Source organism: Nostoc sp. DSM 114160 (assembly GCF_053470305.1).
The window spans coordinates 346,029-461,371 of record NZ_JBPFGO010000001.1 but is presented as its reverse complement, the minus strand read 5'-3'; the positions used below and the strand labels follow the sequence as shown (position 1 = coordinate 461,371).

Sequence of the window (115,343 nt, the reverse complement as noted above, 5' to 3'; positions counted from 1 at the left end):
AATGTATCAGTAAATACAAAATAATGTTTGTCATCCTGATAACAGGTAAATTATTTTATTTTCTGGGATTGGGGATTGGACATAAGAGGCAGAGGAGCAGAGATCCAAAGGGGAAAGACTTACTATTACTGCTCCCCTGCTCCCCTACCCCCTGCCTCTTAAGCAGTAGGTTTTGGCAATTTTGCGAAATTATCTGTGTAAATTTTGACTGTTACTGGGGAATTTTGATGAGATACGAGCGATCGCTTGACCTCACCCAAATAAATTGGGACAGAAATCCCTGTTTCCGGGTGGATAATAGTACGGGCGCGAACTGTCAAATTTCCGTCTTCTCGTGTACCTGAACGACCATAAGAAAAAAGATTGCTAGCTGCTTGACGTAAAGTTGCTTCTAATTGTGTGGGTGTAATTTGGGGTGATGTGGCAATCACCGCTTGTGTTGAGCCATTGTCATAAACTAGAGTGTACCGGGCTGCTCCAGGAATCACAGTCCGACTCAAGGGGACTATTGAGAGTCCAAATAAACCAGCAGTCACCACCAGCATAAAGCCAGTCGTACCCACCAACCGAAAGCGGATGCCCCATTTGAGAATAAAAGCCAAAAATGTCAAGGCAGCAAATACCAAGGTAGCTATACCTGACCATTGGGTGTACTGAAGAAAGTTAGCTGTTGTGAGCATAAGGTTGCTTATGGAGGCGTCTTTTTTTCGTTACCGACACACCCATTTTACCGAGAGCTTACACCATAAGAGTTATCGTAGTCTTTAATGCCAATCAGAATATTAGAGGATGTTTGAAAAGTCCTCTTCTTGGTAGCAAAACGTTCTAGATCCCCCTAAATCCCCCTTAAAAAGGGGGACTTTGAAAGGTTTTGCCCCCCTTAAAAAGGGGGGTTGGGGGGATCAATAAGTGCCTAAAATCACAGCCAACCACTTTTCAAACAACCTCTTAGACTTCTTGCAAAAGTCGGGGTAAAGGGTAAAGAAACTCAAGATCCTTTCCCTTTAACCTGAACACTATCAATAATTGCCGTTCAATCAGCATTTCTGTTTCATTCAGAGCCAATCCTAATTTTAGTCGCCGCGTCGTCAATTCGGCAAAAAACCACATTTTCTTTGGCAGCAATTGCAGCGAGAATCAGGGGATGGAAAAAGTCCTAAACTAGTAAATTAGCCAAAATAAAAGTTTTATCAAATTCTGTTATATTCCAGGTTTAATAATATAAAATCGTCTGCTTTAACAACAATATCTAATTTAATATTATTTTTTTATTTAAATTATTTTGCATTAAATTAAGTTCTGATATATAACCGATAAATCCTGTTTTTGAATCGTGTTTAACTGAATAAAAATAATACATATACAAAAGGGCATCTACAAGAGATGCCCGTCATGCAGGAAAACCCCAAAGGGATGTCCCTACACCTTCCCAACAATCAGCAACAGTGACTAATTAGGTATTAGTCACACTCACAGACGTGAATATAACAATCTTATTAACTTAAAACTCTTAAGTCCCCAGTGCATACACTGAAAAAACTAATACCTAATTTTGACGAGATGTAAGCCTGTCTTTTTCCTGATAACGATGTATTACTCCAGCAATAGCAGCCAAAATTAGCCATGAAAGCGCATTCAAACGAAAATCAAAGAGGGTTACATCTACTGTATTCAATAAAAGCCACCCAACAAAGGACAGAAGATAACTGAAAAATATCAATTTGTCTCCTGTATCTATATCTTTTGACTTTTGCAGTAATTGGACACTTATAATCAAAATCCAAGCTAGTAAGCCACAAAATAAACAAGTACTGGGAAAACCAGTTTCAGCAGATAACATCAAAAACAAGTTATGGGGATGACCCAAGGGAATCTGCATCTTTGCTTTGTAAAGTGTACTAAAACTGCGTAATCCCCAACCAGTCCAAGGATGTTGTTGAGCTAAAGACCAGGCAAACTCCCACTGAGTTTTTCGCATTAAAGCGACTGGTCTATCTGGATACATATCGTCATTTAACCTTGCCCAAAAGAAGGCAGGAACTACGAAGCGGAAAATGTGAGCGACTGATGAGGGAGCAAAAGCCGCCAAAAGAATACTAGAGACGATCGCAGCAACGCTACCTACAAGAATGCGCCAACCTTGGTAGAGTGCATAAGCTAAACAGGCAAAAATAGCGATCGCCCACCCATTACGTGAGTTGGTGAAAATTAAGGCAATGAAATTTGTAATTACCGCCACGGTTAGGAAGAGAAAGGGGACTGGAGACTGGGGCGCAGTCAGTTTTTCCCCCCTGCCCCTTTGCCCCCCCGTCACTGAGTGTAGCCGTTGGCGCAGCCTCTCCAAGAGTTGTGCTGCACCTCTGCCTCTTATGCCCAATCCCCAATACCTCATCCCTAATCGCCATTGTTCGATCCACAACCCTAGACTAAGGATGAAAACTATTACTAGATAAGCTGCGAAGGTGTTAGCGTGCAAGAAAAGTGAAGCGATACGACCTGGTGGGTTTCCGCCTGGTGTGATTGTCCAACTAAACACAACCCACACAAACTGGAACTTGAAACTCCAGCCTAAAAATAATTGTCCCAAGCCCATAATCGCTACTGGTATGGAACCGATCGCTAAAGCCCAAGCCATTTGCCGCAATTGGGCAAATGTTTGAATCAGAACGCTATGGGCAGCGAAAAGTAAAAAGAATGGTAATAAATTAAATAAGCCGAGGAAAGCTGCTGTTTTGTCTTGGGCAAACCCAGCACTGACGATCAGTAATACACTCAACAGGGCAAATCCCCAATTGAGGGGGCGGCGATTAATTTTGCGGGATTGTTTCAGCCAAGTTATTAATGAGACAAAACCTACAGTTACAGCCCCCACAAAAGGACTCAATGGGAAGATTAACAGTGCCCATAGAGAGTAGTTCCAAGAAGATTGCCAACGAGACTTGAAATATTCAAAAACCTTGTTCAAGCTGGCTCCCAACATTCCTCACGAGTGAGGCGAATTTGAGCTAAGGCGAAGATGGTGGGGATGATTCGACCATAGTTAGTAGCGATCGCTCTCCAGCCCAAATCTGCAATAAACCAAGTCCACATCACTGGCCCAATCACGGCAAACATCGTGCGGGCTGCCCCATAACGAGCTGCACTTACTGTCATACCCCGTTGCGCCATTTGCATTGCTACATAGCTTTGAAATTGGGTTGCAGCTGCTTCTGTGCCTGTAATCGCCGCTTGTTTGGCTACTTCATAAGTAGCAAAGTGGATAGCGAATTGACGGGCAATTTGCTTAAGTACAAGTGGCTGGAGAACAGAAGTAACCGCGATCGCACTACCGCCTTTGAAAAGCAACCCCAAGGGATCGGGCTGCAATAAAAGTGGTAGCGGTTCTTTTAGTTCTGATTTGATCAGGTGACGCTGCACTCGGAGAGTCAATTTTTGTTTTTCCTGTTCCGGCAATTTTTTCCACACCTGTCCTAATAGATGTAAAAATACTTCTGCTTCTAAATCAATGGTTGCCAGCTGATTAGAATAGGGAATTTTGAGGTACTTACATACTTGAACTAACGCTTGTCGGTAAGTTACCTGTCCTGTGCGTCCTCGTAATACTGTCATCCCATCTGCCGCCAAAAAACGAAAGCGGCCCTCTAGTGCATCTAACCAAGCTTTGCGGTCTTGGCTTTGCACTTCGATGGGTTCGGGTGTGTGTACATAGTCTAAGGGATTGAACTTACGACTAAATAGAATTGCCGTTAAGTCTTGCAATTCTTCTTCGGTCGCTAATTCTAGCGCCGCCCTCATTTCATCCAATTTCCCTTCCTCCCTTCCGTGCAGCTTTCTGTACCTTATTCTACTATTAGCTTTCAGCAGTCATTAGTAGTAATTTTGTCCTTTGATAATAACTAATGACCAATAACTAACTAAGGACTATTGACTCATGACTGATATTGCAGTGATTGGTGCCGGAATTGCCGGTTTAGTCTGTGCCCAGCAGTTAAGTCAAGCTGGATATTCTGTGGTAGTGGTGGAAAAGTCGCGTGGTTTGGGAGGAAGACTAGCTACACGCCGCCTGTATGGAACTTTGGCGGATCATGGGGCTTGTTACCTGAAACCAAAGGGTGAATTATTAGAACGTTTTGTAGAGATATTGCGCGATCGCCATATCCTCGAAGTTTGGACAGATGAGGTTTACGAACTTACAACAGGCGCTCCTTTATCTGAACCGAAAAACCGCAGCCCGCGTTATGTTGCGCCTGGGGGGATGAGTGCGATCGCTAAATCCCTCGCCCCAGGTTTAGAAATATTACTGAATCAGCGTGTCATAGCTATTACCCCAACTGCCGAAGATAGCTGGCGTTTGACTCTGGAATCTAGTAATGAAGAATTAACCGCAAAAGCTATAGTTGTCGCTATTCCTGCACCCCAAGCTGTGATGTTATTGGAATCTTTGGGTGAGAGTGTATTGGATGCAGCCTTTTTTGATAACTTGCGTTCTGTAGAATTTTATCCTTCAATTAGTGCGATCGCGGGATATCCTTCTACATCCCAACCCCTCCCTCAGTGGAAAGCTTTAACTTTTGTGGATAATGCTGATTTAGCATGGATTGGTTTGGATAGTAGCAAGCGTCCTAACCCTCAACAACCACATTTTGTGGTGCAAAGTAGCGCTGATTTTGCCCAACGTCATCTAGAATCACAGGATTTACTACCTGCGGGACAATATATGTTGCAACGAGCAGCTGAATCTCTGTCCCTTCCTTGGCTGAATACTCCCGAATGGATGCAAGTACATCGTTGGCGTTATGCCTTTCCTAGCCATCCTTGGCACGAAGCTTTTTTGTCTGCTGAAACTCCCTTACCTTTAGTTTGCTGTGGTGATTGGTGTGGCGGCAATCTTGTCGAAGGTGCGATGCTTTCTGGATTAGCTGCAGCTGATGAAATTAATCATCAGTTACGTCATCTATCTTTTGATAATGTGAATTTTTTAAACGTTTTTGCTCAATCATTTCATCTGTCGCTAGACTGATCCTGCACTATTGTGAGTCGCTATTTTTCTGACTGACTAAATCAAAGTGCAACAAATAAGTTTTTTAAATGAAATAGCAAATTTTGCTGCGAACCTAAAAAGTGATGCCAATTACCCAAAAAGCTTAACTTCAGAAAAAACTTGTTCCTAATTCAAGTGCTTTTGTTGCTGTTAATCTTGATCCCCTAGCTTTTGTGCTGCGTTTTATGTAGATTTCTGCCTTTTTGGCATAAATTTGAAATAATTAGGATTATAAATATAAAATGTCGGTAACTTACCAGCTTATTGGACGCTGTTTTAATAAGTCATGCTGTGAAACAGTATAAACTTTAACTAAAATAAGCAAAGCCAAATGTCTGAGATTGTACCAAGATAAAAGGCTAGTTTCGGGGTTGATTGCATCTGTAAGTTAAATTACTTTTAACTGATTGTCATCACGAAGTTGCCATCTAAAAAAGTTATTCTCTCCACCAAGCATTGACTTGATTAAAAAAGGAGTTTAAAAACCATGAAAACGGTAGTCAATTTAACACAACAATCAATAGTGAGAGAAATTGAAAGTATTTTGAATACATATCCATCCCATCCATATCAACAAGCCTTTGCGATTCCTGATTTACGCCAAGAGCTAATTACTTTCGTCCTCAACCGCATTCCCTCCTTTTACAGCGTCGTGTCTGATGAACAGATTCCAGCGGAGGCTGAACAAGGAAGCTTGGCTTATTACAAATTGCCTCGTAAACCCTTAGAGCAGCAACTACATTTACAGAATTTGATTCACCAAGGCATTTGTCTAATCGTTCAAGAAAAGTCAGATTGGATTAGCCATCGTGTTTGTGAAACAGTTCAACCAGCTTGTGAACCCTCTCACTGGTTTGGTTAATAGTTCTAACAAGATTTGGCTCGTTGCTGAGATATCATAACGTCCGTAGTGAATTTTGAATTTTTGAGCTAATCCCACGGCTAAAGTCTGTGGGATTAGCTCAAAATTTTTTTAAGTATATTCCTCTTGAGGTGTAAACTTTGACAATTACTAAGTTCAAAGGATATCCCAGGATATGAGAAAAATAACTGCTCTAATGCTAAGTATTTCCGTGAGTATCGGGATGGAAGCATTAACACCCAAAGTCACTAATGCCCAATTGTTTTATCCACCAGCAAGCGATCGCCATTCATTAATGGTAATTGGTCAAGGGGTAGTGAGAGTGCCAGCAGATACGGCGGATATTGAGTTGGTATTCAGTAGCGGAGATAGCAATGATGAGTTACAAACGCAACCATCATCTCTACCCGAAACCAGCCCCATATCCTCACAAATTCTACTTTTAAATTACAAAACAGCAGTAGAATCTTTACCAAGCAAAAAATCCCTAAATAAAGCAACTCTTCAGCCTGTAGTTAATAGCCTAGTTGCTAAAGGCATTAGTGTTGATAAAATTCAAGTGCAGATTAATCCTAATTCCAACGAAAATAACGCCAAGATATTGGTGAGACTAGAAAAACCAACGCGCGATCGCGTTCAGGAAATTGTGGCTACAGCGAACAAAACAACGAGTGAACTCGAAAACCTTTCTGTCAAGAGTGTGGGTGTTGAGTACGCGGTAAATGACTGTCAGGCTTTGCAAAGTTCAGTTTATCAATCAGCGATGAAAGATGCTCAAAGCCGCGCTCAGGCTTTAGCAACTGCAATGGAAGTTAAGCTTAGTACTCCTTCTGTCGCGGAGCCATTTTACACATTATTTTATCCCTCATGTAGTTCTAAAACTGGAGTTCCTTTGCCATCGTTTGCTAGTTTTTTATTATCACCAGCTTACGATCCAGAAGCACCGGCAGAAGTTGAAATGAAAAAGGATATTTTTGTAACATATACAACGAAATAAACATTTATATTTAGGGCGATCGCACTTTGATTTAGTCAAAATTGCAAGTGCGATCGCTTAACTTTTTTCTTCTGAGTCGAATCAAGAAGGATAGGTGCGATCGCGCTGATTGTTGACTTAATATTTATGACTAATTTATATTTATTTTACTGCACAGCTATAATATGCGTGTTCATAATCAAAATCAAATACTCACTTGAATCTAGATTAGATTGCTGATATCAAACTTCAACAGTGAAAAAACTCCAGAAATGTTTGTGACAAATCTGGAGCCAGGAAAGATACGCATTTACCTATACCAAATTTTCACCTTGAGAAAAACCTACGTCATCAGGGTATACACTCAAATGTAGATAAAAATATTTGAGGATTTTCGTTTATACTCCTTCTCTATTGGAAGTAACGCAAAACAGCCCCAGATAAACTGAGGCTGTTTTGCGAGAGTTGTTTGGTATCAGAGGTACATCAATAAGTGATGCCCATATTAAATATAGATAATTCAGTATGCATCCTTATTCAGCTATCTTTTGCCATATCAGGATAATTGCAAAAATTTTTATAGCTTTTTTCAAAAAAAAAACTCCAGATGCACTTAAGGCATTCTGGAGCAGTAACAGGTTTCTAACATCAATCAATTTTTACATCTGCGATCGCCCGATGTCGTTAGGGTATATACTCAAATGTGTTTTATGTCTACTCATCCGCAAATCGACCAACAAATTACCTTCTTTTCTACCCATAACCTCAATGTATCTACAGAATTCTACGAACAAAAGCTAGGTTTGGAGTTATGGCTTGACCAAGGAACCTGCCGAATTTATACTGTTAGTGGTTGTGGATACTTAGGATTGTGTCAAGCAAGCGAAACATTGGCTCCTGCAAGCGATAAGCAATCAAGTGTTATTTTTACCCTAGTAACACAGCAGGTAGATGAATGGTTTGAATATCTCAAAAAACGTGGCGTCGAATTTGAAAAGCCACCGACACTAAATGAAAAGTACAACATTTACCATTGTTTTTTCCGCGATCCTGATGGTTATTTGATTGAAATTCAACGTTTCGAGACTAACGACAACAAAAAAGACATAACCCAATAAGTTATGTCTAGATGTTTAATGTACAGGGCAGGATTTTTACAGGCTAGAACTTTTTGATTTACTAAGGTACATAATACCGACTAATGCTGTATAAACATCATCGATAGGAATATACCTTTTCTTTCATAGATTTATCGGAATAAAATGTGGAGCTTATGCAGCCACAGAAGAATTTTTACATTTGTTTACAATTGCTGCTTATGTATCGCTTTTGACTTTTATATAATGTCTATCTAATTGACCGACATTCCTTGATGGTACAAGCCCCTAGATTCATCTATGGAGTTAATCTAAAATCTAAAATCTAAAATTCCCAAGCCCCTAGATTTATCTATGGGGTCAATCCAAAATCCAAAACTTGTACTGAGCGAAGTCGAAGTATCTAAAATCCAAAATTGTTTGACGATCAAAAAACTCTCTGTGGAAATCCTGATTTAACCAGAGTTAATATTGTATCCCAAAAGCTAGAATACATTGTTGCCAGTCTATTATGTTCTTAGCAAAAATATATTTTTAAATATTTATTAATTATGTTAATTTGATAATCATTATTTTTAAGCTAATAAATATTGAGTGTATCGGGTCAATAAATATTTTATTAGGGTGACTACATGATAACCGGAAAAATCAAATGGTTACGCACAGCACTACAGCCTAAAGGTTCAGTGACGAAAGCAATTTTCAAACATATTTTATGGTGTGGAGCTTTCGGATTTTTAATTTCTTTGCTTCACCATTTTGACAAGCCTGTATCTCAACCTATTTTAGGAAGTGTTATTCCTAGTATTGTTTTAGGTTTGTTACTTGTCTTTCGGACAAATACTGCTTATGAGCGATTTTGGGAAGGGAGAAAATGCTGGGGTTCTATAGTAAATAATGTCCGAAATCTGGCGCGGCAAATTTGGGTATCAGTTGATGAAATTTCACCAGAAGATAAAGACAAGAAAATTACAGCATTAAACTTATTGGCGGCTTTTGCGGTAACAACTAAATTACATTTGCGAGGAGAAGCTGTTAATAGCGAGTTAGAAGATTTAATGCCATCGACTAAGTATAGAAAACTGAAGATTATGAATAATCCCCCTATAGAAGTTGCCTTTTGGATAGGAGATTATTTACAGGAACAGTATAATCGTAATTGCCTTAATAGCTACCAGCTAACATCTATGCAAGAGTTATTAAATAATCTTGTGGATAATTTAGGTGCTTGCGAACGTATTTTAAAAACGCCTATGCCGCTTGCTTATGCTATTCATTTGAAGCAATTGCTAATATTATATTGTTTTTTGCTACCATTTCAAATAGTAGAGAGTCTCGGTTGGTGGACAGGTTTAATTTCTGCTTTGGTTGGGTTCACTGTGTTTGGCATTGAAGCCATTGGCTTAGAGATAGAAAATCCCTTTGGTTATGACGCTAATGATTTACCATTAGATGCAATTTGCGAGACAATGAAGCGTAATATTGACGATTTAATTACTTTGACTCCTAATGCGCGATCGCATCAGCAAGATAGTATCAGCAATTGAAAAAAGCTGCATCAAAATAAATCCCAGTGGCGATTTACTCGGTTTGTGCATAATATATATTCCGCAAACATACTGTAGCTGTACCGAGAATTGCAGATAAATCACAACTAAAAAAGAGGTGCGATCGCTAAGTTTTGTTTGGCAAACTATGAACCTCTCCTAATATCTTTTCACAACCGCCGAATCGCCATTTCTAAACCTTCACATACACGAGTCAGAAAATCTAAATCCAAAGTAGCGATCGCATCACTAACTTTGTGATAATGTGGATTTCGCAAGAATGCCGTATCTGTCACCATCATTGCCGAATAACCCAAATCCCAAAATGGAGCATGATCGCTAAGTCTGGTTTGGGGAACTATTAAACCTCGATTTGGCACGGGTAGCCATTGACTAGATACGCCAGCTTTGCGAATATTACGGCTCATCCCAATTAAGTCAGGCAATGTCCGCAAGTTACCAATTAAAGCAATAAAATCACCCGTATCTGGGTAGAAGCGTTCCAGAGGAGGGGGATAACTTTGGGAACCAGGTGTAGAATCCTTATAGCCCAGCATTTCTAAGGAGATCATTAAGCGTAGCTGTTGTTTTTGTTGATGCAACAGAACTGCATAGTCAGCACTACCCAGTAAGCCGTATTCTTCCATATCGAAAGCAACCATTCTTAAGGGATATCTCGCAGGTTCGGCAGCGAATTTTCTCGCTAATTCCAGCAACACCGCTACACCTGTAGCATTATCATCAGCCGCAACTGTTCCCGGAACCCCATCATAATGAGCGCCAATTAAAATAGGTGGCAAATCCTTTTTTTGCCCTTTAGCTTGGGATGCTAAATTTAATATCAAGTTATTACAAGTTTTACCTCTGACTTCAAAGGTGTGGATTTCCACACTCCCCCATTGGGAAAATTGCTGGCGGATATATTCTTGGACAAAAAAATGCCCAGCCGTTGCCATGTAAGGATCGCGTTCTCGCGCGATCTCACTCAGGAAAGTCTGTAATCGCTCTGTTAAATTCAAATCTTTTAAGTAGTAGCAATAATATGAGAATTTTCAGGGACTCAAAAAAGCAGAGCAAGCGTTCTTAAGGTTAACTTACCAATTTGCAGATAACTTAAACAGAAATAGGCGGATATCAAGAATTGAGGCTGCTTGGGCACACCAACCGTCTCAATGCTATCCTAGTCTTGCAACTATCTCCTCTAGCTGCACTTCTTAGCTTACTGCCTTAATGATGAGTATTTGAGTATTATACATTGAGGTGTTTTTATCTTGTAGCACAAAGCTAGAGGTAGTTCCGCCCAATCATAATAAATATATAAGACACTTTAGGAGAAGAGTAACGCATGGGCAAGGTAGTCGGCATCGACTTGGGTACAACCAACTCAGTAGTCGCCGTTATGGAGGGTGGCAAGCCGGTGGTGATTGCCAATGCAGAAGGAATGCGAACAACCCCCTCCGTAGTTGGCTTCAGCAAAGAAGGTGAAAGGGTGGTTGGGCAAATGGCACGGCGACAAACCGTCCTCAATCCTCAAAATACCTTTTTTGCAGTTAAACGTTTCATTGGACGGAAGTATGGCGAACTGAATGCAGATTCCAAGCGTGTACCCTACACCATCCGCAAAGACGAAGTAGGTAATATTAAAATTGCCTGTCCTCGTCTGAATAAAGATTTTGCGCCAGAAGAAATTTCGGCAATGGTGCTGAAGAAATTGGCAGACGATGCTAGTCGCTATTTGGGTGAACCAGTCACAGGGGCAGTGATTACAGTACCCGCCTATTTTAACGATTCTCAGCGGCAGGCAACCCGCGATGCTGGCAGAATTGCCGGTTTAGAAGTACTGCGGATTCTCAATGAACCGACTGCGGCATCTTTGGCTTATGGATTGGATCGGGGTGACACGGAAACTATTTTAGTATTTGACTTGGGTGGTGGCACCTTTGACGTGTCGATATTAGAAGTAGGTGATGGGATCTTTGAAGTCAAAGCTACCAGTGGTGATACGCAACTTGGTGGGAATGACTTTGACAAAATAATCGTAGATTGGTTAGCAGAGCAATTTTTGGAAACAGAAGAGGTAGACTTAAGACGCGATCGCCAAGCTTTACAACGTCTGATGGAAGCGGCGGAAAAAGCCAAAATTGAGCTTTCTGCTGTCAGTGTAACCGAGATTAATTTACCCTTCATCACTGCCACGGCAGATGGCCCTAAACATCTCGAAACTCGTTTAACTCGTTCCCAGTTTGAAGGTTTGTGTGGTGATTTGGTGGGAAGATTGCGGACACCAGTAAAACGCGCCCTCAAAGATGCCGGACTTTCACCTAGAGATATTGAAGAAGTTGTGTTAGTTGGCGGTTCTACACGAATACCAATGGTGAAGCAGCTTGTACGCGACTTGATTGGCATAGAACCCAATGAAAACGTCAACCCTGATGAAGTCGTGGGAGTGGGTGCAGCAATTCAAGCAGGTATTCTTGCAGGCGAACTCAAAGATGTGCTGCTTTTGGATGTCACACCCCTCTCTTTGGGATTGGAAACCATCGGTGGCGTGATGAAAAAACTTATTCCCCGCAACACCACTATCCCAGTACGTCGTTCTGATATTTTTTCCACGTCTGAAAATAACCAAAATACTGTGGAAATTCACGTAGTCCAGGGCGAACGGGAAATGGCAGCAAGCAACAAGTCTTTAGGACGGTTCAAGCTTTACGGCATCCCACCTGCACCACGAGGAATTCCCCAAGTTCAGGTGTCATTTGATATTGATGCTAATGGTATTTTACAGGTAACAGCCCTAGATAGAACCACTGGACGAGAGCAGAGTATCACCATTCAAGGCGCTTCCACCTTGAACGAGTCGGAAGTGAATCGGATGATTCAAGACGCTCAAAAATACGCCGATGTCGATCGCGAACGTAAAGAAAGAATAGAAAAGCGGACTCGTTCTGAGGCGTTGATTTTCCAAGCAGAACGACAACTGAGGGAAGTTGCGCTGGAATTTGGTATGCAGTTTGCCCGCAGCCGCCGCCAGAGAATTGATAATATTTGCCGACAACTGAAGGAAAGTCTTCAAGAAAATAGCGATCGCGGTATCGATCAAGCCTACGCCGACTTACAAGATGCTCTCTACGAGCTAAATCGGGAAGTCCGCCAGACTTATGCTGAAGATGAAGACGATGACTTGTTTGGGACTATCCGTGATATCTTTACTGGCGGTGATAAGGAACGAGAACGCGAATTTCCCAGAGATACATATCGAGAACCCGACTCATACAGTAAAGATTATGGCAGAGACTATGGCAGAGATTATAACCGCGATAATCGTTCTTCCTCTTATGAAAGCCGTCCTCCACGCAAATCCCGCCCCAGCTACCAAGATAACTGGGATGATGAAGAAGACAATGATTGGTTATAAGAAAAGTTAGGAGTAGAGACGCGATTAATCGCGTCTGTACAGGAGTTAAAAATAAATCTTTCAACTCATAACTCCTAACTCATAACTCCTCACTTTTAATTCATCTAAAATCTAAAATTTAAATAATTGAACTATGCAAAATTTGCCGAACTTTCGCGATTACTATGAAATTTTAGGAGTATCTAAAGATGCCTCTGCTGAGGAAATTAAAAAGGTTTATCGGCGGTTAGCAAGGCAATATCACCCCGATCTGAATCCGGGTAACAAAGAATCTGAAGAAAAATTTAAGGATATCGGCGAGGCTTATGAAGTTCTTTCCGACCCAGCCAAGCGATCGCAGTACGATCAGTTTAGCCGCTACTGGAAGCAAAAAGGTTTTGCAGGCAACAAACAAACGCCAAAGGCTAAAACTTGGCAGAGTAGTGCTAGCGATCGCAACGGGAATCAAGATGTAGATCCTAGCCAATTCTCCGACTTTGAAAGCTTTATTAATCAAGTTATTGGTGTCAAAAATAAAAGTGCGGCAAATAACTCCAGTAATGGCAATAATAGCGATCCGTTCCGTTCTCCCAGAACGAAAGTTGCCTATACAGTTAATCCCCCGCCTCGCACCACCCGCCGAGATATAGAAGCCAGATTAACGCTTCCACTAGAAAAAGCTTATCAAGGCGGTAATGAACGCATTCGTTTGGAAGATGGGCGATCGCTAGAAGTTAATATGCCTCCAGGTATGGTAACAGGTCAAACCATCCGTTTGCGGAACCAAGGCGTTGGTGGTGGCGATCTATACTTAAAAATTACCGTTGAACCTCATCGATTATTTAAGCTAGAAGGTTTAAATATCGTCTGCCAAGTACCTGTTACTCCTAGCGAGGCAGTTTTAGGAGGACAGGTAGAAGCACCTACTCTTGATGGCCCTGTGAAAATGACCACTCCTCCTGGAGTTAGGGTCTGGTCAAAAATTTCGACTAGGCAATAAAGGTTATCCTAACGATGCCGGTAAACGTGGCGATCAACTAGTAGAAATTCAAATAGTTACACCGAAAAATATTAGTCAAGAAGAACGGGAACTTTACGAAAAGTTACGGCAAATTGAAACCTTTAAACCCCGTGCTGATTTAATACGTTAGTGACTCGTCGTTATATTCAGTATACTGTCCACTGTCGAATTGCTTAATACCAACGTCAATCTGACTGCGTAATGCTTCTAAATTGAGTTTTTGCAGTTCTTCTTCAAGGCGCTGGAGTTCATCTATCATCTGTTGAAACGCCTGCGCTTCATGCACTACAACCTCAGCTTTCCCATTCACCGTTAGTACAAGCGGAGACTTTGTTGCTTTTATCTTCTCTACGTAATCTTTGGCATTGCGCTTAAAATCGGTAAGAGTTTGAATATTTTCGAGATTAATTTTGATCTGCATCGCATCTAATTAAATGCTTTATAAAATATTTTATCAGATGCTAGACCTGCTGTGTCTTCTGAAATTCACAAAGGATTTAAAATATAAAAAATATCTTTGAGCAAAGTGACTCAAACAGATGTGAATCAAAACGGGGCAATGCCACAAAGCAGCGAACCAACTTATTACTCCCTGCTAGGACTGCATCCCTGGGCATCGGTAATTGACATTCGTCGCGCTTATCGGCAACTGAGCAAACGCTATCATCCTGATACTACAGACTTGCCGACTGCGATCGCCACTCCCAAATTTCAGCAAATCAACGAAGCTTACGCGACCCTTAGCCATCCAGAACGCCGATTAAGCTACGATTTGAAAATTGGCTATTCCCGCTTTGGAGTGATTCAACCACCCCCTGATTTGAATCATCCCGTCTCCCATTCTCATGACTGGTCAAAATCAGCTTACCTTGATGCGAGCGATCGCCCCTTATCATCTGGCGAAATATTTGCTTTATTTATGCTGGTGTTAACATTTGTAGGTTGTCTGTTATTAGCAGTTGCCATTGGCTTAACTCGTGGCGAGGCTGCTTTCCCAACCCATGAGCTGCAACCAAATACATCTGTACAACAGCAAATTAGCTATATATCGCAACTAATTGCTCATCCGATAATTAAAAATTAAACAATTCCCTAATCCAAAATCAAAAATTCCTATGGCTCTTCTTCCCTCTGATACTCCTTTATATAATCATCCCCTGCCACAAATTGAGCAGTGGCTAAAAGACCAAGGCTGTCAACAAGACGAAACACAAAGGCATTGCTGGCGTGTACAGCGACCCAATTGGCAAGCTGAATTATGGCTTGATGTTGAGCAAATCGTAGTGCGATATATCCAATCTGGGGAAAATGGACAAGATATCCAACGCTCATTCAAGTATTCTCTTAGTCGGAATGATGTAGAAGAAGCTGTGTTTTCTGGGCCATAAGGAAGTGCTTATGTATTATGGGATTTTAATTGTATCAAACCGCCCGATCTGTAATCTGCTTGCACCAACGCATAGCGTTTCGTAGAGAAGAATCGTAGAGTGTGCGTAAGTCCTATATTAACGTGAGTTCGACAAGACCTTTTTTGACCTCTCCCCCAACCCCTCTCCGACACGGAGAGGGGAGCCAAAACCGTAATTTTTCGTTGCTCCTCCCTTTCCGTTTCGGAGAGGGAGGCTGAGAGGGAGAGGTTCATCGAACTGACGCTATATTAGATTAAACCTAAAAGTAGGGATTCTAACTGGTAGAGCTTCTAATAACTCAGTTACAAGGTTGCTGCTCTATAACAAAAATTATGTATCAGCTTTTGTTACCAATGCTTTAGTAGTAAGTTGGCTACAAATTTCCAGTAATCTATTAACTGCACGCGCTGCTGAAAACTTTTCTGCAACGTATTGGCTGGACTGAAAACCCCGATTAATTGCTTCATCTGGATTATCTAGGCAATATCGCATACATTTGGCCAATTCTTCTGCATCTTCATTTTCAAAAAATAGGCTGTGCGGCCCTGCTACTTCTGACAATCCTCCCATTTTTGAGACAATCGAGCAGGTTTGAACGCTAGAAGCTTCTTGCACTACGTAAGGTGCTGGATCTTGCCAACGAGATGGAGCAATTAAAGCTAAAGCATCTTGAACTTTTAGAAGTACTTCTTTTTGAGGAACTTTACCTAAAAAATTAACTTTGTTGGCAATTCCTAAATCAGACGTTAGCTGTTTTAATTGCTGAGATTGTTCGCCATCGCCAATAATAGTAATTTTAAATTCTTGCTTTTCATCTTGTAAAATCCGCGCTGCTTTTAATAAAATATCTACACCTTTGTCTGTTGCTAATCTCCCGACAAAAATAAAATTATATGGTTGAGATAAATTTTCTAAAGTTTTAAGCTGGTTTTCCGACTTGATTTCAATCGGATTATATAACGTATCAACTGGCCAAGGAAAAGCAGAAGATTCTCCTAAAAAGTTACTACAAGCTGTATGATAATCGGCTAAGAAGGCAGTAGAAAGCCGGGTGGTTAGCCGTGCCCATTTGATCGAAGTGTGTAATTTCCACTTTAATGGATAATTAGCTTTTGGCAATGTGTGTTTCAATTCAGCTTTTAAACGTTGCGTCAAGTTCATCTGCTCATAACTAGTATGAGTAGATTGATAAAGAGAATAATGATATTTAATAATTATCTTTTTTTGCAAGAGTTTACATAACAAAGTAAACAATAAGTCATTAGAATTCATGTGTACTATATCTGCCCAAGCAATATAACTAAACCATTTTGCGATATTATCTTGTCTGGTCGAAATAGTTTTAACTTCAATTAATCTAGTTTCCAATTCAGGAATAATAGAATAAATATAAGTTAAAACTCCACTAATTTCATTATCATAATGACGGTGTTGAATTAATATTTTCATACATCAAGTATAGGTAATTTTGTATTTATGGGAATTGTGGTTGAGCATAACTATGAAACAAGTATTTCACTTTGCTCAGAATCAACTTGGTGTCTAAGTTAGGTAAGCACAAATAAATCTAACTATCCAACGAGATATAAAAAGCTTGAAACCCTTGCGATCGCTTCTCTACGAGACGCTACGCGAAAATTTCGCTCAGTCCCAACGAGACACGCTTTGCGATCGCAATCCTCACCCATCTATTTATATGCAGTTATATGCAGAAAGTTGGGAACAGGATTCCCGATAGTTATAGTTATATAATTCCCGCAGATGTTGCTAAAGTACCATTCTCTTCGCTACAGGCTAAAAGTTTAGTCTGACAGTAGTAGGGTAAAATTATCATCAATTTGAAATCTCTGCCGATCGACCTGAGATGTTACCCAAACAGGAACCAAAAGCCATCATTCCCAGTTTGACTTGGTAGCATCTACTTATGAGAGAGAAGTAACAAGCCGCACTATCGCTTCGACTATCCCAGCTTCTTAGAAAAACTTCTTTGGAGACACAAGTGCTGATATACGTCTTTACATATCCAATGACCAATGACAAATGACAAATGACCAATGACCAATGACAAATGACAAATGACCAATGACTAATAATTAATTTCTTTCCACCCATGCATGGATGCTACGCCTTTTGTAACCCATTCGATCGCAATTGGGGGAGCTTCTGATATCAAAATACTAGGATAAACTGCTGCACCCCAATCGGGATGAACTAACACACGGCATTGATTTTTAATTACCGGATAGTTTAGCAAAGCTTTGACAACTGCTGTGTCATCGTGAGGAATTGCTCCGGGATGGGAGAGTAAAGGATAGCCTGTGCGAGGGTCAATCAGATCGGTTAAATAGCCGCGATCGCGCAGATTAAATGCTAAATCACAGCCAAATCTCATAAACTTTTCTCGTAAGCGTTCTTTCTCTGACTCTACTTCTAGTGTCTTTTCGACTAATTGATAACGCGATTGTTGTAATACAATCACTACTCGTAAAAATGGCTGCCGTTTCCAATCTGGTAATATCCGTTCGCAGTTGGCACAGATATATTGACTGGGAGCATGAATTGAAATTTGAACCGCTTGTCCTGTTTCGCCAACTAAATTAATAGGACAGACTTGCTCCGAAGTGTAAACTTTGGGATAGTTCACTAAATTGATTCGGCTTATACAAATTTTTTAATTTAATCTCCGGTATAGATGATACCTCTTAAAAGTTAAGAAAAATCATCATTTTTCTATAATATGTTACTTTTTTGGGAAGCAGTTAATAATAATTTGAAAAATTTAATCCGAATTTTATCCTTTATTAACCTGTTCTCATAGAATTTGCTGCGATCGCTGTAGGTATTGGCAGAAATGCAGCGTGTGTTAGACAAGCGATGCCGATGGCGGGCTACGCCTACGTGGATGAAATATGTTAGATCGAAATCCCAAAAAAGCAAAGCAGGTTGAAGTAAGCAGAAAATAACAAAAGTAATTATGTCTGCCAGGAAATACTTCAGCTATGCAGCCTAATTTCTATAACACCCAATTAATTGAGTTTTAAAGAATTCACCGGCACTTCATCCCAAGAATCGACTGTCCGCAATCGTGCCACCCAACCTGCTGCTTTTTGCCTCTCAGTCAAATTATTCTGAAATGAATCATGGCAATCTTTGGCTTGAGATTCATTACGAGTGGCAATACAGGCATGAATCATCCCAGACGGATCGATTTGCTCATTTACCCAAATAGTCATGGAATATTTCCTCAATAACTGTAGCGAACAAAGCTATTCGTCATTTTAGAATACTATTAGAGTCAAAAGTTTTAGAGCAAAATTCAGTAACAAATAGTGAACTAATCCCAATTACTGATTGCTAATTTACAATTACCCAGTTTTGCTTCATTTATTTGGCGGATATGATTTATCTGCTCTTTCGTAGCGACGACGGTAGAGTAATTCTAACTGTCCGCCATATTCTTGAATCCAAGCAATCTGGCGCTGGTAGAGTCCGCGGAAGGTATTGGCAAATAATAGTGTAAAGATTGCCACTACCAACCCTGATGCTGTGGATACTAAAGCTTCACTAATTCCAGCTGTCACACCTGTTGTTTTACTACCTCCCACATCTCCGATATTCAGAGAAGCAAAAGAGTTAATTAATCCTAATACAGTGCCGAGAAGTCCTAACAAAGGCGCAAGACCAATAATTGTCTCAAAAATATTTTGCGAGCGCTTGAGTAAAGGGATTTCGGCTTGTGCTTCACTTTCTAATGCCAAACGAAATTCGTCTGGTGTCGCCTCTTGCAATTCTAAAGCTGCTAAAAAAATTCGAGCTAGGGGTAAATCAGCATTTTTGTGCAATTTATCTAAAGCACTAACTACATTATCAAGGCGATAAAGGTGTAGCACCTCTTGCACCACCTTGTTTTGCCGATTATTTATCTTTACCCAAAAGATGATCCGTTCGATAATCAGCGCCACTCCTAACAAAGAAAATGCCAGCAGAGGCCACATGACCACGCCACCTGCTGCAAACAGATTACTAATTTCCATTTATTATTTTTTAACTCTTCAACAACGCTAGATTAACAGATCGTTGTTTGAGCGAAGTTGATATCATTTCCCACAAGGAATTGCTCTGAAACTTTTAAAGCGTTAGCAGCAAGTATGGCTTGCCCAAGCTGCATAGATGTTTGAATACCCAGGTTGACGAGTTTCGACTTCGCTCAACTCTCGATCCCTTAGTTGGTTGAGCGAAGTCGAAACCAACGGCGGCGGTAGATTTATTAACGGAAATTGCCTTAAGGAGTTTAGATTATTCCTACACCAGAACAAAAAACACAGTGTTACATATTGTGCTGTTGGTTTACTAAGCTTTACTTGCCTATTTATATTGTTCGTATGGATGAACGGACAAAAAATCTATTTTTCTTGGCAGGTGAGGAAAATATTATAGAAATATACCCTAACGGTAAATCGAGATACATAGGATGAGCAAGCCTAATTTTCATACAATGAGCCAGAAAGAGTTACATGATTACGTTCTTGCTCATCGGGAAGATCGGGAAGCCTTCTATGCTTATGTGGATAAGCTGCATATCGAAGGTAATTGGATTGAAATGCCACCGTTAGAGTCAGAACAAGATTTAGAAAATTATCCTCAGTTCATAGAGCGTATTCGCAGCAGTTCTGAACCACGAGATGGAGCAGTTTAAGGCTTACAGCAGTTTTTCTGCTATCCTCAGTTTGGCCGATCGCGATCGCGGATTTTTCTCAATTTCCTCTTCTTGAGCAATAATTGGCTTTTTTGTCAAGACCTTTAATAAAGGTGAATTTCTTAAACCATGCTTCACCGGACGATCTTCCAAACTGTGGAAACTGATAATCGCAATTCTACCGCCAGGGACAAGGGCATTTGGTGCTTTATCCAAAAAGGTTTCTAGAGATTTTAACTCATCATTGACGACAATTCGCAGAGCTTGAAAAACACGGGTAGCGGGATGAATTCTCCCATAACGGTATTTTGGAGGAACTGAAGAAGCGATCGCCTCAGCCAATTCTGTAGTCGTGTGTAACGGTCGCCGTTCGACAATCCGTCTCGCAATGCGCCGCGATAATCTCTCCTCACCGTACTTAAAGAAAATATCAGCTAATTCCGCTTCATCCCAATTATTAATCACATCAGCAGCAGTTAGCGATCGCCCCCGATCCATTCGCATATCCAAATTTGCAGCTTGGCGAAAGCTAAAACCCCTTTCTGCTCGATCTAAATGGTAAGAACTTACCCCCAAATCGGCTAAAATACCATCGAAAGTGTTGGGGGGAAATTCGTAATTCGCAAAATTGCGATGAATAAATTGTACGCGATCGCCAAACTCAGCTAATTCTTTCCTCGCTGCTGCTAAAGCCTCCTCATCTTGGTCAATCGCCGTTACCCGCACATTTGGCGCAGCTGCTAAAATCAAACGGCTGTGACCCTCCACCGCCTACCGTTGCATCAAGATAATGACCTCCTGGAGATACCGCTAAACCTGCGATCGTTTCCTGCGGTAACACTGGTAGATGAGAAAATATCGGTTCTTCAATAGCTAGCTGAGGATTCATGAGACTTAGGGCAAAAAACCACAGATGAACTTTAATTATGTATTCTTTTGTTTGTGTGTTTGTGGTTTCTAGCTAAAAAATAGTTTTTAAACCACTAAGCCACAAAAGAAAATATCATAAACTCAACACTCAGCGTCAGCTTTGAATGTTGAGCTTTAAGCATCAGTAGTACTATTTTTTACCTTTTTTCTGGTAAATCATCGAATTTGGTATCCGTTTTAGTTTTTTCTCCATATTTAAATGTCTATTTAAAATAAAAATGAATACATTATCGGGCAATTCATTTTCCTTTAATAAGCCCTGAACAATTTTAGAGTTATCGTTTTCATAAATACGACTACCTTCCCAAAAACTAAATCCACGCTTAACAGCTATAACATAAAGTGGTTTTTCAGGAAAATATTGCAGATTCTTTTTAACTAAATAAGCAGTTATTATCTGCGGGTAATGAGATAACTGCTGACGAAGCTTATTTACCTCTATTTCAGAGATATCATGATAGTCAAATTTATCATTTATTTTCAAACTAGAGCGCTCTTTCTGTGCTTTTAAAATTAATTTATGATGATTTTCTGCACGTTCTTGATAAAACTTCGCCTCCTTGTTTTTACCTTGGTTTTTCAGAAAATCGCAAATTATCTGACAACCTACTATAACTATATTTGAGTCTTGCTCTATTGCCTTCTCAATGTATTGTATTCCAGTCGCATCTTGTTTTTTTAATAATATTTCACCTAGTAAATAATTAGCTGATGCATGATAAGCATCACGATGAAGAATTTCTTGTAATAGAGGTATAACAGCTTCTTCGCCCTCAATTTTCAATGTCAAAAATGCTTGCTGAATAGCTTCTTTTAAAGTTAGCTGTTGTTTTTGCGATTTGTAATTTAAATCTTTTAATGTAGCTATCAATTTTTGAAACTCAGCATATTTTTGTCGCCAAAGTGTTGCTATATTTTCTCGCCAATTTAGACTAAAATAATCAATAAAAATTTCTACTGTCTCGCCTAAAAATTCTTGGGCCGCACTAATTTCAATTGGTGCAAAGATAGCTAATTCCTGCTGAGTATCGGCGATATATCCCAAGGCTTTTAATCTATCTGTCAGGCAAGGGTGAGTATCAGCATTGTTGGTTTTTTCCGTTAAAGCTTCACTTAAATAAGCACTTGTAATTTCCTGATTAAGTCTCTGACTTAAAGCCTGCCTCATTTCCATATAAGTCATTATTGGTGGTTCAATCTCTGTTTGTGATTGTTTATAAATACTAGACCAAAAATATCTTTCTAGAAATCTAGCTTTGACCTCCACATTTATCAAAGCTTCAGCAGCATTTTGTTCCCCCGTTAGCTCAACAGCACATCTATCTGCCTCATATTCATTCATTCGTGCTAATACAAAAGAATAGGCATTAAAAAATGGAATGTACCATATCAAGAACAGTTGAAAAATTAACAATGATAGATCGTGTCCACTTTGTTGGAGTCCCTTAAGAATGCGATACCAAGTTTCGCGTTGGCGATAAATCCAACCTCTAAAGCGGCTGTGATTTCCTGATAAATGTCCTAGTTCATGGGCTAAAACGGCACGAAATTGTTCGGGTGGCAGTGCTAACATCAGTGGTAAACCGACAATTAAGTAATTTTGCTGCCATCCCAGCAAACCTAAGCGTGGTCTTTGGACAACTGCTGCATTAAAATCGTTGGTCAGCAGGATGTGGTGAAACCGTGGAGCTTTTAGCTTCGATGAGATTTCGTTAATTAAAGAATAGAGATTGGGTACATCTTTGGATTGTAATGGTAAACCTGTTGGTGGAGGGAAAGAAACCCAAAGCGATCGCACTAATACGAATGCTAACGTCAGGCAAAACAGAAGACCTGTCAAAGATAAGTTAGAAATTGACTGAGTATTAAGTATCCCAAAAATAATACCTACCAGCAGAGTTAATGTTACAGCTAGAACCAAAAATATATATGCGTATCCCAAAGTAGCCAAAAAAGCAACGTGCAATTTATAAAGACGTGGTTGTTTGTGAGCAAAAACTTCTAACTTTTGAATTAGCCGATCGAAACGCTCTTGATTGAAAGTCATAAATATGTATCAGCGTCATAAAACTGTAATATAGCTGACACAATATCTCTTTAGCTTACGTAGAAACTCAGAAGTCAATAGTTATCATTGAGAAAACGCATCTTCTTTCACCTCGTCCTCTCAGCACCATGAGATAAAAAAATTCGATGCCTTAATTAAGTGCATATCGAGCTTCCATATAATAGTTGAAGAAGTGCAACAAAATTAAACATCAAATCAAATCTCTCTTCCCACAACCCTTACTTTGGCTTGACAAACAAGATAAATTGGGTCTAGTTGGCATCTGCGCGGTTGAATTCAATATTTTCACGAACGGAGAACACGAAATCTATGACCAGACTAGAAACCCGCACTGAACCAATGGTGCTAAACATGGGGCCACACCACCCCTCAATGCACGGGGTTCTGCGGCTAATCATGACTCTGGATGGCGAGGATGTCGTTGACTGTGAACCAGTTATCGGCTATTTGCACCGAGGAATGGAAAAAATTGCTGAGAACCGCACTAATGTAATGTACGTTCCTTATGTTAGTCGCTGGGACTACGCGGCGGGAATGTTCAACGAAGCGGTTACTGTTAACGCCCCAGAAAAACTTGCAGGTGTCGCTGTTCCCAAACGTGCTAGCTACATCCGCGTCATCATGCTGGAGTTGAACCGCATTGCTAACCACTTGCTATGGTTTGGCCCCTTCCTAGCTGACGTAGGCGCACAAACTCCCTTTTTCTACCAGTTCCGGGAACGGGAGATGATTTATGATTTGTGGGAAGCAGCCACAGGTTATCGAATGGTAAATAACAACTACTTCCGCGTTGGTGGAGTAGCAGCTGATTTACCTTACGGTTGGGTAGATAAGTGTCTGGAATTTTGCGACTACTTTATACCCAAAGTTGATGAGTACGAACGTTTAGTAACTGATAACCCCATCTTCCGGCGGCGTATTGAGGGTATTGGTACTATCACGCGAGAAGAAGCAATTAACTGGGGACTTTCTGGCCCAATGTTACGCGCTTCTGGCGTGCAATGGGATTTGCGGAAAGTTGACCATTACGAATGTTACGACGATTTCGACTGGGATGTGCAATGGGAAACCGCCGGTGATTGCTTTGCCCGTTACGTAGTGCGGATGCGGGAAATGCGCGAATCTGTAAAAATTATTCGCCAAGCAATTAAAGGACTTCCTGGCGGCCCTTACGAAAATCTGGAAGCCAAGCGTTTAGCCGCAGGTAAAAAATCTGAGTGGGACGCATTTGATTACCAATTCATCGGCAAAAAAGTTTCCCCCACTTTCAAGATGCCCAAGGGTGAAATCTACGCCCGTGTAGAAAGTGGCAAAGGTGAATTGGGAATTTATTTGGTTGGCGATGATAACGTCTTCCCTGCACGTTGGAAGATTCGCGCCGCAGATTTCAACAATCTCCAAATTGTTCCACATTTACTGCGCGGGATGAAGGTTGCAGATATTGTGGTGATTCTCGGTAGTGTTGACGTAATTATGGGGTCTGTGGATAGGTAGAGTAAATATCTATCTCAGTAATTTTTAGAGCAGTTGTATTACAGTGCAACTGCTCTATTTTTTTGATTTTTTAGGATTTGACTATAGCAATTCCTAGTTACGTGAGGTACAGAAATAATGTTTTTAAACGCAGAGGAGCGCAGAGTCAAACGCAAAGGTACGCAGAGGTTTACCTAATTTTATTAGTGATTTACTCAGTACCTCAGCAGGCCGGGAAACGCTATATACCAAACTAATAAATAAAATACCAATTTCATCAGAGCATCTAACTCTAAAATTTTCAAAGCTTTTAAATCCATACTCAGAACGTTTAATCAGTTTAAGAATGAAATCATCAGTGTGCATTAAAGTAAAAAATATTGACCCTTTACTAACGACCTTTTTCTATGACACCTTCGACAAACCAGGTTTATCCCGTTATTTGGCACAACGACTCAGTGTCACTAATTGACCAAACTCGCTTACCCAACGAATATACATTTGTAGAAATTCACCGCAGTGAAGATATGGCGCGGGCGATTAAAACTATGATTGTGCGAGGTGCGCCTGCAATTGGTGTGGCTGCGGCTTATGGAATGTATCTTGGTGCAAGGGAAATTGAGACAAGCGATCGCACCGAATTTTTGCAACACTTAGATAAAGTAGCCCAGTTGTTGCGTTCTACTCGTCCGACGGCGGTAAATTTATTTTGGGCAATTAGCCGGATGCTGAAAGCTGCCTACGAAACGCTGGGAACAGTAGAAGACATCAAGCAAACCCTTTTCCAAACAGCCCAAGCAATCAACGTTGAAGATTTGCAAACCTGTCAAGCGATCGGCGACAATGGTTTGGCAGTCTTGCCCAATACTCCAGAAAAGCTCAGGTTACTTACTCACTGCAACGCTGGGGCATTAGCTACAGCCGGATATGGCACAGCCTTGGGTGTTGTGCGTTCTGCTTGGAGAGAAGGACGTTTAGAGCGTTTATTTGCCGACGAAACTCGTCCTCGTTTGCAAGGTGCAAAACTCACCACTTGGGAATGCGTGCAAGAAGGTATTCCAGTTACATTAATTACTGATAATATGGCAGCCCATTGCATGAAACAGGGTTTGATTCATGCCGTAGTTGTGGGTGCCGATCGCATTGCTGCTAATGGTGACACTGCCAATAAAATTGGTACATACAGTGTAGCGATCGCAGCTAAAGCACATAATATCCCCTTTTTTGTGGCTGCACCCCTTTCCACCGTTGATTTTGAATTAGCTGATGGCAGCCAAATTCCCATTGAAGAACGCGAACCAACAGAAATCTATCAAGTTGGCGATACCATTCTCACACCTGCGGGTGTAGATTTTTACAACCCAGCTTTTGATGTCACCCCGGCTGAGTTGATTACAGCCATCATTACAGAGAATGGAGCGATCGCACCTGATAAATTAGCAAAATCACAGGTAAAGCAAGTACCGATTGGGTTAAATCCGAATTAATGGAGAAACAGCTATTTTCAGGTAAATAGACCACGCGGTAGGGGCACAGCAATGCTCATTGGTGTAAACTTAACGCCAAACCCCTTGTCCGCCGGGAATTAAAATTCCCGTCTCATAGCTAATACCATTTTGGATTTTAGATTTTAGACTTCGGCTCCTTTCGACTTCGCGGTAGTTGAATCTCGACTTACTTCGACTACGCTCAGTACAAGTCGCTCGATTACCGCGCAGTCGAAACTCAAGGCAAGTCGCTCAGTCGAACGATTTTGGATTGTGAAACATCCATTGGATAAGTGTTTCAGTTTTCCATCTGTCGCAATCATTTTTCACGCTTGGTATAAAGTCATCTTTATATGACTAAATATCGCCAAAAATCTCCAGTCTACTTCAGTAGACTTAAGCTAAAAGCCGGAAAATTTATTTTCGGGCGGGGATGCCAGCCAACAGATAAACTATTTCCAGCTGAAGTTGACACCTATGAGCAATACTGTGTCCTTACAACAGGTGTGGTTCAAATACATGAAAACTACTTTCAAATCTAACGGCTCAAAATTTATCAGTAATTTTTTCAATAATTTTATCTAAATTTTATATTATGACTAAATTCAATAAGCAAAATCCGCAATTACTTTCTCAAAAGAAGCTTTGACTTTCTCAAACTCCGGTTTGCTTACTCATTTTGGTGTTTTCCGCAAGCAAAAGAAGCTTTGACTTACTCAAAAGAAGCTTTTGCTTACTCATTTTGGTGTTTTCCGCAAGCAAAAGAAGCTTTGACTTACTCATTTTGGTGTTTTCCGCAAGTAAAAGAAGCTTTGACTTACTCAGAAGAAGCTTTTGCTTACTCATTTTGGTGTTTTCCGCAAGTAAAAGAAGCTTTGACTTACTCAAACCCCAGTTTGCTTTTTGATTCTGGTATTTTACGCAAATCAAATGCCATTTTGCTTTTTGAAAATGGTTGATTTATCAGAGGATGTCTGAGGAGTATTAAATATTTGTTCATCCCCCCCTAACCCCCTTAAAAAGCGTGTATACACAAGTCAAATTACCCCCCTTAATCCCCCCTTGTAAAGGGGGGGAAATAAGAAATAAATCCAGTTCCCTCACGCCACACGCTTCAAGTCGGCGAAGCCGCCCAACGCAGTGGCTCCCCTTTATAAGGGCAGGGTTAGGGTGGGGTAATTTGACTTAACCCTAATAGAATTAACCAAAATGTTGAATAATTGCCTCGGCAAATTCGGAACATTTCAAGGGTTCAACTGGCGGTTCTAGCAACCGGGCTAAATCGTAGGTTACTTGACTACTGGCGATCGCATCGCTTAAACCTTTCTTAATTAGGTCTGCGGCTTCTTGCCAACCCAAAAATTCCAGCATCATCACACCAGATAAAATCACTGAACCAGGATTAATCCGATCTAAGCCGGCGTGTTTGGGTGCTGTACCGTGGGTAGCTTCAAATATGGCACTAGAATCGCCAATATTTGCCCCTGGCCCCATTCCCAAACCCCCAACAATAGCAGCAGCAGCATCAGACAAGTAATCGCCGTTTAAGTTCATTGTCGCCAAAATCGAATACTCATCCGGTCTGGTTTGGATTTGTTGGAAAATACTGTCAGCAATCCGGTCATTCACCAAAACTTTCTCTTTCCATTTGCCATCGCCGTGGGTTGACCAAATTGAGTTAAGAACAGTTTCAACTTCCTTGACAATTTGCGCTTTTTTCTCATCCGTGAGACTATCAAACCCAGGATCGATCTCGCGGGCGTTTTCTTCCAAGGAAATATTCGGATTTTTTTCCTTGTTACTCAAAATCCAAGATTCTCGTTCGGTGACAGTTTCTTGGCGAAATTCGCTGGTTGCTAGTTCATAACCCCAATCGCGGAAAGCGCCTTCGGTGTACTTCATGATGTTGCCTTTATGCACCAAAGTCACTTGTTGCTTGTGTTTGGGCAATAGCAAGGCGTGTTTGATGGCACGTCTGACTAGACGCTGGGAACCAGTTTTGCTGATGGGTTTGATGCCAATCCCAGAATCAAGAGGAATGCGTTTTTTTCCGTGTTCTGGGGTAGCGGGGATTAGTTCTTCATTGAGAATTTTAATTAAGCGATCGCCGATTTCGCTACCTTGTCGCCACTCAATGCCTAAATAGATATCTTCCGTATTCTCCCGATAAACAATTACATCCAGCTTTTCGGGGTTTTTGTGGGGAGAGGGCGTACCCGCATAGTAACGGCAAGGACGCACGCAGGCATACAAGTCAAAAATTTGCCGCAGCGCCACATTTAAAGAACGAATTCCCCCGCCAACAGGAGTAGTCAAAGGCCCTTTAATAGCTACACCATACTCTTCAATTGCCGTCAAAGTGTCTTGAGGTAAATACTGATAAGTTCCGTATAAATCGCAAGCTTCGTCTCCAGCGTAAACCTTGAACCAGCTAATTTGACGCTGACCCTTATATGCTTTGGCTACCGCCGCATCTAGCACCTTTTGGGTAGCAGGCCAGATGTCTATACCTGTACCATCGCCACGAATAAAGGGGATAATTGGATTGTCTGGTACGATTGGTTCACCATTTTTGAAGGTGATTTTTGCTCCGGTTGCGGGGGGGGTAATCTTTTCGTACATCGTTCACACACTCCTAATCGATACGCTGCTATTCAAAAAACCTTATGTGGCAGGCTTGTATATTTTGCTATGTCTTCTGTTCACCAAGCCATAAGGCAAAGATTTTCCCCCTATTCCCCTTGTACATTATTTGGGGATTAACTGTGGGATTCAGTGAAGCGATCGCAATTTTGTACGATCAAAAATAGTAAACTACTTTTCGCTATCAATGCTTCACTTTAGAGAATGCCCGATAGCTTACCGCTCTTTCACTGACCGTTAACACAAGAATGGCATGACAGACCCAATGATTTTATCAGGCCCTGCAAATGACATCGACTCCCTCCGACAACCGTTAATGGCTGGGTCTGAAAAAGTCCAACAGCAGATAATCCCACAGTTAGCCGAGTTAGGTAATGAGGGATTAGACGTGTTGATGGAATTTTTACTGAAACGACGTGAGAACCCAGCTACTTGGATTGATGGCAAAGCTTACCAAGTCCTTTACAGTTCTGATGCACCTCAAGCCCAAGAATTTTTGCGCTCCTGTTTTCCTGAAGGAATTGTACCTCTAAAATCAGAGTTGGGGATTAACTACAATTCTTTGCAACAGCTACTAGCTGTTCAAGACTTCCAAGCAGCCGATCGCCTCACCATCGAAAAAATGTGCGAACTGTCAGGGCCTACGGCTGTACAACGAAAATGGTTGTACTTTACTGAGGTAGAAAATATTTCGGCTGTTGACTTGCAAACCATTAACAACCTCTGGTTAGTCTACTCGGAAGGTAAATTTGGCTTTTCAGTGCAGCGAGAAATTTGGTTAAGTTTGGGTAAAAATTGGGAAAATTTCTGGCCGAAAATTGGCTGGAAAGCAGGTAATAACTGGACGCGATATCCTAACGGGTTTACCTGGGATTTGAGTGCGCCTAAAGGTCACTTACCCCTCTCTAATCAACTCCGGGGAGTACGAGTATTTGCTTCTTTACTTTCTCACCCAGCTTGGTTGAAGAATCCAGAAAAATGATTTTGAGCCTACGGACAAACAGATTATGATCGATCCCACCAACCGAGAATTCTACGTCATCATTGAACGAGATGAAGATGGTTACTATGTTGGAGAAGTTCCTCAGCTAAAAGCCTGTTACAGTCAGGGAGAAACAATTGATGAGTTGATGGCTAATATGAAAGAAGTAATTGAACTTTGCTTAGAAACAAAAAGTGATGAAGAAATACCAGAATTTATAGGTATTCAAAAGGTAGTAATTTAATGCCAAAATTACCAGTTTTAACAGGTAAAACAGTTATTAACGCCCTTGAAAAAATAGGTTTTCAGGCGGTACGTCAAAAAGTATCTCATGTAAAATGCAACATGAGGATGGGCGGTTAGTAACTATTCCTATTCATGCTGGTAAAACAATAGGTAAAGGATTACTACGCAAAATACTACGCGATATTGAACTTACAAGGGAAGAGTTTATAGGTTTGCTGGAATAATAGAGTTGGGAAGTTTTCCACTAATTCCAAATCCACAATCTTAAATTAGATAATGGCAAATGTTCGTCTAGAAGATATTAAACGTAGATTCAATAATGTCACTGCGATTGAGGACATTACTTTTGAAATTCCTGATGGCGAGTTTTGGGTTTTAGTTGGGCCATCTGGTTGTGGTAAGTCTACAATTTTGCGAACGATCGCAGGTTTAGAAACCGCTACATCTGGCAAACTCTACATTGGCGATCGCTTGGTAAATAATATTCCAGCCAGACAACGGGATGTGGCGATGGTGTTCCAAAACTACGCTCTCTATCCTCACATGAGTGTGGCCCAAAACATCGCTTTTGGCTTGCAAATGCGGAAAGTTGACCGAAAAATTATTCAAGAACGAGTGATGAATGTGGCGCGATCGCTTTCTCTGGATCATTTGCTGGATCGTAAGCCGAAACAACTTTCTGGGGGGCAGCAACAAAGGGTAGCATTAGGGAGAGCGATCGCTCGCGAACCCCAAGTCTTTTTACTTGATGAACCTTTATCTAATTTAGATGCCCAACTGCGCGATGATACCAGGGCAGAATTGAAACAGCTACATCAAGAGTTAGGCATTACAACAATTTACGTCACTCACGATCAAGTTGAAGCCATGACTTTGGCCGATCGAATTGTCGTGCTAAATCGCGGACGGATTCAACAAATTGGCGATCCTCAAACTATTTATGCAAATCCTGCTAATCAGATGGTGGCAAGTTTTTTGGGCAGTCCGCCAATGAATATTTTGCCTGCAATCTATGAAAATAACGGTTTTGATGTGAGCGGACAGTTATTAGCAATCTCAGAAGTTGTGAAAGGAAAATTACAGTTGCGTCAAGGACATAGTTATGATTTGGGGATTCGTCCAGAGCATATAAAAATAAACACTAATTCAGAACGGGCTGAACGCCCAGTTACCGCTAACAGTACTCAAAACTCAGGATTATTATCGGTTGAAGTTAAAGTTGTAGAACCTTTGGGAAGAGAAACTTTGATTCGTGCTGGTTTACCCGGTTCGGCGGTGATGCTGAATATTCAAGTAGGCTCTGATGTGCGTTTTCGTCGAAGCGATCGCCTTTCTCTACAGCTGGATTTAAATCAGTTATTTGTATTCGATCCCAAAACTGGGGACAGAATCTTATAAAGAGTTTCTTAAACTGCCAGAAATAATCGCTAAATTCTAATTTTTTGTAGCCAGAATCTAAGAAAATAAAAACTGCAATAGATACTTCATGGATTAGCTGCAAAAACTTATATGACTATTAATCGACGCCATTTCTTGTTTTTACTGACATCAGGTGCCGGTGTTTTTGCATTAGACGCTTGTGCATTGGCAGAGAAATCTCCTGATGGAAATACTGCAACACCAAATACAACCGCAAATACAACACCCAATATAACAGCAAATACAACAGGGGCTATCCAATTACCGCCTTTACCTTATGCCTACGAAGCACTGGAACCACACATCGATACCAAAACGATGCAATTTCACCACGATAAACATCACGCAACTTATGTGAAAAACCTGAATGCAGCCTTAGAAAAACATCCAGAACTCAAAGGTAAAACAGTTGAAGAACTGTTGCAAAAACTTGACAATGTACCACAAGATATTCGCAAAACAGTACGTAATAATGGCGGTGGTCATGTGAACCACTCAATGTTCTGGCAAATTATGAAGCCAAAAGGTGGGGGAGAACCAACAGGAAATATCGCCTCCGCAATTAATCAAAATTTTGGCTCTTTTGCAGCTTTCAAAAAACAGTTTAATGAAGCTGGCGCTGGTCGTTTTGGTAGTGGTTGGGTTTGGCTAGTACGTAACAAGGGTGGCAAGTTGGAAGTGACAACTACAGCTAACCAAGATACTCCCTTAAGTGCAGGTAAATATCCCATCCTGGGTAATGATGTATGGGAACATGCATATTATCTCAATTACCAGAATCGCCGCGCTGATTATTTAGATGCTTGGTGGAACGTGGTTAATTGGGATGAGATTAACAAGCGGTTTGCAGCAGCAAGTAAATTTGCCTGAAACCAGACAAAAATTTAGAGTTATAGGCGCTTAAAAATTGGCGACAGAAACAATATTCTGTTGCCAGTTTTCTGATGTAATAATCTAATTATTATTCATCTTTTGAAAATAATTTGCTTTAATAATTATTCTTCAATTATTGCAGGTATTTTTTTTCTTTTTTGAGATTTAATATAGCTTGATTTTCCGTTAAAAATAAGAATATATCTCAATAAATCTTGTAACTAATCTTACTTTTATAGTGCTAAACTACTGATGTTGACAAAATTTATATAAGATTGCAATTTCAAATTTCATCATCACAGTACATGAAATTTAGAACCTTTCTTTAAATGTCGAATTTGAATTTGAATTTGATTATAAGGAGGATGTTCTTATGAAGATTGGTTGCAAATTATTTACGGTTGCTTTAACTGTTCCATTACTTCTTGGAATTTTAAATTTTAAAGCACAAGCTGAAGTGACTAGACAATGGGGTGTAGGTGGCGATATTCCCGTTCCTGGCGATTATGATAATGATGGTAGAACTGATTATGCAGTCTGGCGACCGAGTAATGGCACTTGGTATGTGATTAACAGTTCAACAGGTGTAGCAGTTACTAGACAATGGGGCGTCGGTGGCGATATTCCTGTTCCCGGCGATTATGATAGCGATCGCAAAACTGATTATGCAGTCTGGCGACCAAGTGATGGAACTTGGTATGTGATTAACAGTTCAACAGGTGTAGCAGTTACTAGACAATGGGGCGTCGCTGGTGATGTTCCTGCACCTGGGAGATACGATAATGATGGTAAAACTGATTATGCAGTCTGGCGACCAAGTAATGGCACTTGGTATGTGATTAACAGTTCAACAGGTGTAGCAGTTACTAGACAATGGGGCGTCGGTGGCGATATTCCTGTTCCCGGCGATTATGATAATGATGGTAAAACTGATTATGCAGTCTGGCGACCGAGTAATGGCACTTGGTATGTGATTAACAGTTCAACAGGTGTAGCAGTTACTAGACAATGGGGCGTCGGTGGCGATGTTCCCGCCCCTGGCAAATACGATAATGATGGTAGAACTGATTTTGCAGTCTGGCGACCAAGTGATGGAACTTGGTATGTGATTAACAGTTCAACAGGTGTAGCAGTTACTAGACAATGGGGCGTCGGTGGTGATATTCCTACCCCTGGCAATTATGATTTCTCTATTAGGAATGACTTCGCAGTTTGGCGACCGAGTAATGGCACTTGGTATATTTTTGGGAATTAGGGCTAATACTTTGTCCTTTTTCCCACACTTACCCCTCAAAGAGGCTTTTGAGTCGGTACACCTACAGCACGAGGAAAATTAGCTGGAGTGGTAGCTACCTTACGCAAATACACACAGTGGCGGATGCTGTGACTCAGAGGTGTCGTAAATTGTTCGATTGATTCAATCACGCCACCCAACTGGTTCACAGCATTCTTTAAAGCAGCTGTTTCATCCTCAGTCCAATTACCGCGATAAATTATAGCTAAACCTCCCTGTTTGAGCAGTGGTAGGGTATATTCTGCACAGACAGACGCTGCCCCTACAGCACGGATCAATGCAATATCATAAGCTAGTCGATGCTGGCGGTGCTGACCGATTTCTTCAGCCCTACCAACAAGAGTTTTGGCATTGGTAAGGGCAAGTTCAGTTAATATATTGTCGAGAAAAGTAATTTTTTTCCGAGTGGAATCGAGAAGAGTAATTGTGCAATTAGGTACTGTAATTGTCACTGGAATACCTGGAAAACCTGCACCTGTACCAATATCGATGATAGTAGGGGAAGCAGGGGAGAAATTTGCTGATAACAGAGGTGCAATTCCTCGCAGAGAATCCCAGAGATGTTTTTCCCAAAACTCTTGAGGTTCAACGATCCGAGTTAAATTTTGTTGGCGATTACCTTCTAGGATTAACTCATAAAGCTTTTGAAATTGCGCTTGTTGTTGAAGAGTTGGTTGCCAATTGAGAGTTTTCTGCCAGATTTCTGCCATCTCAGGCAATAAGTTTGTCATTTGTCATTTGTCATTAGTTATTCTCCCCTGCCCCCCTGCTCCCTGCCCCCTGCCCCCTGCCCCTTGTCCCCCTGCTCTTTTCTCACACAGTTGGTAGAGGTTCTTTAACTTTGGATTCTAGTGACTTTGGATCTACTGATTCTAGTTCGCCGTGGTTGAGTGTCCAGCAACGGTCTGCGATCGCTAACAGATCCCCAGCATCGTGTGTCACAATTAACAATGTCCAATCTTGTTTGAGTTTTGCTAATAAATTTATCAATTGCCGACGCATTGACCAATCTAAACCAGCTGTTGGTTCATCCAATAACAGTAAATTTGGCTGGCGAATTAATTGGACTGCCAAAGCTAAACGTCGTTGCTGACCACCACTCAAAGCATAAGGGGCAGCAGAAAGCGATAAATGCTCTAATCCCACTTCACTTAGCGCCTGTCTGACTCTTTCTGACCCTAACTCAGGATGTCCTAAACGCAATTCTTCTAAAATCGAACCACCGCAAAAGTGCCGCTCTGGAAACTGAAATACTAACCCGGCTAATTGTTGTAGCTGTTCGGCTAGAAGTTCTTGTTCCCGCCAGAAGAGAGCGCCAGTAGTGGGTTCGGCTAGTCCCGACAAAATTTCTAGTAAGGTACTTTTACCGGAACCACTCGGGCCAATAATCAGACCCTAGCTGCTGGGGTGCTAATTCTAAATTGATCGATTTGAGAATCGCTGTTGGGCACGCTGTGGGATGATAATTTACATTTCGGAGATAAAGCATTTGTTAAGATTACCAAAAAGTCAGCAAATTACTGATTAGCTACACTGAGAGTGTCTGGAAAATTCTAGAAAAATTTACAGCGTATTACCTGAATTAACAGCTTAATTTAGCAGCAAGAATTATCCACTTTTTCTCCATTGTGGCAGACTAAGCCTGAAATAATGGCTAGAGCAAGCCTAGAAACATAGAAAGATAATATATAAGAAAATTTTGGTTGAAGCAAAGGCAAGTTGAAATTAACCATTTTTGCATTCTAAGTAACACATACAACTATTTCAACCGCAATTATTCTGAGGGTTACAATGACTAAAAGGTTTTCTTGGGCTGAATTAGTAGTGTCTGCTAAACTCACTACCTTTGCTCAGACTGCTTTTGCAGTTGCTTTCGCACTTAATGTCTGGGTAAATCCCTCGCTGGCTGGCGATCCATTTCGCGATCGCGAACCTCATCAAATTGGCGACCAAACAGAAGCAGCTTTTAAAGCAATTTTCCAACAGGGCAACTATCCAGCAGCACAGCGTTATCTGGAACAAGCACTATCCAAAGAGCCAAATGAACCTCTAGCTTATGCCATGAGCGCATCTTTAGCATACGGAAATAAGGATTGGGCTAAACTAGATACTTACAGCCAAAAAACTCTAGAAACTGGACAAAAACTGATTTCTAGCGATCCATTGCGTGGTAATTTATACACTGCTGTTGGTCATTTTTTAGAAGGTGCAACAATTATCACCCGTGAGGGTACAGTCAACGGTGTGCCGCAAGCCTTTAGTCGGTTGCGGCAAGTTTATGAATATTTAGACAAAGCCGAAGCAATTTCTGCCAACGATCCAGAACTGAATTTAATCAAGGGTTATATGGATTTATTGTTAGCAGTTAATTTGCCTTTTGCTAGCCCAGATCAGGCAATTGGACGCTTAGAACAAAATGCTGCTCCTCAATATCTAGTGGATCGGGGTATTGCTCTTGCTTACCGCGATTTAAAACGGTATCCACAGGCGCTAGAGTATGTCAACCGGGCGATTAAAACCACATTTGATAATCCAGAAATTTATTATCTTAAAGCCCAAATACTGAAGCGACTGGGGCAAAGAGAAAAAAGCCAGCAGATGATCCAGGAAGCGATCGCTAATTTTGACAAAGCATTGACTAAAAAATCCCAACTCCCAGGCGATTTAGTCAAACAAATTGAGCGCGAACGCAGAAGTGCTGTTAGCTTGAAGAATCCTTAACCCCCATTCTCTACTCCCGTTCGGCTACGCTCACGGCAAGCCCACTCCCTACTTTGATATGCTTATTCGCAGAAGAGTACTTGAGATATTAGACCAAAATGGAGATTCAGTTCCGCGAAATTAATCCTTTTGATATGTGGATTTGGCTGAAATTCAGCACAAATCCTTCTGCGCGTGAAAAGCAATATGTAGAAGAAGTCTTCAATTCCTGGTTTTATTTAGGTAAATTGGGTGCATTTAATGCAGAAAACCTCCAAGTGCAGGATACTGGACTCGATATCAGCTACATGAATTATGATGCACAAGGGTATGACAAAAGCTTGCTAGCACTGATGCACAACATGGGTGAGTTGGAATATGAGGGTCAGTGGGGGCGTTGTTGGTTTGACTTAGGAACCAGTGATGCGATCGCATTGGATATTTTAATCAACGCTCTCACCCAGCTAAGTCAGGAATATGTGACCATTGAAGAATTGTACATCGGTGGCGAAAATCCAGATTGGCCTATTGAGGATAGCGAAAGTCGTCCTCAGTCTATTTATGATAATTAGTTACCAAAATGAATAAAGCAGGTGAAATTCGGGTAATAGCCTTGGGGTTAATTCGGAATGGCGATCGCATATTTCTTTCTGAAGGCTACGACCCCGTAAAACAAGAAACATTTTATCGAGCTTTAGGCGGTGGTGTCGATTTTGGCGAAACCAGCCACGCCGCCTTAAAACGCGAATTTCAAGAGGAAATTCAGGCAGAATTAACCAATATTAAATATTTAGGTTGTATAGAGAACCTGTTTACATTTAATGGTAGGCAAGGCCATGAAATTATTCAGCTTTATCAATGTGACTTTGCTGATTCAAAATTTTATCAACTAGAAAGTTTAGTTTTTTCCGAATCACCACATCATAAACATAGAGCCTTATGGATAGATATCTCTCGCTTTAAATCTGGAGAATTAAGATTAGTACCTGAAGTATTTTTTGATTATTTATAAATAATATGGAACTTTACTAAGAGTGCTTTGCTGTTAATTATGTTACCGAACTCAGCAAAGACACAATATACTGGTTGAGACTAACGCCTTCCCGTTCAGAAGTCTCAGCTAAACGCCGATGTAAAGATTTCGGCATCCGTACTAGTAATTTACCGCTATAGCTATCGTTACTACTTGGTAAGGGAATATTATCATTGGCTTCATAAGCTGTCTCAATCCACAATTCCCGCGCCTCATTGAGATTTGCCATTGTTTCTTCAAGAGTTTCTCCTTGGGTAAAACATCCAGGTAAATCTTTAATTTGAGCTACATATCCATTCTCTGGGTCAGGGTAAAGTGTTACAGGGTACTGAAGATTTAAATAATATTCTAAGGATGGCTTCTCAATGTGCTGGTTCTTCTGGTTCAGTGTCTTCATCAATCCACTCTTCTAAATTTAATAGTTCAACTATTTGCTGTACACGATCGCACTGTGTCGCTACAACTGAGAAAGCAACTTGTTATACTCTGCGTGTGAACCAAGCCAAAACCAAATAACAGTATCTCCATCTAACTGGCCAACCGCTCGATAATTTTTGCTAATCCGTGCTGAATAAATTGGTAGTTCTGGATGTACTTTTTTGAAGCGCAAGCTGGGATGGCTCGGATCTTGTTTGAAGAGGCGGTATGCCTCACGCGTTTGCTCTTGAACTTGCTCAGGTAGATCGGCAAACCCTTGACGAAATTGAGCGGTTATACGTGACTTCACAATGTATCTGGATCTAACTCTTGAGTTTTTCCTGCACGGTATTCAGCCATTGCTTCGGTTGCAAGTTTGGCAAGCATATCTGGAGAACGAGCAAAAGCTTCATCCCAACAGCGTTCATCTTCTAGTTCTGCCAAAATTATCGCCGCGATCGCATCTTGTTCATTGGCAGGCAAGTTTTTTAGTTTAGCGATCGCTTGTTCAAGTAGCTCAGTCATAGCTGTTAATCATTACGAAAGTCATACTATAAATTACAGCACTTTCGAGGTAAATGAGGTACACATAATATTGGTGTATCAAGACTTAAAATGAAAGCATACTCAATCGATTTACGAGAAAAAATAGTAAATACTTACGAAAAGGGTGGTACTTCAATAAGAAAGGTTGCTGTGCAATTTGGTGTAGCAAAAAGCTATGTGCAAAAGCTAATCCAACTTCATAGAGTGCAAGGACATCTAGAACCTAAAAAGCAAGGTGGAGCCATGAAGGGTAGGTTAGATGATTTCGTGAGCGAATTAGCCGAAATGGTTCAAATTTACCCAGACGCAACTTTATTGGAATATTGCGAATATTTTGGAGAAAAATACAACGTTTGGGTGTGTGCAAGTGTGATGTGTTGTGCATTACAAAAACAAAAATTAACGCGAAAAAAAAGTGAAAGTGCAGCCAAGGAAAAACAGAAAGAGTCCAAAAACTGAGAATAGAGTATTGGGAGAAGGTAAAGCAAGTAGACCCAGAAGACCTTGTATTTATAGATGAAATGGGTGTTTTACTTGGCTTAACTAGAACTCATCAAAGAAGCGAGCGCGGTACTAGAACGTATAATTTTAAACCATATTACCGGGGAGCAAAAATAAGTGTAATCGGAGGAATTAGCTTAAAGAAGGTTTTAGCCGTGATGACTTTAAACGGCTCAATGGATGGAGATGCATATAAAGTTTTTGTAGAACATTTTTTACTTCCGCAATTATGGGTTGGTGCAGTCGTTGTAATGGATAATCTACCTGCTCATAAAGTCGAAGAGATTAAGCTTTTGATTGAAGGAGTGGGAGCAAGTGTTCTTTATCTATCTCCTTATTCTCCTGAATTCAATCCAATTGAACATTGGTGGTCACAATTAAAAGCTTTTCTGAAACAATTTTCTCCCAAGAGTGCATCTGTCGTTGATGGTTTAATTAAAATTGCGCTGAAACTAGTTGATCCAAAGCATCTAAAAAATTGGTTTACTAATTGCTGCTACTGTACCTCATGAACCTCAAATTTGCTGTAAATATAATGAGTGCCAGTAATTCTTTGCAAAACCCAACCTTTATGTTCCACAATCTTACAAAGTTGCTTGCCAGAAATCGATTTCATACAGCAATTTCGACAACTCGATCTGTTGACTCAATTGCATTACGACTGTTGGCAACTTCAAGCCAACCTTCAATAGCGTCCTTTAAATTAGCCATCACTTCTTCTATGGTGTCTCCTTCGGTAATACAACCGGGAAGCGCGGGAACTTCTGCCCAATAACCGCCTTCTTCTGCTGGATGAATGATTGCTCTAATTTTCATAAACTTATTGAGCTAGTTTGTGAGAATATGCTAACAACCATAACTGTTTGCTCTTAACTATGGCTACTCAAATTAATGTTGCTACGGTTCAAACAACAGGTGTTTCTGCGATCGCTCTTCATCGCAGAAATAGTTAGGTTTGAGTATAAGCAAATATTCAGCTTCGTGCTGTCAACCGAATCTAGGCAAAGGCGATCGCACTAATTGTTATAAAAGTTGAGGGTTGATTCCAAGATCGTCAGTAAATAAAGACAGTTGAACTCCTGCCTTAAGCCTTCTCTGCTTTCCTACATTTCTAAGTCGCTTATCTGCTCTGTACACATTCTCAATTATAGGTACTGATTGTGGTATGTGTTTAGGGAGTAAAAGCTCAAAAGCAATACGAACAGCTTCCACTGGATACTTCTCTTGATAACGAATCTGATTAGCTGTTAGTCGGCTGATGGCTGAGTAATCCATCAACGGACGAGTATCATAGTGGTCTCGAAGCGATACATTCTGAGATAATTTGTTTTGTTCTCGGATCTCTCTTGCCTTTAAACCTTGCAAAAGCTTGTTCATTGCATCATGAGTATCGGAAAAAAGCTTTGGACATAGACAATGATGCTTTTGACCGTATTCTGCAATTGCGGATTTTAGTTCAGGATATTCCTCAAGCCGTAGAATCTCTCTAACGCTTAGACGCACTCTATGCGCCTCAAATTCTAGCTCAAAGTTAGTTTCTACTGGGCATGAAGAGCAATCGCTAGATTTCCATCCAGTTTTTTTATGGATAAAAAGCCTCATCCCAAGATGTTTGATCAAATCCAATGTTTGTTGAGCTTTGACTTGGCTTTCTTTGTTTACTTGCTTTGAGTATGAGGCATAATACTCAATCATGGCTGCACAAAAACCATCTGTAAGAATGTTTCTCCCTTCGATATCAAAGTATCCTGTGAGAACAAGATCCCATTCAGCAAAGGGCTTCAAGCACTTTGGTAAAGAATTTTCGGCACGATTAGCTTCTCGGACTCTTTTCACCCATTTTGAGACTCTTTGGTGTGGCACTCCTAGAAATCTCGCTAATCCAGAGTGAGACATTCCAGATTGACCAGTGGCTTTGACTGTGAAGTACTCTGCACCATCAGGATCTACATGGCGCAGCAGGTCATCTGAGAGGCTATCTCTGCCACCAAGTTGTGCTGCAAGTTGACGCATGGGGATTCTCCTTGTATTTTATTAACTTTGATTTCTGACACGGGTAGCTAAACCTTAATTGTTTGTCCGGTTTCCATTAGTTGAAAAATGTGGACTAACTACATTTTTATCGCTCAAATATTCTGCTTGGGTTGAAGCGAAAGAACCACGTCCTATTTGTTGCCATCTGCCTTCTCTAGCCCCTCGACGCAATTCAGTAGATAAAGAATTTCTAGCACGCACATACTCATCATTATTCTCTGTAATAAATATCGCTTGTGCAATCTCATCAGCAGTCAAAGCCTCATTACGGCTACTCAAAACAATTTCAGCTACCTCTGCTAACGTTTTGTTTGCAAATTCAGTCCCTAGCATTTCTTTCGGAGAACGCTTGTTATCATCTCTAACCCCATATTTGGCATTGTTGGTAAATGTATTGTTGTTTGTTTGACTTTGGTTAGACTCTCCGTTATAACTTTCATCAGAGTTAAGCATTATAGAGGTATCTTGATTTAGGGCATCGGTATTAGCCTTCTCATGTATGTTTAACATCAACTTAAAATACTCAATGTCAGCTTGTAGCTGAGATACACGTACTTCAGTTTCAGTCAGGGCAGACATTTTCTCTTCTATTTGCTTGTTTAACCAACTAATGTGTTGTTGACGGGCAGTATCATAACTCATAAGCTTGCCCCTAAACAAATATACTGGTTTTCAAAACAAGCATAACAAATAAAAAACAAAATAGGTATATCAAAGTTTATTTAGTTAAACAAATTTGTTATTTAAGCAACTAATCAAACCACAGCTATACAACATAGACGTTGAGTAGCTTGCTGTTAGCATCACTTTCCTGAAAATTTACTCAAAATGTATCAGTGTTGGTTTACTGGTTAACGTGTGTAGGGCTGTGCCATGAGAAGACCGGGAACAACATGGTAATGAACATTGAATGTACAAAGTGTTGCACCTTGCCCAACAGCACAAGCAGCTATCAGCGCATCTAACAACCCTAAACTGTGAGATAAATGGTAGGTTGTAAAGTCAGACAAAGCGCGAGTCAAGTCAGCCTCAGTAGCCCAGACTATAGGTAGCGGCGCAACCAGTTTTAAAGCATTACTCAACTGCTGCTTGTTTTGAGAATCCTGAATCAGTTCCATGACTACAAAGCCGGGCACAGTGGGCAACTCTGATAGACTGGCAAACCAACTTATTGCAGGAGCATGACCTCGTTGGATATCAATTAAAACGTCGGTATCTAGCAAATACATCAACTTTACCTATTCTCGCTCACGGGTTTGGGCCTCATGGCGTAACTTGCGAGCGTATGCTTGACTATCTGTAATATCAGGTCGTGAGTTTATCACACCTTCGCTCTGCCAATAAGCAACGAGTTCGGCTCCTGTCTTGGGAGGATTTGCTAAAACCTGTCTTACAGAAAGAATCCGAAGAATGTATTCAGAAAGAGGAAGATTTAACCGAGAAGCTTCAGTAAAAAGCTCGTTTTCTAGCTCTGGTGGCAAATCAAGATTAATACTCACTCTGCTTATTCCCTGTAGGTTTGGTTCTTAATTGATAAAAACTTGAGCAAAACTTATCAAGCAATTGATGACTAATCTTTTTCTAGCATTTAAACAACAGCCGCCTCTGGAATCGCACCTTGCATTCTCCCGAAAGCATCAATTAGATTCTGCAATTGTTGATCTGCTTTAAAAACTCCTAATCCGCGTACCGTCACTTTCCCCGGAGAATACACAAACCGCGTCTTGAGATTGTCTGGTAAATTTGCCGCCAACAAGTTCCAAGCAGGTTCTTCCATTGGCGTTTCTAAAACGACGTGCTGCTTGTTTTCTGGTTTAATCCGGCTAAATCCGAGTTTTTTCGCTAGCTGTTTGAGTTCCATGACTCGCAAAAGTTGATTTGCTGAGACTGGTAAAGTACCATAGCGATCGCTCCACTCAGCTGCAATCTGTTTTAATTCTGATTTAGATTTAGCTGTCGCCACCGCTCGATAAGCACTCATCTTTTGATCCAAATCGGTGATATAATCCGCCGGAATAAACGCTGTCAGGTTGAGGTCAATCTGGGTATCCTCCACTTTCGGTATTTCTTGTCCTCGGATTTCCCGAATTGCTTCTTCAAGCATTTCCATGTATAAATCAAAACCGATGGCATCCATTTGACCGGATTGTTCTGCACCTAGCAAGTTACCCACGCCTCTGATTTCCATATCGCGCATCGCTAGCTGATATCCAGAACCTAACTGAGTAAATTCCTGAATCGCTCGTAATCGTTGCCGTGCTGCGTCAGATAATGCTCGTTGCTTCGGATAAAATAACCAAGCATGAGCTTGGATACCTGCACGTCCTACACGACCGCGTAATTGATACAACTGTGCTAATCCAAAGCGGTGAGCATCTTCAATCAAAATCGTGTTGACTCGCGGAATATCTAAGCCAGATTCAATAATTGTCGTACAAACGAGGATATCTGCATCGCCATTGCTGAAGGTGAGCATGGTTGATTCTAACTCGCTTTCATCCATTTGACCGTGAGCGATCGCAAACCTAGCTCCCGGTATTACTTCTCGTAAATTGGCTGTTGTCTCTTCAATTCCATCTACACGTGGAACTACATAAAATACCTGTCCACCTCTGTCTAATTCTTGACGAATTGCAGTGCGGATACTTTCAGAATTTATTGGTGATAGATGGGTTTTAATCGGCCGTCTGGTTGGGGGTGGTGTGGTAATCAAACTCATTTCCCGAATCCCCGACAAGGACATATACAAAGTACGAGGAATGGGAGTGGCGGAGAGGGTAAGCACGTCCACCTGAGTTTTCAAGCTTTTAATTTTCTCTTTCTGGTTTACCCCAAAGCGTTGTTCTTCATCCACTACCAACAATCCTAAATCCCGGAATGATACGCCTTTACCTAAAAGTTGATGTGTACCAACCACTACATCTAATTCACCCGTTGCCAATCGCTTTTGAATATCGCGGCGTTCTTCGGCGGAACGGAAACGGTTGAGCAAACCGACATTCACGGGATAGGGTGCAAAACGTTCTTTGAGTGTATGGTAATGCTGCTGTGTTAAAATAGTCGTTGGCGCAAGGAGTGCCACTTGTTTACCGGCGGTGACTGCTTTGAAAATAGCACGAATCGCCACTTCCGTCTTCCCAAAACCGACATCGCCACAAACTAAGCGATCCATTGGGCGATCGCTTTCCATGTCGCGTTTTACATCTTGTACAGCTTTAAGCTGATCTGTCGTCGGTTGGTAGGGGAAAGAATCTTCCAATTCCTCCTGCCAAGGCATATCACTTGGAAAGCTAAAACCTTGTTGTTGCGATCGCGCTGCATACAGTTTCAACAAGTCCACTGCCAATTTTTTAATCGCTTTGCGGACTTTGTTCTTGGTGTTTTCCCAAGCTTTACCGGTCATTCGGTTGAGTTCCGGTGCTTTATCACCTCCGGCGCGGAACCGGGATAAAGCACCTACTTGATCGGCTGCGACTCTGAGTAACCCATCAGCATACTGCACCACCAAATAATCACGGGTTTCGTTATTAATCGTCAAACTTTCCAGCTTGACAAATTTACCAACACCATGATTTCTGTGAACCACATAATCGCCTGGACGCAGCTTATTGGGATCGACTTGCTTAGAAGTAGCTTTGTGGCGCTTGCGGATATAGCCGGGAGTCGCCAAAGAATGCTGCCCAAAAAATTCCCGATCTGTGACGATTACGATTCGGTATGTAGGCAGGATAAAACCTTCTAATTCCGCCAAACCAGAATATTTTAAGGCTATAGGAGTATGGTTGATTTGCAGCTTATCTATTGCTTGGTAGTCGCGGGGATTGGGGATAAACTGAGCCGGACAATCATGTTCTTGTAACAGCGAGACAGAACGGGAAGGTTGAGCAGAAAGCAGCCAGATCGAGAAATTGCGATCGCGTTCTTGGCGGATGGTTTCAGCTAGTTTAGCAAACTGGTGTGGCGTGGCTGGAACAGGACGGCTGGCAAGATTGATCCCATCATTTTCCTCTGACAGTTCCGACAAATATAATGTCTTAAATCTGGCAACATCAGCCAAACACTCATCAAACGAACGGTGAATTTTCGGCAATGTTAGGGGAGTTGATTCTTCCCCATGCGGCATTCCCCATTGTTCCTGGGCATTTTCTACCCAGCGATCGCTATGAGCATGACACTGTTCTGGCTCATCAATGGCAATCAAGGTATTTTCTGCTAAGTAGTTTAGCAGAGATGCTGGTTGCTCGAATGCTAACCCCAAAAAACGACGGCTACCTTCAATCAGCGATGAGTGCTGAGTGCTGGGTGCTGAGTTAAATTCTGACTCAGCACTCAGCACTTGGAACTGGGCACTATTTTTCAGTGCAGCCATCACGATGGGAGTAAAGCTAGTGGGGGTAAGAATTAACTGCTCAACTTTGTCGAGGGCGGAACGTTGGGTTGCTGGGTCAAATTCCCGCATTTGCTCGATTTCATCACCAAACCATTCCAACCTGACTGGAAATTCTGAGGAAACCGGGAACACATCAACAATATCGCCCCGCCGACTCCATTGCCCTTCCATTTCCACCAAAGGAACTCTTTCATACCCCAAAATAGTTATTTTCTCACTGAAGCTATTCAGGTCTAATTCCATACCTTTTTTTAGGGTAAGACAGAATTGTCCAAAAGCTTCTGGCGGAGGTAAATGAGGTTGCAGCGCCCCTTGAGTAGCCACAATCGCTAAATTTGTTTTTTGTCCTACCCTGCGGGAAGCCGCTGGCGCGTCTATGTCCTTTGTCATTTGTTGTTGGTTTGTTTCTAATGACAACTGACTAATACTTCGACTACGCTCAGTACAAGTGACTAATGAGTCTTGATTTTTGAGTAAATCTGCCAATACCTGCATTTGCCCCCAACTCATTTCAGTTTCTGGGTCAAAAGGTTCGTAGGGAGAAGCCTCGGAGGTGGGGTAAAAATGTACTGTTTGCCATCCCATTGCTTCCAGTTGTGCGTAAACGCGTCCAGCTTCTTCTAGGGTGGCGCAAACCACAAACAAATCTTTACCCTGAGACTGCGCTAATGCCGAAGCCACTAGAGTCTTGGGCAGCCTGGGAATGCCATTTAACCGCAATTCTTGTTGTCGATTCAGCTTAGAAATAAATTCAGTGGTGAGCGGCGATCGGCCTAAGGCACGCACAATAGAAGAAAATGACATAAGTACTACTAGCGATGAGAGTCTTTGTGGATCAGCAAATCTTGAGGCAGTTTATGTCAACTATTTTAAAAGTGTTAACAGCTTTCTTATTCTTGCGGTAGAAGAATAATGCACAGTGACTAATAAACTTAAGAACTATAACTACTACTTTGTGTATAGTCAAAGTATTTATCGAAGCACCTTTAATACTAGATACTAGGTATTGAGCTACATTCGCTCTGATAAGCGGCAATTTTAAACATGTCCCCCATCACTTTTGAAATTTCAATCATTTTGGTGCTAATTATTGCCAACGGCGTGTTTTCTATGTCTGAGATGGCGATTGTCTCGGCACGGAAAGTAAGGTTACAACAGCTTGCCAATCAAGGAGATGCCAAGGCAATGGCAGCATTGAAATTAGCAGAGTCTCCCAATCATTTCCTGTCAACTGTTCAAGTGGGTATTTCCTTAATCGGTATCTTAACTGGTGCTTTTGGAGGAGCAACAATTGCCAACCGACTGGCAGTCTATGTGCGACTTGTACCTTTGTTAGCACCTTATAGCGAACCGATATCTTTTGGAATAGTGGTTTTGATCATTACCTATTTGTCACTCATTGTTGGCGAATTGGTACCAAAGCGTCTGGCATTAAATAATCCAGAAAGGATTGCCTCGATTGTAGCGATTCCGATGCAAGCCTTGGCTGCGATCGCTTCTCCAGTAGTCTTTCTTTTAAGTGCTTCTACAGATTTGATCTTGCGAGTGCTGGGAATTACAGCTTCTACTGAGCCGCAAGTCACCGAAGAAGAAATTAAAATCTTAATCGAGCAAGGCACTGAGGCGGGAACCTTTGAGGAAGCTGAACAGGATATGGTAGAGCGAGTCTTTCGTTTAGGCGATCGCCCTGTTAGTTACTTAATGACACCCCGTCCTGATATTGTTTGGCTAGACTTAGACGACTCTGCCGAAGAAAATCGCCTTAAAATGGTTGATAGTGCTTATTCTCGGTATCCAGTTTGTCAGGGGGGACTTGACAATGTGCTGGGTGTTATTCCTGTCACTGACTTATTAGCCAGGAGTTTCCGAGGGGAACCACTAGACTTGACCATCGGATTGCGACAGCCTGTATTTGTGCCAGAAAGCACCCGTGGCTTGAAAGTTTTGGAATTGTTCAAGCAAACTATCACTCACATGGCGCTGGTAGTGGATGAATACGGCGTAATTCAAGGATTAGTTACTCTCAACGACATCATGAGTGAAATCGTGGGTGATGTTCCTTCAACGGATGGACAAGATCAACCACAAGCTGTACAACGCGAAGATGGTTCCTGGCTTTTGGATGGGATGTTGCCTGTAGAGGAGTTTTTGGAACTTTTTGGTATGGAAGAATGGGAATCTGAAGAACGCGGCAGTTATCAAACATTAGGCGGTTTTGTGATTACCCATTTAGGTCGTATTCCTGCCGCAGCAGATCATTTTGAATGGCAAAGTATGCGAATTGAAGTGATGGATATGGATGGTAATCGCGTTGATAAGGTGCTAGTCGTACCGAAGGCAGTTAAATCAGCAGATACGAAAAAATCTGATTAGCATTGGGCATTGGGCATTGGGTATTGGGCATTGGGCATTGGGCATTGATAATTATTGTCTCCTATTTCTCATACGCCATAACCAATGCCCGATCTATGCATATCAAGTGCGAGATAGACGTTTGACAGCTTCACCCGCCAACAAATGATGAGCTTGTTCCAGAAGTTGGGGGATTTTTTCAGCGTAGGGATTATGGACGAGACATTGCCGCAAGTCTAATTCATCTAGCCGATCGGCTTTGTTGCCGGGGAACCAGTGGCCGCCATTACCAAGCAGATTGTAGCGCATTTTAGCGTAGTCTACTAAATCGTAGGCGATCGCTAAATTCCGCAGCCACAAAATCACCCGAATATTTACCTCACCAGGGGTTTCGTCAAAATTTGGTAGATTTGTTTCCCAAGATTTTACCCAATTTTCTCCCAAAGTAGCGATCGCTTCTTGTTCCAATCTTGATAAAATTGGCGGCAAAATTTCTGATGCTCGATCTAGTAATTCTAAAGTCTTCAGATGTTCATCAAAATCTTGTGGTTTTGCTGCTCCCAAACTTAGGGTATGTACCTCTTGATGACTCAAACAAAACAAATCATTAAACACCATTGGACTCAATGGAGCGCAAAGATTGACTAATTTTTTGGGAGGCTCATACAACAAACCTCCTTTATTAGAAGGGCTAATAATAAACACCCCCATATCGTGGCGTTTAGCTGCTTCGATTGCCGCCCAATTCCATTGATTAATGTAGTACCAGTGCAGGTTCACGTAATCAAATTGATTGGTATTAATTGTCTGCACAATTATATCTGTCGAGCCGTGTGTGGAAAAGCCGATAAATCTAACTTTTCCTTCTGCTCGCAACTGCTGCGCTACTTCCAAACAGCCGCCGGGACGGATGCTGTCCTCTAACGACTCAGGATGATTAATGCCGTGCAACCCTAAAAGGTCAACATAATCTAGTTGGAGATTTTTCAAAGATTGTTCGAACGTCTCTCGGAATTCTTTCGCATCTGCCTTTGGATTGATTTTCGTCTGAACAATCAACTTTTCGCGGGGAAATTTGGGTAATATTCTCCCCAATTGCATTTCAGAAGTGCCATAACCACGAGCAGTTTCAATATGATTAATTCCAACTTCGACTGCCCTTCTAATAGTCGTTTCCAAATTTGCCTGGTTATCAGCAGGAATTTCATGATTGGGAACATCTTCCCATTTGAACTGATATCTCATGCCACCGCAGGAAAACACTGGCATCTGTAATTCTGTGCGCCCAAATCTTCTATATAGCATCAGTGGATTGTGGATTGCTTACCAACTTAAAATCTAACAACGATAGTCATTTCAGCTTTTAGTGCCACAATCATTTCCTCTGTTCAATCTGTGACACTAGCAATATTCATCGCATTCTTAAATCGGTCAGGTCTTTTGGTTATTGGATTTTTACCTACCAATATTCTAGTTCCACAGAATAATTATCTCATACTGTTAGTCTGTCAGGGTTGAAACGAGGGACAGAGTTGTTTAAGCTTAATGCGTGCATCAATAGTTGTAAAACGCCAGTTTGCTAGAGCATTAGTTTCTCAAGAGTTGCTAAGTAAGCTTCAGGATTTCGACGGAATCGTAGTTGTTCAATTTATTGCCTAAACGTGTTTATCGAACCAATCCTAGAGTTATCAAAAAACCTGTATCAAAGTTCGCTCAAAAAAGCTTAAACACCGAAGTATTAGTACTAAAACGAATCCTCCTGTTTTCCTTGTTATTAGCACTGCGTAGTCCTAACTGAACCGTATTGGGCTATAGTTAGGCGATTTTTATGGGCTAGCACTTTTTCAACTTCTCCTGAAACCACTCAAATGATAAAAGTCCCTCGTCTTTTATTTGAGCGTTTAAGAGATATTGCTGTTTACTCTGCTTGATTGAATCAAAAATGGATAAATTCAAGCTTAGGCCGTTAGAGAGATAAAAATCGACAGCAAATCTATTACCAATAAATAAACAGTAGCAAAACTGGCATTTTACTATTTTGGTGGGTATGGATACAATAGTGGGACTGTGCAGCACGCAGGGTTGGACAGCACAGCTTGTCATCGCTCAAGAATTTACGGCTTCAGAAGATGCTGCGCTTTTCTTCTCAGGCACTCAAGGTTTTTTAGTCTTGATAGCTGGACTGTTGCTGGCCTTTGCCTTTCAGCTGCTGCTAGCTAACTTTTTCATTGCCTTGGGAATTTCATACTCCACTCCTGAGCATGAATCAGATACTAACAGCCAAGCATTGATGGACGATAAGATTAATCAAGTTGGGATAATAGTTGGGTTGCGAACCTTAGGAACTGTAAGCATTACATTATTTCTTGCTTGTTTTCTAGCGGTGAAACTTTGCCCATTACATGACCCGCTATTGGCAGCAATTATTGGTCTGCTCATTTGGGCAGCCTACTTCTTTTTACTGGTATGGGTCAGTGCTACTACGGTAGGCTCGGTACTCAGTTCTGTTTTAGATCGGGCAACTTCTGGCTTGCAAGGCATTATTGGTACAGCAACTATAGCCTTTGGTGCGAAGACGATCGGCGATCGCGTTGTTTCCACAGCAGATGCAGCGGCAACCGCAGTTCGTAACGAACTGGGTTCAGCGGTAGATCGAACCAGTATCCGCAAGGCAATAGACAATTATTTAAACCAGCTACAACTATCTCAGGAAGAGCGACTAGAAATTGAAGATGAGTTTGAAAAATTAGTCGCCCAACCAGAAATGCAATCTCTCAGTAAGGAGAATTACTTACGCAATATCGGTCGTAAAACCTTTGTGGATATAGTCGATAGTCGTACAGATTTGTCAAAACAAGACATTAATTGGTTTGTAGACTCTTTTGAAGGCTTTTGGCAGCAGATTTGGGGTCAGCAACCCCAAAAAGTGCAAACTAATGGATTGCCGATCGCTCTAAAGTCTGGCGAACCAGACGAGCTAAAGCCCGAGCGACTGAGTGCCAAGCTAGAGCAATTCATTAACCAAATTAGCCAGCAGCAAGCTAGACAGCAAGCGGAAGCTACCCAAAAGGTGGCAGAAACTGCTGCTTGGTGGCTGTTTAGCACGGCTTTTTTCTCTGCTGCTGCTGCTGCAAGTGCTGCTGCGATTAGTGTAGCTGTTTAATTTTCTCCAACCAAGCTAATTAAAACGTATACACCAGCCCAGAGCGCTTTTGCCATTCGTGGTAAACGGTTTCTAGTAGCACCACAGCAACAATAGAATCCGTTGCCATTTAAATTTTTGACTATTTTGCATTGTGGTTTTTCATTTTAATTCTTTGTAGACTGAGACTGCGCCTGAGTTAAGCAATTTCTCAATTTTTCAGCTAACACTTGTACATGAGGTTCTTTAAGTATGTCAAGGTGAGATCCGGGAATGTAATCGATATCTAATCCTCCAACTACTATGTCACGCCAGCCAAATTGAGGATCGTATTCTATGCCTATAGCTTCGTCCCGATTTTTATCCTCTGTCCGCAAAAGAATAGCTCGACCAAGATAAGGTGAAAAAATATAGTCACTAAGAGCTTGAGTGTTAGTATCTATAATCTTTAAATGCTTGTCAGTTTCAGGTACATGAAGTACGTCTTCCAAGTAACGGTTATATGTATTTTGCAGTTCTCGCTTACGCCAATAACTCCATCTCACAACTTTTTGCCAAAGGTAGTTAGGCCCTTGTTGAACAATATTATTTAAATGCAAAAACACTCGCTTGAATAATGATACCTGCCAGCTATAACCTATACGACAACTATCAAGTAGAACTAAAATGCCGACTTGTTCGCCTTGCTCATAGAGTTGCCGAGCCATCTCAAAGGCAACTGTACCCCCAAAGGAATAACCTCCGAGAAAATAAGGGCCATGAGGTTGAAGGGTTTGAATTTCTTGAATGTAGTGCGCTGCCATATCTTCAATACGGGTATGGAGAGGGTATTTTTCGTCTAGCCCTCGTGGTTGTAATCCGTAAAATGGTTGTTCTGTCCCCAAATGCAATGCTAATTCACGGAAACATAAGACTTCTCCACCCAGCCCGTGAATACAGAAGAAAGGTGGCTTAAAACCGTTGGGTTGAATTTCTACTAGGGATGACCAGCTAGATTTTGATTGGTCTAAGGTATTTACTAAAGCCGAGTTTCTTGTTAAATCTTCTTCTTGGCAGATTATTTTGGCTAGAGCCTCTATAGTACCTGACTGGAAAAGAATGGCAAGCGGCAGGTTTTTACTAAATGTCTTTTCAATTTGCCAAAACAGTTTTACTGCTAGGATAGAATGTCCTCCTAGCTCGAAGAAGTTATCCCTAACACCAATCGGTCGGACACCTAAAATTTGTTCCCAAATCTGTGTTAACTGGCGTTCCACTTCATTGCGGGGAGCAATAAAGGTGGCTTCTGGCTCTTGCCTCGATAAGTCTGGTGCTGGTAGGGCGCGGCGGTCTACCTTGCCGTTGGGGGTTAAGGGCATGGTGTCCAGCACGACAAAAGCTGAAGGTAGCATATACTGTGGCAATTTTGTCGAGAGGAAGCCCCGGATCTCAGCAATTGCAATTACTGAGTCTTGATTTGGTATAATATAAGCTACCAAACGGCGATCGCCAGCAACATCTTCACGGGCAATGACTACAGTCTGGAGTACATTTGGATGTTGGGCTAACACCGTTTCAATTTCCCCCGGTTCAATGCGTATTCCCCGGATCTTGACTTGATGATCTCGGCGACCGAGAATTTCTAGAGAGCCATCTGGACGATAGCATCCGCGATCGCCTGTATAATAAAGCCAATCCTGGCGATCGTTCCCAAAAGGGTTTTTGACAAACCGAGAATGGTTTTCTTGCTGGGCATTGATATAGCCCAAACTACGGAATGGAGTGCGGATTACAATTTCGCCTGGTTCGCCGATACCACACGGTTGTTGATTTGGTGTGAAAACCAGTGCTTGGGTTTGCGGCAGCGGTAATCCAACTGGCTGTACACCAGGGCTACAGTCAACAGGTACTCGGTAATAACATTTCGCCAAGGTTGTCTCTGTCGGGCCATAGAGATTAACAATTTCACCTGATTCAGGAAAAGCATCCCGCCAGCGAACTACAAGGGTTTCTTTCAAAGGTTCTCCAGCCAAGAATAACCAGCGTAAGTTACGTAAAGAAATTCCTGACGGCACATTCGCTAACCATAATTGCGCTAGCGAAGGAACTGTATGCAGTACAGAAATTTGCTCATTTTCCAAATAACGCAGAATTCTCGTCGGTTCTAGGTTATCCTCTTCTTCTGGCAAACATAGGGTTGCACCACTAGTTAAAGGTAAAAAGATATCTCTAAGAACGACATCAAAAGAAAGACCAGTTAATTGGGCAATGCGGTCTTGCTGATTAATTTCAAAAGTCTGTCGCTGCCAGTTCAGAAAATGCGCCAACCCTTTATGACACCCCAGCACACCTTTAGGTACACTAGTTGTGCCGGAAGTAAAGAAAATATAAGCTGCATCGTCGGCAGCGATTTCAGGTAGATTTACGGCTTCAATAATCGTCTTTTGGGAATTTATAGCTTCTCCTGTGTCTGGGTTAACACAGATGCTAGTTAAAGACTCCCATATCTTTTCGTCTTCTGAACGCTGACCATCAATATATAATATGTATTTAGCTTTAGCTTCCTGTAGCATCAAGCGCTGGCGATCGCTAGGAAGTTTTGGATCGAGGGTGAGTAGCACACCGCCACTCAAGAGTACGCCCAGCATACTGGCAATTAGCCCAAAGCTGCGTGTACCATATATGGCTACGACATCTCCCCGCTCTACTTTGTGAGATAACAAAACCTGTGCTAAAGTTTGAGCTATTTTGCCCAATTCCCCATAATTCCAAGTACGAAATCCTTGACGAAGTGATGAATGTTCTGGGGTACGATTTACCCAAGAGGTAAACATTGTAGTTGTCAATTCATACTGTGGTTCTGGCAAAACTGCCCTTGGCTTTGGCAGCAAAAGTTGTGCTTCTGGTGTCACCAGAGAATATAAACTAATCTGTCTCTCTGGAGCAGCAACAATTTGATTTAGCAAGTGATGGAATTGATGAAGCATTTCCATCATCCGTTCTGAAGTAAACAGATCGGTGTTGTAAACTAAATCAAGTTGGATTCCTTGATTTTGTTCTGTAACATAAAGGGTTAAGTCGAACTTGGAAGCTGTTTCTAGAATGGAGACTGGTTCGATAGCCACTCCAGGTAGTTCCAGGTGGATATCCCTTAAGTTGAGCATATTAAACCACACTTGAAACAGTGGGTTGCGACTGGTATCTCGCTCTGGTTGCAGTTCTTCTACCAGTTTCTCAAAGGGCATATCTTGATGGGCATAAGCAGCTAATGCCATCTGGCGAACTCGATTTAGCACTGAACGAAAACTGGGGTTTTCGGCAAAATCAGTCCGTAAAACAACGGTGTTAATAAAAAATCCAATTAACTCTTCAATCTCAGAACGGTTACGTCCGGCAATGGGAGAACCAATAAGAATGTCTTCTTGCCCTGTGTAGCGGTGCAGTATTGTCCCAAAAGCTGCCAGCAATGTCATGAATAGAGTGACACCCTCTTGATGCGAGAGTTCTGTGAGTGATGCACTCAAAGTCTGCGGTAGCATCAGAGATTGAGCTGCTCCTTGGTAAGTTTGCACTGGCGGCCGTGGTCGGTCGGTAGGCAATTCCAGTACAGTATTAGCACCTGCTAATTGGGTTTTCCAATAGTCAATTTGCTTGGAAAGTACCTCACCTGATAGCCACTGGTGCTGCCACACAGCAAAATCTGCATACTGAATGGGCAATTTTGCTAATGGGGAAGGCTTACTACTCAAAAATGCTTTATAAAGGGCTATTAACTGCTGCCAAAGAATACCAATTGACCAACCATCTGAAGCGATGTGGTGCATCATTAACAAGAGTATATGCTCCTGCTCGTCTACTTGGAGCAAAGTAGCACGCAGCATCAGGTCAGATTCTAAGTTGAAGGGGCGTTGCACCTCTTGATTGAGAAGAAATTCTACTTGCTCTTTTGTTACCTGAATGATTTTAAGTTCCACTGGCCGAGGCGTGCCAATTACTTGTATGGGGCTACCATCAAGTGATGTAATAAAGTTGGTTCGCAATGCCTCATGATGGACAACGATCGCATCTAGTGACTGTTGTAATATACCCAGGTTTAACTTGCCCGTTAAGCGTTGTGCATTGGAGACAATATACGCTCGGCTGTTGGGTTCCAACTGCTCCAAAAACCAGACTCGCTGTTGGGCAAAGGATAGAGGTGCTGATTGCCGATTCGCTATTTGAGGAATCGTCTGATTTTGGGGATCATTTTCTGGAGTTTGGTTTTGGGCGTTCCCGCTTCGGGTTGCCGTAGGCATTGCTTGAGCTAAAGTAGCGATCGTGGGATTCTCAAATAAGAGTTGCAACGGTATTTCTATTTGAAAAGCTTGACGAACTCTAGACATCACTTGAGTGGCCAGCAGTGAATGCCCTCCCAATTCAAAAAAATTGTCGTGGATGCCTACTTGTTCCAGACGCAAAACTTTCGCCCAAATGCCAGCTAAGACTTCTTCTGTCGAATTCTGAGGTGGAACAAAGTTAGTTGACAGCTTAATATCAGATGTATCAGGTGCAGGTAAGGCGCGGCGGTCTATTTTACCGTTGGGATTTAATGGTAGGGTGTCCAAAAAGACAAAGAAACTAGGCACCATGTATTCAGGCAACTGAGTTTCCAAAAAGCGACGCAATTCAGCCTGGCTAGGAATTTGCTCTGGACGGGTAACAATATATGCTACTAGTCGCTTGTCCCCAGGAACATCCTCTCTGGCTATGACTAAAGTCTGTGTCAGTGCCGGATGTTGAGCTAATATAGCTGCAATTTCTCCTAATTCAATTCGGAAGCCACGTATTTTAACTTGATCGTCAATGCGACCGAGAAATTCGATATTACCATCGCTCAAATAACGTGCTAAGTCCCCAGTTTTGTAAAGGCGCGCCCCAAGTTCAGAGCTAAAGGGGTTAAAAATAAACTTCTCTGTGGTCAATTCTGGACGGTTAAGATAGCCTCGCGCTAGACCAATACCGCCAATATGCAGTTCACCTGATTCACCAATAGGCACTGGCTGCAAGTTGTCATCAAGGATGTGAATCTCTGCATTGGTAATCGGACGGCCAATAGGTGCAGTAGCATAATTACTGTCTCGTTGGCAACTCCAGAAAGTAGTATCAATAGAAGCTTCTGTCGGGCCGTAACAATTATGTAAAACATTGTCCAAATTCAGTTGGGCAAAGAAGCGTTCTATAAGTTCGCCAGGTAAAGCTTCACCACCGCAGGTAATGTGTCTGATGAATCGGCAATTTTCAATTCCCTTCTCTTCTAATAAGACACGCAGTATGGAAGGTACTAAAGCCAGAACTGTGATTTGCTGCTCGGTAATTACCTTCACAAGATAGGCTGTGTCTTGATGTCCACCAGGGCGAGCCATAAATAATTGCCCCCCAAAGCACAATGGCCAGAATATCTGCCACACTGAGGGATCGAAGCTAAAAGAAATAGTCAGTAGAACTTTGTCTGCGTGAGTTAATCCAAAAGTTGTTTGCTTCCAGTGGAGTTGATTGCAGATACCACGGTGAGGGATCATTACACCCTTGGGCTGTCCTGTAGAACCAGATGTGTAGATTACATAGATGAGGTTATCGGCTGTAGTTTGATTTACAGGATTTTCTTGACTATTTTGAATATTCCCTTGCCAGTTTGAGTCCAGACAAACCACTTGTGCCTGATGCGGTGGTAAGTTCTTGACCCATTTTTCTTGGGTTAACAATACTGGTGTTTGGGTGTCTTCCAAGATAAAAGCTAAACGTTCTGAGGGATATGCCGGATCTAATGGCACATAAGCGCCTCCAGCTTTCAGAATGCCCAGTAGTCCTATAATCATCTCTAAGGAGCGCTCCAGACATATACCCACAAGCACTTCCGGCCCAACGCCTAAAGAACGTAGGTAGTGCGCTAGTTGATTCGCCCGCTGATTTAACTGTTGATAAGTAAGTTGTTTATTTTCACATACTACTGCAATGGCTTGGGGCGATCGCTCTACTTGCATCTCAAACATTTGATGAATGCACAGATCCTGACTATCAACTACTTGGGTATCATTTAATTCTTGTAAAACTTGAGTGTCGATGATATTAGTTAAGGTATTTAAGGTAATATTTTGCTTATATTCTGATGTCTTACTATTTATCTGCATTTTCTATATTAAGTTCCAGTGGGCATAAATAATTAAAGGTTTATGACTAAAAAAGATATGAGCAAATACAGCTCTCTATCTCTAGAAAATGAGCAGAATCTACTAATATCACATAACCAACATATAGCAATCTTGAATGATACAAACACTAGGAGCACACAGATATGTTGTGCGCCCCTACTAATTATTTTTACTCCAAATAATTGCAAATAGCTATAAAACTTATCAAACTAAAAAGTTGCTCTTTAGTTTTTGACTATTACCAGTGCCTTCATTTCAGCATTGAGCAGAGGTTGATGATAATTTTTTTGCAGGTCTGGCACAGGTTTCCCATCTACAATAACCTTGTAGATTTTTGCGTAGCAGTTGCTAGGTAAGTTATCAAGAATTCTTGTTTTAAATGCAGCAGGACTATAAGTTCTAGCAAAGCCTTCATATGCACCCCATCCAGCAAAGCTTGCAGTATTGTCAAAAATTGTGATTGCTTTGTCAACATTGGGCTTCTGAATTCGTTTATTGTTCCAGATTTCCGCATATTCGTTAGTTAAAAATAGCGGTGCAATGACAAGTTTTCTGCCCGCTTTCAATAAACGTACTGCCTCTTTAATAAACTTAATATCCAAATCATCTCGAAAATGTTCAAAAGAGTGATGACAGCTAATTCCATCTAAAGATTCATCTGGGAGAGGGATTGCATCAATAGATCCACCAATGTACTTAATTCCATCTGTGACTTTTCCATCCAATAAGGAGTCTTGACAGTAAGCATTCAATTTGAACTTTGAAACTGCCATTAAAGCCTTTATATATTCAGCTTTTTCACCACCAGCAGCATCTAGTATTTCATCACCTTCTTTCAAATCTAATAGAGTCATTGTCGTTAGATATTCAAGTGGCTTGGAATGGATGTAATCAAGTTGATTATATTTAGTTAATACATCCGAATTTATAAAATCCCTATAATCTTTTTCAGAAAAATATAAATTGTTTATTTCTATTTTTACTTCGCCTATCTCCGAATCATTTGTTGCTCGTAAAATTTTATTAACTTTTAAATTGTTTAGACGCAAATTTGTCAACAAACGCCACTTTTTATTGTTTAAAAACCTGCCCAATCGATCTACTATATCTAATTTACTAGTCACCATACTTTCACCCTGTGTTTTATTGATTGAAATGAAACTCGAAATTCTTACAGTTGAATCCCAAAAATTAAATTTCTGTTTTACCGAATAAATACAAACACTTACACGTAATTATAAAGGTACATTATCCTATCTCAGTAAAATCTACTTGATGAAAGATAGTTTTTACAAAATCTTCATTTTGCCTTGAATTATATAAATTTAATGTAAAGTCATAATCTTATTTTTTTGGATAATTCACGCAACCCTATAAAACCCAACTATGTTTGTAACATCAGTCTTCTAATCTAAACTACAGCCTCATCGTTAAGGTTGCTGCCCTTTTAAGACTTCATTTAGAAATGTTTTTGAAACTGACTTGAGTCAACAATGTAAAGTTTTGTTGCAAAATTCAAATTTTTAATGCATTTTGTTATAGGTTATGTAATATAATTTCTAATCAGTAATTATGCGTAAAAACAACAGATATAATAAGACAACTTTATATTCAAAGCTGAATTAGTCTAAATAAATATGCTAGAGTAATTTCTGAGGTTATATAAATAATTGTATACCTCGAAGAAAGAAGTGAAACTCTCCAAGATATCTGCGATATCCATAATTAAGCTGATGTATTAGCGATCTGAAAAATCATCATACTTTATTTTTATTTTGCCTACTTGCTTGATTTTTAACATCAGCAGTTTTGTTTAACTACTAATAATCTAAATTGACCAACAAATCTTTTTTTCATTAATTTTTACAGACTAAAATGTGATTATATACTGCAACTAAACCAAGGTATCTCGGTAGTAAAACAGTACTAAAACCGACCTAGAGAATATTTTTAATCGAGAACTTAAAGTTACTCCCAAAAAAATGGTTAAGACCAAGACTAAAAAGTCAAGTTTTCTTTGCAAATAAAAATAGTGAGATAGCCAAATTGTCTTGTATATTTAAGCTCCTATCAGATTTTACCTACACCAAGTGTTCCTACTTATGAGTCATCAAAGCATTACAACAAATAAATTCAGTGAAGTACCTTTGGATTTACGTGCATCGACATTTGTCACGGTACGTAAGGGTTCGTGGTGGTTGAGATTAACAACATTATTCTTAGTAGACTGTACTCTTTTATTTCTAGCTTGGGTTTTAGCAGCATATCAATCTACTTACGGACACTTTAGTTGGTATACAACGAGTCATTATCTACCGATTTTAACAGCTATTGGGATTCAAATAGGATCGCTAGCTGTCGAAGGTATTTATCGAGAAGGTCAAAAACGTTATGACTATTTCAATATTATCAAATCGCTAACTTTTGCTCATGGATTAATACTATTAGTTAGCTTTTTGTATAAACCAGTTATTGATATAACACGTCCAAACTTAATATTATTACCTTGGTTGCTAAGTATATTTTTTGTTTGTACTGGTAGATATGCTGTAAATATTACTCTAGAATATCTACGCAAGCAAAAAAAAATAGTTCGTTCTTCTGTTTTCATTATTTGCGATCCTCAAGATCGCGAGCAAATTGAGAGTTTTATAAAAAAAGAAAAGCATTACATTATATCTGGAACTGCGAATGCCAATTCACTAGACAGATATCAGCGTCAGCAAACATTGACTCAGCTTAATCAACTAGGGGTGACAGAAGTTTTTATATCTTGGGATGCGCTAAAAAATAGAATGTTTTTGTGCTGGTTATTTCAAGCATCTGGAATACAAGTACATATTTTACCGATGGAATTAAAACCAATTTATAAAAACGTACAATTCAACAAAATAGGGGGAATGCCTTGTCTAAGTTTGGATTGTCCGATAATTACAGGTAAGGATTTTTGGATAAAGCGTAGCTGTGATTTCTGTTTTGCGACTTTATTTGTAATGTTATTCTTCCCCATTTATATAGCTATAGCTATAGCTATAAAACTTGACTCTCCAGGTACAGTATTCTACAAACAAACGCGTATAGGTTTACATGGTCAACAGTTTAAAGTATGGAAATTCAGAACAATGAGGTCTGACGCAGAAAAGTTACAAAAAGAATTAGAAGCATTAAATGAAACAAAAGATGGGATTATCTTTAAAATTAAAGATGATCCTCGCATTACCCGTGTTGGAAAATTTCTCCGTCGTTACAGTTTAGACGAATTACCTCAACTTTTTAACGTTATCCTTGGAGAAATGAGTATAGTAGGACCTCGCCCTTTACCTACTAGAGATGTTGAAAAGTTTTCTGAACATCATTTTATTCGACATGAAATATTACCTGGTATTACCGGTCTTTGGCAAGTTTCAGGGTCGCTCAAATATTTTAGATTTTGAACAAGTGATTCATCTCGATATGAACTATATCGAAAATTGGTCACTTAAGTTAGACTTTGAAATTCTCCTTAAAACAGTTATGGTGGTTTTGCGAAAAGATGGTGCTTACTAACGAGGAAAAATCTATAGCTGGGCAGCTATGATTAAAGAATTTCCTTTTCGGATAAATCAATAAATTTATTGCAGTTTCAGTTTAATTTGTGGCGGATTCAATTGAGATTTTTTTACATTACACTGAGTAATTAGTTACTTGTTTTGCTTGAAAACACTCTAGAAAAATCTATAAGGATGTATCCGAAAAAATCATGGTGACTCCAAATAAAAGAATTAAGCTGAATTAAGAATTATAAGAATGGTAGAAAAGTACAAATTCATAAGTAATTCCTTCTCAATGATACTCAATCGGTTAGTACAAAGTGTTACAGCCTTTGTGTTAACCGCTTCTATTGCTCGTACTCTAGGAGCCGAGGCTTTAGGACAGTATCTACTAGCATATAGCTACTATTTTATTTTTGTAGGCATTGCTTCACAAGGGCTAAAAACATTGTTTACTAGAGAACTAGCTCGTGAACCACAAAAAACATCAGTCTATTTAATGAGTGGTACTTGCTTACAGCTAATATTTAGTTTTTTCAGTTATGGAGCATTGGTGATTGTAGTATTTTTACTTCCCTATAGTACCAAAACCTCAATTGTTTGTTACATAATGGGTTTAACGATCATCCCCTTTGCGCTTTCTAATATCACAGAGGCAATTTTTCAAGCGAAAGAAAAGATGCATCTGATTGCGATCGCTACAGTGCCAGTTTATATTTTACGCCTAATAATCATGATTTGGGCGATGCAACTAAAATATGGAATTGAATATTTGGGAGCGATCCTAGTTTTTTCTGAAACATTAATTTTGGTAATTGAATGGATTTTTATCGCTCGCTTAGTAAAAATTAAATGGCAAATTGATAGGGATTTTGTCTTAAATACAATCAAAAATGCGCGCACATTTTTTGCTATTGAAGCAATAGCTGTAGTAATTGGCAGAATTCAAATACTGATCCTTTCATTATTAGGAAATGAGTTTTTAGTAGGTTTATTTGGCGGAATAACACAATTATTACAACCCTTTATGATTATTGCTAACAGTATGAGTTTAGCAATATTTCCAAGGCTTTCAAAAGCAGTAGAACTAGGAAGAGAAAAGCAGAAGCAGATAGCTGAAAATATTATCGAAATCTTACTCATCATCGCACTGCCCTTGTTTCTTGGGATATTATTATTTGGCAAAGATTTATTAGTTTTTCTCTATAATGCTAGCTTTGCTGAAGCAAATATAGCTCTTACGATCAGCGCCGCGTCACTGATTTTTTTGCCGTTTACACGCTCACTGACTTATTTACTGGTAGCCAATGGTTTCGAGATAGTGAACTTACGTGAAGTAGTTATTACTAGTACATTAGGGAGCTTAGGAGGTGTGGTATTAGTTTCGCGCTATCAGTTACTAGGTGCAGCTTTAATGGCATTATTGATGACTATTTCTGGTTTTAGCCAGTATATTTATTTCACCTATACTCGCCTATTTTCATTAAATTTATGGCGAATTGTACGCCGACCATTAATAATAACTATTGTGATGCTACCTATATTAATATTTTTACAAAAACTTAGTTTAAACTTTATATTAACTCTAATTATTGCAACTTGTGTTTATACTTTATTTGTGATTTATTTAGGTATTCGTGCATTTGGAGGGTTTCGGTTTTTATGGTTTAAATTGTTAAGGTCTCAGTAATTAGTTTCAAATAAATTATTATTAACTCATAAAATAAACTTATAAAAACTGATGAAATAAATAATCTAAGAGGAAGGATGTAATTTTAATTATGATTAAAGTTGCTTTATTACATTTTAGCTTTGAAGATTACACCATTGAATTAGCAAACAGTCTGGTTAAATATGTTGATTTAACGCTAATTCACCCGGAAAAAGTTTCAAATGTTTGTAGCAATGTTCTCGATCCTAACATCCGCGTAATTAGCTTTAAAAAACCACGGATTCGCGACCCACGCAACCTATTGTCGATGTACGAGATGATGCGTATTATCAAAGACATACAGCCGGATATCTTGCATGTGCAAGAAACTAACGATCCTTGGTATGATTGGACTTTGTTACTCAACAAAATGCCGCCATTGGTGACAACTATCCACGACATATTCCGTCACCCAGGAGATAGCATGGCTGTATTCGGTTCAGAGTATACTAGGCGTATTGCCTTCTATCGTTCCCAACAATTGATTGTCCATACTCATCAACTAAAAAAGATTCTAATTGAACAATTTCATATACCTCAAGAGCGAGTCAATGTTTTACCACATGGGGAACTTGGTAGTTTGTATCAGCGTCGGGGTACGAAGTATAGTCAGACTCGCGAGCCAAATACGTTACTATTTTTTGGCCGCATCTGGCCATACAAAGGATTGAAATATTTACTTCAGGCTATGCCTTTAATTGCTGAACGTATACCTGAAGTCAAACTGATTATCGCTGGACGGGGAGAAAATATCAAACAATATTTCCCTAATGGTTATGATGAGAAACGTTACGAAATTATCAATGACTTTATCCCCCTTGAAGAAGTCAGTAATTTATTTCAACGCAGTACGATAACAGTTCTACCATACATAGAAGCCTCTCAAAGTGGAGTGGCAGCCTTATCTTATGGCATGGGAACCTTGGTTGTAGCCTCTGAAGTAGGGGGATTAAGTGAGATAATTCAGCATAAAAAAGATGGGTTGTTAGTTCCACCTCGTGATGTTCAATCTTTAGCTGATGCCATTATTTATTTGTTAAGCGATCGCGATTTGCAACAACGTATGCAAACTGCAGCATTAGCTCGCTGTCAGGAAGATTTAAATTGGTCAAATATTGCCGCTCAAACAGTCCAAGTTTATTATAAAGAACTGAATATGCAAAATAAATAAATATTAGTTAATTTATTATGAAAAAAATACTAATTTTTGAACAGGTATTCACAATTATGAGCTTGCTGATGTATTCAGGGGCAGTTTTTGTTGTTGTACTGTCAGGAGGAGCAGGACAGGGTGATTTAGTAGAATATGATAGCTCTGTGATTCGGATTATTTATTCTTTCATCTACCTAGTTACCTTAGTACTACTAGTTTTACGTTGGAAGAAAACTCTTTATTTCCTTAGGAAAGACTTTTGGCTTTATTCTTTAATTTTATTGTCAGCTGTTTCTATTATTTGGTCTTTTGAACCCTCAACAACATTAAAAAATAGTTTTTCCCTGATTAATTCCAGTTTATTTGGACTATATTTTGCTTCGCGATATAGCTTAAAACAGCAGTTACATTTACTCGCTTGGAACTTTGCAATTATTATAATACTCAGTTTTGTTTTTGCCATAGCTTTGCCTAAATACGGAATACAGAGCGATTTGGATGGTTCAAAGTGGCGTGGAGTATTCACACACAAAAACGGTCTGGGAGCAAGAATGGTAACAAGTAGTATGACTTTTTTTATACTTGGTTATCAAATTCAAAGACGTAGTTGGCTTTTCTGGGCAGGGTTTGGCTTGTCACTACTACTCTTACGGCTTTCTGCTTCCGGTTCATCTTTAGTTAACCTATTAATCATAATATTGACATTTTTTGCTTTTCAAATTTGGCGTTGGTCTTACCAATTCATGGTACCAACCCTAATAATGATAGCTACTATCAGCCAAAGCTTATATTTTTGGTTGTCTAGTAATGCGAATGTCCTGTTCAATGCAATTGGTAAAGATGCGACGCTAACGGGTAGAACAGAGTTGTGGCCATTAGTAATTGATAAGATTTGGAAACATCCTTGGCTTGGTTACGGTTATGGTGGATTCTGGCAAGGATGGAATGGCGAATCTGCCGATATTTGGCTTGCAGCTGCATGGACGCCAAGCCACCCCCACAATGGATATCTGGCTCTTTGCCTAGATTTGGGGTCTTTTGGGCTTAGCAATCTTCTTTTTTGGATTTTGGCGCAATTATCTGCAAGGATTTGCTTGGGTACGTAGTAGCAAAACAGCATTTGATATTTGGCCACTTATACACATGACATATATACTTTTATCTAGCCTCACTGAGTCTAACTTAATGGAATCAAATAGTTTGACTTGGATACTGTATGTGGCGGCATCTCTCTCAGTCAAAATGTAAAAAGTCAGATGATTAATCAATATACTTGTAACCAGCTAATAACAGCAAAATTGATAGCTGTCATCATGTGTATATGCATATTTATTACTTAAGCCAGTTTCGCCAAGTTATGAATATAAGTTCCAGAAATAAGGTATATTTTAGACTTGACAACTGAGTGTTTTACTAAAGTAGCGTTTCACATTTACCCTGCCTATACTCATAAATTCAGGGTTTCAACCATTTTTCCGAGTAAGTGAATAATTACTTACTAAACTAATTAAAAATTGAAATTATTATGGCATCACCGAAAAAAGTACTAATTATTGTTGAAAATCTCCCAGTCCCCTTTGATAGACGGGTATGGATGGAAGCAACTACTTTACAAAAAGCTGGGTATGAAGTTAGTGTAATTTCGCCTACGGGTAATGGCTTTGAAAAAGATTACGAAATTATTGAGCAGATTCACATTTACCGTCATCCCCTACCACCGGAAGAAAGTTCTGTCATTGGCTATCTTCGAGAATACAGTTGGGCAATTAACTGGCAATTCCGTCTAGCTCAAAGGGTATGGCGAGAGCGTGGTTTTGATGTCATACATATTTGTAATCCGCCCGATTTACTTTTCTTGGTAGCAGTATGGTTTAAATTATTTCATGGTATATCTATTATCTTCGATCATCATGACCTCAGTCCAGAAATGTATGAAGCTAAATATCGTCGGCGCGATATTTTTTATTATGGATTACGGTGGGCTGAACGCTTAACCTATGCCACAGCAGACATGGTAATTTCAACGAACGAGTCACACCGAGAGGTAGCTCTTAAGCGTGGGCACAAGAAACCAGAGAACGTATTTGTAGTTCGTAGTGCGCCGGATCTTTCGCGCTTTCGCCGAATGCCTCCAAACCCCAATTACCGCAGAGGTAGAAACTACTTGATAGGTTACATGGGTGTCATGGGAGAACCAGAGGGTATTGATTATCTATTAAGAATGGTATATTACATTGTCCACAAAAAAAATCGCTCTGATATTCACTTTATGCTAATTGGTAGTGGCCCTATGGCAGAAAAGCTCAAGGACTTATCCAAAGAGTTAAAAGTGAATGAGTTTGTAGAATTTACAGGGTTTAAGCAAGGTGAAGAACTTTTAGAGCGGCTTTCCAGCTGCGACGTGTGTGTAGAACCTTCTCCAACATCTGCTTATAACGAAAACTGCACTATGAATAAAATCCTTGAATATATGGCAATGGGAAAAGCAATTGTCCAGTTTGATTTGCGAGAGGGAAGACGTTCTGCACAAGAAGCGTCTCTTTATGCAAAGCCTAATGACGAAGTAGAATTTGCCGAGAAAATTTTGGAACTTCTAGATTCTCCTGAACGTAGACAAAAGATCGGAGCCGAGGGCCGACGCAGAATGGAGGAAATTCTTGAATGGCAATATCAAGCTCCAAAACTGTTAGATGCTTACGATAAAGTTTGGCAAAGTAGGTAGCTACTTCAACTTTCAGAATTACTATATTAAGTAGTAAGTAAGTTGAGTAATAAGTAGATGTTTGCGATCAAAAATTACAAAATGACAAAATAAAGAATTTTTTACTTGACTTTGAAATTTTTGCTTTAGCTAAGATATTTCATATGACAAGGAATCTAGCCGTATAATATTCAAGGAAAAAATCAAGTCTTTGATAATCCAGAAATAAATTTGAATGAATATTAGTGGTTGATGGCTAATGCAGAAAAAATTTTTAATTGAACCTCCTGTTACTAAAGGGTTGATTTATGGTAAGGCAGTTATAGTTAGAACGTAGTTAACTCACCTGAAATCCCAAAAGTAACAAAAGTTTTGCTCAATAAAGGTACCAGCACCGTTACACATTTGCACTCAATGGAGACTAAATTTTTACTTAAAAATATACTATAATACATTTCATTTAAACACTTCTTGCGTCTTTGGCGGTTTCGTTAAAAAAAGGATTTCGATAAAGAGTAAAGCTTTAACTGAACCGTATTCGTCTATAGTATATTTTATATTGTAAAATTATACATAATCGGTATTGTCAATTGCACTGGTTTGTGACTGTTATAAGTCAATTTTGAGTTTCTTGCTTAAGACCTGTACTTTGGAAGATTTATGTCAGAAAAATCTATGGAATCTAGAGAATCTATTGATTTAGACCTTAATCGTTACTTATTGATATTGAAACGCTGGTGGTTGCCTGCTTTCAGTATATTTGTGGCGACAGTTATTCTGAGTGCTATATCTACACAATTTCTGAAGCCAGACTATGAAGCAGAAGGAAAACTGTTATTCAGAGTTCCCAGTTTTAAAGTAGCAGGCAATAATCTTTCCCCTACTGCCTCTGAAGGAGGAGACTCAGGAGATTTGAAACCATTGGTAGCAACTCAAAATCCCATAAGCAGTCAGATAGAAGTTATTTCTTCCCCAGCTTTATTACAACGGACAATAGACAAACTACAACTCAAAGACAACGAAGGTAAACCTTTGGAGGTGAAAGCACTACTAAAAGCCCTGAACCTAAAAATTATTGGTGGGACAGATGTATTGCGTATTACTTATAAAAGTCACGATCCTGAAGAAGCAGCGGCAGTAGTCAACACAATTATGAGGTTTTATTTAGAAAATGATATTCTGACAAATCGCTCTGAGGCAGGAGCAACTCGTCAGTTTATGGCCAAGCAACTTCCTACAACTCAAGCTGCTGTTAATAATGCAGAAGTAGCGCTACGTATATTTAAACAAAAGCATCAGATTGCAGATTTATCAGAGGAGACAAGGTCAGCTGTTGCGACTATTGGAAATCTAGACAATGAGATGAATACTGTCAAGGCTCAACTGGATGAGGTAAATGCCCAAACCAATCAACTACGGCAGAAAGTAGAGCTAAATTCTCAGGAAGCGATCGCTGTGAGTGCCCTTAGTCAGTCACCAGCAGTACAGGGAATTCTTATACAACTTCAAGAGACCGATCGGCAGTTGGCAGTTGAGCGCAGCCGTTTTCTAGATGACAACCCTATAATTATTAACCTAGAAGCAAAAAAAGCGAATTTAAAATCTCTCTTGCAACAGCAAGTTGGTCAGACTATTGGCAATCAAACACAAGTTCCCCAGAACCTATTGCAGATTGGAGAACTCAGACAAAGCCTGATACAAAACTTTCTGCAATCAGAAATACAACGTTTTGGCTTAACTCAAAGACTCTCGTCCTTATATAATTCTCGTGCCAGCTATGAACAGCGGGTGAAACTCATACCCCAGTTGGCACAAAACCAGCGGGAGTTAGAACGGAAAGTTGAAGTTGCAGAATCGACCTATCAAACTCTATTGAAAAAGGTTCAAGAATTACAGTTAGTTGAAAATACAAATACCCCTAGTTCCCGAATTATTGCTCAGGCTTTAGTGCCTGAAGATCCTACATTAACCAAAAAAATAATTGTTTTGGTGCTAGGAGTCATGTTCGGTTTGTTTTTTGCTACCACAACTGTACTTTTTCTCGCGATGAGAGATAGATCTCTAAAAACACTTAAAGAAATTAGAGATGTATTTGGATATACTTTGCTAGGAATTGTTCCTTTGTCTGTTAAAAAGCTTCGTTCCCGTGATTCAAATGCAGAATCAACGTCTCAAACAGTTGCCGTCAGAGATACTCCCCACTCTTTAACGAGTGAAATGTATCGGATGATTCAAGCAAATCTGAAATTCTTAAGTTCAGATAAATTGCTTAAAACCATTGTGATAACTAGTGCAATTCCTAAAGAAGGCAAGTCTACAGTTTCAGCTAATTTGGCAGCAGCGATCGCTCAACTAGGACGTCAAGTTTTATTAATAGATGCAGATATGCGAGTTCCTTCTCAACATCATCTTTGGCAATTAACCAATGAGGTTGGTTTGAGTGAGGTTCTCGTAGGTCAGGCTGAATTTAACATTGCTGTATCTAAGGTAATGGACAACCTTGATGTTTTAACTGCTGGAGTTAGGCCTCCCAACCCACTTGCTTTGCTTGACTCAAAACGGATGGCATCACTCATTGATAGTTTCTCATCCCAGTATAAGTATGACTTTGTAATTATTGACGCTCCTCCACTGCTTTTGGCAGCCGATGCTTTGACTTTAAGCCAAATGACTGATGGTATTTTGTTAGTAGCTCGACCCGGAGTCATTGATTCCAACAGTGCTAATGCTGCTCAAGAGATATTAGAGAGATCCAATTACAACGTTCTAGGTTTAGTAGTCAATGGAGTCATTGATAAAAATGAATCTAGTAGTTATCGATATCATTCTCACGAATACTTTAACCCAAGAGAGTTGAAAAAAGAGCTTAAGGGACTAGCGAAGAAATAAAGCTTCTAAAAAATTATTTTAGGAGTTACATCAAGTCCGGATAAATATTTATTAATAAAGATTGAGGTAAAGACGCCATAAGTTTTAAATAATAAGTAATTAACCGGACTAAGAATTATTGATATAGCGCTCCTAGATCGGATAAGAGATATCTTCACTGTTTTGCTTTGTGGCTCTTGCTGGCCTTCTCCAATTGGGTTGTAGACAAAACCTATATATTAATAAGAACTTTATCCTACAACCCAATGCCATACTTTTAACTGCTACCGATTTTCGTATGCTCCTCTATCAGGTGCATAACCAGACACACGAGAATTGCCTAGAAAATCGGTTTTCAAACTACTCCATTTTAAACCACTATTAATAGCCGGACTTGTTGATTTCAATCTAAAGTCACGAGCCGAGGCATTAACAAACTGTGGATCTGCAATCATATCGTTAGGTCCTGTAATCTTGATCGTCGAATTATTGCGATAAACATTGTAGTCATAACTGACGTTGACATTTTTCATATTGCTATTCACAGCATTACCAGGGGAAGCATACATAATGTTATTGAAAATTTTGACATCAGACGAATAACCCGCATAAATTTCGCCTTTTCCCTTTTTTTGAACTTCTGGACTTTGCTGATTCAAATATGCCGTATTGTTGATAATATCGATATGCTGACTCTCATGGGAATGAATACCTGAACCGCCATTATTGTAGGTGAGATTGTTCGCAATTAAAATCCGTCCTCTATATCCTTTTGAAACATCAACAATAATACCATTACCGTCTGAAATCGTTCCGGAACCAATCCAAGGAACGTACATTCGATTGTTGTAGCTTCTGTTATTGGTCACAAATATCTTGTATCCCTTGTTATTGTCAGAACTCCAATTATTAAGCATGGAAATGCCACTGCAACCATGAACTGTGTACCAAGCGTTATTGTATACAGTGTTATTATCCACTTTCACATAATCAGCTTGGATTGCTGAGATACCTGCTCCTCCACAATCATGCACTTTGTTGTTTAGAATATTTATGTGATGGGAACGGCCTTTATTTCCTCCCTCAATGCTTATGCAATTTCCGCTAGTAAGCGGATTTGATGTGTTATATTTCTGACTTAACGCATAATCACGGGTGATATTAGCATTGTTCCCTATAACCTCCAGCCCGTTAATCTCGATGTATGAAGCTCCATTTGAAATCGAGATCCCATTCCATGTATTGTGCTGAATTTTTGGAGAATGCCCAGGATATGCTTCAAATTTAATCCATGCATTTGCAGTTCCAGAACGTTTAATACTTAGTACAGCACCGTTTTTGGGCCCATTCTTGTATTGCCCGTTCATAATAAGTACCGTGTCGCCAGGATTAGTCAGGTTTGCTGCCCTTTGAAGTGTCCTAAAAGCAGATGAGGTAGAGAGTCCGCTATTTCTGTCGTTTCCGTTACCACTAACATAGTATGTTGTCTCAGTTGAAATACCACTGATCAGCTTGCGGTTAGGTAGTGGTGTTTCCTGAATAGTGGATGGCTGAGGAACATCTTTAAAAAAAGACTCTGTTATTCTCTGTCCTTGAACCAGACCTGTTAATGCCCAGGGAAGTACAAGAGATGCGCTCAAACTGAGAAAACCGAAACCATGAATCATCATAGGGAAAAAATAGGGTATGTTGCAAAAACTCAATCGTTAACGGTTAGTAACTCTAGCCTTAGTTAATAACCCAGTATTGGATACGGTCGTATCACTGCCACTTGTAAGTTTATACACGGTTTTATAGGTTTAAACCTGCGCATTTTCGCGTAAATATGGCTGAACCACCTTTTGAGCTTGTGTTCCAAAAAATCGCAAACATCTGATAAAATCACTGAATAAAAAATATCAGTATCCAGAGTTACCCTATTCATGAACACCAAGCAACCGTACAAATGGCGTCATTTCCAATTCGACATCATTCTACTGTGTATACGCGGTATCTGTGGTTAAAATAGTATATCTGTCATCAATTAGTTGATTTACTTAAATAATTCTTATGATAATAATAATCACTAAATAACTAAAAATCAGTGATTAACTAGTATTTACGAAATCTGCTTTCTAAAAGATTCTCATTATCATAAGAAATCCGAGTACCTACAATAAAGATTTCAAAAATCTATCAATGCACATTATGAATTTACAGTAAGAGTTTTAAAGTTTACAGTATTTCTTTATGAGTAATATTACTTAAAATTATTATAATGACGGATATATAAAAGTGGTCAGATAGCTTAAAACATTGGCAAATCAGAAAAGAGCGGCTGTCAAAGTATTTATAGCAGACTTGTCCTAACCAGGATCGCAGCATTTAGAAAACGCAATTTGGAAGGAGCGATGTCTTGTGAAGCGTTTGTTATGTGTAACTTGTTTTTAATCAAAGGATAGTGCAATTTTAGGGACGAAGAGGGTTGACCAACGCCCCCAATTTACATCTATCTCTTAAATTAGAGTCCGAATAAGTTCAGAAGATTAAGGATAATACCTAGAGGTCCAGTTACAGTGTTGACGGTATCGCCAGTCTTAGCTGCACCAGATCGGTTTACTACTACAACGTCATTATTGCGGAGTATGGGATTAGTTTGCTCATTAATCCCAGCAGAGAAATCCACTTTTACTATACGTTTAGTGACAGAACCATTAGGATTGAGGCGAATTAAATCAACAGCACTACTACTAGCTCTGGCATCATTAAATCCGCCAGCAGCGAGTATAGCTTGATTTAAAGAGCTATTTGGTTGAACGTCTGTTAGACCTGGTTTTTTAACTTCGCCAACCACACCAACCTGAATTCGTGTAGGAGACAAAGTAGTGGTAGCTAATTGAGTCGCTTCTGCGGGGTTAATTTCAGTTGCCGTCGGAATAACAATTGTGTCTCCGTCTTGCACAATGATGTCTTGATTAGCATCACCACTCTGTAACAGTTGCCAAAGATTAATATCTATAGATTGTTCTGAGCCTGTTCTTGTAGGTCGGCGTAGCTTGAGATTACGCACATCAGCTTGTGCTGTAATCCCGCCAGCTAATTGAATTACCCGTGTCACATTTGGTAAACCAGTGGGACTGGCAGTGCCACTGTTAGGGGTTGCGCCCACTTGGCTATCTGTATTACCTGGGGTGACAAGATACGAACCAGGACGGTTAACTTCACCAATAATTGTTACTGTGCGGGGTGTGGTTTGACTGGCAGCAAAGTTGGATGCAAATATATTGCGAGATTCTGCAACGTTGAAGTTGGTTGCTGTTGGCACAACTATAGTGTCTCCATCCCGCAAGGTAATATCCTGCGATAACTTGCCTGTTTGAATGAGTTCTTTCAAATTGAGGGTGACAGATTGCTCTGAAGAACGTCCGATTCTACGCCGTAATTGAACTTGAGTCACATCCGCAGCTAAAGTTACCCCCTGCGCTGTTGTTAATGCGGCTAATACAGTGGGGTATTGTACGCCTGGATTGTTCCCGGCGCCTCCGCTCAAGTTTAGAGTGTAAGCTCCAGGACGTGTTACCTCTCCAGCAACAAAAATATTTATAGGACGAGGAGACAAGAGATTGACTGAGATCAAGGGACGTTTGAGGAAGCGAGCATATCTTCTAGCTATTTCGTCAGAAGCTTGTTCAGTTGTTAGCCCTAATACCGATACACTACCAATTAAAGGTAGGTTGATTGCTCCACCGGGGGGAATTTGGTATTCACCTGTATATTCAGGTACTTCAAATACATTTACACGGATGAGATCGCCGCCTCCTAATGAATAATTAGTATCTAATTGTGTTTGTGTAATTGGTGGTTGTGTTGTTGGTGGTAACGGTTGTCCCTGAGCTAGACTGGCAGATGACACAGCGGCATTGACAGCAGTTAACAAAGCCATACCTACAGTTGGCTGAATTAGGAATTTAGACAAACTTTTGTTAAGCATATTTACCTGAGACTCTGAAACTACAATCAATAAAGTACTGTCTAAACATTTTTATTTTGACTATACCTAAATATTCAAGTTCCCCGACACTCTTATTTTCCTAGAAAAGTGTTATTTTCCGGAGGAAATTTGTTTATTGAACTTAAATTTTTAGTGAAGTTAGCTTAAAGTTAATGTTGCTTGAATAGAGTGATATCAAAAAATGTAGGATTTACGCAATTAAATCCAGTTTCTACAAGAAATTGTCTGTTAGCCAACAATCAAGTAGTCGCGAATAAAGTTTTCTTGTCAAAGTTAATTTGATGACATTTAAAATCTGCAATGAGTAGTAAGGGACTACTAAAATTAGGAACAAGTTCATTAAATAAATACAAATAAGCTTGAAAAGATGTCGGAATTTTATTTTTTGTGGATTGTGTTGGGCAAAGGAACTTAAAAAGGCAGAATTTTGGGTTTTGTTCTTCAAGCCAGTCGACAATTTACTACTTGGCAACAAGACTAATTCAAGGGGTTGTTTTTTCTTTGGATCTGTTGAATAAAAAATTCTTCTAGGGATTGACGTGACAAGTTAATGGCGATAATTTTACCTTCCATAAGACGAAGACTGGCAAGAAAATCATAGTAACCATCTTGTAGTGTACCGTGCCAGGAACCATCAGGCTCAAATATGAGAGTGGGTATCCATTTTTTAAGAATTTCCCAGTCACCACCTTGACCTTTTACTTGATATGTGTCATTTACGCCTAAAAGTTCATTGAGGGAACCAGAGCAAATTAGTTCACCTTGAGCGAGAATGGCAATGCGATCGCAAATCTGTTCTACTTCACTAAGAACGTGGCTGTTGAAAAAAATCGTTTTACCAGCAGCTTTGAGCGCCAGAATAATTTCTCGCATTTGGTAGCGCCCCACCGGATCGAGACCAGACATAGGTTCATCCAGAAAAACTAAATCTGGCTCGTTAATTAGTGCCTGTGCCATCCCAACACGCTGTAGCATTCCTTTGGAATAGCGGCGCAGCAGTTTTTTACGGGCATCGGCTTGGGATAAACCGACCAATTCCAGTAGTTGGGGAATGCGCTGGCGTTGGACACTTTGGGGAATTTGGAATAAGCCAGCAGCAAGCTGTAAAAATTCCCAACCAGTGAGATAGTCATACAAATAGGGATTTTCCGGCAGATAGCCAATATGTTGCTTAACACTGCGATCGCCTATTGGTTTACCTAACAACGATCCGCGTCCGGAAGTGGGATGAATAATTCCCAGCAACAATTTTAAAAGGGTAGTTTTCCCAGCACCATTAGGCCCCAACAAACCAAAGGTTTCGCCTTTGTAAACCGTTAAAGAACAGTTTTTGAGAGATACGACTTTTTGATTTAGCCAAAAACCAGTGCGATAGACTTTTCGCAACTCAGAAGTTAGGACTACTGGTGGAATGTCTGCCGTATTAAGTTGAGAATTAGAGTCATCTGCAACAGATTTCATCTCGGTTAAATCACTATTTATCAGCTTGGCATCAATTAAAAATTACCCGGTAGGCTGATAATAACCATCAACAACTCGTGTGTCAATTATCCGAAATGGGGGACTGGGGAAGAAGCAGGGGAGCAGGGGAGCAGGAGAGCAGAGGAGAAGAGAAGTTGTAGTAAGTTTTCTCCCCTCTGCCTCTTTTCAATGCCCAATTTGACTCTTTTCATAGAACTCCCTTAGAACTGGGAATTAAGCCAGCACGTCGAGGGTCAATTTCCACTGCCTGCCGTGTTGCTCTTGCAAAGGCTTTAAATGTTGCTTCAATGATGTGGTGAGAATTAATGCCATCCAATTGTCGAATGTGCAGTGTCATTTGGCTATGGTTAACCAAAGCCACAAAAAATTCTCGCACCAGTTGGGTGTCATAGGTTCCTACCCTGTGAGTAGGAATTTGCAAGCCGTAGCTGAGGTGAGGCCGTCCAGAAAAGTCTAGCGCTACCTGAACTAAGGCTTCATCCAGTGGTGCAAGAAAATTACCAAAGCGGACAATACCTTTTCTGTCGCCTAGTGCTTGGTTAAAAGCTTGCCCTAAAGTAATGCCTACATCTTCGTTGGTGTGATGATCGTCAATTTCCCAGTCTCCCTTGGCTTGAACATCTATATCAATCAGCCCGTGGGAGGCAATTTGATGCAACATGTGATCCAAAAACGGAATACCTGTTGCTGCTGTGCAAGTTCCTCTACCATCCAGATTGATGGTAACTTGCACATTAGTTTCACCAGTGGTGCGGTGAACAGTGGCAATGCGAGGGGTTTGGGTTAAGCGATCGTAGTTTGAATTAACTTGGCGATTGGTTGTTTGCATGGGGAGTGGAAAGAGTTAAAAGTTAAGAGTTATCAGTTAGGAATTAAGAACTATGAGTTATGAGTTATAAATTTTTAACTCTTAACTCCTCACTTCTAACTCCTAACTTTCTTACTCCTAACTTTATCGCGTCACATTCCCATAATTTCATATCCTGCATCTACATAGAGAATTTGTCCGGTAATGCCGCTGGACAAATCACTACACAAGAAAGCCGCAGCGTTGCCTACTTCTAACTGAGTGACGGTGCGTCGTAGAGGAGCTACTTCTTCTACATGATGAATCATATCCAAAATCCCACCCACTGCTGAAGATGCCAAAGTACGGATGGGACCTGCGGAGATGGCATTCACACGAATATTTTGCGGCCCTAGTTCAGCAGCTAGGTAACGCACACTCATTTCTAAACCCGCCTTGGCAATTCCCATAACGTTGTAGTTGGGGATTGCCCTAACACCACCTAAATATGTCAGAGTGACGATGCTACCTCCCTCTGTCATCAAAGGTTTGGCTGCACCACTTAACTGCACCAATGAGTAGGTACTAATTTCTAAGGCGGTGTTGAAGCCAGAACGAGAGGTTTGGCTAAAATCTCCACTTAAATCGTCTTTGCTGGCAAAGGCCAGACAATGGATCAGGATATCTAGCTTTCCCCACTGTTCGCGGATTGTCTCAAAAGTAGATTTAATTTGGTCTTCATCTTGGACATTACAGGGAAGAAATAAGCTGGGGTTGAGAGGTTCTACCAATTCCGCAACTTTTTTCTCCATCTTGCCACGTTCATCCGGCAGGTAGGTAATACCCAGGTTTGCTCCGGCTTTGTGCAGTTGTTGGGCGATGCCCCAAGCGATCGAGCGGTTATTGGCAATACCTGTAACAAGGGCATTTTTTCCAGTCAGATTTAGCATATAAATTGTTAATGCGATCGATCATTAGGAGCATACTAGAATCTGAGGCACGTTTAGTCTTTGTTTTATACAGGATTGACAAAAATGAATATTGCTAAGGGTGTTTGCCGTGACAAAAATCTTGATTTTTTATAAAGATATTCTCAAGATATCTTTATTTGTTCTTCAAAAAACCTTTTAAATATAGTTATTGGAACTACTTATCAACAATTAGTAGCTGAAAGGATCAACAATTATGTATCATTATAAACAAAGAGTTATGAAGAGATTAGTTTGAGTATAGGAAAGTACAGAAAGGTTGACGGTGCTTTATTCATTTTTCGGGTGTATTCTTAGGTAATCAGTTTTTGTTTTTCCGGCATTGGGTAGGGGAAGGGAGATGATCGTGACACAAGATAAAGCCCTAGCAAATGTTTTTCGTCAGATGGCGACCGGGGCGTTTCCGCCAGTTGTGGAAACGTTTGAACGCAATAAAACGATCTTTTTTCCTGGCGATCCTGCCGAACGAGTTTATTTTCTTTTGAAAGGTGCTGTTAAACTTTCCAGGGTGTACGAGGCAGGAGAGGAAATAACGGTAGCGTTGCTGCGGGAAAATAGTGTTTTTGGTGTATTGTCATTGCTGACAGGAAATAAATCGGATCGGTTTTACCATGCGGTTGCATTTACTCCTGTAGAATTACTGTCGGCACCAATTGAACAGGTGGAGGTAGCACTTAAGGAAAATCCAGAATTATCAATGTTAATGCTGCGAGGTCTGTCTTCGCGCATTTTACAGACAGAGATGATGATTGAAACTCTTGCTCACCGAGATATGGGTTCTAGATTGGTGAGTTTTTTGTTAATTCTTTGTCGGGATTTTGGCGTTCCTTGTGCGGATGGGATCACAATTGATCTGAAGTTATCTCATCAAGCGATCGCAGAGGCAATTGGTTCAACTCGTGTTACCGTTACTAGGCTCCTGGGAGATTTGCGTGAGAAAAAAATGATTTCTATCCACAAAAAGAAGATTACTGTGCATAAACCTGTTACCTTAAGTAGGCAGTTCACATAAAAACAATTGGAGAAAGGGGAATCGGCGCGTGTTCTATTTTGAAAAATGACACTAATAGCTAGAGGTAAATCTAAAATTGAATAATTTCAGCTATTGCCAATTCCCACTTCTTTCCAGACAATGCTTAAAAGTAGTAGGCTGTATCTGGAAGGATTTCGGTAGCTAAAGATGACCACCGGATACATCCTCATCGCAGCAATTCTGATTCTGGGAGGCGTAATTGCCACCGTGGGCGATCGCATCGGCACACGAGTTGGCAAAGCCCGCCTCTCACTTTTTAAGCTTCGTCCGAAAAACACTGCTGTACTAGTAACAATTTTTACTGGTGGTTTGATTTCAGCATCAACTCTAGGGATTTTATTCGCTGCCGACGAAGGTTTGCGCAAAGGAGTCTTTGAGTTAGAAGATATTCAAACAGACCTCAGACAGAAGCGGGAACAGCTAAAAACCGCAGAAACGCAGAAAAGTCAGGTAGAGGGTGAGTTAAATCAAGCAAGAATTGCCCAAGCAAAGGCACAACAAGACTTGCAGGCAATTAATCAATCCTTGCAGGCGGCAAACGCCAAACAGAGGGAAACGCAAGCCCAGCTGAACCGCACCATTAGTCAACAAGCCCAAACCCAAACTCAACTCCAACGCACTCAAGGTCAGCTAGATCGAGTTGTAACTCAATATCAAAAAGCCATAGCTGAATTGCAAAGCGTTTACGACCAGAGAAAGGAACTACAGGCGGCAGTTGAACTGTTGAAGACAGAACGTCAAAGACTTTATGCAGAAGCGAAAAAAGCCATTGACGAAGCCAAAACAGCAATTGAAAAACGCGATCGCGAACTTGCTAACCGTCAAGAAGCCATAGAAGCGCGCGATCAAAAAATTGCTCAACTGGATCAACTAATTCAAAAACGTAATCTAGAAGTTGTAGCACGAGAGCAAGTGATTGCCAAACGGGAATCGCGCCTCAAAGAATTGGAAGCACAACAGGAGGAACTAGAACAGGAAGTTGCCAGACTGGAAAAATATTATCAGTCCTACCGCGACTTGCGTTTGGGTAAGCTGGCCTTAGTTCGCGGTCAAGTTCTGTCCGCTGCTGTAATTCGTGTTACTCAACCTGCCGCCGCTCGTCAAGCAGTGGTACAACTTTTACAAGAAGCCAATCGCAACGCCAACCTCGAACTAAGCGAACCTGGTGCAAATTCGGCAAATTTAGAGCTGTTGCGCGTGACCCAGGATAGAGTCGATCAATTAAGCAAGCAGATTGAGGATGGTAAAGAATACGTCGTGCGAATTTTCTCTGCTGGTAATTACGTCAGGGGAGAAAAGCAGATAGAATTTTTCGCGGATACAGCCCAGAATCAACTGGTTTTTTCGGGAGGCGCGGTGTTAGCCACGACTACTGCTGATTCCAAAACCATGACATCTTATCAGTTACAGCAGCGGCTAGAAATACTGATTTCTGCTTCCCAATTTCGTGCCCGTAATGCCGGAATTGTCGAAAATGTGCAAGTAGAGGGGACTTTTCTGCGCTTTGTCAGCCTACTAAGACAGTATAATCAACCCTTGGAGATCAAAGCGATCGCAGCAGAGGATACTTATACAGCCGGACCATTGAGAGTAAAATTGGTGGCGATAGTTGACGGAAAAATTATTTTTAGTACTTAAAAAATTATTTGCACACTGTTATTAGTAAGATTTAAACACATTGAACAGCAGTCAAAATAGTTGCTGTAGCTGCATTTTTTATCTAGCACATACTATACGTAGCAAGATCCTTGTAAGGGTACATTTCTAATTTTTAATTAATTATGAATCTCCGTGAATTTTCACCAACGCAACCAGTCATCTTGGGGTTTGATCCAGGTCGAGATAAGTGTGGTTTAGCGGTGATGGGACTCGATCGGCAACTGTACGATCATCAAGTTGTGTTAGCAAAAGAGGCGATCGCTAGCATTGAGACACTGCGCCAAAGGTTTCCGATTTCTTTGATGGTCATGGGCGACCAAACTACAGCCAAACAGTGGAGACAGAGATTATATCAAGAATTAACAGAACCGTTGAGTATTATTTTAGTGGATGAGCGCTACACAACCTTAGAAGCACGCGATCGCTATTGGCAAATGTTCCCGCCCAAAGGGCTAATCAAGCTATTGCCACAGGGTCTACGACAGCCTCCAAGACCCATAGATGACATTGTTGCCATCCTCTTAATCGAAAGATACTTAAATCGCCTTACTGAATGAGCAGCCAGCCAATTTTAGATTTTTTCTTCAATCCAAAATCTAAAATCCAAAATCCAAAATTGAATAACTCTTAACTTTTAAAGTTCCGCCCGAATCGTAAAAGCATAGTCTCCTCCAGGCTCTAGCTGGTAATCTTGTTGCTCTAAGAATCGACCGAGAGGTTCTTTGATTAAGGCGCGACCTTGGGAAGGCTTGACGGCAAGTTCTCCCCGACGAAAATGCCACTGGAAATGCCACTCAAACTCACCCGCACTCACTTCACCCTCAAGGAAGCCGTGTTGCCAGGATTGACGGGTAATTCTGACATGGGCAATGGTTTCTGGCAGACGTTTTGCACTCACAATGCTTTATGTCAAGTGTGGAATAACAGCCGATAATGTAGGCTACTTATTTTATTTACCAAACATATCTCAATTAGACAAACTGACAAAGTGGGTATTTGTAGTTAACTGTCTGGCAAGTCAACAATGCTTGGTGAGGGCTGGGGAAAGGGGAAAGGGAAAAGGGTAAGGGATTTAAATCCTTTCCCCCTTTACCCCGCTTGCGTCACGAAAGCGAACTACTAGTACAGTACGGCGTCAATAAACCGCCCCTGACGCTCGGGTCGCTCTTAGCGTCTCCTAGAGAAGCGTTAGCGAGTTTTACTTCGAGGGTCATAGTTCGTCATAGATATTGGAAAATAAATCAAACGAGAAATGCTAATTTTTTCGTTGCTTCTAGCGATCGCATTTCAACTACTGGTACATTTCAGAAATCGTTTCCACTGGCAATGTGAAGCAGTCTCTAGCGTAAATACCCAAATAGCAGTGTCTAACACTCCTATGATAATTGTGTTGCTGAAAGTCTTTGTTGGGAATCCACAGTATATTTCTGCCGCAAGATAGCTGTTTTTTGAATCTATATGTACTCTAAATGTTGGGCAAAAGTATCTAAAGTGTACAATAAATTAAAAACTACAGATAAAAAGATTTCGTGAATTACGCATAGACGCTTGTACAATCGAGCAGTCTTACTAAAATAACTATGTCTAACATCAATGCCTAAAAAAGCAGCGTAAATGTCTTGTGGAGTCCTCATCACAAACTCAAAAATGCTTTTTAAAAGTTAGTAGTTTCTCAGTGGATTTTCATAAAAAGCTTTATATGTTTTTGCATTTTATTTAGTTTTACGTCCTTAATAATTTGTCAATAATGATTTAGATATAACTATTAGTTATTACTATTTATGTAATGCTCAATTCCCTAACTCAAGTAAGATGTGCGCTCACTATCAAAATCGATATTATATTTCTTAAAGGTAAATTTCAGTTTCCGTAACGAGGTAAATAATGGCAATTAAATTGAAAGTTCCCAATATTAAAGGTAATGAGTGCGCCCAGAAAATAACTAAATCTATTCAGACTATGGAATCTGATGCCAAAGTAGATGTGAACGTTGAGACTAAAACTGTCACTGTAGATGCTGCCGCTTCTGAAGAGTCAATTAAACAGATAGTTCAGTCTGCTGGTTACACTATAGAGGGCTATTAACTAAATCTCTAAGTTTTCTAAGAAATTTAGAGGAAATAATTTAGTCAACACAATTGTCTAAGGATATTTACGTCCGTTTGACGGGCGTAAATATTAATATATTACTCTACTCGCTCGCAATTATTCTTTCTCTGACAGCAGGGCAAAAAATCTAAATATTGGTAAGCATCAATAAGAATTAAGTTTGCCAAGACCACAATCAAATATAACTTTCAGAGAATTAAATCTTAAATCTCATATTAAAAATTCTTAGGTCGAAATTAAAGGATGTTTTAAAATTTATTTAGTCGGTAACAAAACGTTTTAGTTCTCCATAAATCCCCCTTATTCAGGGAGGTTAGGGGGCATATAGAAGTGCCTAAATTACAGTTGAACGACATTCCTGGATGGTACAAGCCCCTAGATTCATCTATGGAGTTAATCTAAAATCTAAAATTCGCAAGCCCCTAGATTTATCTATGGGGTCAACTGTCAATCCAAAATCCCAAATCCCAAATCTAAAATCCAAAATTGTCTGACCGACATTCCTGGATGGTACAAGCCCCTAGATTCATCTATGGAGTTAATCTAAAATCTAAAATTCGCAAGCCCCTAGATTTATCTATGGGGTCACTGTCAATCCAAAATCCCAAATCCCAAATCTAAAATCCAAAATTGTCTGACCACTTTTAAAATATCCTCAGTCTATGAGGATTGTCTGTTAAATAATGTGGTATTTTCACATATAGCAGAAAGAAGAATTACATTCACTTATCCTCAAGTCTAAGTACTAGGGAGGATTTCTGATGAATAACTAACTGATAGATAATTGAGGCAGAAAGCTATAGCTAGAATCATGGAAACCAAACAGCTAGGAAAAACTGGTATCTTTGTGAGTGCAATTGGTTTGGGTGGTATGCCGATGTCAATTGCTAATCGTCCTCCTGAATCGGAATCAATCCAAGTTATTCATCGTGCCTTGGATTTGGGTATTACATTTATTGACACTGCCGATGCTTACTGTAAAGATGAGTCAGATAAGCACCACAATGAGCAGCTAATTCACAAGGCAGTTAGTAGTTACAAAGGCGATGTTAGTCAAGTAATTGTAGCAACTAAGGGCGGGTTGATGCGTCCCAATGGCAGCTGGACAAGCAACGGCAACCCAGAACATTTGCGCCAAACAATTCGAGCCAGTTTTGAGGCTTTGGGCGGTGCTAAACCCATCGATGTTTGGCAATACCATTCTCCCGATGCTAATTACACCATTGAAGAATCTCTTGCACCAGTTAAAGAAGCAGTAGAGGCTGGTTTGATTCGGTTTGTGGGAGTTTCTAACTTTTCCGTTGAACAAATTAAGCGAGCGCGGGATGTGGTGGATATTGTCTCAGTGCAGAATCAATATAGCCCTTGGCAACGACAGCCAGAAAATGACGGCGTATTAAAATATTGCGAACAGCAAGGATTGACTTTTTTACCTTGGAGTCCATTTGGTGGTAAGCGTCGCCATCAGGATTTGCAGGATATTTCTGCGATCGCTAAATTAGCTAAAGAAAAAGGCGTGTCGGTATATAATATCGTTTTGGCGTGGTTGCGTTCTAAGTCACCCGCTATTTTGCCTATTCCTGGTGCTAGCAAGGTTTCTAGTATTGAAGACTCAACACGTGCTATCAACGTGAAACTATCTGAGGAAGAAGTACAAAAAATTGATCGGGCAACTTAATTATTCGGCGTTGCTAATTCAATGTATGAATCTGGGTGTAAAGACGTTGCTATGTAACGTTTTTACAAAAATTTTGAAATCATGCCAAATCATTTTCATATCTGAATTTAGCAACGCCAATTATTCTACTGGCTAATCTAGATGTGGTAGAACTTGCCTATAAAACAATACGGTTCAGTTAGCCCCAGAAACCTTAAACTACGTAGGTTGGGTTGAGGAACGAAACCCAACATTTGCAGGACTTTGTTGGGTTGCGCTTTGCTTAACCCAACCTACAATTTTTCTTAACTGAACTGTATTGGCCTATAAAAACAGATGATATTAGAAACACCCCGCTTGCTAATGCGTGATTTTGTAGAGACAGATTGGCAGGCGGTTTTTGCCTATCAATCCGACCCTTTGTATTTGCGTTATAGCTACTGGACACAACGCACACAGAAGGATGTTTGCGAGTTTATCCAGATATTTATCGATCGGCAAAAAGAGCAACCCCGGACTAAGTTTCAGTTAACTGTTGTCCTCAAAGAAGAAAATCGGCTGATTGGCAATTGTGGTATCCGTGTAAACGATCCAGAAATGCGGGAAGCAAATATCGGCTATGAACTAAATACTCAATATTGGGGACAAGGTTATGCAACAGAAGCGGCACAGGCAATTTTAAAGTTTGGCTTTGAAGAATTGAGAATGCATCGTATCTGGTCTTGGTGTATTTCAGAGAATGTTGCTTCTGTAAAGGTATTAGAAAAAATTGGTATGCGTCGTGAGGGTCATTTGCGAGAAAAAGAGTTAATCAAAGGCAGATGGTACGACAACTTTCTTTACGCTATCCTTGACCACGAATGGAAAGCAAAGTAATACTGCTTCTATGAGCTACCTCAGAGACAATATCATAAATTACTGAGAAATTGAGGGTAAGACAAGTTCAGAGGGTCGCACAGATGACCAACCCTATCCTCAATTTCCAAACAGCTACGGACACGAAGCATTAGCAGCAGCGGGTAAAAAGCATCTGCGTTCTGGTAGAGGAATAGCTACAAATAAATTATCTCAGGGGGCAAATCAGCCTGGAAGATTATCAACTTTTATTTACAGTTCATAATCCTAAAGTACTATGAATTGGTGTTTTTGTCTTGATATCTACTAATGCACCTGATGCTTGAAAGATTGAAGAAAACCTGACATTTTTGCTCCCCATCTCAGAGAAAGTCACAGATAAAAATTAGTTAATTTTGGATTCTAAAAAAATGCGATCGCTACTTTTAACTTTTGCTGAAAATTTAAATTTTTCTGAAACTCAGTTGGAGGAAATACTCTCACAGCCTCTAACTAAAGTTCTCAATTCACCTGAATTGCAACAAGAATTAAACAGCTTAGATACCAATTTGCTTAAGGAAACTTTACCCACCGCTGGAGGAGTTTTAGCTAAGGAATTACCACCTTTTTACAACTGGCTAAAAAATGAGTTGGGAGTCAAACGGGTTCCTGATAGTCCCGATCACACTACAAGATGGGTAATTGGTTTTGTCCATAATCAAGAAAGTTTAACTCATTTGGTTGAGTTACACCGTCCAGTACCTCGTCTGGCTTTAGAAGCTTCTATTCCCCGCTTGGTAGGGTTGTTTGAAGGTGTCGAAGACGCGCAAGTTCGGCAAGAATGGCAAAAAGCGATCGCAGCTCTATGTCTAGTTTTAGTTGTGGCTGCACGCGAGCAAGATAGAGCAGCTGTAGCAGTCTGAATTGCTGTCCCCCGCGTGTAGTGGCGCACAGATGTGCGCCACTACTAATCTATATCTCCAGATGCGATGCCTGCGGCGGTAAACTACGCATTCAATTTTTCAGCATCAAGGATCGTAATCTCCAGATGCGATCGCATCTAATTTATCAGCATCAAGGATCGTAATCGTCCCACCCCGACGATAAGCAATTACTGGTTTGAGACTTTTAATTAATCGCACGCATTCTTCGTAAGTAATGCCGCTACTTCGAGCCATCCGATAATAAGATAATTTGACTTTTAAACATTCGCCTTCGGAAGTAGATTCAGTTCCAGATTCAGCAGCAAAATATTTAATTAATCTCGCAAGGCGAACAATCGCTCTTTCAGAAACTAATCCGTGGACTGTTTCATGTAATTGCTGAATCCGACTGTTAAAAACCATCAGCATTCGTAAGGCGATTTCAGGGTTTTCGCCAATAGCTTTTAACAAAGCATCTCGCTCTACAGTGAGGATTTCACAATCAGATTCAGCAGTGACAGTTGCTGGAGAAATTCCATTTCCCAACAAAGCAGGAGCCGCAAAAATTTCTCCAGCAGCTAAGGCACGGAGAATTGTTTCTTTCCCCGTTGTTGCTGTTTTGGTAACTTGAATCGATCCACTGACAACAGCGTAGAGTTTTGCTGGTAAGCGATCGCCTTCATGGAGAATAATCTCTCCTTGGCGATAGCCTTGCACCTGAGTGTAAGGTTGCAAACCGATCTTCTCTGCCGTTTTTAAACCTGCAAACACGATAATTTGCGCAAGTTGTTCCAAGGATGCCTGCACGATCAACCTGATATTGCCCAAGCTGGACGATGATTAATCCAAGGATTAGCCGCTTCTAATTGTGCTGCTAGGCTGATGATTGTGGCTTCAGCAGCAGGTTTACCAATTAGCTGCACACTGATGGGTAAACCCTTACTATCAAAGCCGACAGGAATAGCGATCGCAGGTTGTCCAGTTGCATTCGCAGGCGGACAAGGGGCAACCCACTCAATAATATTTTGGAATGTCTCTTCTGGACTGAGCGAAGCCCATTCCCCAACACGGATAGGTGAATGTAGATAAACTGGCAATACCAGCACATCCAAGGTATCGAAAAACGCCACAATTTGACGTGCCACTACCTGCATTTGGGAAACTGCTTGTAGGTATTCTCCAACGGAACCTGTGCGTGCAAATAGCCAGCGATTCAACGACTGCAAGGCTTCAACAGGAAGTCCCGATGCGGCTACCCCAGCTTGCCAAACGATTTGAAATGGTTCAACTAAACCACTAAAATCTGGGGATTTTTGTTCAACGTGGTGGCCGAGTTTTTCTAATAACTGGACTGTTTGGCGGACACCTTGCTGACAGTTGGCGTCAGCTTCTCCCAATGGAGAAATGCTAGTGTCAAAGGCAATTCGCAAAGCACCGAGTTTTGTCCCAGTGGCGGCGAGAAATGATGGTTCGGGATCTGGCAACCAGTAAGGATCGCCTGTCATGTAACCAGATATGGCATCCAAAAGGGCAGCAGCATCAGCGACAGTCCGGGCGATTGGCCCGTTAACGGCAATTCCAGCGAGGCGTTCGCCTACGGGTGCTTTACTCACCCTACCCCTAGATGGTTTAATTCCCACCAAACCACAACAAGCCGCAGGCCCCCGAATTGAACCACCACCATCAGAACCTTGAGCGATCGCACACAATCCCGCTGCTACCGCCGCCGCCGCGCCACCACTGGAACCGCCAGGGGTGTATTCTAAATTCCACGGATTTCTGGCTGGAGGAAAACCCATAGGTTCGCTGTAGGGAAAAGAACCTAATTCGGAAGTGGCTGTTTTACCAAGAATAGTAAATCCAGCCTGCTTAATCCGCGTTACAACCCCATCATCATAATTAGGGATATTGTTCAGTAATGCTGGATTTCCATAAGTACAGGTAACACCTGCTACAGCATTGAGGTCTTTAATGGAAATCGGCACGCCAAAAAATGGCGGTAGTTCTGAGGTAGTTGTTAATAATTCTGTTTTGGCTTTGGCATCTGCGATCGCTAATTCTGCCGTCACCGTAAAATAACTTCCTAATTGAGGATTTAATTGCTCAATCCGTTCTAAATATATTTCTACCAACTCTAGCGGTGATATTTCCCGGCGACGAATTAATTGCGCCAGCTCTAGTGCTGGGGTAAATGCTAAATCAACTTCATTCATAGGTTAGTGAATGGGTAATTTTGTCTTTATCTGGGATTTTTAAACTGAAATTGTTACTTTAGCAGGATTTCCGGGAACTATAAATTTTATAGCTCCTAAGATTTGTGACTTGTTTAGGATGCCGAGATGCAATAGGCGGGGTTGTATTCTTACTCAAGCCATTTTAATTGTTCTGCATAAACTTTCGACAAATCCCCCAGGGGTATTTATGGCTAACCTAGAAATACTTGTTAGTGAATTGCCAACACTAATTCAGAATTTAAAACTGACTATTGGCGATTCTAATCAAATCATGGAACAAATTATCCCGATTAATAATGCTCAGGAACAGCTACGGAATATTAAAAAATTAATCGTTCAAGAATTGAGACTTGAGAACGTCAAAAATTCTGCGATCGCTACACTTCCTCGAATAAGTACTGTAGGTGTTTTATTTATACCTGGTGTAGGATTAGTAGATCCAGCGATCGCAGAGAAATTTGGAAATTCAGAAACTAAAATTTCATTGACTGATTTACAATCAAAAATTGATGATTGGCTTGAATGGGGTTATTTTTTGCAAGCGATAGCCGCTGATATTCTTAGTGATATTCAATTAGTAAATCAATTAAATTCTGATATTCTTAATTTAAGTATATCCAATCAATTTCAAACCTTGAGTGACAGCTTACAAATTGACTTAGCCTTGACTAAATCTAATATTTTAAAGCATCAAATTGAAAAAATTAGCGATTCTCAAAAACAACTATTACAGTTACAAGAAAAACTAAATTATATTTTTGATACTATTAAAAATAGTCGCAACTTATTAAATATTTTATTAGGCGTATCAGCTTTTTATGGTAAATCTGGTTTTGCTCTAGAGTGGTTAGATGATGACCATGAATTAATCATATCAAGTGATGGAAAATTTCAAGAATTGACAGATATTCTCAATGATTGTGATTATTTCCAACAACAAATTGCTGCTTTAATTCTTCAGGGTGATACTTTCAGTCTACACGCAGAACAAGCCTTGAAAAAGATTGAACAGGAAAGTAATAAAGAAGCAATCAGTAGCCAGAAATTAGGAATAGTACCAAAGTTTTCAACACCAAAGATAGTACGTTCAGTTTTGATTATCGCTTCAAGTTTATTAATCTTAACTTTTGCTGGTTGGAAAATTAGAGAGCAAAATCTAAGTTTAACTCAAGAAACAAGTGCGTTCGTCGCAGACGATGGCGGAGCCATCGCCAACTTTAAATCTGCTCAAAAACTCGGTATGGAGGCTGCTTCTCTCGTTCAAAAGCCACCGCATCCTCTAAAAGTCTGGCAACAAGCACAAAACAAATGGTATCAGGCAATAATTTTATTAGATAAAATTCCTGCTAAAACATCAATTTATGACCAGGCAAAGAATAAATTAGCTTACTATCAAATTAACTATAAATCTATCAGTAAAAGAGTGCTAATTGAAAAGAAAGCTGTAGCAAACTTAGAATTAGCCCACAAGCTAGCAACAGAAGCTAATTTATTTGTTAAAAATTCACCTCATTCACAACTAAGTCGAAAGCAAGCACAAAATAAATGGCGGCAAGCAATTAATTTGTTAGAAGCTATTCCAAAGAGTACGTCTGTCTTTGTGCAAGCTAAAGAGATGCTTTCTATTTACAAAACTAATTATGCAGGGACTAATCAACAGTCCTAAATCATTTGTGAAAAATTAGATAGGATTGCTATATAGCAGTTATTGAATGTTTGACAAATTGTGTTAAAAAAGTAAAGAGGTAAATCGCCCTCTTTCAACGCTTTACCTCTCTCAACAACAAATAATTACAACTGACAGTTACAGCTTAGAACGGTCAGTCAAAATCTCATAACCAGTCTCTGTCACCAAAACTGTATGCTCAAACTGAGCAGACAAAGAATTATCCATAGTGACTGCTGTCCAACGGTCAGATAATGTCCGCGTGTGTCTAGAACCCGCATTTAAAATTGGCTCAATTGCCAGCGTCATCCCTGCCCGGAGTTTAACATTTGGCATCTCACGAGTACGGTAGTTGAATACTGAAGGTTCTTCATGCAGGTTACGACCGACACCGTGTCCAGTAAACTCTTCGACTATACTAAAGCCGTTAGATTTCACATGATCTTCAATTGCTCCAGCTAAGTCAAGCAGGTATACACCAGCCTTTACTTGCTCAATGCCTTTATATAAAGCTTCTTCTGCTACACGAATTAATTTAGCCGCTTCTTCTGTCACTTCACCGACAGCAATTGAAATGCAAGAATCACCATGAAAGCCTTGGAAATAAGCGCCTGTATCTACTTTTAATACATCCCCGACGCGAATCACTTTCTTAGGGCTAGGAATGCCATGTACTGCTTCATTATTAATGCTGGAGCAAATAGAACCTGGAAAACCGTGATATCCTTTAAAACTCGGTGTTGCGCCCATTTCGCGGATGCGCTTTTCTGCATAAGCATCCAAATCAGCTGTTGTCATTCCTGGCTTTACTAGCTCGGAAATTTCTTTTAGGACAGTTGCGACAATTGCCGATGATTGCCGCATGATTTCAATTTCACGCAGCGATTTAATTTCAATTCCTCGGCGCTGTTTTTTCGCAGGTGCAGGCTGAGTCGCTTGAGAAAGTAAGTTACTGAAAATGTTCATAGGAAATTAATAATTACTGGTGGCTTTGACGCTGAAGTATGAATGCTTTCTCTAGATTAATTGAGAAATAATATCTATAATTTAAGTTATTTTAATCCCTGATAGGTATTCTTCTATTTTTGGGGTTAATGTATATAGAATAACATATTTGTATATTCTTAATGTGTTGGATTGGAATCAAAAACGCCCTAAGTTATTTTCCACGAGCCACTATGGGAGTTAGTACAGTTTTGTCTAAAATGAGGGTTGAAATTTCAAGGCAGAGGGGCGCAACGGTACGCAGATAATTTAATGAAATGTTGTATTTAGCTCAATTCTCTTTAATTTTTAATTCTTGATGGCAATTTCTCCAATCATACCCGCTTCTATATGTCCTGGTATTGTACAACGTAAGCCATAAGTACCAGATTTCAAGGGCACAAATACCCATTCGGCTTCAGCACCGGGCTTAAGTTCCAGTTCGTGAATGGCTCCTTTGATCTCTACTTTGCCTGCTTCAACTTTTTGTGTCCAGATGCCATCGGCAAAATCTTTAGCAGTAAAATAGTGCTTCAGTTGACTGGGATTAGTAAGCCGTAGTTGATAGCGTTTGCCAACCTCAAATTCCAAATGATTTGGCTCAAATTTGAGTTCGTTAGCCGCATTACCCAAGCTAACTGTAATTTCTTTAGCTGGTTGCTTGAGCAAATCAAAAGACTTATTCGCCGCCATTGCTGGAGTAGCAGCGATGAAATTTAGAGCGAGGAATAACATTAATATCACGTAGTTACGCCGTAATATTTGTACCCAAGTAGGAATTGTGAAACTAAGGGATTTAATTACAATTTCGTAAAAACAGTTATAAATTTTCATCACTAATTCTCAAAAGGCAATGCTGATGAGCAATAACAATTAATAGGTAGTGGGGAAAACCACTTTACCTATTCTTTATATTATCCATGCCTAGTGCCTATCTCTACCTAATACTTTTCTCTGCTAACACAGATGGCCCAGCAGTAACGACTACGATTCGATCTGGGTGGAGTAACTCACGAGCCGCTTGATTAACTTGAGTAAGGGTGACTTTCTGGATTTTATCAGTGAAGGAGTGCAATTCTACTTTATCTAGTCCGTACACCTCATTCATCAGAATTCTATCTGTTAATTCCTCTGGGTTTGCCAGGGAAACGTTGTAGCTGCTGATGAGGGTGCGTTTAGCTGTTTCTACTTCTAGTGCAGTTACGCCTTGTTGATGAATTTGCTGTAGCATCTGGCGGGTACTAGCGATCGCTTTACTGCTATCTTCAGGACTAGTCTGCATCTCAATCAAAAATGTCCCTACATTCTTCCCAGCTTGGAAGGAGCTATAAATTCCATAGCTTAAACCTTGGCGATCGCGCACTTCTGCACCCAGTCTACTAGATAAGGTATCGCCTCCTAAAATCTGGTTCAATACTAAGGCTGCATGAAATCGAGGATCGTAACGGTTAATGCCTGTGTAACCCATATAAGTTACAGCTTGGGCTTTATCTGGTAAAACTGGGTTGACACTCACCATTTTCTTTGGCATTGCCACCGGGGGATATTTTAATGCGGGTGCTTGGCCGCTAACTTCCCAGTCTCCAAACTTATTTTTAATCAGCGATCGCACTTTGTCTAGATCGAAATCTCCCACCAGCGCTAGCACTGTTGTATCTGGGCGATAATGTTTAGTTTTGAAATCAATCACATCCTGGCGCTGAATCTGCTGTAAACTCTCCTCTGTGGGGAAGGTATGTAAGGGGTGTTTTTTCGGATAAATTGACTGAACAAATACTCTTCTAGCTACTTCTGATGGCTCATCTAATTCCTGTTGCAAATCAGTTAAAGTTTGTTGGCGATGCAGTTCTAACTCTTTGCTGGGAAAGGTACTATTTTTCACAACATCTGCTAATATCTCCAGGAGTATGGGCAAATCATCTGCTAAACTATCACCTTCGATATGCACACCTTCGCGGTAGGTTTGAAAGTCTAGACTTGCCCCTCGTTCTCCTAAGACTTTAGCAATAGTTAAAACATCCTTGCTCTTAGTACCATTTAGCAAATTATCTGCCACAAAAGCAGCCAATCCAGCTTTATTCTCTGGATCGAATTCTGTCCCAGCTTGAATATAACCGCTTAAGGTAACGGTGGGAGTACTCCGATCGGGTAACAGTAATATCCGCAATCCGTTAGTCAATTTAAATTCCTGGGGTAAGACTTGGGCAATCGCATCTGTAGCCAAATCCACAGGTGGCAAGTATTTCATTACCTCAGAAGGAAGCACAGGTGCGCCAGGAGAGAAATTTTCTGTAGTTTGGGCTGAGTCTGGTTTGTCAGCAACTTCTGTTATCCGCTTCTGGGTTGGTTCAAAAAATCCTACTGTCCGCGCTTCTTTTGTCAAGTATTTGTTAATCACAGCAACAACATCCGTCGGCTTCACCAAACGAACAGCTGCCAAATAGCGGTCTGTGTAGCGATAATCACCAACAGTTGTCTCATCAGTCCCCAATCGCATTGCTTGAGAGGTGATATCACGGTTACTCAAAATTACATCTGCTGTTAATTGAGTTTTGGCTCGTTCTACTTCCTCAGATGTCACACCTTTTTCTGCTACATTGGCGATCGCACTACTCAACATTGAGTCAATTTTTTTCAAATCTTGTTTAGCTCCAGCCGTTACCAACAACTCATACCAGCCAGATTCTCGCAAACTGGTGACGGATGCCGTAAGTTCACTAGCTAAACCTGATTCCACCAATGCCTGATAAAGTCTAGAATTCCGTCCCTCTGTCAAGATGTAATCCATCACATCCAGCGCCGGCACATCTGGTTGATTTGCATCCGGTAGCGGATACACAACTTGTAACAGCCGTCCTGCTCCCGGTTCTCGTAATACGATGGGAGATGAGGAAGAAAGACTTTCTCCTCTGCTCCTCTGCTCCTCTGCCCCTCTGCTCCCCTGCCCTCTGCCCCCTGCCTCCTGCCTGGGTACTTTACCAAACACTTCTTTAATTGTTTCGAGAGTATTTGCTGTTTGAAAATCTCCCACAATCACTAAGACAGCATTATCGGGACTGTAAAAATTGCGGTAATATTTTTCTACCTGCTCAACTTCAAACTTTTCGACATCAGCTTTAGTGCCACCTACAGGCAACCCATAAGCATGATTGGGAAACACCGCTTGCATGACAGCGCGGTTGAGGCGATATTCTGGACTATTTTCGTAACCCTGCAACTCGGAAATTACTACCCGCTTTTCACTGGCTAATTGCTCCGGCTCAATCTGGGAATTTCGCATTCTGTCTGCTTCCAGCACCAAGAGCGCTTTCAGCTTGTTTCGTTCCACAGTACCGTAATATGCAGTTTGGTCATAGCTGGTAAAAGCATTAGAATCACTACCTAAAGCACTAAACAAACGTCCAAATTGAATCGGGCGGTTTCGAGTGCCTTTAAACATCATGTGTTCCAATTGGTGGGCAATGCCATTCACGCCTGGTTCTTCGTTACGCGAGCCAACCTTGTACCACACCTGCACCGTCACCACTGGCGCAGTATGCACTTCCTTTGTCAGGACAGTTAGACCATTCTCCAGCACTGTCTTGCGGACGTTTTCTGTCAGTGTTGAGGGCATTATTCTTTTTGCTAGCAAGGTTGACTGATATTTTTCTTTGTTAGTAAATATAACTGGATGTTGGCTATGAGCAGGTCGATCGCTCAACAAAAAAACAGCTATTAGCCATAAACTTAAAAGTAATAACGGCAAGGGATATTTATAAAATTTCGAGTAAAGTTTGGAACATCCATACATGTATTTAGCAGATATATCTGTAAATTAAGTTACATAATTGTTTTTGTGAGTGACCACACTTTAATCTGGCGAAAAAATCTGTGACTTCAGTAACAATACAGAAAAACAATATATTAGCAACAAAGCTAATAAAAAAGCTAAATTACGGGAGTTTTGCTAAAATCCGAATGAATTCCAGAGGTAAGCCATCAGTATCGGCGATGAAAGCCACTTCGTAAATGCGATCGCCTATTTGCTGTTGTGTCGGTTCTAAAAGCACCTTCAATGGTTCTAATCCTTCGGGTTGACTCTCAGCAGCTACTAATGCACGTTCTTGCAAATTTGTCAACCAGCTAGGTAAATCTGGTGTAATCTCAGTTAAATCGAACGAGAGATGATAATATCCCACATAATGTTCGTCAGCAAAGGCATCTGGGGCTGGTTTTGGTTCGGGAATTTGGATCAGTTCAATTCTGCCGCCCAATCCTTCCATCCAGCAAGCTAGGGTATAGCCTGTGGTAAAGCGTTCTGAGATTGTAAACCCTAAAAGTTCGTAGAAAGCGATCGCTCGATGAATATTGGCAGTCCGAATAGAAGCGTGATGCATAAGACAGTAGTGCTGAGTGCTGAGTAACGAGTGCTGAGTAAGACCTTAAACTTAAATTCTAAGGATGAAAAACTTTTTAATTGAGTGCAATTAAAACTTCTTCTCCATTAGAACTCAGCACTCAGCACTCAGCACTCAGCACTAATTATTGACCATTACTCAAACAACCTGAAATAAGGGTAGCGTACAGGGACACCAGGCTCTTTTTCCAAGTCAAAATTAATCACTTCCCAACAGGCATCATCTGAGTTATCGGGGCTAAACTCCACGGGTAAACCGTATAAACGCGCCGCAGTAGCTTCTGGTTGTCCAGAACGCCAAGGCGTGCTGCGTTCTAAGTAGCCACTCATCAATTCCTGATAGCGTCGAGCAATAATTACTCGTGTTGCTCGAAAACCTTGGGTATAGAGCTTGTCTAATGCTTCGTGAATTTCAAAGCGAATACCATCAGGATGAGTATGTTGTCTATACCATTCATTATTCCACCTCCGCCAATGACGCCCCGATTGCAAATGGATTAACTCTCCATTTTTCGGATTAGCTTCAAACGCGCCATGACGCGGACACAGATAGGTATCTGTGAGTGTCAACGCCGGAATAGTCTGGCGACAATGGGGACACTGTATTTCCGGCCCAAACATTGGGTACTGCAAACCTGGATTCATCATGAAGTGCGTACAAACATAGTTTTGTCTTCACCAGCACTAGTGGGTTGGATTATACACTTCGGCTCAACCACTTTGGGTTATTTGCTCGCTGCTGCATAGACACGGTGTTGCGGCAGGAACATTGTTCACTAGTGTTTTCCTCAGCGTAGAGGCTTGACGCTGTGATATCCTGGTTGTGCAACCAGCCTCAAAGGTTGGAGTTTCTCCAGTGTTCCTGGGTACCATATTCATATTCTATCGTGTCTACCGCTTCTTACTGGACATCTCCTGATTTTTCTCAAGCTGCCTTCATTGCGGGCAATGCTGTTGTTATGGGTTCGGTAAATATAGCAACAGGAGTGAGCATTTGGTATGGAGCAGTGGTGAGGGGAGATGTAGAACAAATTGAAATTGGCGAATGCACAAATATTCAGGATGGTGCAATTTTACATGGCGATCCTGGTTTTCCAACAATCTTAGAAGATCATGTTACCGTAGGGCATCGCGCTGTAGTACATTCTGCTTACATTGAACGTGGAAGTTTGATTGGCATTGGCGCAGTGATTTTAGATGGGGTACGAGTGGGCGCTGGTAGCATTATTGGTGCTGGCGCAGTGGTAACTAAAAATGTACCGCCTTTGTCCTTAGTTGTCGGTATTCCAGGTAAAGTATTACGGCAAGTAACAGATGTTGAAGCCGCAGAACTGATTGAACACGCTAAACGTTACCAAAAGTTAGCTTTAGTTCATGCTGGTAAGGGTACTGATATTGGTTTTAGCAAGGCTTAGAGAATGGGGAGCAGGAGAGCAGGGGGAGATAAGGGAGAAGAATTAATAACCAATGACAAATGACTGATGACTAATAACAAATATCCAATGCCCCATAATTTAAACATTCTTTACATTTGGATTTGGAAAAATTGCCCACTTCAGCTAAAAATAAAAATGAGAGCTGTTGACAAAACTTTAATTTCTACTTAAAAGAGGGGTTCTTAGATATGGATATCGATTTTCGTATAGCGATCGTTTTAGCACCAGTAGTCATTGCTGCTAGTTGGGCAGTGTTTAATATTGGCGCTGCGGCTTTAAGACAATTTCAAGGCTTTTTCGATAGAGAAGCTTAAATTCATTAATGGGGTATGGGGCACGGGGCACTTGTACTGAGTTTCGACTGCGCGGTAATCGAGCGACTTGTACTGAGTTTCGACTGCGCGGTAATCGAGCGAAGTCGAGATTCAACTACCGCGTAGTCGAAGTAAGTCGAGATTCAACTACCGCGAAGCCGAAGTATTAGGCATTGATTATTCCTCTTGTCCCCTTTGTCCCCTTGTCCCCTTGTCCCCTTGTCTCCACTCCCTACTCCCATTCCTTGGATATCGATTCTGTAATACAACCCCTGCAACGCTTTGGTGTCCATTTGGGACTCGATCGCATTGTCAACCTATTGGCAAATCTCGGCAATCCCCATCACCAAGTCCCGGTAATTCATGTTGCTGGCACTAATGGCAAAGGTTCAGTCTGTGCCTATATTTCCTCAGTACTCACAGAAGCTGGTTATCGTACAGGACGCTACACTTCACCCCATCTAGTTGATTGGACGGAACGTATTTGTCTGAACGAACAGCAAATTTCCTCTGAGGAATTGAGTCAATTATTAGAAAAAGTCCAAGCGGTTATTCGTTATCAGGACGAATCAGCAACTCAGTTTGAAGTAATCACAGCGGCTGCTTGGTTATATTTTGCCCAGCAGCAAGTTGATGTGGCTGTGGTAGAAGTCGGACTGGGAGGGCGCTTAGATGCTACCAATGTCTGCTTGGAACCTTTGGTTACACTTATTACTTCCATTAGCCGGGAACACTGGCAACAACTTGGCCCTACCGTCGCTGACATTGCTAGAGAAAAAGCAGGTATTCTCAAACCTGGATGTCCCGTTGTGGTTGGACTATTACCACCAGAGGCAGACAAAGTAGTGCGATCGCGCGCTTTAGAATTACAATGCCCGATTTTTACGCCTCAACCTGCCCGTGAAATCGCTACAGGATGGGCAGAATATCAAACTATTCAAAATTCAAACTTAATTAAATACCCTTTGCCATTAGCCGGACAAATTCAATTAGCAAATTCCGCTTTGGCAATAGCTGCTTTAGAAATTCTCCAACAACAGGGTTGGCAGATTTCAGAAGAAGCCATAATTAACGGTATGGCCAAAACTAAATGGCCGGGGCGGATGCAATGGATTACTTGGAGTAACCATAAATTATTACTTGATGGCGCTCATAATACCGCCGCTGCCGAAGTTCTTCGCCAATATGTTGATAGCTTAGACGCAGTTAACCATAAGCCCGTCAATTGGGTTGTGGGAATGTTTGCCGATAAGGATCATGCTGATATTTTTACCGCCTTACTGCGACCAGGCGATCGCCTTTATTTGGTGCCAATACCAGTAGAACCCTGGCCCGGTAGAACTTCTGCGGATCTAGACTACTTATCAAATCTAGCTTACAGCCTCTGTCCCGAATTAAGCGATCGCCAAATCCATCCAGATTTATTCACAGCACTAACAGCCGCCACTACAACCGCTACCACAGAAGATTTAATCGTTTTGTGTGGTTCTCTTTATTTAGTCGGCGACTTTTTAGCAACCACCAATATATTTCATAAATCATAATTCGTAATTATGAATTACGAATTACGTTAGCGTAGCGGTAGCGACGCAGGAGCGTCATTACGAATTTACCTCTGATTCCATTCTTGCGCCGCATCTTCAACAGCTTTATCTACAGTTTTCTGCCCTAACATTGCTGCTTGCAAGTTTTCGTAAACTGCCTTTTGCAGTTTATTAAAATCCTTCAATGTCGGGGTCAATATTTCTGCCTTTGGCAGTTCTTGAGCACTCATGACTCGTGCTTTTTCTATTGTTGAAGCATTAGCTGGAACATCTTTAAAGTAACTATCAGACAATGCTTTGATTGTAGAAGGCAGAACATTTGCAGCTTTAGCAAAGGCTAACTGATTTTCGTTATTGGTGACAAATAAAGCAAACTTCACAGCGCCATCTGGTTGTTTGCTATCGCGGGGAATAACTATGTTCATCACCGCGACATTTTTCTTACCTGTGTCACCAGTGAGTTGAGGTGCTATTTCCGAAGCTTGAGCAATTTTCGGGGCATTATTAGCGATCGTTTTTAGGAACTCTGGCCCAGAAGCTAGAAACGCAGTCTCTCCAGATTGGTATAAATCGATCGCGTGGCGATGTCCTTGGGTTAAAGCCTCTTTAGGAAGCAAACCTTTTTTATACAAATCTACCCAATACTGAAACGCGGCTTTTCCTGGCGCTGAATTAAACGCCGCTTTCCCCTCAGCATCTATTAAGGTGACTCCCATTTGCACGAAAGATTCCAGCACTTCACCAGAATCTTGCGGTACGAAAGTTACAAAAAAGGCATATTTTCCCGTCTTGTCCTTAATTTGTTGCGCTGCTTGTGCTAATTCTGCGTAGGTTACGGGGACTTTATTGATACCTGCCTGTTTTAATAAATCAGTGTTATAAATGGTTAACCGTGTGGTGAGATACCAGGGAATCCCAAAACTCTTGCCATTAAGCGTGCTTGCTTTCCAGATATTTGGCAGATAGGAGGAACGTACATCATTCGGGACTTTAGCATCCAAATCTAACCAGGCATTTCGTCCGGCAAGTTGGGAAGCAAAACCCGGATTCAAGTTAACTACATCAGGTGGCGTTTTTGCGGAGACAGCTGTTAATATTTTGTTCTCCATTGCTGCCCAAGGTACATCAACCCAGTTAATCTTTATACCTGGATTTTGCGATTCAAAATTCGCAATTAGGCTTTTGAAGTAGTCGGTAAATTGAGGTTGGAGTTGCATTGTCCAAAACTCAACAGTTCCCACTCCTGAAGTAGCTTGTTTTGTACTTGTATTAACATTACCTGTGCTGCAACTGATAACCCAACTGGTTATTAAGCCAAGCAGTACAAAAGCAACAAGTTGTTTAAATTTTCGCAATTGAATCATTTTCCCAGTATTTTTACGCTTGATCGGTGTGAAAAGCTTAGACAGAATTGTTGAGATTATAGGCTAAATAAATTACCCGTAAAGACGTAATATATAACGCCTTTACTGCAACAAATTTAAATTTTCAATTTAGCAGTCCAGCGGGCACAACTGTGGTAAAAAGCTTCAATAGTCTGTTTGGCAAATCGAAAAAAGGAGTAGGCATTGAGCTTGCTCCCGAACGAGTGAATGTAGTTCAGCTACGCAAGCAGGGTCAAGGCTTGAAATTAGAAACCTATACATCGGTAGCAGTTCCAGAAGGGATAGTTATCGATGGTCAAATCAATGACCCTCCAGCAATGGCGCAATTAATCCAGCAAGCGCTAGCTGAGAGCAAAATCAAAACTTCTCACGTTGCTACTGGTGTACCAGGACGAGATTCTATCGTTCGGATTATACCAGTGCCAGCAGAGTTAGATGATAAAGAACTGCGAGAAATGGTGCTGAACCATGAAGCAGGTTTGTACTTACCCTATCCTCGTGAAGAGGCTGATGTAGATTATCAGAAACTTGGGTATTTTGTAGATGAAGATGGCATTGAAAAGGTACACGTACTCCTAGTTGCCACCCGCAAGGAGATCACGGATACCTATATAAGTACCTTCGAGCAGGCAGGATTACAAATTGATGTTTTAGAAATTAACAGTTTTGCTCTAATTCGGACTATTCGCGAACAACTGCGACAATTTGGGCCGCAAGAAGCAGCAGTACTAGTTGATATCGAGTTCGATAGTACAGAAATAGCCATCATCGTTAACGGAGTGCCGCAATTTTCGCGCACAGTCCCCATCGGGACTTATCAAATGCAAACTGCCTTAGCAAGGGCAATGAGCTTACCTACATCACGAGACATGGAATTGTTACACGGAATGGTTATTCCTGCAACTCCCATAGACGGAGGTAAAACTGGCGTTACCGAACTCGATCCTGGCATGGCTGCCATCTTGAGAGTCTTGGGAGAACTAACGGATGAGCTGCGCCGTTCCATCGATTTTTACCTGAATCAAAGTGAAAATTTGGAGGTAGCGCAGATTTTATTAGCCGGACCAGGAGGTGGACTTCAACAGCTAGATGAATTTTTTACCCAACGATTGAGTTTGCCAACTACCCAAATAGATCCAATCGGATCTTTATCTTTGGAAGTTGACACTGATAAATATCCACAGGTACAACGCTCTGGCTTGGCGATTGTACTAGGTCTAGGAATGCGGGAGGTGTAATAAAATGTACAGCCTAGATGTTAACTTTCTTAAAGACCGCCCAGCATACCAGAAAAAGCCAGAGAAACAACGAGGAATAGCCCTAAAACTTCCTACGGGGGATTTGACACTACTGTATGTAGGAGTTGCAGTAGGTATAGGTCTTCCGGTTTTATTTGGAGTTGGTTGGTGGTTGCTGCAAGGGAAGATTGTTGAATTAGATGGTCAGATTGCACAACTAGATCAAGAAAGCAAGAGGTTAGATACAGAAATAGGAAATATTAACAAAATCAAAGACGAGACGAAGGCAATTAAAGGGGAAACCCAAGCTTTAGTAACTGTATTTGACCAGATTCGTCCTTGGTCAGCAATGCTGCAAGATTTGCGCGATCGCATCCCAACGGCAGTGCAAATCGAAAATATCAAGCAAATCCCACCCATTGCAGTAGCAGCAGGTCAGCCGCCAAATAATCCCGCGGGGGGATTAGAAATTAACGGATTGGCTCGTTCCTTTAATGATGTCAATGATTTCTTATTGAGTTTACAACAATCTCAGTTTTTAAAGCCTACAGAAACCAGAATTCTGACAGCAGCGTTAGTAGATGCTCCCTTAACATCAAGTGCGAGTCAATCTTCTAATAATGTCGTAATTAAGCCACCTCAAGTAGTTAAATACACTATTCAATCGAGCATGAACGACGTTCCAGCGTCGGAATTAATTCGAGAGTTGGAAAAAAAAGGCACAGTGGGGTTAGTAACTCGAATTCGTAATATGCAACAAACAGGAGTCATTTCAAAATGACGCTGAGTGATGATTTAAATTTTGCCGAACAAGGTGGGGAATTCGATCCGGCAACGCCAGCCGCACCTGTGGTATTTGGTATTGCCTTCACACCAAAAATTATTGGGATCTTGGTAGGGGTAGTTGGTTTAGCGGGAGCAGCTTATATATTTTTAAATCTGCTGATGCCAGCTTGGGAAAGCTATCAGCAACAGCAAGCTAAAAGCTCTGAACTGCAAGCGCAAATTGAGCAAAAAAAAGCCAATATCAAACAGATTGACAAAGTTAAAGACGAACTAGCACAGGCAAAGCAGCAAAAAGTTCAGGTTTTAAGTTTATTTGCTAACGAAAAAACCTTAGATACATTACTGTTGGATTTGAACCGCTTAATTGAGTCTGGCAATAGTGCAACTTCTATTAATGCAGTCAGAGCCAAACTGAAGAGATATGTGCCGATTTCTCAAAAACCAGAACCGATTACCGATGGAAGTCTAGGAGTAGGGGTTGACGGCAAGCTGCAACGCAGTACGATCAGCGCTGAGATTACAGCAACTTATGAACAAACACAATCGATAATTCGTAACATTGAGCGGTTACAGCCTTTGTTAATAGTTAAAGATTATCAAGCAACTTTGGCTCCAACAGAGACAAGATCCCCATTAGATAAAACGCCGATGCAGGTAGGCCCAGCAGCGATTAATACATCATTCCAGTTACAGGTATTGATGCCACTTAGCCCAGAAGAAATAGCGGCAGCAGCGAAAGCTGCCCCGAAAAAGTAGTCAAATTAGAGCTAGGACGAATAGAATTCGCGGCTACACAAGCGTAGACAAACCCTTCCCACAGACTAAGGAAATAATTGAGGGTTTTGAAACTCACGTTCGCCCTTGGCCTTCCCGTAGGGTAGGTGGGCAAAGTCTCGTGTAGTTAAGCCAACATGGTCTTTTCCAAAAAGGAGAGGCTAGCGCCAATGGGGAAACCCCATAAGCAATTGGCGTGTGGTTTCTAAGTGCCTACTCAAAATTGTTTGTAAACAAGGTTTTATAAGGTGAGGAATGAACTGTGAAACAGCTTCACGGTAATAGTTTTATTTTAGCTACTGCTGCTTTTGTATTTTTGGCAGCTCAACCAGTTTGGGCACAAATTAGTCAAGTTACTGATGTCAAGTTAAATCCCGTTAATGGTGGAATTAACGTCGCTTTGAAAACTTCTTCCGGATCGCGCGCCCAAGTTTTCACTACAAAAAGAGGCAAGGCTTTAGTCGCTGATGTTATCAACACTCAATTACGATTACCACAAGGTAATAGCTTTCGTCAAGATAACCCAGCACCAGGAATTGCCTCTGTTGAGGTTAGTCAGCTTGATGCTAATAGTGTTCGGGTGACGGTAACTGGGAGCAACGATGCACCTGGCAGTCAACCTGTGATGCGATCGCCAAATGGAATTACACTCAGCTTTAGCCCTTCAACAGGCACTACAGCATCAGTGCCAACGCCAACAGCCCCAACAACCCCAACATCCACAGCGCCACCTGTTACAACTCCAGCCCAACCTGGTCAAAATCCAGGTGTTCTCGTTCCTAACCCGCAAGTCACCATTGACGGACAACCTGCACAAGCGGCTGGTCCAGGTCAACCTCTGAGTCAGGCTCCACCGTTCTTACCTCGAGCTGTCGCCCCCCCAGTGGGAGATATTGCTATTTCGGCTACCGATGCTTCTCCTAGTACTGTTGACTTAGCAACTCAGGAACGTGTACCTCGTCTAGTACTGCGTGATGCGCCAGTACGTGAGGTTTTGTCATTACTTGCCCGTGCTGCTGGTTTGAACTTGGCTTACGTAGGAGGTGAGCAAGCTGGTGGAGGTCAGGCAGGTGGCGGTGCTAATGCACCAGCAGTTTCTCAAACTATTTCTTTAGATATAGAAAATGAGCCAGTGCAAGATGTATTTAATTACGTTTTGCGCCTGAGTGGTTTAGAAGCTAACCGCAGTGGTCGTACAGTTTTTGTCGGGGCTAAATTACCTAATGCGACCCGTGATATGGTTGTACGTAGTATGCGACTCAATCAGGTCACGGTAGGAGTCGCCCTGAATTTTTTAGTTGGCTTAGGAGCAGAAAGTGCCGTCAGCCGCGAACGACAAGTTACCAGTGTTAGTGCCGTAGCCGTGGGTAATACGGCTGCTCCCATCACCCAAACTCAGACAACCACGGAAACCCAAATTCAACCTCTACGCGTTGATTTTAAAGACTCTAGTCCATTATTAAGAGGTTTACAGGCATTAGGAGACGAGCGCACCAATTCCGTGACCTTAATTGGTTCTCCTAGACTGATTGAGATTGCGATGGCTCAACTAACTCAGCTTGATATCCGCCGTCGGCAAGTGGTAGTCAATGTCAAGATTATTGATGTTAACCTCTCGAACATTCAAGACTACAACAGTAGCTTTTCTTTTGGGGTTGGTAACAACTACTTTAGCAATGATGGTGGTATTGCAACTCTAAATTTTGGCGGTGCCAGACCACCTACTAGTAATGAAGTAAGAAGTAGCGTTACTAATACACCAACAATTTTAGATCCAAGAGCTGCTTTGACTCCTGCATACAGGTTTACCAAATCTCTTCTCACTAGCTTGCAGGCTCAGGTTACAAATGGCAATGCCAAGATTTTGACCGACCCAACCTTAATTGTGCAAGAAGGTCAACAGGCTCTGGTGAATCTTACTCAAGAAGTAGTGGGAAATATAACCCTCCAAACAACAGATACTTCTGGTGGTTCTAGGACAGAAAAAACAATTGAGAAACAAAAAGTGGGCTTAACCTTGAACGTCAAAATTGAGCGGATTGACGATAATGGGTTCGTTTCTCTATCGGTTGCTCCTACTGTCAGCGCTCCTTCCGCCCCAGCAGATACAGGAAATGGACAAATTATTTTAGTGTCTGAGCGCTCTCTTACTTCTGGCTTAATTCGCTTACGAGATGGTCAAACACTAGTCCTGAGTGGTATAATTCAAGACCAAGACCGGACAGCTGTCACCAAAATTCCTATCTTAGGCGATCTTCCACTGATTGGTTCGCTATTTAGAAGTACAAACCGCCAGAACCAGCGTCAAGAGGTGATTGTGTTACTTACACCTCAGATTATGGATGACTCTGAGAACTCCTCCTATGGCTATAACTACACCCCCAGCCCAGAAGTGCGGCAAATCCTTGAGCGGCGTGGGTTGAAGGTTCCTGGCAGGTAATAAAGATGATGAGTAGGTGAATCACCTCTGCTAAAGGCTCAGATCCCCGACTTCTTTAAGAAGTCGGGGATCTTCTTGTTCGCAAGTAGGATTAAATTTAAATACTACTCGTGCTTTTCGGGCTTGGGTGCAACAAAAAATTTCTGCTAAGGATTGACTCACTCCGGCATTTTTTTATGATGGGCTTGCAAAAAATAAATAATCTCAAAGTATATGGAGACAGTTAAAGGCGTAACGGATGCACCAGAAGAAGTTGTTGCAGCGTAGTTTACCACCGTAGGCATCGCCCCACAAATGTTAAGAAACATGTGACTAATGGATAGCCTTCTAGGGGAAAAGCTTTAATTTTTCCTCTTCGCTACAAAAGAAGCTTGCTATGGGGTTAAATTTCGTATTGGATTTTCCATATCAGATAAAAAGTGAGCAAAATCTGCGATTTTTTAAAGAAATCGGGAATCTGAGCCTTCAATTTCCATAAAAATTGCTTAATCTCAGCAATAACTCTTCAACATCGGTAATGAATGCCAACAAACATTGACCATCTCTTCCCTGTTTTCTTGGCAATTGCGGGATTTACTAGGTATTTTTTCCTACTTTTGGGTTGATTTTTAGTGAAACAAGTACCCTAAAATTACAAAAAATCCTGAAATCTATATAAATTAATGGTTTCATCTATCCACATCAGGCTACTACACCTTAGAATGATTCATTGAAAAGTCGAGCCGATGGGATGTACAGCCGTTTTGAGAAAAAATACTCCCAAAGGATGATTTTTGTATTTCCACGAACAAAGATTTCAGTACGGATGTATTAATCTGCATCCGTACTGAAATCTCAAGTAAACCTTCAGGAGTTTGACATGAACAAAGGTGAATTAGTTGATGCCGTAGCTGAAAAGGCTAGTGTTACCAAAAAACAAGCGGATGCAGTTTTAACTGCTGCTTTGGAAACGATTATTGAAGCGGTTTCCTCTGGTGATAAGGTAACGTTGGTGGGATTTGGCTCATTTGAATCACGGGAACGTAAAGCCCGTGAAGGTCGCAACCCGAAAACAAATGAAAAAATGGAAATTCCAGCGACGAGAGTTCCTGCCTTCTCCGCAGGAAAACTGTTTAGAGAAAAGGTAGCACCCCCAAAAGCATAGGTTCTGTCTTCGGGAACCCTTTTTTAATGCGGCAACCTGCACACGGGGGAAATTTAGCCTGGGCAGCAGCACTGGCTGGCTGTCCCCCTGATGCTATTCTGGATTTTTCTGCTAGCATCAGCCCGTTGGGGCCTCCAAACAGCGCGATCGCTGCTATTAAGTCCCAAATTGGTAATCTTAAGCACTATCCAGACCCAAACTATAGTGAACTGAGACTAGCTCTCAGTCACTTCCATAAATTGCCGTCAGAGTGGATTCTGCCGGGTAACGGCTCCGCAGAATTACTTACTTTAATCGGTAGGGAATTAGCTCAATTAGCCGCGACAATTTTAATCACTCCAGCCTTTGGCGATTACTACCGAACCTTGGCAGGGTACAACGCTAATGTGCTGGAGTGTCCTTTGTCATTGGTGAGCCAGTGCGGTCTTGGGGGTTTCCCTGGTCATTGGTCATTGGTTATTGACAAAGGACAAAGGACAAAGGACAAAGGACTATTGCTGAATAATCCGCACAACCCAACCGGAAAACTATTTTCACGGGACTCTATTTTGCCCTACCTGGAGCAATTTACTTTGGTTGTGGTGGATGAAGCATTTATGGATTTTGTGCCGCCCAATGAGGAACAAAGCCTGATTCCGGTGGTGCAGGAATATCCGAATTTAGTAGTATTGCGATCGCTGACCAAATTTTACAGTCTCCCAGGACTACGATTGGGATATGCGATCGCACATCCTGACTGTTTAGCTAAATGGCAGCTATGGCGAGATCCTTGGCCTGTAAACACGCTAGCGGCAGCAGCGGCAATTGCGGCACTCCAGGATACGGAGTTTCAGCAGCAAACCTGGGCATGGCTACCACCTGCACGAAACCAACTGTTTCAGGGTTTAGCTGAAATCCCAGGATTGCAACCCCAAGCAAGTGCTGCTAACTTTTTACTGGTTGAGTCCCAAGAATCTACTTCCCAGTTACAGCAACAATTACTCAAGTATCACCAGATTTTAATCCGCGATTGCCTTAGTTTTAAAGAACTAGGCGATCGCTTTTTCCGGGTTGCTGTACGTCAAGAGTCCGATAACCAACGCTTACTAACAGCGCTAAACTCAGTGCTGAGTGGGGAGTGGAGAGTAGGGAAATAGGGGAAATGAGGTAATTTTCATTTTCACCCATACCCAATGCCCAATACCCAATGACAAATGACAAATGACAAATGACAAATGACTACGATGTTGTAATTATTGGTGGCAGTCTTGCTGGATACTATGCTGCACTTGCTGCAACCCAACTACGTGCTACAGTTGCCCTGGTACAAACCAAAGTAGACTACGGGTTTACTCATCACCATGCTCTGACCGAAATTGGTAAACTAGCGCAGAAGTTGAAGGATGCGGCTGGTTTTGGTATTCATGCCACACACACTGATACCTCAGAAGAATGCCAGATATCTATGGCATGGCAAGAAGCGATGCTGTATGCTCAATGCGTCGCTTCAAATCTCCAAGAACAGTATTCCCCAGCCATTCTAGCTGCACAGGGAGTCGATGCGATCGTTGGCAGTGGTCAGTTTCAATCTTCACCTCAATTGGCTTTTGCCGTTAACAATCGCCTACTACGTGCCCGTACTTATTTGCTAGCCAGTGGTTCGCGTCCAGAAATTCCAGAGATTGAAGGATTACAAGCCACTGGCTATCTAACCCTTTCTAATATTTGGCAATCCTTCCAGGGAGCGACATTGCCTAAAAATTGGGTAATTATCGGTGGAATTCCCCAAAGTATTGAAATTGCTCAAACTTTAGCAAGGTTTGGTTGCAGTGTGACGCTGGTAGTCAAGCATCCTTATGTTCTTCCATATCTAGACCCTGAGATAGCCACATTGCTTCAGGCGCAGCTAGAAGTCGAAGGTGTGCGCGTACTCACCGAAAAACCAGTAACTCAGGTGAGGGTAATTGAAAATAAAAAGTGGATTCAAGCAGGAGATAAGGCCATTGAAACTGATGAAATTTTAGTGGCGACTGGCCAACAGCCGAATCTTGAATTTCTCAATTTGGCAACAGTAGGTGTGAAATGGCATCGGCGTAGCTTAGTAGTAAATGATAAACTGCAAACCACTAACCACCGCATTTATGCTTGTGGAGATGTAATTGGTGGTTACGACTTTGCCAATATTGCTAATTATGAAGCAAAAATTGCCCTGAACAATGCACTATTTTTCCCTAGATTACGAGTAAATTATTCCTCACTTCCTTGGGCAATATTTTCTGCGCCAATGCTGGCGCAAGTGGGTTTGACAGAGGCACAGGCAAAACGCCAATTTCGTCGAGATGAAGTTTTAGTTTTGCGACAGTATTTTAAAACAGTGGCCGCAGCCCAACTTCGGGATGAAACCACTGGTATGTGTAAATTAATTGTGCTACGCAATGGGGAAATTTTGGGAGCTTCGATATTAGGGCCAGAAGCTGGAGAATTAATTAATTTGATTGCCTTAGGAATATCACAAAAAATAAAAGTTAAACATATAGCAAATTTATCTCCTGCCTACCCCAGTTTCTCAGAAATTCTGGAACGAACTGCAAGAGAGTGGAGTAAGCAAAAGTTAAATACCAACATTCCTTTGCAAGAGTTTTTAGAAGGCTTCTTCCATTTCCGCCGCAATTGGAATTAGCACTTACGCACGCAGTTGTCACTATAATAACTTAAACAAGGTACTGATATAGGACTCCAATTTGATTTCTGAAAACATCTTGAGACTGAAAAGCCCATTTTATAATAAGGGTTTTATCTAAGGGACTTCCAACACAAAAAATATCCGATCTTGGTGTAGGTAGGGGCTTTCTGGGGCAGGTTTTTTTGATTAGACAAATTTTTGGGATTTTAAAACCAAAACCATTGTCTGAGAACTTAAAACTACGTTCAATAATTGAGAACATTCTCAACTATTTATCGAAAGCCTAAAAGCCTGCCCTTGAAAGGTAGGTAGGGGAGCAGGGAGCAGGGGGCAGGGGGAGAAAGAAAAATACGATCTGAGTCAATTGGATAATTTATTTTCTGGAAGTCCCTAAAATTTCGTTTAAAAATCAGATATGAGTCCTATATCATTACTGACTTCCACAAGGATACTGACTTTACAGTTCTCGCTGCCTTTGCCAATCTTGACAGCACCTCGATCGCAAACGCAACGTCATCAGAATTGAGGAGCATCCCTCAAAATTGAGCTTATTATTTTTGTTGAAGTGCAAATTTGAAATCTGTCAACTCTAATTCTCCTCCGGTTGTTGTTAATACTAAATTAATGCCTAAAACACTTTTTCCTGTAGTTGTATAGTTAGTTGGAAGTATTTGCTTGGTCAAATCAAAATTTATAGTACTTTCATATCTTATTTGATATGGAGTTGGTTTATCGCCAAGTAAAAATGATGTAATAGCTACTTGTGCTGGTGCTTTCTTGACTACACCTTTTACAGCTAAAGGCACGAGCCTAAATTGTTTTTGACTATTAGAGGTATCAATTCTAATGATACATCTAGCCCTTGACGATTGTGCCTTTACAGTTATAGGAGCGCGAAGCGTAAACTGATTTATTTGGGGATTGAAGCTTATATTACATCCTCTGTTAACCGAAAATCGCGGCTGGGTGTTTACTGGAGTAGCAGTGCTAGATGAATTGGCATCATAACAGAAAAAAAACAAGCACATTAATATGAAAAAATTACGTGCATCACTCAATCTCAACATAACTTCCTCTCCATCAACATAAATTTGTAATTTTAAAGAAGAATACATTCGGTAGATTCAATGAGTGGGGGATTTAGACTCACTACTCATTGAATTTACCGAATTTGGAATTTGGTGCGGTGTATCACCATCTATCCACAGAATCGCTAAAAGCAACTACTAGCAACGCTTTAGGTCAAAAGAAAGTATCACATCCCCAGCATTGATATCGGCTGTATCAACGAAAATAGAACTTCCTGCTGAGGATTGTGCAGTCAGATTAATACCTAATAATCCTTGTCCACCACCACTACATAAACCTGTAGCAGCTAGAACAGTAATCTCATCTTGCTCCGCAAATGCTTTACTAGATGTAAACTTGCTAGTTTTAGGGGGAGCTACAGCTTGACCAAGAGCACCACCACTAAAGCTATAAGTTCTGCTTAAGCTGGTACCTTTACTCTTGGTATTAATATCAGTAGTTCCTTGGTACAGTACTTGTACATTTTGGACGATGAAACCACTTGGAATAAAACTTTGAACGCGTAAAATACACTTTTGACGCTGACCATTGAATGCACTAAAGTTATCCAAGATCAGCGATAAGGTTCTACCATCCTCTCCAACAAGCTGATCGGCAACCTTACATCCACCAGACCCCAATTGCATCTCCAAAAGTAATACTAGGCTCATCAGCCAAAACCTTGGTCGCGATCGCGTTGAGTCCAAGAATTGTAGATATAGACAGTAATACACCAAATTGTTTAAAGTTCATATTGATTGTACCTATGTTGCTAGAGTTGTTTTTTGATGAAAAATGCATTTAGAAGCTAGAAGGTACGAGGTATGAAGGCATTTTTGCTTTAATCCCACGCTTAAAAGCATGAGATTGAAGCAAGAATGCTTTATGTCTGGTGTTACATATCTCGACACAATTTTGTTTTAGTAATGGACAATCACCTACTACTAAAGTTTTAATTGATACTTACAGGCTTCTGCCTTTTTCAATTGTGGGAAATCCTTTCAAGTATGCTTTGACAATTTCTGCTCAATCAGAAAATGAAGCATAACTGTGTATCGCTGGAGTTAATAGGAATAAGATGGAAGTCAGGTTACAAGATGTATTCTTGCTGTATGTCCATGTGGCCAAGATCATATAGTTGTCTCGATCAGAAAATATGTGTTCTCGATCACAAACATATTGTGTTTCTGAACACTGCCAACTTCAAAATAGTAGTATTGTAGTATGAAGTAGCAGTACTCCAAAGTTAGGTGCTCAAAATAAGGGGTATAAATCGCCGAATTAATAGTGCGATACCGATAGCGCAGCCTTAGTGAGGCGTCGAGCGTCACAGCCTGCTGCAGATATCGCAGTGAAATAGCTATTTTTATTGAGAATCTATATTATAAGTGGCTGAAATTCTAGTTTTAGACTGAGAACGAGGTAATTGGAAGTGCCTTAAAAACACTGCATAAAAATCCAAACTACTCCCGCTGCTGTTAGAGGTACGCTGAGGTTATCTGTGCCGTGGGGCGAGACTGCCTCTGCGAGGGTTGCAAAAGTAGCAGTTACCACTGCCGTCAACAATGCCCATCCGAAACTTAAAGGCTTTGCTAGGGGACTTAGCAAAGAACCAGGTAGCAATAACAGCACCAAGAAAATCACTACTGTACTCGTTATAAACATTGCTGCTGAACCTTCCCAGGAACGCACAGAACTTCCAACTTGGTATTTATGCTGCCCAAAACGTTTACCGATTAATGCTGCTAGTGCGTCACCCCAGGTCATCGCCATTATCCCAGCGACAGCGATCGCAACGCTATCTACTGGCCCATCTGGTCGCCACAGTAACCCGAACAGCAGTGTCACTGAGATAGCGAAATAAACCGTACCGGGTGAGCTATCCTGGGTATCCATTGCGCCGATGATTCGGTAGCGGTAAAATAAGTAGTTCAGTCCGATAAAGGTAGCAAAAGGTATAATTCCGATTTCCCAATTCTTAAACAGTAGCAGGACTCCGAAAGTCCACATCCCTGCACCAATATGGATTACTTTGCGGGTCAAATCCGGCTTTACACCTAATAGCCTACGTAGTCCCTCGCCAATCACGAGCAGACTGATAGCGTAAACATACGAAATTGCTAGTCCGATAAAGTGATTTGTCATTTGTCACTTGTACTGAGCGAAGTCGAAGTATTTGTCATTTGTCATTGGGCATTGAGTATTTATCTATTGTTATTCCCCTTCATCTCCCGGTTGGTGAGCGTAGTCGAACCACATCCCCCTGCTCCCTGCGCCCTTTGCCCCCCTGCTTCTTCATTTGGGTCGATCGCTATTTCGTCTAAAGTTCTTTTCTACTGACGAAACGCTACCAATACCTTGAAGAATACCACGACCGATTAAACCTAAACCCCGACCAACTATTTGGGTAAGGATAAAAACTATACCGCTACCTAAAAAAGCTAATAGTGATTTTAAACGCGGTGCGATCGCATCACTAAATTCTAGGAGCAATGTCACTACTAAGGGAATATTAGAAAGTTTTACTAACTCCTGATTTCGAGGGGCATAAACTGAAGTATTGGCAATGCCACGAGGCGCAATTACAAATAGCTCATAGCGACTTTCAAAAACTGCTTTTGGCTCGTTTATATAATTTTTTAATCTATATTTCCACGACAAATCATTTCTAAATCGTTCAATTTCTCTTGTAGAAATCAATTGGCGTCCATAAAAATTTTGCTTAATCTCTTCTACATCTGCTAAATAATTTAACAGTGGTTGCACTACTCCATTCGCTACCTGAATCAATAGGTTTTCTAAAATCATTAATGCTTGAGATTTAGCTTCGGCGCTCACTACTGGATAGGAGGTATTATCAATGTTCAATTCTGTTTGAAATAAAAGATAAGAATAAAGTTCACAAACTAGCGGAATTTGATTGAGAATCTCTCTCTGTACAACCTCTGTATTTTTCAGCAATAAATTAAGAATTTCTATATTTTTATTAACTATTTTAATCCGAGAAAATTTTCCAAAAAAATCTGTAATTGCTGCTTGCCATAAATCACACAATAAAGTATTTTTTAGTTCATATAATTGATTTATCTCTATTTGAGAAGTACGCAGTTCATCTAACTGTTCAGCTAATTTTTGTAGGATTAGATAAAGTAATTCCCGTTTTTTATCTTCACGAAAGATATCAATTTCTAAAGGTACATCTGTGACATTTCGTAAAGAAAATTGAAGTTTAGTAGTACAAGATGTAAACAAGGCAGATTGTAGGGTTCCCGGACTCAGTAAGGGTGATACAGTTTGCCTTTGCTGAATGGCAGCACTTAATAAAGGAGTCAAAGGTGGCTCATCAGCAAGCGGAATCTGTTTTTCTTGCCTTTCTTGTGATGAAACCAACAACCGATTTAGCAACCAACGAGCCGCTAGCAGTTCTCGCCGCTGTCCCCCCCAGCTAGAATGGCTCGATCTAGTACTGGTAGTCCAGGAGTTTGTAATTGTGCTGTTACTGCGGCTAGGGTAGCATTAATGTTAGCGATTCCTGACAAACGTAAATTATTTCGCAGTTTAAAAAAGGGCAGTGAAGAGTGGGGAGTAGAGACGCGATTAATCGCGTCTCTATAGGAGTTAGGAATTATTACTGCTTCTGTATCCTGGAACCAGTAAGAACCACCATCAGCAACTTTTTGGATGGCGGCGACTAACTCAGGAAGTGGTGTACCTTTTGGGGAGTAGCCATTTACACCAACAGATTTCGCAGCTAATAGCAGTCCTTGTTCTTGAATAGAACTGAGGAGCAGGATTGGTAGGTTGGGATATAAGGCTTTGAGTTGCCGACAGAATTGTAAACCTAGCTGTTGACTGGTGGTAGAGCGACCATTGCCAAATTCTAAAACTACCAGATTTACCTGGTTAGGGTCTTTTTCGGCAATTTCTGCTAGAATCTGCAAGGCAATGGTATCAGTTTCTACAACTGCGATCGCTTCTAAGTTAGGAATTGCTTCTAAGGCTATCCGTAATCCCAGACGAAAAATTGGGTCTTGGTCGATTAACAATAATTTTAAAGGGCGATCGCTCATAGTCCACTCAATTAGATCGGCACTGTTTTTTACCAATCAGAAAACAACTTTGATACAAAACTTTGTCTTCCCCATTGTCACCTGTTTTCGCAAACTGATAAATCGATCGTAATTGCCATAAACAGCTTTCACTGTGTGATTAAATGAACCTGAGTATTCGGCACTGGTTGGCAGAACGCCATATCGCAATCAATCAAATCAGAGGGTTTTCTGAGGGGCAATTGGCAGGTATTGCCTACCAGATTGTTCAGGATATGGAACTCAAAAGCCTGATGCCTTTTGATATATGTACCTTGGTAGAGGTTTTAGAACTGCCCTTAAGTATTGTTTGGGAAGAAATCAGTGTCATTTCCCAGCTGACAGAAAAACTGTTGCGTAGCCTCAGCCAAAAAAAACCGTTAAAACGTAACGAAGGGACGTGGTTAGCGTTTCAAATTGCCTATCTTCAAGCTTTACAAGCAATTCTAGAGCAGGAAGCAAGCTTACAAAAACCGTGGTTAGACCGGGCAATTATACCCATACAAGCACACATACTTAAAGAGGATGTGGGTAAATTCATCCTCCAAGATCCGCAACTACAAGGATTGCTAAAAACTCTTAGCCCAGGTAAATTAACTGATACTCAAGCTGAACAAGCACTGTCTTCGGTTGCAGATTCATTGCTGGTGCAACAAATAAATAACGCTGCTATCGCTTGGTTAGTTGCCAATGGTGCAGAGGAACCGGAAGCGAAACTTCTAACACAGCGTTTAATCAACTCACTTCCTGGTGACATATTAGTAGTTGTCACCGAGAATGCTGCACCTTTAGCCCAACTGCAAAAATTTTTCCGTTTGGGGATTTCATTATCTCCCAGTTTCATTACCCCAGAAGTTGGTTCTACAGTCAGTGAAAAAATTGATTTGCACCGAGAACATTACCGTGCAAGTTTGATTAAAAACCTCAGTATCCCTTTGCTAATGGAATCCTTTGCGCTTAAGGATATCTATGTGCCACAAAAAGGCTTACCAATAGAGGAAAATATTTCTGAGCAGGATAAAAAAGCTGTTAAACCAGTTGATTTAAAAACATGGGCACAGCAACAGTTAACTGATTTAGAAACGATCGCTGTTATTGAGTCAGAACCGGGTTATGGAAAAACTAGTTTTTGCCAACTTTGGGCAGCACAGGTAGCACAGGAATTGTACCCTACTTGGATACCTATAGTAATTAGGTTGCGAGATGTAAAATATGGTAAAACTTTAATCGAAACTCTAAATTCTGCCTTTGCTGTTAATCTTTCAACTTGGTTAGAGCAAGAAAATCTCCCTTGTCTGTTGCTGCTGGATGGTTTGGATGAATTGCCCCATTCTGCTCAGGGTATCAGGGCACAAGCAATTTTTATTCAACAATTACTGAACCTTCAATCTCAGCACCGCCACAAAATTGTGTTGACAAGTCGCTCAACGACTTTACCAGAAATCGTCTCGGAACTACCGCTATTGTTGAAGCGAATTATTATTCAGCCATTGGATGTAGACGAATTTAAGCAATGGTTTCAACAGTGGGCAAAAGTGCAATCATTACCGATTGCTCAAAATTTCTTTACATTATTAAAACAGGCAGGGTTATTTGCTAACCAATCAAAGTTAAGCGAATTATCTCCCCTTATCCGTCAACCCTTAATGCTGCATTTGTTGGGCCTCTTGCACCGCGAGGGATTGCTAGATGATGAACTATTGCAGTTAGCAGCTAATACCCAAAAGTCTTTTCTATTATGGGAAATTCATCATCGTCTGAGTCGATGGTTGTTGGGTTATCCGCTAATTGGTGGGATCAAGACGATGTTACTGCGTTCGGGTACGGCTCATATTCATCGGACTCCAGAAGCGATCGCTAATTTACTCGCTAATCGTCATCCCCAAGATTTACTCGAGCAGATGCAAGCGATCGCTCTCAAAATTTTACACTCGCAACGTCATCAAATTAATCTAGCTGGTGAATTTAATACTTTACCAGGGTTTTATTTTAAAATTTGGGATGTAGAAAGCTCAGGCGAAAGCGCAGCAAAAAGTAGTTTAATTGAGTTTTCGCATCTCAAGTTAGGAGAATCTCTTTGTGCAGATGCTGTTGCTGCCCAACTTAAACTTCTGACTCAGTACCAAGATGAGGCTTATGGCACGCCCACTTTTGTACTCGATCCCAGTAGCGTAGCCCAGAATATTTATAATTTACTAGGTTACGGGATACTTAGCCAAGAAATTGAAGAACTAGCGATCGCCGGATTGCGTCGCCAGCAAAAACACAAATTTTCGTTTGAAGTTTTGTTTCAACGTCTTTTATCTTTCTGGCGTGCTTACTGTCAAGGACGTTGGTTAGATGAGGGGATAGCCCACAACGCTTTGACTAATTTTCATGCACTGCAAAACCCTGTGAATGTTGAACAGGTGAATGCTGCGGTGGGACTGAATGTATTTTTATTGCTTTGTGCTTGCTACCGAGAAACAAAAGTTCCATTTTGGCCTTGTGGGAATCCAGTCAATTTAACAGAATTCAACCCAGAAGTGCTGAGTGTGCTAATTGCTAGGACAATGGTTTTGCATAAAAGCGCTTTTGCAACCCGAATCAAGTCTCTGTCTGGACTCAATTTATCGGGAGCCTCTTTATCGCAAGTGATGTTAACCGGGGTAAATCTTGAGCAAACAAATTTATCTAATGCGGAGTTAACAGGTGCGAATTTGGTTGGAGCCAATTTGCAACAGGCGAACCTCGCAGGCGCGAACTTACAACACGCAAATCTCGCAGGAGCGAATCTACAACAGGCAAATCTCACAGGTGCAAACCTGCAACAGGCAAACCTGATCGGGACAAATCTTAATTCTGCCGATTTCACCAACACCTGCTTATTTGAGGCCATCCTTGCTGCGAGTGACAAAAAATTGGCCGCTGATAATGGAGCCTTGTTCTCTAAAGAGTTGTTTCAAAAACTGAAATATTTGCGATCGCAGCAGCCCTTTTTAAACACTGTAAAAATCATGCCAAACACAAACCTTAAC

General features: G+C 40.9%; 97 protein-coding genes and 5 pseudogenes (1 of these 102 only partly in view). 56 read left to right on the top strand and 46 right to left on the bottom strand.

Going from position 1 to position 115,343, the window contains the following annotated elements; all coding sequences use genetic code 11:
• Nucleotides 1-158: 158 nt before the first annotated feature.
• From NSTCB13_RS02190 to NSTCB13_RS02180, 3 genes are all read right to left on the bottom strand, one after another.
• Complete coding sequence (locus NSTCB13_RS02190; RefSeq protein ID WP_448271233.1) at nt 159-680, bottom strand: DUF2518 family protein; 522 nt, start codon at nt 678-680, stop codon at nt 159-161.
• A gap of 866 nt (nt 681-1,546) precedes the next feature.
• On the bottom strand, nt 1,547-2,980 hold the full coding sequence (locus NSTCB13_RS02185; protein WP_448271232.1) for an O-antigen ligase family protein: 1,434 nt from the start codon (nt 2,978-2,980) through the stop codon (nt 1,547-1,549).
• Nucleotides 2,962-3,804 (bottom strand): hypothetical protein, encoded by an 843-nt coding sequence (locus NSTCB13_RS02180; protein WP_448268525.1) that lies wholly within the window; start codon nt 3,802-3,804, stop codon nt 2,962-2,964. Before NSTCB13_RS02180 ends, NSTCB13_RS02185 begins: the two co-directional genes overlap by 19 nt.
• 127 nt (nt 3,805-3,931) lie before the next feature.
• Between NSTCB13_RS02180 and NSTCB13_RS02175 the strand changes: the two genes are divergently transcribed.
• From NSTCB13_RS02175 to NSTCB13_RS02155, 5 genes are all read left to right on the top strand, one after another.
• Entirely contained in the window at nt 3,932-5,020 is a 1,089-nt protein-coding gene (locus NSTCB13_RS02175; protein WP_448271231.1) for an NAD(P)/FAD-dependent oxidoreductase, read from the top strand.
• Between the two features lie 508 nt (nt 5,021-5,528).
• Complete coding sequence (locus tag NSTCB13_RS02170; protein ID WP_445629844.1) at nt 5,529-5,903, top strand: hypothetical protein; 375 nt, start codon at nt 5,529-5,531, stop codon at nt 5,901-5,903.
• A 196-nt stretch (nt 5,904-6,099) separates the two neighbouring features.
• Nucleotides 6,100-6,900 carry an SIMPL domain-containing protein gene (locus NSTCB13_RS02165; RefSeq protein WP_448271230.1) on the top strand — a complete coding sequence of 267 codons (801 nt, stop codon included), beginning with the start codon at nt 6,100-6,102 and terminating at the stop codon, nt 6,898-6,900.
• A 689-nt stretch (nt 6,901-7,589) separates the two neighbouring features.
• Entirely contained in the window at nt 7,590-7,997 is a 408-nt protein-coding gene (locus tag NSTCB13_RS02160) for a VOC family protein (protein ID WP_448271229.1), read from the top strand.
• A gap of 611 nt (nt 7,998-8,608) precedes the next feature.
• Nucleotides 8,609-9,523 carry a bestrophin family protein gene (locus NSTCB13_RS02155; RefSeq protein ID WP_448271228.1) on the top strand — a complete coding sequence of 305 codons (915 nt, stop codon included), beginning with the start codon at nt 8,609-8,611 and terminating at the stop codon, nt 9,521-9,523.
• A 170-nt stretch (nt 9,524-9,693) separates the two neighbouring features.
• Here NSTCB13_RS02155 and NSTCB13_RS02150 read toward each other — a convergent pair whose 3' ends face one another.
• On the bottom strand, nt 9,694-10,542 hold the full coding sequence (locus tag NSTCB13_RS02150) for a M28 family peptidase (RefSeq protein ID WP_448271227.1): 849 nt from the start codon (nt 10,540-10,542) through the stop codon (nt 9,694-9,696).
• A gap of 326 nt (nt 10,543-10,868) precedes the next feature.
• On the opposite strand from NSTCB13_RS02150, the gene dnaK reads away from it, so the two are divergent.
• Nucleotides 10,869-12,938, top strand: a complete 2,070-nt coding sequence (gene dnaK / locus NSTCB13_RS02145; RefSeq protein WP_448271226.1) for a molecular chaperone DnaK — start codon at nt 10,869-10,871, stop codon at nt 12,936-12,938.
• A gap of 133 nt (nt 12,939-13,071) precedes the next feature.
• A pseudogene (locus NSTCB13_RS02140) lies at nt 13,072-14,068 on the top strand (DnaJ C-terminal domain-containing protein).
• Here NSTCB13_RS02140 and NSTCB13_RS02135 read toward each other — a convergent pair.
• A complete protein-coding gene (locus NSTCB13_RS02135) occupies nt 14,057-14,359 on the bottom strand; it encodes a type II toxin-antitoxin system prevent-host-death family antitoxin (protein ID WP_448271225.1) in 303 nt (100 codons plus the stop codon). The pseudogene NSTCB13_RS02140 and the gene NSTCB13_RS02135 sit on opposite strands and share 12 nt — an antisense overlap.
• A gap of 138 nt (nt 14,360-14,497) precedes the next feature.
• Between NSTCB13_RS02135 and NSTCB13_RS02130 the strand changes: the two genes are divergently transcribed.
• Together NSTCB13_RS02130 and NSTCB13_RS02125 are read left to right on the top strand one after the other, a co-directional pair.
• On the top strand, nt 14,498-15,022 hold the full coding sequence (locus NSTCB13_RS02130) for a J domain-containing protein (protein WP_445632018.1): 525 nt from the start codon (nt 14,498-14,500) through the stop codon (nt 15,020-15,022).
• 31 nt (nt 15,023-15,053) lie between these two features.
• Entirely contained in the window at nt 15,054-15,326 is a 273-nt protein-coding gene (locus NSTCB13_RS02125; protein WP_322694563.1) for a DUF3143 domain-containing protein, read from the top strand.
• 351 nt (nt 15,327-15,677) lie between these two features.
• Here the strand turns inward: NSTCB13_RS02125 and NSTCB13_RS02120 are convergent, their stop codons facing one another.
• The gene (locus NSTCB13_RS02120; RefSeq protein ID WP_445629854.1) at nt 15,678-16,796 is read right to left on the bottom strand and encodes a glycosyltransferase family 4 protein; all 1,119 of its coding nucleotides are present in this window, start codon (nt 16,794-16,796) and stop codon (nt 15,678-15,680) included.
• Between the two features lie 145 nt (nt 16,797-16,941).
• On the opposite strand from NSTCB13_RS02120, the gene NSTCB13_RS02115 reads away from it, so the two are divergent.
• The gene (locus NSTCB13_RS02115; protein ID WP_448271224.1) at nt 16,942-17,085 is read left to right on the top strand and encodes a hypothetical protein; all 144 of its coding nucleotides are present in this window, start codon (nt 16,942-16,944) and stop codon (nt 17,083-17,085) included.
• A gap of 348 nt (nt 17,086-17,433) precedes the next feature.
• Here NSTCB13_RS02115 and NSTCB13_RS02110 read toward each other — a convergent pair whose 3' ends face one another.
• The 3 genes from NSTCB13_RS02110 to NSTCB13_RS02100 all read right to left on the bottom strand — a co-directional run bounded on the left by NSTCB13_RS02110 (nt 17,434) and on the right by NSTCB13_RS02100 (nt 19,381).
• A complete protein-coding gene (locus NSTCB13_RS02110; protein WP_448271223.1) occupies nt 17,434-17,991 on the bottom strand; it encodes a methylmalonic aciduria and homocystinuria type D protein in 558 nt (185 codons plus the stop codon).
• A 382-nt stretch (nt 17,992-18,373) separates the two neighbouring features.
• A complete protein-coding gene (locus NSTCB13_RS02105) occupies nt 18,374-18,580 on the bottom strand; it encodes a glycogen debranching protein (RefSeq protein WP_194046500.1) in 207 nt (68 codons plus the stop codon).
• A 147-nt stretch (nt 18,581-18,727) separates the two neighbouring features.
• A complete protein-coding gene (locus NSTCB13_RS02100) occupies nt 18,728-19,381 on the bottom strand; it encodes a MotA/TolQ/ExbB proton channel family protein (RefSeq protein WP_448271222.1) in 654 nt (217 codons plus the stop codon).
• A gap of 261 nt (nt 19,382-19,642) precedes the next feature.
• Between NSTCB13_RS02100 and NSTCB13_RS02095 the strand changes: the two genes are divergently transcribed.
• Both NSTCB13_RS02095 and NSTCB13_RS02090 read left to right on the top strand, forming a co-directional pair.
• A complete protein-coding gene (locus NSTCB13_RS02095; RefSeq protein ID WP_448270338.1) occupies nt 19,643-19,822 on the top strand; it encodes a DUF6888 family protein in 180 nt (59 codons plus the stop codon).
• On the top strand, nt 19,819-20,043 hold the full coding sequence (locus tag NSTCB13_RS02090) for a DUF6887 family protein (protein ID WP_322639032.1): 225 nt from the start codon (nt 19,819-19,821) through the stop codon (nt 20,041-20,043). The genes NSTCB13_RS02095 and NSTCB13_RS02090 overlap by 4 nt, the downstream gene beginning before the upstream one ends.
• Nucleotides 20,044-20,046: 3 nt before the next feature.
• Here the strand turns inward: NSTCB13_RS02090 and rsmH are convergent.
• Together rsmH and NSTCB13_RS02080 are read right to left on the bottom strand one after the other, a co-directional pair.
• Nucleotides 20,047-20,932: pseudogene (gene rsmH, locus NSTCB13_RS02085) on the bottom strand (16S rRNA (cytosine(1402)-N(4))-methyltransferase RsmH).
• Nucleotides 20,933-21,103: 171 nt separating this feature from the next.
• Nucleotides 21,104-22,939 (bottom strand): M48 family metallopeptidase, encoded by a 1,836-nt coding sequence (locus NSTCB13_RS02080; protein ID WP_448271221.1) that lies wholly within the window; start codon nt 22,937-22,939, stop codon nt 21,104-21,106.
• Nucleotides 22,940-23,350: 411 nt separating this feature from the next.
• On the opposite strand from NSTCB13_RS02080, the gene NSTCB13_RS02075 reads away from it, so the two are divergent.
• Nucleotides 23,351-24,535 carry an NAD(P)H-quinone oxidoreductase subunit H gene (locus tag NSTCB13_RS02075; RefSeq protein ID WP_448268514.1) on the top strand — a complete coding sequence of 395 codons (1,185 nt, stop codon included), beginning with the start codon at nt 23,351-23,353 and terminating at the stop codon, nt 24,533-24,535.
• 386 nt (nt 24,536-24,921) lie between these two features.
• Nucleotides 24,922-26,001, top strand: a complete 1,080-nt coding sequence (mtnA, locus tag NSTCB13_RS02070; protein WP_448271220.1) for an S-methyl-5-thioribose-1-phosphate isomerase — start codon at nt 24,922-24,924, stop codon at nt 25,999-26,001.
• A gap of 143 nt (nt 26,002-26,144) precedes the next feature.
• Here the strand turns inward: mtnA and NSTCB13_RS02065 are convergent, their stop codons facing one another.
• The gene (locus tag NSTCB13_RS02065) at nt 26,145-26,324 is read right to left on the bottom strand and encodes a hypothetical protein (RefSeq protein ID WP_448268239.1); all 180 of its coding nucleotides are present in this window, start codon (nt 26,322-26,324) and stop codon (nt 26,145-26,147) included.
• A gap of 30 nt (nt 26,325-26,354) precedes the next feature.
• On the opposite strand from NSTCB13_RS02065, the gene NSTCB13_RS02060 reads away from it, so the two are divergent.
• The gene (locus tag NSTCB13_RS02060) at nt 26,355-26,543 is read left to right on the top strand and encodes a hypothetical protein (RefSeq protein ID WP_448271219.1); all 189 of its coding nucleotides are present in this window, start codon (nt 26,355-26,357) and stop codon (nt 26,541-26,543) included.
• A gap of 165 nt (nt 26,544-26,708) precedes the next feature.
• Nucleotides 26,709-26,960, top strand: a complete 252-nt coding sequence (locus tag NSTCB13_RS02055; protein WP_448268512.1) for a hypothetical protein — start codon at nt 26,709-26,711, stop codon at nt 26,958-26,960.
• A 241-nt stretch (nt 26,961-27,201) separates the two neighbouring features.
• On the opposite strand, the gene NSTCB13_RS02050 is transcribed toward NSTCB13_RS02055, so the two are convergent.
• The gene (locus tag NSTCB13_RS02050) at nt 27,202-28,623 is read right to left on the bottom strand and encodes an NADP-dependent isocitrate dehydrogenase (protein ID WP_445629861.1); all 1,422 of its coding nucleotides are present in this window, start codon (nt 28,621-28,623) and stop codon (nt 27,202-27,204) included.
• Between the two features lie 274 nt (nt 28,624-28,897).
• Here NSTCB13_RS02050 and NSTCB13_RS02045 point away from each other — a divergent pair, with 274 nt between their 5' ends.
• From NSTCB13_RS02045 to NSTCB13_RS02020, 6 genes are all read left to right on the top strand, one after another.
• Nucleotides 28,898-29,626, top strand: coding sequence for a GUN4 N-terminal ARM-like repeat domain-containing protein (locus NSTCB13_RS02045; protein ID WP_445629862.1), 729 nt, complete (start codon nt 28,898-28,900; stop codon nt 29,624-29,626).
• 25 nt (nt 29,627-29,651) lie between these two features.
• Nucleotides 29,652-29,870 carry a type II toxin-antitoxin system HicB family antitoxin gene (locus NSTCB13_RS02040; RefSeq protein WP_445629863.1) on the top strand — a complete coding sequence of 73 codons (219 nt, stop codon included), beginning with the start codon at nt 29,652-29,654 and terminating at the stop codon, nt 29,868-29,870.
• A 94-nt stretch (nt 29,871-29,964) separates the two neighbouring features.
• Nucleotides 29,965-30,096, top strand: coding sequence for a type II toxin-antitoxin system HicA family toxin (locus tag NSTCB13_RS02035; protein WP_448268510.1), 132 nt, complete (start codon nt 29,965-29,967; stop codon nt 30,094-30,096).
• A 52-nt stretch (nt 30,097-30,148) separates the two neighbouring features.
• Entirely contained in the window at nt 30,149-31,270 is a 1,122-nt protein-coding gene (locus tag NSTCB13_RS02030; protein WP_448271218.1) for an ABC transporter ATP-binding protein, read from the top strand.
• A gap of 111 nt (nt 31,271-31,381) precedes the next feature.
• On the top strand, nt 31,382-32,161 hold the full coding sequence (locus NSTCB13_RS02025) for a superoxide dismutase (protein WP_445629865.1): 780 nt from the start codon (nt 31,382-31,384) through the stop codon (nt 32,159-32,161).
• 376 nt (nt 32,162-32,537) lie between these two features.
• Entirely contained in the window at nt 32,538-33,419 is an 882-nt protein-coding gene (locus tag NSTCB13_RS02020) for an FG-GAP-like repeat-containing protein (RefSeq protein WP_445629866.1), read from the top strand.
• Between the two features lie 35 nt (nt 33,420-33,454).
• Here NSTCB13_RS02020 and rsmG read toward each other — a convergent pair whose 3' ends face one another.
• Both rsmG and NSTCB13_RS02010 read right to left on the bottom strand, forming a co-directional pair.
• Nucleotides 33,455-34,189: a 16S rRNA (guanine(527)-N(7))-methyltransferase RsmG gene (rsmG, locus tag NSTCB13_RS02015; protein ID WP_448271217.1), complete on the bottom strand. Its 735-nt coding sequence runs from the start codon at nt 34,187-34,189 to the stop codon at nt 33,455-33,457.
• 82 nt (nt 34,190-34,271) lie between these two features.
• Nucleotides 34,272-34,947 (bottom strand): annotated as a pseudogene (locus tag NSTCB13_RS02010) (ABC transporter ATP-binding protein).
• Between the two features lie 302 nt (nt 34,948-35,249).
• Here NSTCB13_RS02010 and NSTCB13_RS02005 point away from each other — a divergent pair.
• The 3 genes from NSTCB13_RS02005 (at nt 35,250) to NSTCB13_RS01995 (ending at nt 37,170) form a co-directional block, all read left to right on the top strand.
• Entirely contained in the window at nt 35,250-36,179 is a 930-nt protein-coding gene (locus NSTCB13_RS02005) for a Sll0314/Alr1548 family TPR repeat-containing protein (protein WP_448271216.1), read from the top strand.
• 98 nt (nt 36,180-36,277) lie between these two features.
• Nucleotides 36,278-36,730 (top strand): DUF3531 family protein, encoded by a 453-nt coding sequence (locus tag NSTCB13_RS02000; protein WP_448271215.1) that lies wholly within the window; start codon nt 36,278-36,280, stop codon nt 36,728-36,730.
• A gap of 8 nt (nt 36,731-36,738) precedes the next feature.
• A complete protein-coding gene (locus tag NSTCB13_RS01995) occupies nt 36,739-37,170 on the top strand; it encodes an NUDIX hydrolase (protein ID WP_448271214.1) in 432 nt (143 codons plus the stop codon).
• 37 nt (nt 37,171-37,207) lie between these two features.
• On the opposite strand, the gene NSTCB13_RS01990 is transcribed toward NSTCB13_RS01995, so the two are convergent.
• From NSTCB13_RS01990 to NSTCB13_RS01980, 3 genes are read right to left on the bottom strand one after another with little or no spacing between them, the layout of a single operon-like run.
• Nucleotides 37,208-37,588 (bottom strand): type II toxin-antitoxin system HicB family antitoxin, encoded by a 381-nt coding sequence (locus tag NSTCB13_RS01990; protein WP_448271213.1) that lies wholly within the window; start codon nt 37,586-37,588, stop codon nt 37,208-37,210.
• A 60-nt stretch (nt 37,589-37,648) separates the two neighbouring features.
• A complete protein-coding gene (locus NSTCB13_RS01985) occupies nt 37,649-37,918 on the bottom strand; it encodes a ParE family toxin-like protein (RefSeq protein WP_292817369.1) in 270 nt (89 codons plus the stop codon).
• Nucleotides 37,915-38,133, bottom strand: coding sequence for a hypothetical protein (locus NSTCB13_RS01980; RefSeq protein ID WP_445629872.1), 219 nt, complete (start codon nt 38,131-38,133; stop codon nt 37,915-37,917). Before NSTCB13_RS01980 ends, NSTCB13_RS01985 begins: the two co-directional genes overlap by 4 nt.
• 90 nt (nt 38,134-38,223) lie before the next feature.
• On the opposite strand from NSTCB13_RS01980, the gene NSTCB13_RS01975 reads away from it, so the two are divergent.
• Both NSTCB13_RS01975 and NSTCB13_RS01970 read left to right on the top strand, forming a co-directional pair.
• Complete coding sequence (locus NSTCB13_RS01975; RefSeq protein ID WP_445628212.1) at nt 38,224-38,613, top strand: helix-turn-helix domain-containing protein; 390 nt, start codon at nt 38,224-38,226, stop codon at nt 38,611-38,613.
• Nucleotides 38,610-39,167, top strand: a complete 558-nt coding sequence (locus NSTCB13_RS01970) for a transposase (protein ID WP_445632213.1) — start codon at nt 38,610-38,612, stop codon at nt 39,165-39,167. Before NSTCB13_RS01975 ends, NSTCB13_RS01970 begins: the two co-directional genes overlap by 4 nt.
• A 100-nt stretch (nt 39,168-39,267) precedes the next feature.
• Here NSTCB13_RS01970 and NSTCB13_RS01965 read toward each other — a convergent pair whose 3' ends face one another.
• Entirely contained in the window at nt 39,268-39,471 is a 204-nt protein-coding gene (locus NSTCB13_RS01965) for a type II toxin-antitoxin system HicB family antitoxin (RefSeq protein WP_334771395.1), read from the bottom strand.
• Nucleotides 39,472-39,546: 75 nt separating this feature from the next.
• On the opposite strand from NSTCB13_RS01965, the gene NSTCB13_RS01960 reads away from it, so the two are divergent.
• Entirely contained in the window at nt 39,547-39,675 is a 129-nt protein-coding gene (locus NSTCB13_RS01960; protein ID WP_448271212.1) for a hypothetical protein, read from the top strand.
• Nucleotides 39,676-39,678: 3 nt separating this feature from the next.
• On the opposite strand, the gene NSTCB13_RS01955 is transcribed toward NSTCB13_RS01960, so the two are convergent.
• The 5 genes from NSTCB13_RS01955 to mfd all read right to left on the bottom strand — a co-directional run bounded on the left by NSTCB13_RS01955 (nt 39,679) and on the right by mfd (nt 45,883).
• Entirely contained in the window at nt 39,679-40,668 is a 990-nt protein-coding gene (locus tag NSTCB13_RS01955; protein WP_448271211.1) for a hypothetical protein, read from the bottom strand.
• 54 nt (nt 40,669-40,722) lie between these two features.
• Nucleotides 40,723-41,331 (bottom strand): hypothetical protein, encoded by a 609-nt coding sequence (locus NSTCB13_RS01950; RefSeq protein WP_448271210.1) that lies wholly within the window; start codon nt 41,329-41,331, stop codon nt 40,723-40,725.
• 209 nt (nt 41,332-41,540) lie between these two features.
• Complete coding sequence (locus NSTCB13_RS01945) at nt 41,541-41,918, bottom strand: PIN domain-containing protein (RefSeq protein ID WP_448271209.1); 378 nt, start codon at nt 41,916-41,918, stop codon at nt 41,541-41,543.
• Nucleotides 41,919-41,927: 9 nt separating this feature from the next.
• Entirely contained in the window at nt 41,928-42,188 is a 261-nt protein-coding gene (locus tag NSTCB13_RS01940; protein ID WP_152589996.1) for a hypothetical protein, read from the bottom strand.
• Between the two features lie 89 nt (nt 42,189-42,277).
• Nucleotides 42,278-45,883: a transcription-repair coupling factor gene (mfd, locus tag NSTCB13_RS01935; RefSeq protein WP_448271208.1), complete on the bottom strand. Its 3,606-nt coding sequence runs from the start codon at nt 45,881-45,883 to the stop codon at nt 42,278-42,280.
• Between the two features lie 240 nt (nt 45,884-46,123).
• Here mfd and NSTCB13_RS01930 point away from each other — a divergent pair, with 240 nt between their 5' ends.
• The gene (locus NSTCB13_RS01930) at nt 46,124-47,452 is read left to right on the top strand and encodes a hemolysin family protein (RefSeq protein ID WP_445629876.1); all 1,329 of its coding nucleotides are present in this window, start codon (nt 46,124-46,126) and stop codon (nt 47,450-47,452) included.
• A gap of 102 nt (nt 47,453-47,554) precedes the next feature.
• Here the strand turns inward: NSTCB13_RS01930 and NSTCB13_RS01925 are convergent, their stop codons facing one another.
• Complete coding sequence (locus tag NSTCB13_RS01925; protein WP_448268503.1) at nt 47,555-48,736, bottom strand: aldo/keto reductase; 1,182 nt, start codon at nt 48,734-48,736, stop codon at nt 47,555-47,557.
• A gap of 742 nt (nt 48,737-49,478) precedes the next feature.
• Between NSTCB13_RS01925 and NSTCB13_RS01920 the strand changes: the two genes are divergently transcribed.
• Nucleotides 49,479-50,594: a hypothetical protein gene (locus tag NSTCB13_RS01920; protein WP_448268502.1), complete on the top strand. Its 1,116-nt coding sequence runs from the start codon at nt 49,479-49,481 to the stop codon at nt 50,592-50,594.
• A gap of 146 nt (nt 50,595-50,740) precedes the next feature.
• On the opposite strand, the gene NSTCB13_RS01915 is transcribed toward NSTCB13_RS01920, so the two are convergent.
• Nucleotides 50,741-56,719, bottom strand: coding sequence for an amino acid adenylation domain-containing protein (locus NSTCB13_RS01915; protein WP_448271207.1), 5,979 nt, complete (start codon nt 56,717-56,719; stop codon nt 50,741-50,743).
• A 245-nt stretch (nt 56,720-56,964) separates the two neighbouring features.
• On the bottom strand, nt 56,965-57,867 hold the full coding sequence (locus NSTCB13_RS01910) for a methyltransferase domain-containing protein (RefSeq protein WP_448271206.1): 903 nt from the start codon (nt 57,865-57,867) through the stop codon (nt 56,965-56,967).
• A 975-nt stretch (nt 57,868-58,842) separates the two neighbouring features.
• Between NSTCB13_RS01910 and NSTCB13_RS01905 the strand changes: the two are divergent.
• The 6 genes and pseudogenes from NSTCB13_RS01905 (at nt 58,843) to NSTCB13_RS01880 (ending at nt 68,724) form a co-directional block, all read left to right on the top strand.
• Nucleotides 58,843-60,286 (top strand): annotated as a pseudogene (locus NSTCB13_RS01905) (sugar transferase).
• Between the two features lie 240 nt (nt 60,287-60,526).
• Complete coding sequence (locus NSTCB13_RS01900) at nt 60,527-61,960, top strand: oligosaccharide flippase family protein (RefSeq protein ID WP_445629882.1); 1,434 nt, start codon at nt 60,527-60,529, stop codon at nt 61,958-61,960.
• 91 nt (nt 61,961-62,051) lie between these two features.
• Nucleotides 62,052-63,152 (top strand): glycosyltransferase family 4 protein, encoded by a 1,101-nt coding sequence (locus NSTCB13_RS01895; protein WP_445629883.1) that lies wholly within the window; start codon nt 62,052-62,054, stop codon nt 63,150-63,152.
• A 17-nt stretch (nt 63,153-63,169) separates the two neighbouring features.
• On the top strand, nt 63,170-64,240 hold the full coding sequence (locus NSTCB13_RS01890; RefSeq protein WP_448271205.1) for an O-antigen ligase family protein: 1,071 nt from the start codon (nt 63,170-63,172) through the stop codon (nt 64,238-64,240).
• Between the two features lie 419 nt (nt 64,241-64,659).
• Complete coding sequence (locus tag NSTCB13_RS01885; protein WP_445629885.1) at nt 64,660-65,856, top strand: glycosyltransferase family 4 protein; 1,197 nt, start codon at nt 64,660-64,662, stop codon at nt 65,854-65,856.
• Between the two features lie 639 nt (nt 65,857-66,495).
• Nucleotides 66,496-68,724 carry a GumC family protein gene (locus tag NSTCB13_RS01880; RefSeq protein WP_448271204.1) on the top strand — a complete coding sequence of 743 codons (2,229 nt, stop codon included), beginning with the start codon at nt 66,496-66,498 and terminating at the stop codon, nt 68,722-68,724.
• Nucleotides 68,725-68,987: 263 nt separating this feature from the next.
• On the opposite strand, the gene NSTCB13_RS01875 is transcribed toward NSTCB13_RS01880, so the two are convergent.
• The 5 genes from NSTCB13_RS01875 to fabI form a co-directional block, all read right to left on the bottom strand.
• The gene (locus NSTCB13_RS01875; protein WP_445629887.1) at nt 68,988-70,373 is read right to left on the bottom strand and encodes a choice-of-anchor Q domain-containing protein; all 1,386 of its coding nucleotides are present in this window, start codon (nt 70,371-70,373) and stop codon (nt 68,988-68,990) included.
• 830 nt (nt 70,374-71,203) lie between these two features.
• Nucleotides 71,204-72,673: an SLBB domain-containing protein gene (locus NSTCB13_RS01870; RefSeq protein ID WP_445629888.1), complete on the bottom strand. Its 1,470-nt coding sequence runs from the start codon at nt 72,671-72,673 to the stop codon at nt 71,204-71,206.
• A 498-nt stretch (nt 72,674-73,171) separates the two neighbouring features.
• Nucleotides 73,172-74,155, bottom strand: a complete 984-nt coding sequence (locus NSTCB13_RS01865) for an ABC transporter ATP-binding protein (RefSeq protein WP_445629889.1) — start codon at nt 74,153-74,155, stop codon at nt 73,172-73,174.
• Between the two features lie 208 nt (nt 74,156-74,363).
• Complete coding sequence (gene hisB, locus NSTCB13_RS01860; RefSeq protein ID WP_445629890.1) at nt 74,364-75,005, bottom strand: imidazoleglycerol-phosphate dehydratase HisB; 642 nt, start codon at nt 75,003-75,005, stop codon at nt 74,364-74,366.
• A 131-nt stretch (nt 75,006-75,136) separates the two neighbouring features.
• A complete protein-coding gene (gene fabI / locus NSTCB13_RS01855; protein WP_322671731.1) occupies nt 75,137-75,913 on the bottom strand; it encodes an enoyl-ACP reductase FabI in 777 nt (258 codons plus the stop codon).
• Nucleotides 75,914-76,292: 379 nt separating this feature from the next.
• Here fabI and ntcA point away from each other — a divergent pair, with 379 nt between their 5' ends.
• The 3 genes from ntcA to NSTCB13_RS01840 all read left to right on the top strand — a co-directional run bounded on the left by ntcA (nt 76,293) and on the right by NSTCB13_RS01840 (nt 79,201).
• Nucleotides 76,293-76,964: a global nitrogen regulator NtcA gene (gene ntcA, locus NSTCB13_RS01850; RefSeq protein ID WP_292854711.1), complete on the top strand. Its 672-nt coding sequence runs from the start codon at nt 76,293-76,295 to the stop codon at nt 76,962-76,964.
• A 168-nt stretch (nt 76,965-77,132) separates the two neighbouring features.
• A complete protein-coding gene (locus tag NSTCB13_RS01845) occupies nt 77,133-78,623 on the top strand; it encodes a DUF3084 domain-containing protein (protein WP_445629891.1) in 1,491 nt (496 codons plus the stop codon).
• 143 nt (nt 78,624-78,766) lie between these two features.
• Entirely contained in the window at nt 78,767-79,201 is a 435-nt protein-coding gene (locus NSTCB13_RS01840; RefSeq protein WP_448268497.1) for a resolvase, read from the top strand.
• A 77-nt stretch (nt 79,202-79,278) separates the two neighbouring features.
• On the opposite strand, the gene NSTCB13_RS01835 is transcribed toward NSTCB13_RS01840, so the two are convergent.
• A complete protein-coding gene (locus NSTCB13_RS01835; RefSeq protein ID WP_069070640.1) occupies nt 79,279-79,542 on the bottom strand; it encodes a DUF3146 family protein in 264 nt (87 codons plus the stop codon).
• 354 nt (nt 79,543-79,896) lie between these two features.
• On the opposite strand from NSTCB13_RS01835, the gene NSTCB13_RS01830 reads away from it, so the two are divergent.
• From NSTCB13_RS01830 to NSTCB13_RS01810, 5 genes are all read left to right on the top strand, one after another.
• Entirely contained in the window at nt 79,897-80,085 is a 189-nt protein-coding gene (locus NSTCB13_RS01830; RefSeq protein WP_448271203.1) for a hypothetical protein, read from the top strand.
• 443 nt (nt 80,086-80,528) lie between these two features.
• Complete coding sequence (locus tag NSTCB13_RS01825; RefSeq protein ID WP_292785349.1) at nt 80,529-80,729, top strand: heavy-metal-associated domain-containing protein; 201 nt, start codon at nt 80,529-80,531, stop codon at nt 80,727-80,729.
• 835 nt (nt 80,730-81,564) lie between these two features.
• A complete protein-coding gene (locus NSTCB13_RS01820) occupies nt 81,565-82,431 on the top strand; it encodes an aldo/keto reductase (protein WP_448271202.1) in 867 nt (288 codons plus the stop codon).
• A 315-nt stretch (nt 82,432-82,746) separates the two neighbouring features.
• Nucleotides 82,747-83,286 carry a GNAT family N-acetyltransferase gene (locus NSTCB13_RS01815; RefSeq protein ID WP_448271201.1) on the top strand — a complete coding sequence of 180 codons (540 nt, stop codon included), beginning with the start codon at nt 82,747-82,749 and terminating at the stop codon, nt 83,284-83,286.
• Between the two features lie 389 nt (nt 83,287-83,675).
• Nucleotides 83,676-84,167: a hypothetical protein gene (locus NSTCB13_RS01810; protein WP_445632020.1), complete on the top strand. Its 492-nt coding sequence runs from the start codon at nt 83,676-83,678 to the stop codon at nt 84,165-84,167.
• 105 nt (nt 84,168-84,272) lie between these two features.
• Here NSTCB13_RS01810 and NSTCB13_RS01805 read toward each other — a convergent pair whose 3' ends face one another.
• Together NSTCB13_RS01805 and NSTCB13_RS01800 are read right to left on the bottom strand one after the other, a co-directional pair.
• Nucleotides 84,273-84,974 carry a Crp/Fnr family transcriptional regulator gene (locus tag NSTCB13_RS01805; protein WP_448271200.1) on the bottom strand — a complete coding sequence of 234 codons (702 nt, stop codon included), beginning with the start codon at nt 84,972-84,974 and terminating at the stop codon, nt 84,273-84,275.
• 2 nt (nt 84,975-84,976) lie between these two features.
• Nucleotides 84,977-86,380, bottom strand: a complete 1,404-nt coding sequence (locus tag NSTCB13_RS01800) for an amidase (RefSeq protein WP_448271199.1) — start codon at nt 86,378-86,380, stop codon at nt 84,977-84,979.
• Nucleotides 86,381-86,588: 208 nt separating this feature from the next.
• Here NSTCB13_RS01800 and NSTCB13_RS01795 point away from each other — a divergent pair, with 208 nt between their 5' ends.
• Nucleotides 86,589-88,067, top strand: a complete 1,479-nt coding sequence (locus NSTCB13_RS01795) for a hypothetical protein (RefSeq protein WP_448271198.1) — start codon at nt 86,589-86,591, stop codon at nt 88,065-88,067.
• A gap of 138 nt (nt 88,068-88,205) precedes the next feature.
• Here NSTCB13_RS01795 and map read toward each other — a convergent pair whose 3' ends face one another.
• The 5 genes from map to NSTCB13_RS01770 form a co-directional block, all read right to left on the bottom strand.
• A complete protein-coding gene (gene map, locus NSTCB13_RS01790) occupies nt 88,206-89,033 on the bottom strand; it encodes a type I methionyl aminopeptidase (protein ID WP_448271197.1) in 828 nt (275 codons plus the stop codon).
• Nucleotides 89,034-89,360: 327 nt separating this feature from the next.
• Nucleotides 89,361-89,786 carry a plastocyanin/azurin family copper-binding protein gene (locus NSTCB13_RS01785; RefSeq protein WP_448273098.1) on the bottom strand — a complete coding sequence of 142 codons (426 nt, stop codon included), beginning with the start codon at nt 89,784-89,786 and terminating at the stop codon, nt 89,361-89,363.
• Nucleotides 89,787-89,988: 202 nt separating this feature from the next.
• Nucleotides 89,989-92,841, bottom strand: a complete 2,853-nt coding sequence (locus NSTCB13_RS01780) for a M16 family metallopeptidase (RefSeq protein ID WP_448271196.1) — start codon at nt 92,839-92,841, stop codon at nt 89,989-89,991.
• A gap of 142 nt (nt 92,842-92,983) precedes the next feature.
• Nucleotides 92,984-93,427 (bottom strand): VOC family protein, encoded by a 444-nt coding sequence (locus NSTCB13_RS01775; protein WP_445629901.1) that lies wholly within the window; start codon nt 93,425-93,427, stop codon nt 92,984-92,986.
• A 155-nt stretch (nt 93,428-93,582) separates the two neighbouring features.
• Nucleotides 93,583-94,092, bottom strand: coding sequence for a TIGR02652 family protein (locus tag NSTCB13_RS01770; protein ID WP_445632021.1), 510 nt, complete (start codon nt 94,090-94,092; stop codon nt 93,583-93,585).
• A 242-nt stretch (nt 94,093-94,334) separates the two neighbouring features.
• Here NSTCB13_RS01770 and NSTCB13_RS01765 point away from each other — a divergent pair, with 242 nt between their 5' ends.
• The 3 genes from NSTCB13_RS01765 to NSTCB13_RS01755 all read left to right on the top strand — a co-directional run bounded on the left by NSTCB13_RS01765 (nt 94,335) and on the right by NSTCB13_RS01755 (nt 96,741).
• On the top strand, nt 94,335-94,862 hold the full coding sequence (locus NSTCB13_RS01765; RefSeq protein ID WP_445629902.1) for a gamma carbonic anhydrase family protein: 528 nt from the start codon (nt 94,335-94,337) through the stop codon (nt 94,860-94,862).
• A gap of 209 nt (nt 94,863-95,071) precedes the next feature.
• Nucleotides 95,072-95,197 carry a photosystem II protein Y gene (locus NSTCB13_RS01760; protein ID WP_322671746.1) on the top strand — a complete coding sequence of 42 codons (126 nt, stop codon included), beginning with the start codon at nt 95,072-95,074 and terminating at the stop codon, nt 95,195-95,197.
• Between the two features lie 245 nt (nt 95,198-95,442).
• The gene (locus tag NSTCB13_RS01755; protein ID WP_448271195.1) at nt 95,443-96,741 is read left to right on the top strand and encodes a bifunctional folylpolyglutamate synthase/dihydrofolate synthase; all 1,299 of its coding nucleotides are present in this window, start codon (nt 95,443-95,445) and stop codon (nt 96,739-96,741) included.
• Nucleotides 96,742-96,806: 65 nt separating this feature from the next.
• Here the strand turns inward: NSTCB13_RS01755 and NSTCB13_RS01750 are convergent, their stop codons facing one another.
• Nucleotides 96,807-98,105: an ABC transporter substrate-binding protein gene (locus tag NSTCB13_RS01750; protein WP_445629904.1), complete on the bottom strand. Its 1,299-nt coding sequence runs from the start codon at nt 98,103-98,105 to the stop codon at nt 96,807-96,809.
• A 152-nt stretch (nt 98,106-98,257) separates the two neighbouring features.
• Here NSTCB13_RS01750 and pilM point away from each other — a divergent pair, with 152 nt between their 5' ends.
• The 7 genes from pilM (at nt 98,258) to NSTCB13_RS01715 (ending at nt 107,167) form a co-directional block, all read left to right on the top strand.
• On the top strand, nt 98,258-99,364 hold the full coding sequence (gene pilM, locus NSTCB13_RS01745; RefSeq protein ID WP_445629905.1) for a type IV pilus assembly protein PilM: 1,107 nt from the start codon (nt 98,258-98,260) through the stop codon (nt 99,362-99,364).
• A gap of 4 nt (nt 99,365-99,368) precedes the next feature.
• Nucleotides 99,369-100,145, top strand: coding sequence for a PilN domain-containing protein (locus NSTCB13_RS01740; protein ID WP_322710651.1), 777 nt, complete (start codon nt 99,369-99,371; stop codon nt 100,143-100,145).
• Nucleotides 100,142-100,906 carry a pilus assembly protein PilO gene (locus tag NSTCB13_RS01735; RefSeq protein ID WP_448268485.1) on the top strand — a complete coding sequence of 255 codons (765 nt, stop codon included), beginning with the start codon at nt 100,142-100,144 and terminating at the stop codon, nt 100,904-100,906. The genes NSTCB13_RS01740 and NSTCB13_RS01735 overlap by 4 nt, the downstream gene beginning before the upstream one ends.
• 280 nt (nt 100,907-101,186) lie before the next feature.
• Nucleotides 101,187-103,364: an AMIN domain-containing protein gene (locus NSTCB13_RS01730; protein ID WP_448271194.1), complete on the top strand. Its 2,178-nt coding sequence runs from the start codon at nt 101,187-101,189 to the stop codon at nt 103,362-103,364.
• Between the two features lie 859 nt (nt 103,365-104,223).
• A complete protein-coding gene (locus NSTCB13_RS01725) occupies nt 104,224-104,508 on the top strand; it encodes an HU family DNA-binding protein (RefSeq protein WP_010998076.1) in 285 nt (94 codons plus the stop codon).
• A gap of 26 nt (nt 104,509-104,534) precedes the next feature.
• Entirely contained in the window at nt 104,535-105,644 is a 1,110-nt protein-coding gene (cobD, locus tag NSTCB13_RS01720; RefSeq protein WP_448271193.1) for a threonine-phosphate decarboxylase CobD, read from the top strand.
• Between the two features lie 71 nt (nt 105,645-105,715).
• Nucleotides 105,716-107,167, top strand: a complete 1,452-nt coding sequence (locus tag NSTCB13_RS01715; protein WP_445629910.1) for a dihydrolipoyl dehydrogenase family protein — start codon at nt 105,716-105,718, stop codon at nt 107,165-107,167.
• 554 nt (nt 107,168-107,721) lie between these two features.
• Here the strand turns inward: NSTCB13_RS01715 and NSTCB13_RS01710 are convergent.
• The 5 genes and pseudogenes from NSTCB13_RS01710 to NSTCB13_RS01690 all read right to left on the bottom strand — a co-directional run bounded on the left by NSTCB13_RS01710 (nt 107,722) and on the right by NSTCB13_RS01690 (nt 112,308).
• On the bottom strand, nt 107,722-108,285 hold the full coding sequence (locus NSTCB13_RS01710) for a hypothetical protein (RefSeq protein ID WP_445629911.1): 564 nt from the start codon (nt 108,283-108,285) through the stop codon (nt 107,722-107,724).
• Nucleotides 108,286-108,396: 111 nt separating this feature from the next.
• Entirely contained in the window at nt 108,397-108,909 is a 513-nt protein-coding gene (locus NSTCB13_RS01705; RefSeq protein ID WP_448271192.1) for a DUF4360 domain-containing protein, read from the bottom strand.
• A complete protein-coding gene (locus NSTCB13_RS01700) occupies nt 108,860-108,991 on the bottom strand; it encodes a hypothetical protein (protein WP_448271191.1) in 132 nt (43 codons plus the stop codon). Before NSTCB13_RS01700 ends, NSTCB13_RS01705 begins: the two co-directional genes overlap by 50 nt.
• Nucleotides 108,992-109,675: 684 nt before the next feature.
• The gene (locus NSTCB13_RS01695; protein WP_448268479.1) at nt 109,676-110,383 is read right to left on the bottom strand and encodes a diacylglycerol/polyprenol kinase family protein; all 708 of its coding nucleotides are present in this window, start codon (nt 110,381-110,383) and stop codon (nt 109,676-109,678) included.
• A gap of 150 nt (nt 110,384-110,533) precedes the next feature.
• Nucleotides 110,534-112,308, bottom strand: a pseudogene (locus NSTCB13_RS01690) (DUF3685 domain-containing protein).
• Between the two features lie 143 nt (nt 112,309-112,451).
• Between NSTCB13_RS01690 and NSTCB13_RS01685 the strand changes: the two are divergent.
• Nucleotides 112,452-115,343, top strand: partial view of a pentapeptide repeat-containing protein gene (locus tag NSTCB13_RS01685; protein WP_448271190.1) — the 5' portion only. 120 nt of this gene lie beyond the right edge of the window; the window shows 2,892 of its 3,012 coding nt (coding positions 1-2,892); it begins with the start codon at nt 112,452-112,454; the stop codon falls past the right edge of the window.

Excerpts from the sequence above, each read along its gene's own strand:
- NSTCB13_RS02190 (WP_448271233.1), bottom strand. The coding sequence starts at position 680 with ATGCTCACAACAGCTAACTTTCTTCAGTACACCCAATGGTCAGGTATA.
- NSTCB13_RS02185 (WP_448271232.1), bottom strand. The coding sequence starts at position 2,980 with ATGTTGGGAGCCAGCTTGAACAAGGTTTTTGAATATTTCAAGTCTCGT.
- NSTCB13_RS02175 (WP_448271231.1), top strand. The coding sequence starts at position 3,932 with ATGACTGATATTGCAGTGATTGGTGCCGGAATTGCCGGTTTAGTCTGT.
- NSTCB13_RS02170 (WP_445629844.1), top strand. The coding sequence starts at position 5,529 with ATGAAAACGGTAGTCAATTTAACACAACAATCAATAGTGAGAGAAATT.
- NSTCB13_RS02165 (WP_448271230.1), top strand. The coding sequence starts at position 6,100 with ATGCTAAGTATTTCCGTGAGTATCGGGATGGAAGCATTAACACCCAAA.
- NSTCB13_RS02160 (WP_448271229.1), top strand. The coding sequence starts at position 7,590 with ATGTCTACTCATCCGCAAATCGACCAACAAATTACCTTCTTTTCTACC.
- NSTCB13_RS02155 (WP_448271228.1), top strand. The coding sequence starts at position 8,609 with ATGATAACCGGAAAAATCAAATGGTTACGCACAGCACTACAGCCTAAA.
- dnaK (WP_448271226.1), top strand. The coding sequence starts at position 10,869 with ATGGGCAAGGTAGTCGGCATCGACTTGGGTACAACCAACTCAGTAGTC.
- NSTCB13_RS02135 (WP_448271225.1), bottom strand. The coding sequence starts at position 14,359 with ATGCAGATCAAAATTAATCTCGAAAATATTCAAACTCTTACCGATTTT.
- NSTCB13_RS02130 (WP_445632018.1), top strand. The coding sequence starts at position 14,498 with ATGCCACAAAGCAGCGAACCAACTTATTACTCCCTGCTAGGACTGCAT.
- NSTCB13_RS02125 (WP_322694563.1), top strand. The coding sequence starts at position 15,054 with ATGGCTCTTCTTCCCTCTGATACTCCTTTATATAATCATCCCCTGCCA.
- NSTCB13_RS02120 (WP_445629854.1), bottom strand. The coding sequence starts at position 16,796 with ATGAAAATATTAATTCAACACCGTCATTATGATAATGAAATTAGTGGA.
- NSTCB13_RS02105 (WP_194046500.1), bottom strand. The coding sequence starts at position 18,580 with ATGACTATTTGGGTAAATGAGCAAATCGATCCGTCTGGGATGATTCAT.
- NSTCB13_RS02100 (WP_448271222.1), bottom strand. The coding sequence starts at position 19,381 with ATGGAAATTAGTAATCTGTTTGCAGCAGGTGGCGTGGTCATGTGGCCT.
- NSTCB13_RS02090 (WP_322639032.1), top strand. The coding sequence starts at position 19,819 with ATGAGCAAGCCTAATTTTCATACAATGAGCCAGAAAGAGTTACATGAT.
- NSTCB13_RS02075 (WP_448268514.1), top strand. The coding sequence starts at position 23,351 with ATGACCAGACTAGAAACCCGCACTGAACCAATGGTGCTAAACATGGGG.
- mtnA (WP_448271220.1), top strand. The coding sequence starts at position 24,922 with ATGACACCTTCGACAAACCAGGTTTATCCCGTTATTTGGCACAACGAC.
- NSTCB13_RS02065 (WP_448268239.1), bottom strand. The coding sequence starts at position 26,324 with ATGATTGCGACAGATGGAAAACTGAAACACTTATCCAATGGATGTTTC.
- NSTCB13_RS02060 (WP_448271219.1), top strand. The coding sequence starts at position 26,355 with ATGACTAAATATCGCCAAAAATCTCCAGTCTACTTCAGTAGACTTAAG.
- NSTCB13_RS02050 (WP_445629861.1), bottom strand. The coding sequence starts at position 28,623 with ATGTACGAAAAGATTACCCCCCCCGCAACCGGAGCAAAAATCACCTTC.
- NSTCB13_RS02045 (WP_445629862.1), top strand. The coding sequence starts at position 28,898 with ATGACAGACCCAATGATTTTATCAGGCCCTGCAAATGACATCGACTCC.
- NSTCB13_RS02040 (WP_445629863.1), top strand. The coding sequence starts at position 29,652 with ATGATCGATCCCACCAACCGAGAATTCTACGTCATCATTGAACGAGAT.
- NSTCB13_RS02035 (WP_448268510.1), top strand. The coding sequence starts at position 29,965 with ATGCAACATGAGGATGGGCGGTTAGTAACTATTCCTATTCATGCTGGT.
- NSTCB13_RS02030 (WP_448271218.1), top strand. The coding sequence starts at position 30,149 with ATGGCAAATGTTCGTCTAGAAGATATTAAACGTAGATTCAATAATGTC.
- NSTCB13_RS02025 (WP_445629865.1), top strand. The coding sequence starts at position 31,382 with ATGACTATTAATCGACGCCATTTCTTGTTTTTACTGACATCAGGTGCC.
- NSTCB13_RS02020 (WP_445629866.1), top strand. The coding sequence starts at position 32,538 with ATGAAGATTGGTTGCAAATTATTTACGGTTGCTTTAACTGTTCCATTA.
- rsmG (WP_448271217.1), bottom strand. The coding sequence starts at position 34,189 with ATGACAAACTTATTGCCTGAGATGGCAGAAATCTGGCAGAAAACTCTC.
- NSTCB13_RS02005 (WP_448271216.1), top strand. The coding sequence starts at position 35,250 with ATGACTAAAAGGTTTTCTTGGGCTGAATTAGTAGTGTCTGCTAAACTC.
- NSTCB13_RS02000 (WP_448271215.1), top strand. The coding sequence starts at position 36,278 with ATGGAGATTCAGTTCCGCGAAATTAATCCTTTTGATATGTGGATTTGG.
- NSTCB13_RS01995 (WP_448271214.1), top strand. The coding sequence starts at position 36,739 with ATGAATAAAGCAGGTGAAATTCGGGTAATAGCCTTGGGGTTAATTCGG.
- NSTCB13_RS01990 (WP_448271213.1), bottom strand. The coding sequence starts at position 37,588 with ATGAAGACACTGAACCAGAAGAACCAGCACATTGAGAAGCCATCCTTA.
- NSTCB13_RS01980 (WP_445629872.1), bottom strand. The coding sequence starts at position 38,133 with ATGACTGAGCTACTTGAACAAGCGATCGCTAAACTAAAAAACTTGCCT.
- NSTCB13_RS01975 (WP_445628212.1), top strand. The coding sequence starts at position 38,224 with ATGAAAGCATACTCAATCGATTTACGAGAAAAAATAGTAAATACTTAC.
- NSTCB13_RS01965 (WP_334771395.1), bottom strand. The coding sequence starts at position 39,471 with ATGAAAATTAGAGCAATCATTCATCCAGCAGAAGAAGGCGGTTATTGG.
- NSTCB13_RS01960 (WP_448271212.1), top strand. The coding sequence starts at position 39,547 with ATGTTGCTACGGTTCAAACAACAGGTGTTTCTGCGATCGCTCTTCATC.
- NSTCB13_RS01955 (WP_448271211.1), bottom strand. The coding sequence starts at position 40,668 with ATGCGTCAACTTGCAGCACAACTTGGTGGCAGAGATAGCCTCTCAGAT.
- NSTCB13_RS01950 (WP_448271210.1), bottom strand. The coding sequence starts at position 41,331 with ATGAGTTATGATACTGCCCGTCAACAACACATTAGTTGGTTAAACAAG.
- NSTCB13_RS01945 (WP_448271209.1), bottom strand. The coding sequence starts at position 41,918 with ATGTATTTGCTAGATACCGACGTTTTAATTGATATCCAACGAGGTCAT.
- mfd (WP_448271208.1), bottom strand. The coding sequence starts at position 45,883 with ATGTCATTTTCTTCTATTGTGCGTGCCTTAGGCCGATCGCCGCTCACC.
- NSTCB13_RS01930 (WP_445629876.1), top strand. The coding sequence starts at position 46,124 with ATGTCCCCCATCACTTTTGAAATTTCAATCATTTTGGTGCTAATTATT.
- NSTCB13_RS01925 (WP_448268503.1), bottom strand. The coding sequence starts at position 48,736 with ATGCTATATAGAAGATTTGGGCGCACAGAATTACAGATGCCAGTGTTT.
- NSTCB13_RS01920 (WP_448268502.1), top strand. The coding sequence starts at position 49,479 with ATGGATACAATAGTGGGACTGTGCAGCACGCAGGGTTGGACAGCACAG.
- NSTCB13_RS01915 (WP_448271207.1), bottom strand. The coding sequence starts at position 56,719 with ATGCAGATAAATAGTAAGACATCAGAATATAAGCAAAATATTACCTTA.
- NSTCB13_RS01910 (WP_448271206.1), bottom strand. The coding sequence starts at position 57,867 with ATGGTGACTAGTAAATTAGATATAGTAGATCGATTGGGCAGGTTTTTA.
- NSTCB13_RS01900 (WP_445629882.1), top strand. The coding sequence starts at position 60,527 with ATGGTAGAAAAGTACAAATTCATAAGTAATTCCTTCTCAATGATACTC.
- NSTCB13_RS01895 (WP_445629883.1), top strand. The coding sequence starts at position 62,052 with ATGATTAAAGTTGCTTTATTACATTTTAGCTTTGAAGATTACACCATT.
- NSTCB13_RS01890 (WP_448271205.1), top strand. The coding sequence starts at position 63,170 with ATGAAAAAAATACTAATTTTTGAACAGGTATTCACAATTATGAGCTTG.
- NSTCB13_RS01885 (WP_445629885.1), top strand. The coding sequence starts at position 64,660 with ATGGCATCACCGAAAAAAGTACTAATTATTGTTGAAAATCTCCCAGTC.
- NSTCB13_RS01880 (WP_448271204.1), top strand. The coding sequence starts at position 66,496 with ATGTCAGAAAAATCTATGGAATCTAGAGAATCTATTGATTTAGACCTT.
- NSTCB13_RS01875 (WP_445629887.1), bottom strand. The coding sequence starts at position 70,373 with ATGATGATTCATGGTTTCGGTTTTCTCAGTTTGAGCGCATCTCTTGTA.
- NSTCB13_RS01870 (WP_445629888.1), bottom strand. The coding sequence starts at position 72,673 with ATGCTTAACAAAAGTTTGTCTAAATTCCTAATTCAGCCAACTGTAGGT.
- NSTCB13_RS01865 (WP_445629889.1), bottom strand. The coding sequence starts at position 74,155 with ATGAAATCTGTTGCAGATGACTCTAATTCTCAACTTAATACGGCAGAC.
- hisB (WP_445629890.1), bottom strand. The coding sequence starts at position 75,005 with ATGCAAACAACCAATCGCCAAGTTAATTCAAACTACGATCGCTTAACC.
- fabI (WP_322671731.1), bottom strand. The coding sequence starts at position 75,913 with ATGCTAAATCTGACTGGAAAAAATGCCCTTGTTACAGGTATTGCCAAT.
- ntcA (WP_292854711.1), top strand. The coding sequence starts at position 76,293 with ATGATCGTGACACAAGATAAAGCCCTAGCAAATGTTTTTCGTCAGATG.
- NSTCB13_RS01845 (WP_445629891.1), top strand. The coding sequence starts at position 77,133 with ATGACCACCGGATACATCCTCATCGCAGCAATTCTGATTCTGGGAGGC.
- NSTCB13_RS01840 (WP_448268497.1), top strand. The coding sequence starts at position 78,767 with ATGAATCTCCGTGAATTTTCACCAACGCAACCAGTCATCTTGGGGTTT.
- NSTCB13_RS01830 (WP_448271203.1), top strand. The coding sequence starts at position 79,897 with ATGCTAATTTTTTCGTTGCTTCTAGCGATCGCATTTCAACTACTGGTA.
- NSTCB13_RS01825 (WP_292785349.1), top strand. The coding sequence starts at position 80,529 with ATGGCAATTAAATTGAAAGTTCCCAATATTAAAGGTAATGAGTGCGCC.
- NSTCB13_RS01820 (WP_448271202.1), top strand. The coding sequence starts at position 81,565 with ATGGAAACCAAACAGCTAGGAAAAACTGGTATCTTTGTGAGTGCAATT.
- NSTCB13_RS01815 (WP_448271201.1), top strand. The coding sequence starts at position 82,747 with ATGATATTAGAAACACCCCGCTTGCTAATGCGTGATTTTGTAGAGACA.
- NSTCB13_RS01810 (WP_445632020.1), top strand. The coding sequence starts at position 83,676 with ATGCGATCGCTACTTTTAACTTTTGCTGAAAATTTAAATTTTTCTGAA.
- NSTCB13_RS01800 (WP_448271199.1), bottom strand. The coding sequence starts at position 86,380 with ATGAATGAAGTTGATTTAGCATTTACCCCAGCACTAGAGCTGGCGCAA.
- NSTCB13_RS01795 (WP_448271198.1), top strand. The coding sequence starts at position 86,589 with ATGGCTAACCTAGAAATACTTGTTAGTGAATTGCCAACACTAATTCAG.
- map (WP_448271197.1), bottom strand. The coding sequence starts at position 89,033 with ATGAACATTTTCAGTAACTTACTTTCTCAAGCGACTCAGCCTGCACCT.
- NSTCB13_RS01785 (WP_448273098.1), bottom strand. The coding sequence starts at position 89,786 with ATGTTATTCCTCGCTCTAAATTTCATCGCTGCTACTCCAGCAATGGCG.
- NSTCB13_RS01780 (WP_448271196.1), bottom strand. The coding sequence starts at position 92,841 with ATGTATGGATGTTCCAAACTTTACTCGAAATTTTATAAATATCCCTTG.
- NSTCB13_RS01775 (WP_445629901.1), bottom strand. The coding sequence starts at position 93,427 with ATGCATCACGCTTCTATTCGGACTGCCAATATTCATCGAGCGATCGCT.
- NSTCB13_RS01770 (WP_445632021.1), bottom strand. The coding sequence starts at position 94,092 with ATGAATCCAGGTTTGCAGTACCCAATGTTTGGGCCGGAAATACAGTGT.
- NSTCB13_RS01760 (WP_322671746.1), top strand. The coding sequence starts at position 95,072 with ATGGATATCGATTTTCGTATAGCGATCGTTTTAGCACCAGTAGTCATT.
- NSTCB13_RS01750 (WP_445629904.1), bottom strand. The coding sequence starts at position 98,105 with ATGATTCAATTGCGAAAATTTAAACAACTTGTTGCTTTTGTACTGCTT.
- NSTCB13_RS01740 (WP_322710651.1), top strand. The coding sequence starts at position 99,369 with ATGTACAGCCTAGATGTTAACTTTCTTAAAGACCGCCCAGCATACCAG.
- NSTCB13_RS01735 (WP_448268485.1), top strand. The coding sequence starts at position 100,142 with ATGACGCTGAGTGATGATTTAAATTTTGCCGAACAAGGTGGGGAATTC.
- NSTCB13_RS01725 (WP_010998076.1), top strand. The coding sequence starts at position 104,224 with ATGAACAAAGGTGAATTAGTTGATGCCGTAGCTGAAAAGGCTAGTGTT.
- cobD (WP_448271193.1), top strand. The coding sequence starts at position 104,535 with ATGCGGCAACCTGCACACGGGGGAAATTTAGCCTGGGCAGCAGCACTG.
- NSTCB13_RS01715 (WP_445629910.1), top strand. The coding sequence starts at position 105,716 with ATGACAAATGACTACGATGTTGTAATTATTGGTGGCAGTCTTGCTGGA.
- NSTCB13_RS01710 (WP_445629911.1), bottom strand. The coding sequence starts at position 108,285 with ATGTATTCTTCTTTAAAATTACAAATTTATGTTGATGGAGAGGAAGTT.
- NSTCB13_RS01705 (WP_448271192.1), bottom strand. The coding sequence starts at position 108,909 with ATGAGCCTAGTATTACTTTTGGAGATGCAATTGGGGTCTGGTGGATGT.
- NSTCB13_RS01700 (WP_448271191.1), bottom strand. The coding sequence starts at position 108,991 with ATGAACTTTAAACAATTTGGTGTATTACTGTCTATATCTACAATTCTT.
- NSTCB13_RS01695 (WP_448268479.1), bottom strand. The coding sequence starts at position 110,383 with ATGACAAATCACTTTATCGGACTAGCAATTTCGTATGTTTACGCTATC.